Genomic DNA, 112,764 nt, shown 5'->3' with positions numbered 1-112,764 from the left:
CGCTCGGCGTCCGCCGCGGCGTCCGCGAAGGCGCCGATGACGTCGTCCAGGTCGCTCCGGGTCATCGCCCGGCCGTCCTCGGTGCCGTCGATCCGGAGGCCGGAGGGGCCCACCGCGGGGGCGTCGGCGTACGGCGGCTCGCCCTGCTTGCGCACCATGCCGATGTGCCACAGCTGGGGCACGATGGTGCCGCCCGCCGCGTGGACGGCCTCGGCGACCTCCGCCCAGCCCGCGAGCTGCTCCTCGCCGTGGAACCGCGGCACACGGTCGCTCTGCCCCGCCGATTCGTGACCGACGTAGGTGCCCTCGGTGACGATCAGGCCCACGCCCGCGGCGGCGCGGCGGGCGTAGTACGAGCGCACGTCCTCGCCGGGGACGCCGCCCGGCGAGAACATCCGCGTCATCGGCGCCATGGCGATCCGGTTGGGCACGGTCAGGCCGTTCAGCGCGACGGGCCGGGACAGGAGTTCGGCCGCGCGGGAGGCGGACGGTGCGGTGGCGGTCATGAGTCCTCGCAGGCACTGGGCGACAGATGCATGTGCATTTACTTCGTCGTGTGCCAACCGCCCTGCCTGCCGGGACATTCCTCCCGTCGGCAGCGCCGCGCCGTGATCGTCGTCACACCGCTGCCGGTGGGGCGTCCGCGGGGCTTGCGGACGTGCGGGCCGCGGATCGGGGCAGGGTGCGGCAAGGGGCAGGGCGCGACAAGGGGGCGCGGGGCACTGCACAGTTCCCCGCGCCCCTGCGGGGCACTACGCGAAGGTGAACCAGTTGATGTTGACGAAGTCGGCGGGCTGGCCGCTGTTGAAGGTCAGGTAGACGTCGTGGGTGCCGGTGGTGCGGCTGATGTCGGCGGGGACGGTGCGCCAGGCCTGCCAGCCGCCGGTGTTGGCGACGGCGAAGCTGCCGACCGGGGTGGCCGTGGGGCTGCCGAGCCGGACCTGGACCAGGCCGCTGACCCCGGCGGCCGCGCCGGACGCGACGCGGGCGCTGAAGCGGGTGGCACCGCCGGTGCCGAAGGCGACGGACGAGAACTTGAGCCAGTCGCCGTTGGACAGCCAGCCGACGTCGGAGCCGCCGCCGGTGTCGGAACAGGCCTCGACCTGGGCTCCCGACTGGGCGTTGAACGACTCGGCCTGGATGGTGGCGAAGGCGCTGCCCGCGCCGCCCGTGGCGGTGGCGGTCGGCGTCGGGGTCGGCGTGCTGCCGCCACCGCCGGCCCCGCCTCCGACGGTGATGGTCCACCGGCCGGGACTGCCGGACTGCACCTTGCCCTCGAAGTCCACCCCGGCCGGGTGCACGTCGTCGTAGGGGAAGGCGTACCCGAGGTGGTCGGGGGTGGTGTTGTGCAGGATGCGGGCGTAGTGGTTGGTCCGCGGCCGGGTGTAGAAGGCGGCCGGGTTCTCGGCGGTCGGCTGGTTGGGGTTGTCCAGCAGCGTGGTGCGGTTGAAGGCGGCGGCGAGCCGTGCGCTGAGGTTGCCCATCTGGTCGTTGCCGGTGGTGAAGGGCGCGTCGCTGCAGGAGAAGATCGAGAGGGTCGACGGCTTGGCGAAGCTGCCGACCCCCGGGAAGGTGAGCGTGTCGCCGTTCACCCGGCCGGTGACGGTGCCCCAGGTGAACTGGGTGTCGATGCGCAGGTCGGTGGAGCGGTACTTGTTCCAGACCTCGTCGACGTAGCTGTCGAAGTAGCCGCGGAAGAGCGCGTTGTTGCCGCGGATCGCCAGGTTGGGGCTGAGCACGCGCAGGTCGGCGCCGTTCTTGCTGACGATCAGCTTGCTCCAGTCGCTGCCGTCGGCCGCGGACTGGGCCCGCAGCGCGGCGGCGACCCGCGACAGCCCGTCGGAGGGCAGCCCGCGCACCGTCTGGGTGCCCTGCCCGGTCTCCAGCTGGAAGGCGATCGGCAGCGAGACCATGTCGACGAACGTGATGTTGGCGTACAACTGGTCGTTGTTGAAGGTGAATTCGCAGAAGTCGTGGTGGACGTTCGCGTTGGGGTCGGAGGGGTTGCTCACCGACGGCAGGGCCAGGCCGCCGCCGCGGTTCATCAGGAAGGTGAGCTTCGCGCCGACGGAGAAGTAGATGCGGCCGCTGTCCAGGTGCGGCAGGGTCACCCTCCGCGCCCCGGCGCCGGACGCGTTGAGCGGGATGGCGCAGTCGACCCCGAGCGGGGTCTGGTCGTTGGCCGGGGACGGTGGGTGGTACAGGGTGGAGCCGTTGGCCTGGATGAAGGCCCAGTTGCCGCCGGCCGCGGGGTCGCGGCCCAGCACGTAGGCGTACACCGTGTTGTTGCCGGTGGTGTTGACCAGGTCCAGGGGGAGCGTGGCGGTGGTGGACGCGTCGGCGCCCACCTCGAGCCAGGTCGCAACGGCGGGCACGGCCAGGGCCAGGCCTGCGGTTGCGGTGAGGAGTTTTCTGCGGGACATCGTGCGCTGGTGGCGTGCCGTCATGGTGGGGGTCCGTTCTCCGCGAGGTCGGGTGGGGAGCGGTCGGGTGCAGGGAGGGAAGGGAAGGAACGGCGGGAGGGTTCTGCCGGCGGGGTGTGCCGGTCAGCCGACCGTCCACTTCTGGTTGGCGCCGCCGGTGCAGGTCCAGGTCTGCAGCCGGGTGCCGTCGGCCGAGGAATTGCCCTTGGCGTCCAGGCACTTGTTGGCGCCGGTGTTGGTGAGGTCGTGCGCGGCGGTGTACGCCCACTTCTGGGCGTTGGTGCCGTTGCAGGTGTAGAGCTGGACGACGGCGCCGTCCGCGGTGGAGCCGCCCGCCACGTCCAGGCACTTGCCGAGGGCGCGGACGGTGCCGTCGCCGCCGACGGTCCACTGCTGGGCGGCGTTGCCGGTGCAGTTGTGCAGCTGGACGGGGGTGCGGTCGGCGCTGGAGCCGCCGGCGACGTCGACGCACATGCCGCCGATGCCGCGGATCGGGCGCGCGGCGGGGGCGGGGGTGCTGCCGGAGCCGGAGGCACGGACGTAGTCGACGATCATCGTCTGCGGGAAGGCCGTGGAACCGTCCGGGCTGCCGGGCCAATCGCCGCCGACCGCCAGGTTCAGGATGGCGAAGAACGGGTGGTCGAAGACCCACTTGTTGCCGCCGGTGTCGGCGGGGGTGCGGGTCTCGTACGTGGTGCCGTCCACCGACCAGACGATGGAGTTGGGGCTCCAGTCGACGGCGAACACGTGGAAGTCGTCGGCGAACGCGCGGCCGCCGGGCAGGTTGTACGCGGCGCCGAGGCCGCCCGCTCCGGAGTAGCCGGGGCCGTGCACCGTGCCGTGCACGGTGTTGGGCTCGCGGCCGATGTTCTCCATGATGTCGATCTCGCCGCTGTTGGGCCAGCCGACGGTGCCGAGGTCGTTGCCGAGCATCCAGAAGGCGGGCCAGATGCCCTGGCCGCGGGGGATCTTGATGCGGGCTTCGAAGCGGCCGTACGCCTGGGTGAAGGTCTTGGCCGTGTTCAGCCGGGCCGAGGTGTACTGGCACTGCCCGTACCAGCAGCCGAGGCCGGCGTCGGTGTTCTTCCGCGCGGTGATGACCAGGTGGCCCTGGCCGTCGAGCGCGGCGTTCGAGGTGCTGTTGGTGTAGTACTGCAACTCGTGGTTGCCGAAGCCCGAACCACCGGTCTCCAGCGTCCACTTGGCAGGATCGGGAGCACGGCCGGCCGGGCCGTCGAACTCGTCGGACCAGGTCTGTGCGGCGACCGCGGCACCGGCCCGTGAGGCGACCGAGCCGGCGGAGGACATGAGCACCGCCGCGACCAGGGCGGTGGTGACGACGAGCACCAGTCCGCCGAAGGACCAGCGTCGTGCGCGATGAGCGGCAGCCATGGGCATGCACCCCTTGTCTGGGGGACGGGGAAGGGAGTGACCGGGCAGGGCGAACCATCGGGCTGTCATGTGAGAGCGCTCTCAGACATGACGCGGCGTCGCCCGTGGGCACTGAGTATTACGGAGGGGTAATCGCCATGGCAACGTCAGCCGTCGGTGCTTACCCGCCTCTGACCTGCGGTTTTCTCTCGCGGCCTGCAGCTTAACGCTCTCTTAAGGCTGACTTGATGTGCAGAGAGGGCTCTCAGGCGGTGCCCGGTGGGCCCGCTGACGTGCCGTCGGAGCAGGCCCCGACGGCTGTTCGTCGGCGGCCGTTCGTCGGCGGCCGGTTCCGGCGGCTCCCGGTGTGAAGCTCGGCCCGACTGCAGCCGCCCGTCGGCGCGGGAACAGCCCGAGCGGCGGTTCTGCCGCTATGCAGAGGGCATGCCCTTCACGCACCTGAGCGCTCCCCCGCCCGACGGCCGGCCGCAGCGCGGTACCCCTGCGCGCCGCGGACGCGTCCCGGCGCACCGTCCGGCACGCATCGGTGCGGCATGCCGGTGAGACGGCCCCGGCCGCGCCGGACGACCGCGGCGACGGACCGGGCGGGCGCACCGCCCGGGCTGCGCCGCCTCTCCGACTACGCCTGGCGGCTGCTGGTCGTGGCCGCGGCCGGGTACCTGGTGCTCGCGCTGCTGGGGCGGTACCACCTGATCACCCTGGCCGCCTTCCTCGCCCTGGTGATCACCTCGGTGATCCGGCCGGTGGTCGACCTGATGGCCCGTCTCGTCCCGCGGCCGCTCGCGGTGCTGGTCGGACTGCTCGGCGCGGTGCTGGTGCCGGCCGGGCTGCTGGCCCTGATCGGCGAGAACGTCGCCGACCAGGTGCCCAGACTGACCAGGGAGTTCCAGAGCGGTCTGGACGAGCTGGAGGACGCGGCGCAGGGCCCGCCCTTCCACATCGCCCGCTCGACCTTCGACGACCTCCAGCACAAGGTCGCCACCTACCTCTCCGAACACCGCTCCACACTGATCAGCACCGCGGTGAGCGGCGCCGGCCGGGTGGTGGAACTGGCGACCGGTGCGGCGCTGGCGGTGTTCATGTCGGTGTTCTTCCTGCACTCCGGGGACCGGATGTGGCGGTGGGCCGCGGAGCAGCTGCCGGCCGCGGCCGGCGACCGCATGTTCCGCGGCGGGCGCGTCGCCTGGCGGACCTTCGCCGGCTACACCCGCGGCATCTTCATCGTCGCCGCGACCAATGCCGTCCTGGTCGGCATCGCCCTGTTCTTCCTCGGGGTGCCGCTCGCCCTGCCGCTGACCGTCCTGGAGTTCTTCGCCTCCTTCGTCCCGCTGGTCGGCTCGCCGGTCGCGATGCTCGTCGCCTCGCTGGTGGCGCTGGCCGCCAAGGGGCCGGTCATCGCGATCGTCGTCCTGCTGCTGATCGTGGTGATCGGCCAGATCGAGGGCCACCTGCTGCACCCGATCGTGATGAGCTGGGCGGTCAGCCTGCACCCCGTGGTGGTCGCCGTCTCGGTCCTCGTGGGCAGCATCTCCGCCGGGGTCATCGGTGCCGTGGTCGCCGTCCCGATCGTCTCCGTGGTCTGGGCGGTCACCACCGAACTCCGGGGCCCGCGGCCGCAGAGCGGGCCCGGGCGCACGGGCAGCCCGTAGGGGCGCTCCAGGGACGTTGAGGTGCCCCCACGCGCCCCTGTGGCACATCTACGCGCAGGAGGGACACAGGCCGCGGTAGGTGACTTCGGCCTCGGCGACGGTGAAGCCGAACCGCTCCTCCAGCGGGAGGCGGGCCAGCGGGTCGCCGGTCGGGTGGACGTCGCGGATGGTGCCGCAGCCGGAGCACACCAGGTGCTGGTGCGGTTGGTGCGCATTGGGGTCGTACCGCTTGGCGCGGCCGTCGGTGGAGACCTCCTTGACCTCGCCGAGCGCGACCAGTTCGCCGAGGGTGTTGTAGACGGTGGCCCGGGAGATCTCGGGGAGCCGCTGTGCCGCGCGGGCGTGCACCTCGTCCGCGGTGAGGTGCACGTGGTCGCCGTCGAGGACCTCCGCCACGGCACGGCGCTGGGCCGTCATCCGCCAGCCGCGTCCGCGCAGCCGTTCCAGCAGGTCGCTCATATTGGCCCACCAATTCAGGCTCGGCGGGCGTCCGGCATTTCGGCAATGGCGATCCGGGCGCCCGCGGGATATGGCTCTGGTGTGATTCTTGACTTGGATTCCGTCCATCGTAGGATCGGACTCGACGACAGCCAAGGGACAGGAGGGGCCAGTACGGCGGGGGAGTGAGGAACAACGGGGCCGCGATCGTCCGATCGGCGGTTCCGGAGCCGCCCCCTGCCTTCTGCGACCTGCCCGTTCCGCCGCCGCAGTTCCCGAGGACCGTGATCCGCCTTTCAGGGAAGGATTCCCATGTCTGAGAACCACGATGCGATTGTCGTAGAGGCGAAGACGGAGGGCGGAGGTGGCTGCCCGGTCGACCACGGGCGCGCGCTGCATCCCACCCAGGGCGGCGGAAACCACCGGTGGTGGCCGGAACGGCTCAATCTGAAGATCCTCGCCAAGAATCCCGCCGTGGCGAATCCCTTCGGCGATTCGTTCGACTATGCCGAGGCATTCAACACGCTCGACCTCCCGGCCGTGAAGCGGGACATCGAAGAAGTGCTGACGACGTCGCAGGACTGGTGGCCGGCCGACTTCGGCCACTACGGCGCGTTCATCATCCGGATGGCCTGGCACAGCGCCGGCACGTACCGCATCAGCGACGGCCGCGGCGGCGCCGGGGCGGGCCAGCAGCGGTTCGCACCCCTCAACAGCTGGCCGGACAACGGGAACCTCGACAAGGCCCGCCGCCTGCTCTGGCCGGTCAAGAAGAAGTACGGCAGGAGCCTCTCCTGGGCCGACCTCATGATCCTCGCCGGCAACGTCGCCCTGGAGTCGATGGGCTTCGCGACCTTCGGCTTCGGCGGCGGGCGCGAGGACGTCTGGGAGCCAGACGAGGACGTGTACTGGGGCCCGGAGACCACCTGGCTCGGCGACGAGCGGTACACCGGCGACCGCGTCCTGGAGAATCCGCTCGGCGCGGTCCAGATGGGCCTCATCTACGTCAACCCCGAAGGCCCGAACGGCACTCCGGACCCGATCGCGGCGGCCCGCGACATCCGCGAGACCTTCCGCCGGATGGCGATGAACGACGAGGAGACGGTCGCCCTGATCGCCGGCGGCCACACCTTCGGCAAGACCCACGGCGCCGGCCCCGCGGAGAGCGTCGGCCCGGACCCGGAGGCCGCCCCGATCGAGGCGCAGGGCCTCGGCTGGGCGAGCACCTTCCGCACCGGCAAGGGCGGCGACGCGATCACCAGCGGCCTCGAGGGCATCTGGACGAACACGCCGACGACCTGGGACAACAGCTTCTTCGAGATCCTCTTCGGCTACGAGTGGGAGCTCTTCCGGAGCCCCGCCGGCGCCCACCAGTGGCGGCCGAAGGACGGCGCCGGGGCGGGCACCGTGCCCGACGCCCACGACCCGTCGAAGCGCCACGCCCCGACGATGCTGACGACCGACCTCTCGCTGCGCTTCGACCCGGTCTACGAGCCCATCTCACGGCGTTTCATGAACGACCCCAACGAGTTCGCGGACGCCTTCGCCCGGGCCTGGTACAAGCTGACCCACCGCGACATGGGCCCGATCACGCGCTACCTCGGCCCCGAGGTCCCGACCGAGGTGCTGCTCTGGCAGGACCCGGTCCCCCCGGTGACGCACGCGCTCGTCGACGCCGCCGACACCGCCGCGCTCAAGGCCGAGGTCCTCGCCTCGGGCCTCACCGTGCAGCAGCTGGTGTCCACCGCGTGGGCCTCGGCCTCGTCCTTCCGCGGCAGCGACAAGCGCGGCGGCGCCAACGGCGCACGCATCCGCCTGGAGCCGCAGCGCGGCTGGGAGGCCAACGACCCCGACCGGCTGGCGGGGGTGCTGAGCACCCTCGAGGGCATCCAGCGGTCCTTCAACGCCCGCGGCAACGGCAAGCAGATCTCGCTCGCCGACCTGATCGTCCTCGCCGGCGGCGCCGCCGTGGAGAAGGCCGCCGAGGACGCCGGACACGACGTCGAGGTCCCCTTCACGCCCGGCCGCACCGACGCCGCGCAGGAGCAGACCGACGTGGAGTCCTTCGCCGCCCTCGAACCGACCGCGGACGGCTTCCGCAACTACCTCGGGAAGGGCAATCGGCTGCCGGCCGAGTACCTGCTGCTCGACAAGGCGAACCTGCTCACGCTCAGCGCCCCGGAGATGACGGCCCTCCTCGGCGGCCTCCGCGTCCTGGACGCCAATTACCGGCAGTCGCCGCTCGGCGTCCTCACCGCGACCCCGGGGAAGCTGACCAACGACTTCTTCGTCAACCTGCTCGACCAGGGCACCACGTGGCAGGCGGTCGCCGGGGACGCCAACGCCTTCGAGGGCCGCGACGCCGTCACCGGCGCGCCGAAGTGGACGGCCAGCCGGGTCGACCTCGTCTTCGGGTCGAACTCCGAGCTGCGCGCGGTCGCCGAGGTCTACGCGAGCGACGACGCCGAGGAGAAGTTCGTGGCGGACTTCGTCGCGGCCTGGGTCAAGGTGATGAACCTGGACCGCTTCGACCTCTCCTGATCCGCACCTGATCCGCAGCGCCGGGGCCGGCCCCGGCGCTGCGGAAATCCGGGCGACAGGACGAGGGGCCGCTGTCTAGCATCGGGCCGCGCATGCCGTTCCGCTGTTGTTGATTGGCCCCTCCCGTGAAATCCCTCCTTCCCCGCCTGCTGCGCGACGAGCCGCAGTTCGCCCGCCTCTTCGCCGGGCAGTCGCTGTCCGTGCTGGGCGACCGCGTCACCTTCGTGGCCATGCCCTTCGCGGTGCTCTCGGTGGGCGGGTCCGCCTCCGACGTCGGGCTGGTGACCGCCGCCGCGCTCGCACCGCTGCTGCTGTTCACCCTGGCCGGCGGGGTGTGGGCCGACCGCCTGCCGCGCCACCGCATCATGCTGGTCTCCGACCTGGTGCGCTGCGCCGTGCAGGCCACGGCGGCCGCCCTGCTGATCACCGGTGCCGCCCGCGTCCCGCACCTGGCCCTGCTGATGGGCCTCTTCGGTACGGCGGAGGCGTTCTTCACGCCCGCCGCCACCGGTCTGCTGCCACTGGTCGTGCCGCGGGAACGGCTGCGCGAGGCCAATGCCCTGCAGGGCTTCGTCCAGTCCTCCGGGCTGCTGGTCGGCCCGGCAGTGGCCGCCCTGCTGGTCGCACTGCTGGGCCCGGGCGGTGCCCTGGCCTTCGACGCGGCGACCTTCGCGGTCGGCGCGCTCTCCCTGGCCGGGCTCAGGCCCCGCCGTGAGGAGGCGTCCGGCACCGGCGGCAGCACCTTCCTGGCCGAGCTCAGGGCCGGCTGGGCGGAGGTCCGCACCCGGGCCTGGGTGTGGTCCGGCCTGGCCGCGGCCGCGGTCTACCACGTGGTCGTCCTCCCGGCGGTCTTCGTGCTGGGCCCCGTCCTCGCCGAAAGCGAATGGGGCGGCGCGGCGGGCTGGTCGCTGGTGGTGGCGGCCTTCGGCATCGGCTCGGTCGTGGGCAACATCTGCGCCTACCGTCTGAAGTCGCAGCGTCCGATGGCCGTGGCGGCCCCCGCACTCGCGGTGGCCTCCTGCCAGGCGGCGATCATCGGCTCGGGCGGATCGCTCGCCCTGGTCGCGGCCCTCGAGGCCGTCACCGGGGTGGGGGTGGCCCTGTTCTTCGTCCTGTGGGAGACCGCCCTGCAGACGCACGTGCCCGGCGCCGCCCTGTCCCGGGTCAGCTCCTTCGACAGCCTGCTGTCCGCCGGGCTGATGCCGCTCGGCCTCGCCGTGGCCGGGCCGGTGTCCGCCTCGCTGGGCGTGCACTCGACCCTCTGGGCGATGACGGCCGTGGCCGTCCCGACGGCACTCGCCCTGCTGTGCGTCCCTGCCGTCCGGCGCCTTCCCGCGGTGGCCGGCGCAGCCTGAGGGCTTGCGTCAAACGCACTCGGGTACCTCTTGCGGGGTGCCCGAGTGCCCTTGAAGCCAACCTCGAACAGCCCGGTCGGCGCCGACAACAGGCTGGACGGGTGCACCGTCAGCAGCGGCCTCCTCGATGTTCCGGATCCGATCGGCGATGGACGGGCCGGTGACCACCTCCACCTGGACGCTGCACGGCCACCTGGACGGCCGGACGCCGGCCTGCGCACTGCCGAGCGACAGCGGCTCCGACCCCCGGTCCGTCCCGGCCGACGGCACGGGCACCCCCGACTGCTTGCCGAGGCCGCCCTGGCCCCGGCGGCCATCGGTTGAGGGCAGCTACAAGGGGCGGAGGGCGGACCGGGACGGGGCTGGCCCTCCGCCGCAGGGCAGCCCGTCGTCGCCCCACTCCCAGTAGAGGCCGTAGACGCCGGGCTCGGCGTCGGGGAGCACGGCGCAGGCGTGGCCCGCCGGTGAGATCCGCAGCTCCTCGACGGCCTGCGGCGGTGCATCGTGGCAGGGCCGGAAGGCGACCTGGCAGCTCGCGGGCAGCATCCGGCTGTCGAAGCGTGCCCGCAGCACCAGGTTCTTGCCCGGGAACCGCACCATCCGCTGGTACTGCGTGGCGACCTCTGCCGAGGGGCAGGCGTAGCTGAACTCGACGACCGCCGACTGCCCCGGCTGCAGCGGCAGGTCGAAGAGCAACTCGGTGGCCGTGAAGCCGTGTTCGCGGTCGGTCCGGCGCCGGCCCGCGCGGCAGCCCACCAGGTTGAAGACGCCGACGTCCGAGTCCTCCGGCACCTCGGGCTCCGCCCGGGTCAGCAGGATCAGCCGGTCCGCGCCGGAGGCCAGCGCGCGGACGATCTGCAGGACGTCGATCCGCCGCTCCTCCCGCCGGGGCCCGATGTGGACGTCGACCCGGGTGTGCAGGCTCTCCACCCGGCCGTTGGTCCGCGGGTCGAAGTCGGCGAGCACGCCCGCCACCGCCGGATCGCCGAAGGTGCTGACGTGGTCGAGCGAGCCCGGCACGTGGTCGATCCAGCGGCCGCGCGGCCGGCGCGGCCCGAGCAGGACGATCAGCGAACCCGGCCGCAGCCCCAGTACCGCCTCCAACGCCCTGACGGCGGTCAGCGATTCGGGCCGCTCGGGTCTGCTGCGGCCGCGCTGCCAGTAGCTCAGACTGGAGACGCTGACCCGCAGGCCGCGCCGGGTGAGTCTGCGCTGGATGCCTTCGAGGCTCAACCCGCTCTCCCGGATCGCCGTCCGCAGCGCGAGCTCGAACGGTCCCGAACGGAGGACCTGGGCGAGCTCCGCGGACGGCGCGGGACGGAGCGTGCTGGGTGATGGACGGCTCAGGGCGCACACCTGCCTCCCACCGGGACCGCCGAGGGTCGCGGTCGTTGCGATTGCGAGGAATCTACCTGCGGAGCATGCGGCGAGCCAGGGAGGAAGGCGCCCCGAATGGGGCGCTTGTGTGGGGAATCATGTGAAGTCTGGAGTTTTGGTGGTGAGTTGAGGATGCAGGCGTGGGGTTGGTGACGGTGTCCGGGCGGTCCGGATGCGCCAAGGCCTGTTACTCCGAGTTACCCTGACGGACCGTCGGCCACTTCAGTTCGATCTCCAACTCGACCTCTCCCTCGCCCACTTCCACTTCGAGCTCGGCCTTGAGCTCGTCCGGGACGCGCAGGCTGAGCACACCGGGGCCGAGCTCCAACTCGGCCTCTCCGCCGTGGCGCAGGGCGGCCGCCAGGGCCTCCAGCTGCGCTGCGGCCTCGACGCGCGAAAGCGAGCGCTTCTCTTCGAACTTGAGGTCCTTCACTGCTGCCTCCGGTCGGTCGGTGCGAAGGTCGCGGACGTGTCCCCGTCGAGCGGGACGCCGTTGCTGCGCAGCACGTCGCGGACGTCCAGGATCAACGGGAACACCTCGTTGTTCCGGTCCGCGCCCTGCTCGTCCCATGCGCGCTGCTCGGCCTCGACCGCCATCCGGTCCTGGGCGAACACCCGCTCGGTGAAGCGCCGGATGAACGGCCACGCCAGCTGGATCGCCCCGGGGACCGGCGGTTTGGCGATCATCAGCAGGCCGTAGGCGTGGTTGGTGCGCTGCTCCGCGTCCTCCGGCACGTAGGCGGCCCAGAGGGAGAAGGCCGGCAGGTCGGCACCCTCGGGGACGTCCTGCAGCGTCTGGTACGGGTACTCGGTGCGGATGGTGACGACGTCGGGCCTCTGCTTGCCGCCGAGCCCCTCCGCGGACAGCAGGCCCGCACCGCGGTCCTTCCGGCCCCCGGCCGGCACGAACAGGTACCGGGCCTCCACGAACCGCGGACCGCTCTCGTACCCCAGCAGCTCCGGCTGGATCCTGCCCAGCACCCCGCGGTGCAGGAACTGGTGGTTCATGTCCAGCAGGTTCTCGTGCATGAACGAGTAGTGGCAGCGCACGGTGCGGGAGAAGGTCATCGTCCGGTGCGAGGGCGAGGCGTACTGCGGCAGCACCGGGAACGGCGCGGACTCGGCCTTCTCCGGGTCGCCGGGGAAGACGAACACCAGCCCGTAGGCCTCGCGGACCGGGTACGAGGCCACCCCGCGCGGCGGCCGCTCGCAGCCCTTCGGCAGGTAGGGGATCTGCGAGATGCGGCCGTTTCCGCGGTAGGCCCAGGCGTGGTAGCAGCAGCGCAGCACCTCGCCCTCGACGACACCCATGCTCAGCGGCACCTGGCGGTGCGCGCACCGGTCCTCCAGGGCGTACACCCGGCCGCTCCGGCCGCGGTACAGCACGATCCGCTCACCGGCGAACACGGCGGCGAACGTGCGCTGCTTCGCCACCCGGCGCGACACGGCCACGGGGTACCAGAAGTCCGGGTTGATCCCGATGCGGCGGAGGTCGGCGGCGGCGTGGCGGCGATCGCCGTCCGGCCGGACGGGGAACTCCGGCCGGCCGTCGGCGGTACGCCGGTCCACTCCGGGTCGGGCCTCGGTCATGGGGATGCTCCCTTGCATTCGGGCCTGGAGGGCGCAACCGCGGAGGCGTCGGGCGTCCGAGGTGCACACGCGTCCGGGGGATAGGACGCCGCGGTCCGGCGCTCTGCACCGGTCCGGTCCGGCGGCTGCGAACCGTCGGCCGCAGCAGGACTCCACCTCCCCACGGTGGACGGCCGCGCACCGAACGGCAACCGCGGGCTGTTCCGCCAGGAGCGCGGGGCCCGTCAGGAGCGTTCGACGGCCGCCTTGATGCGCTCGCCGAAGGCGGGTGCGTCCTTGCGGGCGGCGTGCAGGGCGGGGCCGAGGAGCAGTTTGCCGATGCCGTGGCCCTCGAGTTCGTTGAAGATCCGTACCCGGGTCCGGCCGTCCGGCAGCGGTTCGAGGTCGTAGCCGCCCTCGGCGGTGATGAGGTTCTTGCTCTGCTCGCTCCACCGCACCGTGCGGGGTGCCTCCAGCCGGGTGATCCGGAACTCCCGGGAGGTCTTCAGGCCGGCATCCTTCACGGTGCTGCGGAAGACCGTGCCGACGGTGGTCGGACCCTCCGGGGTCTTGGTGATCTGCTGGACCCGGGGGCTGAATTCGGCGTCGTTGCGGCCGTCCGCCAGGTAGGCGAAGACCTGCTCCACCGGGCGGTCGATCTCGACGCTCGCCTCGAACTGTCCCGACATGTCCGCTCCTCGCCGTGCGTGGGGGCGTTGCACGGCCAGGATTCCAGAGGTCTCCCGGCCGTGCCTCCCGCTCGTCGGCGCGTGCTCAGCCGATGGCGGACGCGTAGGCCTTCGCCTGCTCGGGCGTCAGCAGGTGGGACACCCGGACGACGACGACCCCCGAGCGGTAGACGTAGTCGGGTCGTGCGCTGCTGCCCGCGGCCTGACCGCTGCCGGGGCCCTGCACCCACGCCTCGGCGTCCTCCGGGGTGGCGAAGACCTCGACCGTGCCGCCGTACGAGACGGCGTCGCGCCGGTGCCCGACGGCGTCCTCCTTGGCCAGCGGGCTGTTCGAGACCCGGGTGTCGTCGAACGCCGTCTTGGAGACGTACTGGTGGGGCTGGCCGAGGCGGCCGTCCGGATCGGTGGTGCCGTCGTAGGTGACCGTCAGCTTCACCGGCAGGCCGGTGGCGAGGAGTTGCTTGGTGACGGCGGTCGCGTCACCGACCGTCCTGGTCGGGCTGTCCGGTGCGGATCCGGCCGACGCCGTGGAACCGGCACTGCCGCAGGCGGTGGCCGCGGCGAGGACGGCGGTGCAGATGAGGGTGGTGGTGCGTCGCTGCATGGGCTCCCCAGGGACGGGTGTGGTGAGGCGCCGACGACCGTATCGCCGCGGCACGCCCCCGCACCGCGGCGTTGCTGAGCTGTGATCCCGAACGACGGGAGATCAACATTCTTCGCAGACAGCCGGGTTGCGGGACGCAGCCGACCGGGAGTGTTCAAAAAGGGCGCTCGGATGGTCCGTTCAGGGGCGCGGGGACTGCGCAGTCCGGGTGTGGGCGTAGCGACTGCACGGGCCGAGCCGTGGACCGTACGGTGACCGCATCCGAATTGCGCAGTTCCGCCCCCGGCCTTCGGCCGGGAGGTGCCCCCAGCGCCCCTTGCGGGGCACTCATGACCTTTGGAGCTGACCGGGGCCGGCCGGTGGGTGTGCGGTTATGCGGTGGCGGCGGCCCGGGTGCGGCGGTAGAGGATCACGCCGGACACTGCGGCCGACGCCAGGGAGGCGCCCACCAGGCCGAGCAGTGCGGCGGAGGAGCCGGAGTCGGACGCGAGCGCGACCGGGGCGGTCGCGAGGGTCGCAGGTGCGGCGGCCGTGCCGTGGTCGTGGTACGCCACGGTGGACTTGGCGGCGTCGGCGGTGAGCTGCTGCTCGGTGGGGTTGCCGGGGGCCGCCGCGGCGGTGCCGCCGAAGTCGACGTCCGAGCAGCCGTAGAAGGCCTCCGGACTGTCGGTGCGCTGCCAGACCATGTAGACCAGCTGGCGGCCGGTCCGGTTGGGCAGGGTGCCGGTGAAGTTGTAGTAGCCGTTGGTCGACGTCCGGCCGGTGGCGTACTGGGCGACCGGGTGGGCGAGGTCGAGGTCGGACCACTTGAGCGGCTGGGTCGGGTTGTAGCCGCTGTTGGTGATGTAGAGCGTCATGACGCCCTGGTGCGGGGCGGTGACACGGAAGTTGAAGGTGTTGGTGCCCGCCGTGACGGCGGTGGCCGGCCAGTCGGTGCGGGCCATGTCGAGCGCCTTGTACTTGTCGCGGTTGGCCGAGCACAGCTTGCCGTCCGGGATGATCTGCTGGCTCTGCCCGTTGGCGTTCGCGATGTTGACCTCGTTCCAGTCGTACAGCGGCTGGGTGCCGCTCATCGCGACGAGGTCCTTGCAGACCTGCGACTTGGGGGTCTCCGGCCCCTCGGCGTAGCAGGCGGCGATGCGGCTGGTGGGGCCGAACATGGCGCCGTGGGCACCGGCGGTGCCGGCGGCCGCGACCAGCGCGCCGGCGGTCAGCGCGCCGGTGGCGAGCAGTCTGCGAGTCCAGGACATGGTTCTCCTCTTGCGAAGCGGGCCGGTTGTGGGGGAGAGGTGCCAGCCCGGGGAGCCTTCGGGCGCGGCGGCACGGACCCGACGCGCCGTCAGCCGCTGGGAGCCTACGATTGGCCTATACCAATTGGCAAGAGGTGTGCGCTCGAAGGAACTTGAGGGGGCACCCGCCGGGGTGCCCCCTCAAGGACGTCGGCCCTGCAGGTCAGCTGCCGATGTAGGCCGCGAGGTGTTCGCCGGTGAGGGTGGAGCGGGCGGCGACGAGATCGGCGGGGGTGCCCTCGAAGACGACCCGGCCGCCGTCGTGGCCCGCGCCGGGCCCGAGGTCGACGATCCAGTCGGCGTGCGCCATCACCGCCTGGTGGTGCTCGATGACGATGACGGACTTGCCGGAGTCCACGATCCGGTCGAGCAGGCCGAGCAGGTTCTCCACGTCGGCGAGGTGGAGGCCGGTGGTCGGCTCGTCGAGGACGTAGACCCCGCCCTTCTCGGTAAGGTGGGTGGCCAGCTTGAGCCGCTGCCGCTCGCCGCCGGAGAGCGTGGTGAGCGGCTGCCCGAGGGTGAGGTAGCCGAGCCCGACGTCGGCGAGCCGCCCGAGGATGCGGTGCGCGGCCGGCGTGTGCGCCTCGCCGCCGCCGAAGAACTCCGCGGCCTCGGTCACCGGCATCGCCAGCACCTCGCTGATGTCGCGGCCGCCGAGGCGGTACTCCAGCACCGACGCCTGGAACCGCTTGCCCTCGCACTCCTCGCAGGTGGTGGAGACGCCGGCCATCATCCCCAGGTCGGTGTAGACGACGCCGGCGCCGTTGCACGTGGGGCACGCACCCTCGGAGTTGGCGCTGAACAGCGCCGGCTTCACCCCGTTGGCCTTCGCGAACGCCTTGCGGATCGGGTCGAGCAGCCCGCTGTACGTCGCCGGGTTGCTCCGCCGCGAGCCGCGGATCGGGGCCTGGTCGATCGAGACCACACCCTCGCCGGCCGCCCCCGACCGGTGCGGCAGCGACCCGTGCACCAGCGAGCTCTTGCCGGACCCGGCGACACCGGTGATGACGGTCAGCACCCCGAGCGGGATGTCGACGTCGACGTCGCGCAGGTTGTTCGCCGTCGCGCCGCGGATCTCCAGGGCACCGGTGGACGTGCGCACCGACCCCTTGAGGGAGGCCCGGTCGTCGAGATGGCGGCCGGTGACGGTGCCGCCGGCCCGCAGCCCCTCGACGGTGCCCTCGAAGCAGACGGCGCCGCCCGCCGAACCGGCGCCGGGGCCGAGGTCGACGACGTGGTCGGCGATCGCGATCATCTCGGGCTTGTGCTCCACGACGAGCACCGTGTTGCCCTTGTCCCGCAGCCGCAGCAGCAGCTCGTTCATCCGCTGGATGTCGTGCGGGTGCAGCCCGATCGTCGGCTCGTCGAAGACGTAGGTGACATCGGTGAGCGAGGAGCCGAGGTGGCGGATCATCCTGACGCGCTGCGCCTCGCCGCCCGACAGCGTGCCCGCCGGCCGGTCGAGCGCGAGGTAGCCGAGGCCGATCTCCGTGAACGAGTCGAGCGTGTGCTGCAGTGCGGCGAGCAGCGGCGCCACCGACGGCTCGGTGACACCGCGGACCCACTCGGCGAGGTCGCTGATCTGCATCGCGCAGGCGTCGGCGATGCTGACCCCGTCGATCTTCGACGACCGGGCCCCTTCGTTCAGCCGGGTGCCGTCGCACTCGGGACACGTGGTGAAGGTGACCGCCCGGTCCACGAACTCCCGGATGTGCGGCTGCATGCCCTCCCGGTCCTTGGCGAGCATCGACTTCTGGATCCGCGGGACGAGCCCCTCGTACGTCATGTTGATGCCCGCGATCTTCATCCTCGTCGGCTCGCGGTACAGGAAGTCGTGTAGCTCCCTCTCGGTGAACGTGCGGATCGGCTTGTCCGCGTCGAAGAAGCCGGACTCGCTGTAGAGCCGGGAGTTCCAGCCGCCCCCCGTGTAGCCGGGGACGGTGATCGCGCCCTCGGAGAGCGACTTGGAGTCGTCGTAGAGCTGGGCGAGGTCGATGTCGGAGACCGCGCCGCGGCCTTCGCAGCGCGGACACATGCCGCCGGTGATGCTGAAGCTGCGCCGCTCCTTCACGGTCTGCCCGCCGCGCTCCACGGTGACCGCGCCCGCTCCGCTGATCGAGGCGACGTTGAAGGAGTACGCCTTGGGCGAGCCGATGTGCGGCTTGCCGAGCCGGCTGAACAGGATGCGCAGCATCGCGTTGGCATCGGTGGCGGTGCCGACCGTCGAGCGCGGGTCGGCGCCCATCCGCTGCTGGTCGACGGTGATCACCGTGGTCAGACCCTCGAGGACGTCGACCTCGGGCCGGGACAGCGTCGGCATGAAGCCCTGGACGAAGGCGCTGTACGTCTCGTTGATCAACCGCTGCGACTCGGCGGCGATCGTGTTGAACACCAGGGAACTCTTGCCCGAGCCGGAGACACCGGTGAACACCGTCAGCCGGCGCTTCGGGATCTCGATGCTGACGTCCTTGAGGTTGTTCTCGCGCGCGCCGTGCACGCGGATCAGATCGTGGCTGTCGGCAACATGGCTCGCGGCCTTGCTCATCGTGTCTCCATCCGTGACGCGGAGCCGCCTCTGCGGTCCCCGCCGGGGTCGCCCGCCTTGATCCAACCAGTTCCGGGCCGGGCGGCCGGGTGTTTTTCCGCGGCGGACGCTCAGCTCGTCCCGTTGAAGCGGATCATGTTGCCCGCCGGGTCGCGGAAGGCGCAGTCGCGCACGCCGTACGGCTGCTCGGTCGGCTTCTGGACGACCTCGGCGCCGCCGGCCTCCAGCCGGGCGAACAGGCCGTCGAGGTCGGGGGTGGCCAGGGTGATCCGCGCATAGGTGCCCTTGGCCATCATCTCGGTGATCGTCCGCCGCTCGTCCTCGGTGACGCCGGGGTCGGCGGCCGGCGGCTCCAGGACGACGGACGTGCCGGGCTGTCCGGCGGGGCCGACCGTGATCCAGCGCATGTCGCCGTAGCCGACGTCGTTGCGGACCTCGAAGCCGAGGAGGTCGCGGTAGAAGGCCAGCGAGGCCTCGGGGTCGGTGTGCGGAAGGAAGGTCCAGTGAATGGTGATGTCCATGTCCGTCACACTAGGTCGGCCCCGGCGACCGGGGCTTCTCCGATCCTGACCGGTCCGGCGGGCCTGCGCACGGGCCGCCCGCCGCGGACGCTGTGGGAAACTGGGCGGGTGAAACGGCAGGACCTCGACGACCTCGTCCGGCTGCGGCGGGCCCGCGACCGGATGGACCGCGACTACGCCGAACCGCTCGACGTCCCCGCACTGGCACGCGGCGCCCTGATGTCACCGGGCCACTTCTCCCGCAGCTTCCGCGCCGCCTTCGGCGAGACGCCCTACAGCTACCTGATGACCCGCCGCATCGAGCGGGCCAAGGCGCTGCTGCGGCGCGGCGACCTCACGGTGACCGAGGTCTGCTTCGCGGTCGGCTGCACGTCGCTGGGGTCCTTCAGCTCGCGCTTCACCGAGCTGGTCGGCGAGAGCCCCAGCGCCTACCGCGCCCGCAGCCACGACCACGGCGCCGCCATCCCGGCGTGCATCGCCAAGATCCACACCAGGCCGGTCAGGAACGGAGAAGCACGCCCCGCCGCGCGGCCGTAGCGTGAACGGCATGGACATCATGCTTTCGCAGTGCTTCATCGCCGTCGACGACCACGACAGGGCGATCGCCTTCTACCGCGACGTGCTCGGCCTCGAGGTGCGCAACGACGTCGGCTTCGAGGGGATGCGCTGGGTGACCGTCGGCGCGCCCTCCCAGCCGGAGGTGAACATCGTCCTGGAACCGCCGCTCGCCGACCCCAACGCCTCCGCGGCCGACCGGCAGGCCATGGCGGAGCTGATGGCCAAGGGCATGCTGCGGGGCGTCATCTTCGGCACCGACGACTGCGACGCCACCTTCGAGCGGATCAGCGCCGCGGGCGGCGAGGTGCTCCAGGAGCCGATGGACCAGCCGTACGGCGTCCGCGACTGCGCCTTCCGCGACCCGTCGGGAAACATGCTCCGATTCACCCAGGCCCTCGGGAAGTGAGGAACGCGGGTGGGCACCCCATGAGGGGGCCACCCGCATTCGGTCAGACGAGGCTTGCGCCCCAGGTCCGGGCGCGGTCGAGTTCGCCGGCCCGCAGGGGGCCCTCGGAGTCCTCGATGATGAAGCCCTCGGGTTCCACCATCACGTCGTAGTGGTGGTGCGAGAGCCGCTTGGCGATTCCGTCGGCCGCACCGCCGCTCATCTTCATGTCCGCCCGGGTGTCGAAGGCCGCAGCGTGCGTGCCGGTCGTGGTCTCGGGCAGTGCACGGAGCCAGGTCCGCAGGCCGGGGCTGTCCGCTCCGCCCGGGGCCTCGACGTCCGTCCCGTGCTTCTCCGCCGCGCTCCGCGCGAGCTTGCGGCTGAGGCCGGACGACATCCCGTGCATGTGCGTGGGACCGCCGACCACCAGCAGGTCCGCCCCGCGGGTCACGTCGGCGCCCGCGTCGGCCACCGGGAGGCAGCTGACCTCGGCGTCGGGTGCGGCCCGGTGGACGCCCTCCGCGATCGCCTCGGCGACCAGTCGGGTGTTGCCGTACATGCTCTCGTAGACGATCACCGCCTGCATGGCAGATCCCACCTCTCCTCGCATCGGCCCGACGGACCCTGCGGGCCTTCGCAGCGGGAGGCCGGGGTCCGTTGCCTCCATCCTCCGGCGGCCGCCGGGGAGACGGGAGGGCCGATCGGACCTGATGCCCAGGGCCGCCGGGGCACGCCGTCCGGGGACGCACTCACCGAGCGCGCCCCCGGACGGCCCGTCAGCGCCGGAAGCGGCCGGTCAGGGCGGTCCACCAGCTGCGCCGTTGACGGGGAACGACCGCGGTCGGGGCGGCGGGTTCCGGAGCCGGCGGCGCCGCGGACGGCTGTGCGGGCGGTACCGGCGCAGCCGTCGAGGGGGGCGCGGCCGCGGTGGTGGCATGGGGCTCGGCCTCGGCCTGCCCCTTGGCCGTCCTCGGCGAGAACTGCACCGGGAGTTCGACCAGGTGACGGGAGATCCAGGCGGAGGTCCAGGCCAGTTCGGCCTCGGGGACGGCGAGCCGGAGGTCCGGCAGGCGGGTCAGCAGGATGTCGATGCCGGTCTCCGCGATGGCCCGGCCGATGTCCTGGCCGGGGCACTCGTGCGGGCCGCTGCCGAAGGCGAGGTGGGAGCGGTTGCCGAAGAGCGGCTTCGCCAGGTCTGGGCGGACGGCCGGGTCGACGTTGCCGGCCGCCAGGCCGAGCAGCAGCATGTCGCCGCCCTTGATCCGCTGCCCGCCGAGCTCGGTGTCGCCGGTCGCCCACCGGCCTGCGACGAGCAGCATCGGCGGGGAGTCCCAGAGCACCTGGTCGAGGGCGTCCGGCAGGGTCATCTGGCCGCCGGACAGGTGGGCGCGGAACCGCCGGTCGGTGAGGACCATCTTCAGGGTGTCCGCGATCAGGTTGACGGTCGTCTCGTTCGCCGCGAGCAGCACCACCCGCAGGTGCTCCAGGACCTCGTCGTCGGTGAGCCCGGCCTCGTGCTCCATCAGCCACGTCACCAGGTCGGCGCCGGGGGCCACCCGCTTGCGCTCCATCATCCGGCGCAGCGTCTCCACGACGTACTCGTTGCTGGCGACGGCCGTCTCGGTGCCCTTCATGAGGTCGCGGGCGGCCTCGACCAGCCGCGGGCCGTACTCCTCGGGCATGCCGACCAGTTGGGTCATCACCAGCATCGGCAGGTGCTCGGCGAACTGGGCCACCAGGTCGGCCCGGCCGGCCGGCCCGAACTCCTCGATCAACTGGTCGGCGAAGCGGGTGACGTAGCGGCGGATGCCGCGGCTGTCGAAGCGGTTCAGGCCGTCGGTGACCGCACCGCGCAGGCGCCGGTGCTCCTCGCCGTCCGCGAACACGCACAGCGGCTGCCACGCGACCACCGGCATCAGCGGGGACTCCGGTGTCACCAGGCCGTTCTGGAACGCCGACCAGCGGCGGGAGTCCCGGGAGAACCGGGACGGGGTGCGCATGGCGGCGAGGTTCGCGGAGTGGCCGAGCACCAGCCACGCCGGGACGTCGCCGTGCAGCAGTACCGGCGCCACCTCGCCGTGCTCGGCGCGCAGCTTCTCGTACAGGCCGGCCGGGTCGGCCTCGGCCTCGGGCCCGTAGAGCCGTCTGGGGCCGCCGGCGCCGGACGCGTGGGCGGGGCAGCCGGGCGGCGGGGTCGGGGCGGTGTCGTCGGGGAACGGACTGGTCACGATGGCTCCGGGGTCCTCGCGGGGCGGGCAGGGGGAGGGCGGCGGCGTCGCCGGCTGGGACGCCGCCGCGAGCGGGGGCGGGTGCGGCGGCCTCAGTGCACGGGCCGGGCCGAGAGGTCGTACAGGTAGCGCACCAGGGCCAGCAGGACGTCCCGGCTGGATTCGCGGGACCTGGCGTCGCACGCCACGATCGGCACCTCGGCGGGCAGGTCCAGGGCGGACCGCAGCTCGTCGAGCGGGTAACCCGGGGACTCCGGGAAGGAGTTGACGGCGACGACGAAGGGCACACGGCGGTCCTCCAGCCGTCCGATCACGTCGAAGCTGACCTCGAGGCGGCGGGTGTCGACCAGCACGACGGCGCCCAGCGCCCCCTCGAACAGGCCGTTCCACAGGAACCAGAACCGTTCCTGGCCGGGTGTGCCGAAGACGTACAGCACCAGTTCGTCGCTGAGGCTGATCCGGCCGAAGTCCATCGCGACCGTGGTGGAGGTCTTGCGCTCGACCCCGGCGGTGTCGTCGATGCCGGCGCCGGCCTGCGTCATCGTCTCCTCGGTGGTCAGCGGGCGGATCTCGCTCACGGATCCGACCAGGGTGGTCTTGCCGACGCCGAAGCCGCCGACGATCACCACCTTGACCGCCATGGCGGCCGAGTCCGGCAGCAGGTCCGCCTGCCGTGGCCCCACCACCGTGTCAGAGCCTCTGAAGTCCATGGATCACCGCCTCCAACAGGGCACGGTCGGGAATGATCGCCTGCGGCACGGGGGAGCGGGCCTCGATCCGCTCCTCGGCGAGGAGGTCGGCCAGCAGTACGGTGACCGCACTGGTCGGCAGCCGCAGGTACGCGGAGATCTCGGCCACCGACAGCGGCGAGCCGCAGATCCGCAGGATCGCGGTGTGCTCCGGCTGCATGGCGGGCGTCGGCTCCGCGCGGGAGACGATCAGGGTGACCAGGTCGAAGACGGCCTGTTCGGCCAGGCCGCTGCGGCCCCGCGTGATCACGTACAGGCGCTCGGGGTTGCCGTCGTCCCAGTCCCGGCCGTCCGCACTCATGTGCCCGCCCCGCTCTGCTCGGCACCCGTTCCGCGGGGTACGCCGCCGCCGGCGGGCCGCGTGCTGCGCCCGCTCATGCGACCTGCCCGCCGTTGCGTGGCGGGGTACTGAGGTGTTCGCCGATCCGGGCGACGAGGTCCCGCATCCGCTGGCCCATCAGCCCGGCGTCGACGCCCTCGTCGGCGAGCACCGCGAGGTACGCCCGGGCGCCGGCCGACATCAGGTAGAAGAAGCCGCCGCTCACCTCGATCACCACCAGCCGCATCCGGCCGTCGCCGTGCGGGAACTCGTGGCCCACCGCGGTGGCCAGGCTCTGCAGCCCGGCGCAGGCGGCGGCGAGGCGGTCGGCGGTGTCGGGGTCGGTGCCGTACTGGGCCATCCGCAGGCCGTCGGCGGAGAGCACGATGATGTGGCGGGTGTGCGGGACCCCGTCCGCCAGGTCCTTGAGCATCCAGTCCATGTTGGTGCGCTGCTGAATCACTGCTCGCCTTTCCCTGCCTGCTCGTCACTGGTGTGGCCGGCCGCTCCGGTGGACGGCGCGTGCCCGTTCACGCCCTCGTGGAACGCGGCCAGCCACATTCCGGGCTGGACGGGCGCCGGGGCCGGTTCGGGGACCTTGGAGACCTCCGGGAGGACCGGCCGGGAGGGGGCGGCGTGGCGGCGCCGCTGCGGCAGACCGTTCGGGGTCCGCCCGTCGACCACCGGAATCCCGTCGACTGCCGGGCCGGATCCGGCCGGGGGCACGGAGAAGGAGCCGAAGGACGTCCCCGCGGTGGCCGCCGGCGTCCGCCCGTGCGACCGCGTATCGGTCGCCGGCTTCGGGAAGGCGGCCGTGAGCGGCCGCGGACCGGCCGTCGCCCCGATGCCGTGCGCCCTGCCGGTGGCGGGCGCCGTGGTGATGAGCTCCTGGGGCACGATCAGCACGGCGCGCACACCGCCGTAGGCGGAGGGGCGCAGCGAGACCTGGAACCCGTACGCCTGCGCGAGGCGGCCGACCACGGCCAGGCCGAGCCGGGGGGTCTCGCCGAGGTCGTTGAGGTCGATGCCGGCCTGCGCGTCCTTGAGCATCCGCTCGGCGCGGGCCCGGCCCTCCTCGCTCAGGCTGAGGCCGCCGTCCTCGATCTCGATCGCTATTCCGGCCTGCACCTCGGCGGCGGTCAGGTGCACTCTGGTGTGCGGCGGCGAGTAGCGGGTGGCGTTGTCCAGCAGCTCGGCGACCGCGTGGATGAGCGGTTCGACGGCCGGTCCGACCACGGCGACCTCGGACACCGGGTGGAGGTCGACCCGCTGGTAGTCGAGGATGCGCGAGATGCCGCCGCGCAGCACGCTGTACAGCGGCACGGCCCTGCCCCACTGCCGGCCGGGGCGGGCCCCGCCGAGGACGGCGATGCTGTCCGCGAGGCGGCCGATCAGCGCATTGCCGTGGTCGAGCAGCAGCAGGTCGTCGAGGACGGCCGGGTCGTTGCCGTGCCGGTCCTCCATCTCCCGCAGGTCCTGGGCCTGCCGGTGGACGATCGCCTGGACGCGGCGGGCGATGTTGACGAAGGCCCGCTGGGCGGACTCGCGCATGCCCTCCTCGTTGTCGACGGCGTCGAGCACGGTGCGCAGCACGGCCTGCCGGGCGGCGTGGAATCCGGAGCCGTCGCCGCCGTACTGGGCCTCATAGGCCTTCAGCACGTCCTCGGGGAACTCGCCGCGCTGGAGCCGGGCCACCGCCCTGGGCAGGGCGACGGTTGCCAGTTCGACCGTCTCGGCCTCCTGCTGGGCGAGCCGGCGCTGCAGCTCGTGCTCCTGTCGGGCGCACCGCGCGCGCAGAGCGGTCATCGCGCGCCCCCTGCGGGCCGCTTCGGCGGCCACCACGGCCACCGCCGCGGTGCTCGCCAGCCCGCACCAGACGACCTCCGCGCGGGCACCGGCGGAGACCGCCGACACGGCGAACGCGGCGGCGGCCGCCGTCACGAACGTGGGCAGCAGCCACACGAGAACGGGAGCAGAACCCTGGCTTCCGGGTGACGATCCAGCACGAAGCATCAGCATCCTCAAGCGGTCGAAAGAGTGCGGAGACGGACGGGGCGGCGGCCGGCTCCGGCGGCGCGGGGCTGCGTCCGGGCGGGCCGACCGGTGCCCGCACCGGTCCTCGTGACCTGGTGCGGCGAGCGGTCCGGCGGGCCGGGCGGAAGTAGCATAGCCGGTTTCAGGACATATCTGACGCAAGCTCAAAAACACTGTCTTACAAGCGATTTAGTGCGATCTTGCGGGACATGCCGGGTATTCGCACGGCTGTCGGAGTCTCTCTCCGGCCGCCGCCGGCACCAGGCTTGTCGCTCGGGGCATGCCATGCAGCCGCCCGGCCCCCGGATTCGCTCAAGTGAGCGTTTTCCACGGGGATTTGCACGCGGCAGCGAGGAAATGTGCTACGGCACGGGACACTTACGGAGTGTCGGCCATGAGTGCGGCGATGCCGTCCAGGATGCGCTGCAGACCGAACTCGAAGAGGCGGTCGAGGTCGAAGTCGTAGCCGTCGGTGAGGTACCGGGCCAGTAGGGGATACCGGCCGGTGGCCAACAGGGCGAGCAGGGCCGGCTCCTGGGTGGTCATCCACTCCTCGGCGTCGAGGCCGCTCAGTGCCTCCGCCTCGGCCTCCGCCTCCACGCTGACCGCGGTGCCGCGGACGTAGTTGAACAGCGTGAGGTGGGTGGTGAACACCGTCCACTGGTCCAGGCCGCGGTCCTGGAGGGCGGTGAGCACCCACTCGGTGAACGGCAGGGCGGTGGAGACGATCTGCGGCCTGGTCACGGAGAGCGCCGGCGCCAGCCAGGGGTGGCTGCGGAAGGCCTCCCAGAGCATCCGGCCGGCGAGGGCGAGGCGTTCCCGCCAGTCCTCGGGCGGCTGCTCGGGGAAGGTCCGGCGGCCGAAGACGTCCTCCATCATCCGCAGCACCAGGTCGTCCTTGTCGACGACGTGCCGGTACAGCGACATGGCGGCGACACCGAGGTCCGCCGCGACGCGGCGCATCGAGACGGCGGCCAGGCCCTCGGCGTCCGCGACCGACACGGCGGCGGCCACGATCCGCTCCCGGGTCAGGGCGGCATCGCGCGGGCTCCTGCGGGCGGGTGCACCGCTGCGCACGCTGCTCGGGACGGGTGCGGGAGCGGGGGCGGGAACGGGCGTGGGGGCGGACGGGCGGGCCCCGGCACGGGGGTCGGCCACCACCGTGCCCACGCCCGGCACGGCGCGGACGAGACCCGCGGTGCGGAGTTCGGTGAGGACCTTGGTGGCGGTCGCCATCGCCACCCCCCACTGCCGGGTGATCTCCCGGGTGGACGGCACCCGGTCGCCCGGGGCGAGCTCGCCCGACTCGATCCGGCCCCGCAGCTCGGCCGCGATCCGGAGGTAGCGCGCACCGTCCGTTCCGTCCACCGTCTTCCCTCCCGCACTAGTGCACCTGCTGCGCCCGCCAGCCTAGCGATTTCCCGCGGCGGCGGCCCCGGGCAGTAGTGCACTACCCCTTGGAGCACTAGTGCACTACTGTCAAATTCCCTGATGTGGCTGCACTTTAGCGCTTGCTGTAGTCAATGCGTACGGCGTACAGTCGCAGCCATGGGGAACACCGACATCCTGATCTCGGGCGGCGGCATCGCCGGCCCTGCACTCGCCCACTGGCTGCACGCGGCGGGCTTCACCGTCACCGTCGTCGAACGCGCGCCCGCGCCCCGCCCCGGCGGCCAGACCGTCGACCTGCGCGGCGCCGGGCGCACCGTGATCGACCGCATGGGGCTGATGGAGCGCGCCCGCGAGCTGAGCCTCGACCAGAAGGGCATCGCCACCGTCGACTCCGGCGGACGGATCACCTCCCGGCTGCCCGCCGACGCCTTCGGCGGGGAGGGGATCGTCTCCGAGGTCGAGATCCTCCGCGGCGATCTCGCCGGGCTGCTGTACGAGGCCACCGCAGCGCACACCGAGTACCTCTTCGACGACACGGTCACCGCCCTGGCGCAGGACGGCGACGGCGTCACCGTCGACTTCGAACGGGCCGGCACACGGCGCTTCGCCGCCGTGATCGGCGCCGACGGCCTGCACTCCGTCGTCCGCTCCCTGGCGTTCCGGCCGGAGTCGGAGTGCGTCCGGCCGCTCGACCTCCACCTCGCCTGGTTCACCGCCGAGGACGGCCCCGCACTCGACGGCTGGTACCTGATGCACAACGCCCCGGGCGGGCTGGTCGCCTCGGCCCGCCCCGGTCGCGGGCCGCGCGAGATCAAGGCGGGATTCGCCTTCCGGTCGGGGCCGCTCGCCCTCGACCGCCGGGACACCGCCGCGCTGAAGGAGGTGGTCGCGCGCCGGTTCGCCGGCGTCGGCTGGGAGGTGCCGCGACTGCTGGAGGCGATGCGGGACTCGACCGACTTCCACCTGGACTCGCTCGGCCAGGTCCACCTGGACGGCTGGTCCCGCGGCCGGGTCGCCCTGCTCGGCGACGCGGGCTACAGCCCCTCGCCGCTCACCGGCCTCGGCACCAGTCTCGCCCTGGTCGGCGCCTACGTGCTGGCCGGCGAGGCGGCCCGGTCCGGCGGCGACCTGCAGACCGCCTTCCGGAACTACGACCGGGTGATGCGCCCGTACGTGACGAAGGCCCAGGAGCTGCCGCCCGGCGGCGCGGGCGGCTTCGCGCCGAACAGCGCGCTCGGCATCCGCCTGCGGGAGCTCTCGATGCGCTCCATGAACCGCTGGCCGATGCGGCAGCTGCTCGCCGCCCAGTTCTCCAAGGCCGGCGACATCGAACTGCCGGACTACGGTCTCGCCGCAGCGCGGTAGGACGTGTCTTCGGAAGGCATTCGGGCGCCCTGACAGACATCCGTGCGCCTTCGGGACGCACCCCGGGCCGCCTACCATCGCCGCATGGTCGCCTTCCTGCTCGCCGCCGTTCTGCTGGCCCTGTTCGCCATCGGTGCGGCACGCGACCTGCGCCGGCTCGGCAACGCCGTCCTGCTCGGCCTCGCCGTGGCCGCCGTCGCGGCGGGCCTGCTGGGCGAACTCGACCGGCTCCCGCCGGGTGCGGCGCGCGCGGCCGCCGACGCGCTGCCGGCCGCAGCCGTTCTCGCCGTCGTGGCGGTCGCCGTCCTCCTGGTCGGCAACGGACTGGTGATGCTCCGCCGGGAGGGCGGCCGGCCGGTGAACCTGCTGCCGCTGCTGGCGGGCCTCGCCGGTCTCGCCCTGATCGGCCTGCTGTGGACGGCCGCCCGGATCGACTCGAAGCCGCTGCACGCCGCCGCCGCGGCCGCCCTGCTGGTCGCCGGCCACCTGGCCTTCCTGCTGCTGTGCTTCCTCGGGTACTCGGCCCTGTACGGCCGGCTCCCTCCGCCCAGGGACGTGGACTTCGTGCTCGCCCTGGGCGCCGGGCTGGACGAGGGCGACCGGGTGCCGCCGCTGCTCGCCGCCCGGCTCGACCTCGCGCTGGCGCTGTGCAGGGCGCAGGCCGAGCAGGGACCGCCGCCCGTCCTCGTGGTCTCCGGCGGCAAGGGCGGCGACGAGCAGCTCTCCGAGGCCGAGGCCATGGCCCGGTACGCCGCGGAGCAGGGCCACCCGGCCGATGCGGTGCTGCGCGAGGACCGCTCCCGCAACACCGAGGAGAACCTCCGGTTCAGCGACCTGCTGATGCGCGAGCAGCGGCCGGAGTACCGCTGCACCGTCGTCACCAGCAACTTCCATGTGCTGCGGACCGCCCTCGCGGCCCGGCACGCGGGCGTGCCGGGCCAGGTCGTGGGCGCGCCGACGGCCGGCTGGTACTGGCCGGGCGCCGTGCTCCGCGAGTTCGGCGCGCTGCTGCTCGCCTATCCGCGCACCAACGCCGGCGCCGTCCTGCTGCTCGTCCTCCTCGGCAGCACCGCCGGCTGGCGGCCCTGACGGCCCGTCGACTCCGCCCCGGTACGGGCCCGTTTCCGTCGTTCGTGCCCGATTGGTTCGTCCTGCCTCTTGACCCTCCGCCAGTTGCCGCGGAACCCTGAACCACCTTTGGCTCATTTCATTCCACGCGCATCGAACGGAAGCCATGCCCAGAACCACGACCCTCCGTGCTGCCGCCGCCGTGGCAGCGGGCCTGATGGCCCTGGCGACCGGCGCGCCGGCCCTCGCCGCCGGCTCGGACACCTACACCGTGTCCGTCCACCAGACCCTCCCCGTCACCGCCGCCGGTTTCGGCGAGCACGAGAAGACCTGCGCCGGGATCAGCGCGTCCAAGGACGGCTGGCACTTCGTGCTCCCCGGCAGCAGCACGGACTTCGTCAAGCTGACGGTCGCCTTCGACAACGGGGCGCCGGTGGTCGTGACCGCGTTCGGACCGCCCTCGGACAAGCACGCCTACGTGGCGTCCGCGCCCGGCGCGAAGCTGACCTCGGCGGTGGCGCAGGTCAAGGGCGGCGAGGTGGAGTGGTTCAACCTCTCGCACACCTGCCCGGCCACCACCACTCCGTCGAGCCCGGCGCCCAGCACCTCGGCCTCCTCCAGCACCTCGGCCTCGCCCAGCCCGTCGCAGTCGCAGTCCACCTCTGCCTCGCCGAGCCCCTCGGGCTCGCAGTCGACGTCCACCTCCGCGAGTCCGTCGAGCGGTTCCCCGAGCGCTCCCTCGACCGGCTCGTCGTCGGCCTCCGTCGGACCGTCCTCGGCGTCGCCGACCGGTTCGGGCCCGGGCGGCCTCGCGTCGACCGGTGCGAACGTGGTCCTCCCCGTGCTCGCCGGCCTGGGCCTCGTCGCCGCGGGCGGCGTGCTGGTGATGCGCCGCAAGTCCCCCCGGCACTGACACCGCGGCCGATCCAGGGGCGCGGGGAACCGCTCGCGCAGCACCCCGCACCCCTGGAAGCCGCTCAGGCGCCGAGGGCGGCCTTGACCGAGTCGGCGAGCGGGGTGGTCGGGCGGCCGATGAGGGTGGACAGCACGCCGCGGTCGCGGTCCAGCTCGCCGCGGAGGATCGCCGCGTCGACGTCGACCAGCACGGCCGCGAAGACCGCGGGCAGCCCGGCGCCGACCAGGGCTTCCAGGTGCTGCGCCGGTGCGACGTCCTGGTACGCCACCGGGCGGCCGGACTGCGCGGCGAGCTCGGCCGCGTACTCGCCGAGGTTCCAGGCGGTGTCGCCGCTGAGCTCGTAGGCGCGGTTCTCGTGGCCGGTACCGGTGAGGACGGCGACCGCGGCGGCCGCGTAGTCGGCGCGGGCGGCCGTTGCGATCCGGCCCTCGCCGCTGCTGCCGAGCACCGTGCCGCGCTCCACGGCGCCGGCCGCGCCGGCCGTGTAGTTCTCGGTGTACCAGCCGTTGCGCAGGAAGGTGTACGGCAGGCCGGAGGCGAGGATCGCGGCTTCGGTGGCCTTGTGCTCGGCGGCCAGGTCGAAGGTCGCCTCGTCGCCGCCCAGCACGCCCGTGTAGACCAGGCGGGCCACGCCGGCCGTGGCCGCGGCGTCGACCACGGCGGTGTGCTGCGCGATCCGCGAGCCGACCTCGCTGCCGGAGACCAGCAGCACGGTCTCACCGGCCCGGAAGGCGCCCGCGAGGGTCTCCGGGCGGCCGTAGTCCGCCTCGCGGACCTCGACGCCGCGGGCCGCCCAGGCCGCGGCCTTCTCCGGCGAACGTACGGCCACGGCCAGCTCCTGCGCGGGCACCCGCTCCAGCAGCCCTTCGACGACCAGGCGGCCGAGCTGTCCGGTGGCTCCGGTGACGACGATCATGATGCGCTCCCTCGGGATGGTTTCGGCTTCAACCATCACCGTAGGCGCGGCGCTAACTATTCGGAAGTACCCACCTTGAAGTACGGTACTTACATGAAGGTAAGTGTCGAGGCGGATGCCGCCCCCGCAGCCCTCACCGGCAACGTGACCGACCGGATGTGCCCCTCCCGCGGCGTCCTGGAGCACGTCACCAGCCGCTGGGGTGTCCTGGTGCTGATCGCCCTGCGCGAGCGCGGCCACCGCTTCAGCGAACTCCGCCGAGCGGTGGCCGGGGTGAGCGAGAAGATGCTCGCGCAGACCCTGCAGACCCTGGAGCGGGACGGCTTCGTGCACCGCGAGGCGCACCCGGTCATCCCGCCGCGGGTCGACTACAGCCTCACCCCGCTCGGCGAGGAGGCCGCCGAACTCGTCGGCGGCCTCGGTCACTGGGTGGAGCGCGCCCTGCCGGCCGTCGACGCGGCCCGTCGCGCCTACGACAGCCGCCGGCCTCAGGGGCCGAAGACGCCGACCTCGTACAGCGAGTAGCCCCAGCCGGTGCCGCGCTTGACCCCGTGCACCCGCACCCAGCGGGCGGCGGCCGGGTCGAACAGCGCGGTGTCCAGCCCGCCGTTGCCGGCGGCCGTGGACCACACCGTCCGCCAGCTGCTGCCGTCGGACGACACCTCGATCCGGTACTCCCTCGCGTAGGCCCGCTCCCAGTCGAGCGTCACCCGGTCGACCGTGCGCACCGAACCGAGGTCCACCTGGAACCACTGGTCGTCGCTCCACCCGCTGGCCCAGCGAGTGCCGCGGTCCCCGTCGACCGCCCGGTCCGGACGGTAACTGGTGAACAGCGCCCACTCCGAGGAGCTGGCGCCGGCGGACCGGCCCGCGGCCAGGTTCGTCCCCGCGGTGTGCCGCTCGGTGGCCTTCCAGGTGCCCAGGTAGGACTCGGCGCCCTTCATCAGGTCGTCCACCACGTCCTGGCCGCCGCTGAGCCGCATCTGCTCGATCCAGTCCGGGACGAGGCCGTTGTGCGCCAGGCCGTCCTTGTTGAGGTCCCACGTCCGCTCGCCGGTGACCTGGCGGTCGATCACCGACTGCCCGTCGGCGCTCTTGAACGGGTACCGCACCGCATTGGGCGCACTCTCGCCGACCGGGGCCGGCCAGCCGCCGACGCCGTTCATGTCGGTGCCGTAGCCGTAGCCGACGTGGAACGCGTCACGCAGCGCCCGGGTGCGCCGCGCCTCGCCGACGAACCCCTCGGCCGAGTGCGCGTACTGGGCGGCGAACCCGCCGAGCCGGTACAGCCGCTCCGTCCACTGCAGGTCCATCCAGCTGTGGCTGGAGATCACACCCGGGTACCCCTCGGACTCCAGGAGCTCGAACGACCGGTCCGCCGCCTTGACGCTCATGTGGTCCATCTCCAGCATCATGTGGCGCTTCATCATGCCGCGGACGGCGTACTCGCCGAGCCGGGTCAGACCGCGGGTGTTGCACTGGGCGTCCGAGGCGTACGACGGGATGCGCACGCCCTCGGGCAGCAGCGACGCCGCCTGCGCGGTGGGCAGCCCGATCGGGTTGTCGTGCTGCGGGCCCGCGCACTTCTCGGTCTTCCAGAACGTCCCCGTCGACAGGAACTGCCCCGCGTTCACCGCCACACCGATGGTGCCCTCGTCGAACCGCACCCCGCACAGCGCGTTGTCGAACTTGTGGCACAGGAACATGCTGCGCACACCGAGCTGGTACAGCTCGTCCAGCCCCCGGTCGATGTCGCCCTCGTTGCACTGCGCGATGTCGAGGATCTGCTTGCAGCCGAACGGCTCCGAGGTCTCCACGCCCAGGACGACGGCCAGCTTGCCCTGCGCCACCACGTTCCGCGCCTGGGCCGCATCGGTGACGATCCGGAACCAGCCCTTGCCGGCGCCGCCGTACATCCGGTCGATGTAGTCCTGCAGCTCGTACGTCCGCTTCGCCTGCAGCCTGATGGACGTCATCTCGTCACAACTGCGGTCCTTGAACGGGTAGATCGAGCACAGCAGGCCGTTGGTGACGAGGTCGTTCACCAGGACGCGCTGGCCGCCGCGCCAGGCCCGCTCGACCCAGGCGTAGTAGTTCTGCTGGTGGCTCAGCGAGTCGTGGGCCGGCCAGTCGCGGAAGGTGGGCCAGCCGACCGGGTCGTGGTGGCCGTCGGCGCCGCCGGTGACGTTCTCGAACAGCGCCAGCGCGCCGTCGGGGTAGTGCTCCGGACAGTCCCTCAGCGCATCGGCGGCCCCCTTCTCGGAGAAGGTCGCACCGCAGATGATGCGCCCGCCGAAGCCCTCGTTGGACATCAGGTGGTTGTGCGCGTCCACGAACCCGCGGACCCTGCCGTTCGCATCCGTGCCGCTGAACGGCGCGCCCGTGACATTGATCTGCGAGTCGGGCGCCGGCCGGGCGGACGGCTCCCACCAGCCGTCCGCGGCCCGGGCCGTGGGGCCCGGCACGACACCGAGCACGGTGGCGGCCAGGGCGAGGAGCACGGACCACAGGGAGATGACGACGCGTCTGCCGCTGGCGTTCCTGGTCATGATCACACCTCTGCTCGTCGGGTGGCGGGGGAGTGGAGCTGTGCACGACATCCGGATCACCTGAGAATCGCGAGCGGCTGAGGATGCGTCAAGGCTTCGGACCGAATCCGCTACTGGCCGGTATCCGGTCACTCCACCCACCATGCCGGACACCCGGGGCCCGGCCCGGCGGCAGCGAGCCGCGTCCACCGCTCGGTGCCCCGGCCGTGGACGCCCCTTTCGGCCGGCCCCCGTTCCGGCCGGGTGGGCGGCGACACGGCGGGGCGGATCGGGCTGTGCTCCGCCGTCCGCGGCATGCGGTGGCGGACGATCGGGGGCGGGACGTGCGAGGGCGAGGCGAGGCGATGGCGCAGCATCCGGTGATCGGCTATCTGGTCTGGGCGGCGGTGTTCGGAGCCGTCTTCGCATGGGAGGGGATCGCCCTGGTGAAGGGCGGGGCGGAGGCGGGCTTCCCCACCCTCAGTGACGCCACGCGGGCGGTCATGCGGTATCCGGTGGCCAGGTGGGCGCTGTTCGCGCTGTGGCTGTGGTTCGGCTGGCACACCTTCGTCCGCGGCTGGCACTTCCTGCTCCGGGACGGGCCGTGACACCGGCGGTGTGGGCGCAGCCGGCCCCTCTGCTGTCCGTGCCGGTGACGGTCGGCATCATGCTGGGCGGCTACCTGCTGCTGATGGGATACCTGGCCCTCGCCCTGCGGACCATGCGCCGGCGACCGGGCCCCCCGCCCGCGGAGCGCCGGGGGTGGCCGGGCCTGGTCCGGAAGGTCGTGGGCACCGCCGTCGGCGGATACCTGCTGCTGATGGCCGTGGTCGTCGGTTACTACCAGGGGGTGGCCCGGGTCGCCGGCCCGTTCCTGGCGAGCGCCTTCACCGGCTGCGCCCTGCTGGTCGGCATCTCCCTGCCGGTCTTCCTCGGGGCCTCCTGGCTTGAGGAACGGTGGCGCAGGCGCCGGTCCGGGCGTGATCCCGAGGGCTGAGGCGCGGCTGTCGTGGGCTCCCGTGACCGGCTGCTCGGCGAACAGCGACACGACCGGGCCACCGCGTCCCGCCGCACTGCCGGAGGCGATCCGGCGGACGACGAGGTGCGGCGCGTGAGCGAACGCGGTCGGACGGGTGCCCGCCTCGGCGAGGACGTGCAGTTCGGCGTGGTGGAGGGCGCTCCGGCCGGGTCGTCCCCGGTTCCTGACCGGCTGCCCGGCTGCCCGACGGGCCGGTCAGAAGCGGACGTGGGTGTAGCCGAGGACCCAGCCGAGGGCCTGGGCGGCTCCGTGGGCGAAGTCCTGCTCCTCGGTGCTGCGGCCTTCGGCGCGGGCTGCGGCCAGGGCTGCGCGTTCCTCGGCCATCAGCCGGCACTCGTCCACCGGGGGGCCGGAGCGGGCGGTGTCCGCTGCCGCGACCACGGGGCGGAGGGCGGCCGCGGGGCTCGTCGGCGGGGGACAGGGGTGGCCGAGCGCCCAGCGGTAGGCCGCGGCGGCACCCCGCCCGCCGGGGCCTATCGTCTCGTCGCGGGACCGCAGCACCAGCCAGTCCAGGGCTTCTCGGACCTGTTCGGCCGGCCGGACACCGACCATCGCCACTGTGGCGGAGTCACCGATCATCCGCCCACCGTAACCGGGCGACCCCGTCGGCGGCGCGCGGAACTGCGCAGTCCGGGGACGGCCCCCGACGCCGTCGACCGCCCGACTGCGCGGGCGGCGGGGCGGTCGCAGGATGGAGCTGAACCCATCGGGAGGTCGTGGTGATCAAGAGTGCTGATGTCCGCGAGTGGCGCGAGCACGACGTGGTGGACGAGGACGGGAAGAAGATCGGCACCATGGAGTCGGTGTACGTGGACACCGCCACGGACGAGCCGTCCTTCGCCACGGTGCGGGTCGGGATGCCGACCCGGCACCGGCTGGTGTTCGTGCCGCTGGACGGGGCCACGCTGGGGCCCGGCTACGTGAAGGTCGCATTCCCGAAGGGGCTGGTGAAGGACGCGCCGGCGATCGACACGGACGGGGTGCTGGCCGCGGAACAGGAGCCGGACGTGTTTGCCCACTACCAGCTGGCGTACACGCAGGGGGCGGGCGGCGAGCGCCGGCTGGCCCGCCGCTGACCGGGACGACAGGAGGTGGGGCGCCATGGCATGGGTTCTGCTGCTGGTGATCGTGGCGATCATTCTCGGCATCGTCGGAGCGGTCGCCGAAGGGCTGTTCTACCTGCTGGTGATCGGGGTGCTGGTCTTCCTGCTCGCCCTGGCCCTGGGCACGGCCCGGGCGCGGCGGGCCGGCCGCAGGCCCACCCGCTGACCCGGCCCGGCGGTCGGGGCCGCTCAGTGTGCCGGGGCGGCCGGCGGGTCCGTGCGGAGCGACGCGCGCAGCGCGACCTCCAGCTCGAAGCGGGCGTCGGGACCGCCGAGCGACTCCCCGAACAGCTCCTGCACCCGGTGCAGTCGCTGCCGCGCGGTCTGCGGGTGGATGCCGAGCCGCGCCGCGACCTCGGGCGCGGTGCCGTGGTCGGTCTGCAGCCAGGCCAGCAGGGTGGCCGCCAGGCGGTGGTTCTGCTTGTCGGTGAGGGGCCCGGTCCGCCGACCCTCCCGGGACCCCGCCCGGTGCGGTGCTCTCCCGCCGCACCGGGCGGCCGTGCACGCCGCGTCAGACCTTGACCGCGTCCGTCCGCGGCGCGGGCCGGGGGACGGGCACCGGCAGCGGGTGGGCGCGCTGCACGGCGTTCAGCAGCGGGCCGGTCATCACGGTGGTGACGATCGCCATGATCACCATGACGGTGAACAGCCGCTGGTCGATGACCCGCAGTTCGAGGCCCACATTGAGGATGATCAGCTCGGTCAGGCCGCGGGCGTTCATCAGGACGCCGAGCGTCAGCGACTCGCCGCGGTCGAACCCGGTGAGCCGGGCGGAGGCCGTGGCGCCGACGAACTTGCCGGCGCAGGCGACCACCAGGACGAGGGCCAGTTCCACGGCGCCGCGGGTGCCGAGCCCGGTGAGGTCCACCGACAGCCCGGTCAGCGTGAAGAACACCGGCAGCAGCAGCGATCCGGTCTGGTCGATCCGCTCCGGCACGTACGGGGCGAGCCGCTCCAGCTCGCCCCGCGGCACGGCCGCCCCGAAGGCGAAGGCGCCGAGCACCGCGTGCAGGCCGATCGCCGAGGTGAACCAGGCGCTGACCAGCAGACCGCCCATCAGCAGCGGGAAGGCGGCGGTGGCCCGCGCGTCGGCCCGGCCGCCCGGGGCCAGCAGGCGCAGCAGCAACGGCCGCACCGCGTAGCGCAGCACCAGCACGAAGGCCGCGGACAGGGCCGCGTTCACCAGCAGGGAGTGCGACTCGCCGGCGGTCACCGCGGCGACGATGACCGCGAGCAGCGCCCAGGCCAGGGCGTCCTGGAGGGAGGCGCAGGTCAGGGCGATGCCGCCGAGACGGTCGCGCTGCATGCCGCGGTCGGCGATGATCCGCGCGAGGACCGGGAAGGCGGTGATCGACATCGCCGCGCCGAGGAAGAGCGCGGGCGCCGGGGCGGTGGTGGAGCGCAGGAAGCCGTGGTCGTACCAGGGGAAGAACAGGAAGCCGAGGCCGGTGCCGAGGGCGAGCGGCAGTGCCACCGAGCTCAGCGAGACGGCGGTGATCTGCCGGCCGCGGCCCCGCAGGTGGTCGGCGTCCAGCCGGTAGCCGATGCCGAACATGAAGAGCACGAGCCCGAGTTGGGCCAGCACGTGGAGGAACGGGCGGACCTCCTTCGGGAAGAGCACGGCGGTCGGGTTGCCGGGCAGCAGTCCGAGCAGGCTGGGGCCGAGGGCCAGGCCCGCCACGATCTCGCCCACCACGGGGGGCTGCCGCAGTCGGCGGGCGAGGCGGCCGAAGACATGGGCCGCCCCGAGGATCAGGGCCACGTCGACGAAGACGACGGCGGTGGTGCTCTCGAGCGAGGGAGGCGAGGCCATGGCATGGATTCCCTTCGTCATGGGCCGGCGCCGGCCGGCCGGCAGCGGTACTGGCGGTGGGTCAGCGGGCGCGCCGGCGTCCGCGGTAGGCGGAGGCGGCGGCCCGGTCGGTGCACTGGTCGCAGCAGAAGCGGCGGTTCCCCGGCCTCGTCCGGTCGACGAACACGCAGCTGCACGGGGCGGCCGCGCAGCTGCCGAGCCGCCGGACGCCGTGTTCGGCGACGTACGCCGCGAGGGCGCCGGGCAGGCGGGCGGCGAGGGCGGGGTAGCCGCGCCGGTCGGCACCCCAGTCGAGCCGGAGCGGGCCCTCGCCGTCGGTCGGCAGCTGCGGTACGGCGTTGCTCTCGCGGAGCAGGCCGTTCAGCAGCCGGGCCGCGCTCGCGGTCGAGTCGGCTGCGAACACGCCGCGCAGGCGGTCGCGGAGCAGCCGCAGCGACGGCAGGTCGTCGGGGGCGGTGTCGGCGGCGAGCGCGGGCTCGCCGAGGTCGGCGAAGGCGCGCCGCAGGTGGTCCGGGTCGTCCAGCCGGTCGGCCGGTTCCGCGAGCGGGCAGGCGCTGTTGACCAGGGCCACGGCGAGGTCGAGGTCGTCCCCCGGCCGGGCGGTGCTCACGGCCGCCCCTGGGCGGTACCTCCTCCACCGGGGCGGCCCGGTGGCCGCCGCGGTCCGCAGGCACATCGCGCGCCGTCCGTCCGGGCGCGGGCCACCCGCACGGCGTCCCCCCGCACGCGTGAGTTCATCTCGGCCCCTTGCCGTTCATCAGGCGCAGCAGCGCGGCGGCGGCAGCGGCCGGGTCCTGCCCGGCCACGTCGATCCGGTCGCCGGGGCCCCCGGCGGGGCCGACCTCCACTGCGAGGTAGGGCACGCCGGCGGCGCGGTGCCGGGCGCGGACGGCGGGGCCCGCGGTGTCGGCGCCCGGCCCGTCCACCAGGGCCAACACGGTGATCCCGTTGCGGGCCAGGGTCTCGGCGGCCAGGCCGAGTCGCCGCCGGTCGGCGGCCGTGGGTGCCGGGGCCGCGCCGAGCACCCGGTCGGCCGGCGGCTCGTCGCCGTACAGCACCTCGGCGCGGCGGCCGCTGCGGTGCAGCTCGTCCCGGACGGCGCGGGCCAGCGCGGTCTTGCCAGGCCCGGGCCGACCGGTCAGCCAGACGGTGGCACCGGGGCGGCAGGTGCAGCGGAGCTCCCCGCCGTCCGGGGCCGGCGGGGAGCCGGCCGTCACGGCCATGTGCATGAGGTCCTCCTGCGGGTGTGGTGGGAACGCAGCCGGCGCACCGCCTCGTCGAGCGTCTCCTGGCGCTTGCAGACGGCGAAGCGCACGACGGAGGCCATCGGGGGGACCGGCTCGGAGTAGAAGACCGACATCGGCAGCGCGGCGACCCGGGCCTCCACGATGGTGCGGTCGCACCACCGTTCGGCGTCCTCGCCGACGTCCGCGAGGACGAAGAAGCCGTTGGCGGGCGCGGTCGCGGGCAGGCCGAGGCCGTGCAGAGCCGAGACGAAGCCGTCCACCCGGGCCCGCAGGTCGCGGGCCCGCCGGGCGAGCACCTCCGGGGTGTCCGGTGCGCCGAGGACGGAGGCCACGGCGATCTGCAGCGGCGTCGGCGGACAGAACGTCACGAACTGGTGGACGGCCCTGATCCGCCGGGTCAGTTCCGGTCCGGCGACCGTCCAGCCGACCCGCCAGCCGGTGGCGGCGAAGGACTTCGACACCGACGAGATCTTCACCCGCAGCTCCGGGTCGGCGACCGCCCCGAGCACCCCGGTGTGCGGGGAGCCGTCGAGGTTGAGGTCCTCGTACGTCTCGTCGGAGACCACCACCACGCCGCGGCGGGTCAGGTCGGCGACGGCACGCCATTCCTCGGCGCCCAGGCCCCGGCCCAGCGGGTTCCAGGGGCTGTTGACGACGATCGCACGGGTGGCGGGGGTGACGACCGCGGCCAGCGCCGCGGCGTCGATCCGGTCCCCGGGGCCGGTCAGCCGCAGCGCCCGGGTGGTGCCGCCGGCGGACCGCACCGCGGGCGCGTACTGCTCGTACGCCGGCTCGACCAGGACGACCTCGTCGCCGGGCCCGACCAGCGCGCCGATCACGCAGTGCAGGGCCTCCGTCGCACCGACCGTCACCGTGACCTCGGTGTCCGGGTCGACGGCGACGCCCTCCAGCAGGCGCAGCCGGCCGGCCAGGGCCGAGCGCAGCAGCGGGTGCCCGGCGCTGGGCGCGTACTGGTGCTCGAGCCCGCTGCCGAGGGCGGCGAGCGCCGCCAGCAGGGCCTGGTCGGGCCCGTGGTCGAACACGCCCTGGGCGAGGTTGACGGCGCCGTGCCGGGCGGCCAGCGCGGGGATGCGGACGAAGACGGACTCGGCGGCCGGTGCGGCCGCAGCGGTGGGTGTCATCGGACGGTCTCCTCCGCTCCCAGGCCGGCGGTCACGGCCCCGGCGGACGCCTCTGCCGGCACCTGCCGGACGGCGGCCCGGCGGCGCTGCACCACCTGCACCCCGAGCGCGGCCAGCAGCGCCAGCACGCCGTACAGCGCCTGCCAGCGGGACTGCACCAGGCTCACCGCGATCACCACCAGCAGCAGCAGGTTGAGCCCCGAACGGACCGTCAGGCCGCGTACCCGCAGGTAGGAGACGATGCTCAGGACGTACAGCAGCATGAAGATCGCACTGGCCGTGGCGGTGGTGTCGATGACCAGGTCGGGCTTCAGGGCGAGCAGGACCGACGTCCCGGAGAACAGCAGCACCAGCAGGGCCAGCGCCCGGCGCGGCGTGCCGCGCCCGTCCAGTGCGCCGAGCGCGGCCGGCAGCATCCGGTTGTCCGCCGCGTCCCGCACCATCTGCGAGGCGCCCCACACCCAGGCGACGGCGTTCAGCAGCATCGCGGAGCACGCGATGAAGGTGACCGCCCAGATGATCACCTTGCCCCAGCCGGCCACCGCGGCCAGCTGCAGCAGGCCCACCACCTGGTCGACCTCGGCCCGCGGCACGGTCACCGCGATCGCCACCGTCAGCAGGATGGTGAACAGCCCGTACACCGCCAGCGCGACCGCGCTCACCGGCAGGAAGTCCCGCTCCGGGCGGCGGAACTCGCGCGCCAGGAAGGTCAGGTTCTCGAACCCGGCGAACGCCCAGAAGGCGAGGATGATCCCCGGCAGCACCACCCCGAGGTGCTGGGTGCCCGGTGCCACCGTGTGCAGGCCCTCCCGGGCCGAGGGCACCGCCGAGACCAGCAGCACCGTCGCCACCAGCACCAGCCCCCAGGTCGCAGCGGTCTGCACCCGGGTGCTCGCCCGGCCGCCCGCGAAGTTCACCAGCGCGGCCGTCAGCAGCACCGCCACCGCGATCGCCACCGTGACCGGCCGGCCCACCTCGAAGGTCTGCGCCACGTACCGCCCGGCGACGTACGCGCCCGACGGCAGGCCGACGATCACCAGCGCGATGAACATCACCGGCACGCACCGGCCGAACATGTCGCCGAGGCCGGCCCGGATGAACGCCTCGATCCCGCGTCCGTCCGGGTTGCTGCGCACCATGTCGTCGAACATCAGCAGCATCGGCAGGCACAGCAGGGTGGACAGCGCCCACACCAGCAGGCTGTTGTTGCCGGCCCGCGCGTACACCGCGGACGGCAGGAAGAGGATGCCCGACCCGGCGATCGAGCCGATCGCCAGCGGGATCGCCTGCCAGCGCGTCAGCCCGCGCCCGGGCGCCCGTGTCGTTCCGTCCGTGCTCATCGCTCCTCCTCCGTGTCCCACGGCAGGACCCGGCCCCGGTTGAGGACACCGCGCGGGTCCAGCGCCGCCTTCAGCGTCCGCATCAGCTCCAGCTCGCCCGCGGACCGGGTGTAGCCGAGGAACGCCCGCTTCTCGAAGCCGATGCCGTGCTCCGCGGAGATCGAACCCCCGCACGCCGACACCGCCCGGTACACGATGTGCTCCACCTCGGCCTTCCGCTCCCGGGTGCGCTCCCCGGTGGCGACCGCGATGTGCACGTTGTCGTCGCCGAGGTGCCCGAACACCAGCAGCCGCACCCCCGGCCACTCCTCCCGCAGCCGTTCGCCGATCCCCGCCAGGCAGTCCGTCAGCTCCCGCGCCGGCACGCTCACGTCGAAGCCGAACAGCGGCTGCATCCGCAGCACCTCGGACGGGATGCGCTCGCGCGCCTGCCAGAACGCCTTCAGGTCGGCCGGCGAGGAGGCCACCGCCGAGTCGAGCAGCTCGCCCGACAGCTCCTCCAGGCAGGCGAAGAACGCCGCCTCGTCGTCCGGCCGGGTGGTCTGGCACTCCGCCAGCACGTACAGCGGGTGACCCTGCGGCAGCGGCAGCCGCACTCCGGTGCCGTCCAGCACCGCGTACGCGTCCGACCAGACCACCTCGAAGGCGGTCAGCGCGCCCGGCATCCGGCTGCGCAGCGCACCGAGCAGCCGCAGCGCCGCGTCCACGTCCGCGACCGCGCAGAACGCGCCGGTGCGGCCGGTCGGCGCGGGCCGCAGCGCCAGCACCGCCGAGGTCACCACCCCGAGCGTGCCCTCGCTGCCGATGAACAGCTGCTTCAGGTCGTAGCCCGCGTTGTCCTTCACCAGGTCGGTGGAGAGTTCGAGCAGGGTGCCGTCGCACAGTGCCACCTGCAGCGACCGGACGTGGCTGCGGGTCATCCCGTAGCCGACGACGTTGACGCCGCCCGCGTTGGTGGCCACGCAGCCGCCGATGGTCGCACTGTCCTTGGAGGCGAGGTCGATCGGCACCATCAGGCCGTGGGCGGCGGCGTGCTCCTGGAGGGCGGCCAGGGTGACGCCGGCGCCCGCCGAGACGGTGCCCGCGGCCCCGTCCACCGCACCGACCGAGGTGAGGCGCTCGGTCGACAGCACGACCTCGTCCGCGGCGGGCACCCCGCCGGAGACCAGGCCGGTCATGCCGCCCTGGACGACCACGGGCTGCCGCTGGTCGTGGCAGTACCGCAGCACCAGCGCGACCTCCTCCGGGGTGCCGGGCCGGACGACCACCGAGGCCACCCCGACGCGGTCGCTCCCCCAGAGGTCCTGGGTGTAGCGCACGGGCAGGTCGGGGCCGGTCAGCACATGGCTGTCCCCGACGATGAGCCGCAGCACGTCCGCGTGCGCGGCGATGGTCCGTTCGGCGTCGCGGGCGGCGCCGTCCGGCCTCAGGGGCGTCGGTGCGGTCACGGGATCTCTCCTAACAGTCGGACGGCAGGTCGAAGTTGGCGTGCACGGCCTGCAGGCTGGTGCGGACGTGCAGGAGGTATCCGTCGCGGGAGGCCAGCGCCCGGCGGACGGCCGGGCCGACCAGGTGCGGATGGGCCACCGACTCGGCGGGCAGGCCGAACGAGCGGGCCCACAGCACCAGGTCGGGGTTGGCCAGGGAGGTCGCGCAGTCGTGGCCGGCGCCGCGCCGCGCGGCATGCGCCTGGATGGTCCCGTAGCTGCCGTTGTCGGCGACGATCACCACGGGCCGGCGGCCGGCGGCGCGGGCCGCGGCCAGCTCGTTGCCGGTCATCAGCACCCCGCCGTCGCCGACGACGGCGACCACCGTGCGGTCGGGGCAGCGCAGCGCCGCGGCGAGCGCGGCGGGCACCCCGAAGCCCATCGAGCCGCCCGCCAGGGCGAGCAGCCGCTGCCCGGCGCGCAGCCGGACGTGGCGGTGGATCCAGCTGCTGAAGTTGCCCGCGTCCAGGGTGAGGACCGCGTTGTCGGGCAGCCGCCGGTCGAGCGCGGCGGCGACCTCGGCGAAGTCCACGCCGTCCTCGCGGGGCCGCGGCTCGGCCACGGCCAGCGTGTCCTCCAGGGCCCGCCAGCCGGCGCGCCACTCCTCCCGGGCGGCCGCCGCCGGGGCGCCGACCGGGCCGCCGGCGTCGCCGGACGCGAGGTCGGCGAGCACCGCGAGCGGGTCGGCGGCGAGCAGTTCGCCCGGGCCGCGCGGGTCCGGGTGGACGGTGACCAGCCGGGTGCCGGCGCCGTGCCAGCCCGCCAGGTGTACCTCGTCCGGGAGGTCGCCGAGCAGCACCACCAGGTCGGCGGAGGCCAACCGGGCCCGGGTCGCGGCCGGGGTGCCGAGGTGCAGGTGGCCGGCGTAGTGCGGGTGGCGGTTGTCCAGCAGGTCCTGCTGCTTGTTGCCGAGCAGCACCGGCACGCCGGCGGCGGTCGCGAACCGGCCGAGTGCCGAGCCCGGCGCGCCCGCGGCGCCGCCGCGGCGCAGCAGCCGGCCGGCCAGCACGACCGGGCGCTCGGCCGCGGCCAGCAGGTCGCGGACGCGGTCGGCGGCGGGCGGTGCGGCGGCGGGCGGTGCGGCCCGCGGCGGCAGCGGCCGGTCGGCCTCCGGCACCTCGGCCCGCTCGTCCCACAGGTCCTCGGGGACGACCAGCACGGCCGGGCCGGGGACGGGCCCGCGCAGCGCCCGGGCGATCCGGGCGAACGCGGCGGGCAGCGACTCCGGGTCGTCCAGCACGACCACGGGGGCGATCCCGCCGAGCAGTGCCGCGATGTCGGTGCCCTGGAAGCCGAGGACGGGGTCGGTGCCGCGGTCGGCGCCGCCGACGACCAGCAGCAGCGGTGTGGGGTCGGCGGTGGCGGCGTCCAGGGCGATGCTGGCATTGGTGGCGCCCGGCGAGCGGTTGACGGCGACGGCGGCCGGACGGCCCGTCAGCCGGGCGTCGGCGAGGGCGGCGAAGGCCGCGCCGCTCTCGTGCCGGGTGGTGACGACGGTCAGTGCGTCGTCGCCGCCCGCGGCGTCCAGCAGCGGGAGGAAGGCCTCGCCGGGCACGGTGAACAGCCGGTCGACGCCGAGCGTGCCGCGCAGGAACCGCAGCACGGCGTGGGCGACGGTGGTGCGGGCCGTGGTCGGGCGGGTGGCCGTCCCCGGGCGGACGGGTGCCGCGGCGGTCATCGCCGCACCGCCGTGGACGGGTCGAGGTAGTCCCCGGTGGCGGACTCGGGCGGCCAGACGACGACGGCGTCCTGGGCGCTGTCCCCGGTGTGCCGGTAGTGCATCAGCACGATCTCCGGGGTGTCGTGGTGGCCGGTCTCCTCCGTCCAGGTGAAGGTGACCGGGCCGCGCCAGGTGTCGAAGGTGCCGCCCTCCAGCGCCTTCTGCAGTTCGGCGCGGTCGGTGCTGCCGGCGGCCCGGGCGGCCTGGGCGAGCACCACCACGTCGGTGAAGGCGTTCAGTGCGTTGTCCGGCGGGGCGCTGCCGAACTCGGCCTCGTACGTCTCGACGAACCAGCGGCCGACCTCGCTCAGGCCCGGCCAGTCGGGGCTGAACCGGGTGGCCGGCCAGACCACGCCCGCGCCGGCCTCGCCGGCCAGCGCCCAGTAGTCCTGCGAGCGCATCGGGAAGGGGAAGCACACCATCATCGGCACGCCCGGCAGCACGCCGGCCGCCACCGCGGAGGCGATCACCATGTAGTTGGTGCGCACCACGGCCGCGTTGAGCAGCAGGTCGGGGCCGAACGCGGCGACCTCGCCGAGCTGCGCGTCGAGGTCGGTGACGCCGTCCTGCGGGAAGTCGATCCGCAGCACCTCGACGCCCTCGACCGTGTCGACCAGGGTCTGCTGCAGGGTGTCGGCGAGCATCTGCCCGAAGACGGTGTCGGCGGCGACCAGGGCGATCCGCCGCCAGCCCTGCTTGCGGATGAAGCCGGCCATCAGCGGGGCCCGGTCGGCGATCGAGAAGTAGGTGCGGAAGACGTGCCGGCGGCCGAGGTTGACGGTGTTGTGGCCGTTCTCGATGAAGGTCGGCAGGCCCATCTCCTCCGCGGCGGCGGCCACGGTGGGCGTGGTGCGCAGGTGCCACTGGCCGATCAGCGCGCTCACCCGGTCGACGAAGGCGAGCTTGCCGAGGCCGCCGACCGCGGTGCGGGACATGTGCTCCCGGTCGGCGCCGATCTGGTCGTCGGCGAGGAAGAGGCGGACGCCGTCGCCGATGCCGTACTCGGCGGCGTAGCGGGCGCCGAGCACGGCGCCGCGGACGCACAGTTCGCCGGCCACCGGGTCGCCCGGCAGGGTGAGCGGGGTGAGGACGCCGACGGGCAGGGCGTGTTCCCCGGCGGTGCGGTTCTGCTGCTCGATCAGCTCGGCGGCCCGTTCGGCGGCCTCGTAGGACAGGGACACGGTGGGCTCCTCCTGGTCGGGGCGGTGGGTGCGGGGTGCGGGCGGCGGGTCAGACGCCGAAGCGCTTGCGGTAGTCGGCGGTGGCGCCGGTGACGGTGTCGGCGGTGAGCCCGAAGTCCTCGAGGCGGTACACGTGCCGGCCGCGGGCCCGGGCGGGCCGGTCGCGCAGGTGGTCGTCGACCGCGGCGGCGAACCCGGCGGTGTACGGCACGCCGACGAAGGCGCAGATCTGCCGCATCGCCGCCTGCGGGTCGCCGACCAGCCGCTCGTACGGCATGTCGAGCACCGGGCGGCCGGCGACCAGGCCGTCGCGGTCGTCGGCGAGCTGCTGGGAGAGGCCGGTGATCCGGCCGAACCACTGGTCGCCGATCTCCTTGGTGTCGACCTCGTCGCTGCGGGCGCCGCGCAGGGTGCGGCACAGGCTGGCGGTGGAGCCGACCACCTCGACCGGGTCGCGGTGCAGGTGGATGAAGCGGGCGTCGGGGTGGGCCTGCACGAGGTCCGGCAGGAACCAGGTGTGGAAGGGGCACTTGAGGACGGGTACCGGCAGGGTGCCGTCGTCCTGCCGGTGCAGGCTCATCAGGGTCTGCAGCTGGCTGCGGTGCCAGCGGTACGGCTCGGCGAGGCTCTGCCGGTGCAGCCACTCCCCGTAGGAGGGCACCCGGTAGCGCATCTCCAGCACCATGCTGTGGAAGGTGTTGGCGAGCAGCCGGTGGCACTCGTCGGGGCGGCCGGCGTCGATGTAGTGGATGGTCGGCAGGTCCGGGGCCTTGCGGTAGTAGTCCTCGACGTACTCCTGGGCCCGGCTGCGCAGGCGGTCGTGGGCGTGCGGGCTGCGGACGGCGTCGGTGTGGCTGGTGAGCTCCCACAGCAGCGGGCTGTGCAGGTCCTCGTGCAGGCCGAGCAGGTTGTGCAGCAGGGTGCTGCCGGTGCGCAGGAAGCCGATGACGAACACCGGCCCGTTCAGGTCGAGCCGGCCGAGGGAGGGGTCGGCGGTGTGCAGGGCGGCGGTGTCGGCCAGCACCTCCTGGGAGCGCAGCACCGAGCGCCACACCGGCTGGACGTCCTCGGGCCGGAGCCGGGCCTCGTCCCGGAGGGCACCGGCGAAGCGGTGCAGGGCCTCGGTGAAGGGTGCGGGGCCGGCGGCCGCCGCCGGGTTCGTGCGGCCCGCCGGTGCGGCTGCGGTCGTCATGACGCGTTCCTTTCGCTGGGCCAGGGGGTGAGGTCGCGCGGGGTGCGGCCGGCGCGGAGGTCGTCCAGGTTCGCCAGGAGCGTCCGGGCGACCTCGGCGGGCTCGCCGGGGAAGGCGAAGGCGCGGTGCGGGGAGACGACCAGCCGCGGCACCGCGTGCACCGGGTCGTCGGCGGGCAGCGGTTCGGCGTCGTGGACGTCGACGAAGGCGCCGCGCAGCCGGCCGGCCCGCAGCAGGGCGTGCAGGGCGGCGTTGTCGACGGTCTCGGCGCGTCCGACGTTGACGACGGCGGCGTGCGCGGGCAGCGCGGCCAGGACGTCGGCGCCGATCAGCCCGCGGGTCTGCGGGGTGCCCGGCAGGCAGGCGACCAGGTGGTCGAAGCCGGCGGCCTCGGCGGCGAGCCGGTCCGCCGCCACGGTGCGGACGGCGCCGGGCACGGGCACCTCACCGGTGCGGGTGACGGCGACCGGCCGGGCGCCCAGGGCGGCGAGCCGCTCCACGAGGGCGCGACCGATCCGGCCCGCCCCGGCCACCGCGACGGTGCTGCCGGCGAGCAGGACGGCGTCCGAGCGGTACCAGGGGGCGTCGCTGCGGCCGACCAGCTCCGGCACGTCCTTGAGCAGGGTGAACAGGCCGGCCAGGGCGTACTCGGCGACGGCGGTGACCGGCACCGTCGCGGAGTTGGTGACCAGGACGTCCGGGCGCAGGCCTGCGGCGGCGAGGTGGTCGGTGCCGGTGCCGGTCAGGTGGAGCCAGCGCAGCCGTTCGAGACCGGCCAGGCTGCCGGGCGGGAACTGGAAGCCGACGAGCACGTCGGCGTCGTCCGCGGTCACCGTCTCCGAGACGTGCAGCCGGATGCCGGGCGCCCCCTCGAGGACGGGCAGCAGCTTGGGCGCCATCTTGCTGTGGGCGAGGCGGACGTCGAGGTCGTGCCAGCCGGTGGCGGGTGCCGTGCCGGCGGTGAGTGCGGTCGTCATCGGGCTCAGGCCGCCTTCCTGCGGTGGGCGAGCAGGGCGGGCACGGGGTCGGTGCCGCCGGCGCCGGTGATCTCCAGGACGTCCCGGGTGTTGCGCCGCACGGTCCCGGCGACCAGGTCGAAGAGGCTGTGCACGAGGGCGTCGGTGGTGAGGCCGGCCGGTGCGCGGCCGGTGAGCAGCGCGCCGACGGCCGCGGCGGCGCCGACGTTGGCGACGACGTCCGGCACCAGGGTGATGCCGCGTTCGGCCAGTCGGGCGGCCGCTTCGGGCGTGCAGCAGAGGTTGCCGCCCTCGACCACGACCCGCGCCCGGACCCGGTCCGCGGTGTCGCCGCGGACGGCGTCGCCGGTGGCCGCGAGCACCAGGACGTCGGTGTCGATGTCGAGCCAGGCCTCCAGCCCGCCGTAGCGTGCGACGGAGTCCGGCAGGGCCTCGCGGGCGATGGTGCCCGCGTGGTCGGTGGCGGCGGCGAGGCGGTCGACCGGCAGGCCGTCCGGGTCGTGCACGGTGCCGTACGCGTCGGCGACGGCGACCACCCGGTGGCCGTGCCGCTCGAGGGTGCGGGCGACCGCCCGGCCGACGGTGCCGAAGCCCTGGACGGTGACCCGGCACGGCCGGTCGCCGAGCCGGTCGCGGGCGGCGGTGAGGGCGGCGACGGCCACCCCGCTGCCGGTGATGTCGGTGAGCCGGCCGCAGAGCTCCGCCCAGTCGGCGGGCAGCCGCGGGGTGCGGGCGATCCGGCGGGCGTCGTAGCCGGCCTCGGTGAAGAAGAGGTTGCGGTCGGAGTGGCGGGTGCCGAGGTCGCAGCCGAGGTAGACACCGCCGCGCAGCAGCGGGCCCGCGGACCGGCCGAAGGCGCGCAGGGCGCGCTCGCGGTCGCCGGGCCGGTTGCCGGGGGAGCGGAGCCCGGCCTTGGCGCCGCCGATGGGCAGCCCGGCGAGGGCGAGCTTGGTGGTCATCGCCCGGGCGAGGCGGGTGACTTCCGCCTCGGTGACGGTGCCGGTCATCCGGGTGCCGCCCATGGCGGCGCCGTCGACCAGGGAGTCGACCACGACCCAGCCGGTGAGGCCGTCGGCGGGGGAGGTGAGGGAGGTCGCCAGCAGGGGCGAGGGGCCGCCGCCCGGCGGGCGTCCGGGGTTCCCTGTCATGACTGCTCCTCTGCCGGGGTGTGGGAAGGATGTGTTGTCGTCATGTCCTAATGAGTTTTAGCTTCTGATGGAAAGCTAGGGCCGGGCTGACCGGCCGTCAAGCGATACGGTCGCCTTGTGCTCCTGCTATCGGATTCTTCGATGGAGGGTCGAGTGGTCGGGCGTCAGATTCAAACAGTTTTTTGAATCTGACGCCCCAGGTCGGGCTCCGGGCTCAGCCGCCGGCGACGGCCGGGATGATCGACACCAGGGCTCCCGGCCGGGTGCCGGTGGACAGCCCGTCGAGCATCCGGATGTCGTCCTCGTCGACGTACAGGTTGACGAACCGGCGCAGCGCACCCTGCTCGTCGAGGACGCGGGCGGTGATGCCGGGGTAGTCGCCGTCCAGCGCGGTCAGCACGTCGGAGACGGTGGCGCCGACCGGGGCGACGCTCACCTCCCCGGCGCCGCCGGTGTACGTGCGGAGGATGGTCGGGATGCGGACGTTGACGGTCATGCGGGTCCTCCTCGGACGGGTCGGTGCGGTGCGGCGGTCGGATGCGTGCGGTCGGGTGTGTGCGGTGCCGGTCAGAGGCCGGCGGCGCGGAAGGCGGCCAGCGTCGGGTCGATCTCCGCGGTCGGGCCGACCAGCGGCGACACCGCGTCCAGCGTCTTCAGGCCGTCACCGGTGTTGAGCAGCACGGTCGTCGCATCCGGGTCGAGCAGGCCCTCGCGCAGCAGCTTGCGGAGGGTGGCGAGGGTGACCCCGCCGGCCGTCTCGGCGAACACGCCCTCGGCGCGGCCGAGCAGCCGGATCGCGTCACGGATCTCGTCGTCCGTCACGTCCTCGACCGCGCCGCCGGTGCGGCGGCACACGTCGAGCGCGTACGGGCCGTCCGCGGGGCTGCCGATGGCGAGCGACTTGGCGATGGTGCGGGGCCGCACCGGCCGGATCGCGTCCCGGCCCTCCTTGAAGGCGGTCGCCACCGGGGCGCAGCCGCCGGCCTGGGCACCGAACACCCGCACCGGCCGCTCCTCCACCAGGCCGAGCCGGGAGAGCTCGCCGAAGGCCTTGTCCACCTTGGTGAGCTGCGAGCCCGAGGCGACCGGCACCACGACCTGCTCCGGCAGCCGCCAGCCGAGCTGCTCGGCGATCTCGTAGCCGAGCGTCTTGGAGCCCTCCGCGTAGTACGGGCGGACGTTGACGTTGACGAAGGCCCAGTCCTCCTCGCCGGACAGCTCGGAGGCGAGCCGGTTGACGTCGTCGTAGTCGCCGCGGACGGCCAGCAGGGTGCCGCCGTAGACCGCGGTGGTGACGATCTTCGCCTGCTCCAGGTCGGCGGGCACCAGCACCACCGAGCGGATGCCCGCACGGGCTGCGGCCGCGGCGACCGCGTTCGCCAGGTTGCCGGTCGACGGGCAGGCCAGCACCGAGAAGCCGAGCTCGCGGGCCGCCGCCAGGGCGACCGCGACCACGCGGTCCTTGAACGAGTGCGTCGGATTGCCGGAGTCGTCCTTGATCCACAGCTCGCGCATCCCCAGCTCGCGGGCCAGGTTGTCGGCCCGCACCAGGCGGGTCCAGCCGGGCTCGGTGTTCCGGGTGGCGGCGACGTCCTCGGGCACCGGCAGCAGGCCCCGGTAGCGCCAGATGCTCGCCGGCCCGGCCTCGATCGACTCCCGGGTCACGCCCCGGAACTCGTACGCCACCTCCAGCGGGCCGAAACACTCGGCGCAGACGTACAGCGCGCCCAGCTCGTACCGGCTGCCGCACTCGCGACAGGCCAGGGCCGTGGCGGGCCCGAGGTCGGGCCTGCGCGCGGGGGCGCGGAGGGCGGGAGACGTGGTCGGAAGGGCGGTCGGGCTCAGGTCGATGGTGCTCACGGGCTTCTCCTCGGGGTCTGCGGGAACGCGGAGCGGGTCAGCTGCCCAGGCCGCCGCCGACCACCAGCTGGGTGCCGGTGACGTAGGCGGCGTCGTCGGAGGCGAGGTAGAGGACGGCGGCGGCCACGTCGTCCGTGGTGCCGAGGGTGCCGAGCGGCACCCGGGCCAGGTAGCCGGCCAGGGCGGTCTCCCGGTCGGGGTGGAAGTGGTCGAGGATGCGGTCGCGCAGGTCGGTCCCGACCAGCGCCGGGTGGACGGAGTTGCAGCGGATCGGGTAGCCGCTGCGCGCGCAGTACAGCGCCACCGAACGGGTCAGATGGGCGACCGCGGCCTTGGCCGCGCCGTAGGCGGCGAAGGCGGGCGTGCCCGCCAGGCCGGCGGTGGACGAGAGGTTGACGATCGCGCCGCCGCGCCCCCGCATCGCCCGGATCGCGGCCCGGCAGCCGAGGAAGACGCTGTCCAGGTTGCTGGCGGTCAGCCGCCGCCACTCGGCCAGCGACATGTGCTCCGGGTCCTGGCGCTCCTCGGTGCCCGCGTGGCCGGCGTTGTTGACCAGGACGTCCAGCGGGCCGCCGACCGCCTCCGCCTCCTTCAGCACCTCCTCCCAGCGGTGCTCGTCGGTGACGTCCTGCGGCAGGTAGTGCGCGCGGTCGCCGAGCCGGCGGACGGCCTCCGCACCGCGGCCCGCGTCGCGTCCGGTGACGACCACGGCCCGCGCGCCCTCGGCGAGCGCCCGCTCGGCGGTGCGCAGCCCGATGCCGGCGGTGCCGCCGGTGATGAGCAGGGCCTTGTCGGTGAAGCGCACGGTGCTCTCCTCGTCCGTCGTGGTCGTGGTCGTGGTCGTGGTCGTGGTGGTGCGGTGGTGTGGTGGTGTGGTGGTGTGGTGGCCGGCCGGCCAGCCGGTCGCGGGGGCGGGAGCGGCACCGCCCCCGCGACGGCGGCCCCGGGTCAGACCAGGCTGAGCGCGGTGGTGCGGCCGCCGGCGGTCCCGGCGGTCTCCCGCTCGGCGAGCCTGCGGTCGGCGAGCTCGGCGGCGGCGTCCATCAGCTGCAGGCCGCTGCTCTCCGCGAACTCGAGCAACCGGTCGGTGCTGCGGCGGATGCGGCGGCCGACCTCGCGGTAGAGCCAGGCGGTGAGCGTGTCGGCGTCGGCCATCGCCTCGGCGGGCGCCTCGCCGGTGAGGAGCAGCGCGGTGACGGCCGCACCACCGGTGTTGACGACGATGTCCGGCAGCACCTTGACGCCACGCGCGGCGAGGGCCCGCTGCGCCCCCGGGGTGCAGGTGCAGTTGCCGCCCTCGGCGACGATGCGGGCCCGAACCCGGTCGGCGTTGGCCTCGGTGATCGCGTCGCCGCCCGCGGCGAGCACCAGCACGTCGGCGTCCACGTCGAGCCAGGCGTCCGGCGTCGGGTCGAGGGTCAGGCCCTCCGGCAGCCGGCTGCGGTCGATGGTGCCGGCGCTGTCGGTGGCGGCGAACAGGGCCTCCAGCGGCAGGCCGTCCGGGTGGCTGACGGTGCCCTCGCGGTCGGCCACCGCGACGACGGTGAAGCCGCGGGCGGACAGACCCGCCGCGACCGCGCTGCCGACGCAGCCGAAGCCCTGGACGGCGACGGTGCGACACTCGCCGCGGATGCCGAGGGTGTCGACACCCTGGTCGATGCCCTCGCAGACGCCGAAGCCGGTGACGTCCGAGCACTTCTTCCACAGTTCGGGCCAGCTGCAGGGCAGGCCGGTGGAGTCGGTGGCGAGGGTGGCGTCGAAGCCGGCGGCGTCGAAGAAGACGTCGCGGTCGCGGTGCGAGACGCCCTGGTCGCCGCCCAGGTACAGGCCGCCGTGCAGCAGCGGGGAGACGGCCTTGCCGAACTCGGCCAGCACGCGGTCGCGTTCGGGGCCGAGCGGCAGCCCGCAGACGATGCCGGCCTTGGCGCCGCCGATGTCCAGCCCGGCGAGCGCCAGCTTCATCGTCATCTTGCGGGCGAGCTCGGCGACCTCGTCGGGCGTGACGCCCGGGGTCATCCGGGTGCCGCCCATGGCGCGTCCCTGCGCGAGGCTGTCCACGATGACGAAGGCGTGCAGGTCGGCCTCGTCGTTGTCGACGAACACACGGATCTTCATGCTGTGCTCCTTCGGTTCGGGATGGGAACGGGTGCTGCTGTGGGCCCGCCCGGTGGGCGGGGTGGTGCGGTCGGAGGGGCTCCTCGCCGGAGCCCGGGCCGGGCCTGCCCGGTCACGCGTGTGCGGTCAGGAAGCCGAGCAGGTCGTGGCGGGTGAGGATGTCGCTGGAGCGACCCTCGTCCGCGACGATGACGGCGGGGTGCCGGCTCAGGGCGCCGATCGCGGTGGCGACCGGCTCGGCCGCGCCGACGAATGGCAGCGGTGCCGACATGTGGGCCCGCACCGGGTCGGCGGAGGAGATCCGCCCGGAGGAGAGGCCGTCGAAGAGGTCCGACTCGGTGACCGAGCCGACCACTTCGGCGATGTTGGCCGGGTGGCGGTCGAGCATGACCGGCAGCTGCGAGATGCCGTGCCGCCGCATCTGGTCGATCGACTCGGCGACGGTCTGCTGCGGACGGGCGAAGACCAGGAGCGGCAGCGCGTCCCGCTTGGCCCGCAGCACGTCCTGCACCCGCAGGTCGCCCTCGGTGGCGTCGCCGAAGCCGTGGGCGTCCATCCAGGTGTCGTTGAAGATCCTGGAGAGGTAGCCGCGGCCGCCGTCCGGCAGCAGCACGACCACGACGTCGTCCGGGCCGAGGTCGCGGGCGGCCCTGGCCGCGGCGGCGACCGCCAGACCGGAGGAGCCGCCCACCAGCAGGCCCTCGCGGCGGGCCAGCGCCCGGGTGGTGGCGAAGGCCTCGTGGTCGCTGACCGCGAGGACCTCGTCGCACACGGACCGGTCGAAGTTGCCCGGCCAGATGTCCTCGCCGACGCCCTCCACCAGGTACGGCCGGCCGTCGCCGCCCGAGTACACCGAGCCCTCCGGGTCGGCGCCGATCACCCGGACCGCCCCGGCGGAGGCGTCCTTGAGGAAGCGTCCGGTGCCGCTGATGGTCCCTCCGGTACCGACACCGGCCACGAAGTGGGTGATCCGGCCCTCGGTCTGGCGCCAGATCTCCGGGCCGGTCGAGGCGTAGTGGGCGCGGGGGTTGGCCGGGTTGGCGTACTGGTCGGGCTTCCAGGCGCCGGGGATCTCCCGGGCCAGGCGGTCGGAGACGCTGTAGTAGCTGTCGGGATGGTCGGGCGGCACGGCGGTCGGACAGACCACCACGCGCGCCCCGTACGCCCGCAGTACCGCCTGCTTGTCCTCGTTGACCTTGTCGGGGACGACGAAGACGCAGTGGTAGCCGCGCTGTTGGGCGGCCATCGCGAGACCGATGCCGGTGTTGCCGGAGGTCGGCTCGACGATGGTGCCGCCGGGGCGGATCGCGCCGGAGCGCTCGGCTGCGTCGAGCATGGCGAGCCCGATGCGGTCCTTCACGGACCCGCCGGGGTTGAGGTACTCGACCTTGGCGAGCACCAGCGCTCTGGTGTCGACGACATGTCGGAGACGGACCAACGGCGTGTCACCGACCGCGTCGAGGATCGAATCAGCGAACTGCATGTCATGGCTCCCGGACTGGTCATGGCCTTGCCGGACGGACGACGGATGCGCCTGACGGGAATCGCGCCGGGCCGCACCGCCCGCACCCCGGGGCGCTGCGGTACCCGGTCACGGGCGGGCCGCTGCCGGGACCGGGTCTACGGCGGACGAGCTGTCCGACCGTTCGCCCCGGGCTCTCCGGTACGGCGACGATTTCACTTGCTATCAAGCATTAGGGCATGTCTTGTGTTCGAGATTTCTCGAACTCCAAGCGAGTTCGCCACTTGCTAACTGTATCTAGCTGATGATGCGATCGACTGTAGGAGGAACATTCCGCTTGGGTCAACGGACCGATCGGCATCGCCGATCGGACGCCGCTCGCGGAGCCGGTGACCGCCGCCGGGACGGGCCCGCCCCGCTGCCGTGCTGACCTGACGTTCCGCCGGTCCGGCGGCTGCGCGCCGTGCACCCGGGGATTGGCCGGAGTGCCGACGCCCTTGCCCGGCGCGCTCTGGTCGGCGGAGTGCGGCCCGGTTACGCTGCCCCCGCACCCCCGCGGGCGCCGGCACCTGCCGCGCGCCACCGTCGTCCCGGCCCCGGCCGATGTCCGGAACTCCGATGCCACGGGCCGTCCGAGGGCCTGCTCACCGGCCTTCGGCGCCCACTCCCGGCGCCGTTCCGCGTGCCCTGCGCCCTGCTTTCGCCGAACGGCCGCAGCCCGCAAGCCACGCACGGACAGTGGTCCCGCCCGCAGCTGCCCGCCCCATCCGCTCGCCCGACCCCGATCGCCACGGAGGCCGCGATGCCGACCCGTTCGTTCCCGCCCGCAACCGCACAGCCTGCCGCGCACTCCGCCGCGCCCCGGCCGCCCCTGCCGGAGCCGGGGATCCCGCTGCTGCCGTTCCGCGCGCTGCGCTACGACCCCGCCGCCGTACCGCTGCACTCCGCGGTCGCGCCGGCCGCCGACACGCTCACCACCGGGCAGGCCCGCCGCCACCGGGCGGACGGACTGCACAGCGTCCTGCACCTGCTGCAGCCCGACGACGCCGGTACGGCCCGCGGTGCCGCCGCCGGTGCGGCCGAGCGCTGGGAGCGCGCCTCCCGCTGCTACCGGGCCTGGGTGGCCGGCGGCGTCCTGCGCCAGGACCCGGAGCCGGCGCTGTACCTCTACGAGCAGGACGGGCCGGCCGGCCGCTGGCGCGGGCTGTACGGCGAACTGCCCCTGGCGCCGGGCCGGACGGGGGTCGTGTTCCCGGCCGCCGGGCCGGGCGCCGCGGCGGACCCGGCCCGCGCCGACCGCGAACTCGCGCGGATGCGGGTGGTCGGAGCCCAGACCGAACCGGTCGTCCTGCGGCACGACGGGGCCGGCCCGGCCCTGCGGGCCGTCGCGGAACTGGCCGATCGGACCCCGCTGGCGGCCGTCCGGACGGCGGACGGCGCCGACCACCGGATCTGGGCCGTGCAGCGGCAGCCGGAACTGGCCGAGATCCGGCGATGTCTGGCCGACCGTCAGGCCGTCGTCGCCGACGGCGGGCACCGCTACCTCGCCTACCACCGGCTGCGGGACTGGCGCATTCCGGGAGGCGGCGCCGGGCTCGTCCTGGTGGTGGCCCCCGGCGGCGCACCCGCCGTGCCGCACCCTGCTACGGGGCTGGTCGTCCGGGCGCTGCACCGGACGTGAGCGACCGGCCGCCCGCCGAGCGGGACCGGGTCAGCCCGCTCGGCGGCGGTCGCGGTAGGCCGCGGCGGCGGCCCGGTCGTTGCAGGCGTCGCAGCAGAAGCGCCGGTTGCCCGGCCGGGTGCGGTCGACGAAGACGCACTCGCACGGCGCGGCGGCGCAGATGCCGAGCCGGCGCACGCCCTTGTCCGCGACGAAGGAGACCAGGGCGCCCGGCAGGCGGGCGGCGAGCGCGGAGTAGCCGTGGCGGTCGGAGCCCCAGTCGATCCGGGCCCCGCCCCGCCCGTCGGGCAGCAGCTGCGGCACCGCGTTCGCCTCCCGCACCAGGCCGTTGAGCAGCACGGCGGCCTCGGCCGGTGTCCCCGCGTGGAAGACCCCGCGCAGCCGCTCGCGCAGCATCCGCAGCGGTTCGAGATCGGCGGCGGTCAGCTCGGCCGCGAGTCCGGGCTCGCCGAGCCGGACGAGTTCGTGGCGGTAGCGCGAGACGTCGGTCAGGCTGTCCGGCGGATCGGCCAGCGCGTAGACCGTGTTGACCAGCTTGACCGCCAGCTCCAGATCGTCCACCGGCCCCGCCCCGCGATCGCTCTGTGTGTACCGGAACGGGGTGGGCCGGGCCGCGGATCGGCGGCCGGCACCCCGGCCCGCCACTGTAGCAGGGGCCCCTCCGGAGACCGTGCGGGCCGCCGGAGGGCTCAGCCTTCCGTCCGGCCGTTCCCGGCCCAGGCGGTGAGGGCGGGTACGCACCGGTCGGCGAAGTACTCGTAGTCCTCGGGCGTGTTGTAGACGTGGGTGGACAGCCGGAAGTAGCCGGTGCCGCCGAAGCTGGTGAACGCCGCCTCGACGCCCAGTTCGGCCGCGACCCGGTCGCGCAGCGCGTCGGCGGCGATCCGGTCGGGCGCCAGGCCGTCCGGCAGCCGGACCAGCCGCAGGGCGTTGACCGGCATGCCGACGTCCACCGCGGCGGGTCCACCGGTGGCGTCCGAGAAGGCCGCGCCGATGATCTGCTCGGCGTAGTCGGCGAGTTCGCCCAGGTAGTCGCGGGCGGTCTCCCATCCCCAGGTGCGCTCGACCAGGTCGAGGGCGACGGGGGCCGCCAGGTAGCCGGTGGCGTCGGTCGTGCCCTGGGTGTCGAACCGCTCCGGGAACGGCTCGCGGGCCGCCCAGGAGTCGATCAACGGGTACAGCCGGTGCCGCAGTTCGGAGCGGGCCACCAGCGCGGAGGTGCCGCGCGGCGCGCAGCCGAACTTGTGCAGGTTGCCCACCCACACGTCGAACTCCAGCCCGTCGAGCGGGTCCTCGGCGAGGCCGGGCACGTGCGCCCCGTCGAGCAGCAGCGGGACGCCGCGCTCCCCGGCGGCGGCGCCGACCGCCGCGACGGGCATCCAGCGGGCGGTCGCCGAGGTGATGTGGTCCAGCACGATCAGGCCCGTCCGGTCGGTGACCTCGGCGAGCACCGCCGCCGCGGCCTCCTCCGGGCCGGCGTCCAGCGGCACCCGTGCCGTGCGGACGGTGCCGCCCCAGCGGCGGGCCAGCCGCTCGGCGCCCATGGTGACGGCGCCGTAGCCGTGGTCGGTGACCACCACCTCGCCCCCGGGCCGGTGCGGCAGGCTGCCGTACACGACGCTGGCCCCGGCGCTGGCGTTGGGCACCAGGGCCAGGTCGCCGGCGGGTACGCGCAGGAACCCGGCGACGGCGGCCCGTGCGGCGGCCACCCGGCCGGGCAGCGCCGGGAACCACACCACCGGCGCCCGGTCCATCTGCTCGCGCAGCCGCTGCTGCTCCTGCTGGGCGGCCAGCGGCACCGCACCGAACGAGCCGTGGTTGAGGTGCTTCATCGCCGGGTCCAGGGTCCACGCCTCGGCGGCGGGCCGGCCGTCCGGCAGGAGCAGGGGGCGCGGTGCAGGGGTCACGTCGCGGGTCCGTCCGGTGGTGTTCGAAGGGTGCTCGGGTGGTCGTTCAGGGGAGCGCGTACCCCTGGAGGCCCTCGGTGACGGGGAGGTCGGCGAGGCGCCACTCCAGCATGCCGTCGTTGAGGCGGACGGCCCGCCGTCCCCGTTCGGTGAGCAGGCGGACGGCGTCGTAGGCGAGCACGCAGTACTCGCCGCGGCAGTAGACGGCGACCTCGGTGTCCTCGGGCAGTTCGCCGATCCGGCCGGCGAGCTGGTCGACGGGGATGCAGAGGGCGCCGGGGATGTGGCCGGCCAGGTACTCCTCGAGCGGGCGGACGTCCAGCAGGACGAGGTCGCCGGCCTCGACGCGGGCGCTCAGCTCCTCGTGGCCGACCTCGCGGGCGCCGTCCTCTCCGAGGTAGGCGTCCAGTGCGGCGGGCACGGCGGCCTGGTGGCGTTCGGCGACCTTGCGCAGCAGGGCCAGCAGCTGCCCCACGTCCTCGCCGGAGAGCCGGTAGTGGATGCGCACGCCCTCACGGCGGGTGGTGACGAAGCCGGCCTGCTTGAGCGCCTGGAGGTGGGCGGAAGCGGTGGTGAGGTTCAGCCCGGCGGTCTTCGCCAGGGCGTCCACCGTGCGCTCGCCCTGGGCGAGCAGGTCGAGCAGCTCCAGGCGCTTGCCGCTGGCCAGCGCCTTCCCGCTGGCGGCGAACGCGTCGTACAGCTGTGCCTTCGTGCCGGCCGTGGCGGTCTGCGGCATGGCATCCTCCACTCGTTAATCCATGAATCCATGGAATATGGTACCGGGTCCGTCCGGTGATCGGCCTCGGCTGCGCCCCCGGCTCAGCGGCCCGGCTCGGCGCCCCCGGCTCAGCGGCCGCGGGCGGTCGCGGCGACGGCGGGCAGGACGGCCAGCGCGAGGAGTCCGCCGCCCAGGGCGAGGGCCGGGTACCCGGCCATGTCGACGACGGCGCCCGAGGCCAGGCCGCCGGTGGCGCCCGACACCGCGATGGCGACGTCCACCATGCCCTGGGTCCTGGCGCGGGTGGCGAGCGGTACGGCGTCGGTGATGATCGCGGTGCCGGAGACCAGGCCGAAGTTCCAGCCGAGGCCGAGCAGGGCGAGGGCCAGGGCGAGCAGCACGACGCCGTCGCCCGGTGCGACGGCCGCCAGCAGGCCAGCGGCGAGCAGGGTGATGCCGGAGGCGACGGCGAGGGCGGTGCTCCCGAAGCGGTCGACCAGGCGTCCGGTCAGCGGCGAGGGCAGGTACATCGCGCCGACGTGGATGGCGATGACCAGGCCGGAGGCGGCCGTCCCGTGGCCCGTGTCGTGCATGTGCACGGGTGTCATCGTCATGACGGCGACCATGACGAGCTGGGTGAGGACCATCACCAGGGTGCCGCTCACGACCCGGCCGCCCGTCCGGGGTGCCGGGTCGTCCGCCGGGGCGGCGGTGCCGGCCGGGTCCGCCGGCCGGGCCTCGTCGAGGGCGCGGGCCAGCAGCAGCGGGTCGGGGCGCAGCCGGATCGCGAGCACCAGGGCGGCGGCCGCGTAGGCGACACCGGCCAGCAGGAAGGGGCCGGCGAGCCGGGGTATGCCCATCGTGCGGGCGAGGTCGCCGGTCGGGGCGGCGAGGGTGGGGCCGACGACGCCGCCGAGGGTGGTGGCGACCAGGACGGTGGAGACGGCGCGGGCCCGGTGGGTGGGCTCGGCGAGGTCGGCCCCGGCGTAGCGGGCCTGCAGGTTGGTGGCCGTGCCGGCGCCATAGACGAACAGGGCGGCGAAGAGCAGGGCGGGGCTCTCGGTGACGGCGGCGGCGATGACGCCCGCGCTGCCGACGGCGCCGGTGGCGTACCCGGCGGCCAGTCCGGGGCGGCGGCCGCGGGCCGCCGAGATGCGGCTGACGGCGATGGCGGCGAGGGCGCTGCCGGCGGTGAACAGCGCGCTGGGCAGTCCGGCCAGCCCGGTGGTGCCGAGCATGTCCTGCGCGAGCAGGGCGCCGACGGTGATGCCTGCGGCCAGACCGGCGCCGCTGAGGACCTGGGAGACGACCAGGACGGTCAGGACGCGGCGCTGGACGGCGGCAACGGAGGCGGGTGCGGCGGGCTTCGCGGCGGCGGTGCTCGTCACGGGCGGCTCTTTCGGCTGGCTGGGAGGGCGTTCTGACGGGGCGAATGTTCGGAGGAATCCTCCAAAAATCCATGGAATATCGTAGACGTCGCGGGGTCCCGCATCCAGACCCGGGGAGGCACCGGAATCGCATGAACGCCACCGGGGTCGCCGACGCGGTCCTTGCCGCGGCCCGCAGGCAGACGGCGCCCCGCACCGCCGTACGGACGCACGTCAGGGGCCGGCCCGAAGGGCCGGCCCCTGACGACGGGTCGAAGGCGATCAGTCCTGCGCGAGCAGCTCGAGGGTGTCGATGACGCGGTTCGAGAAGCCCCACTCGTTGTCGTACCAGGCGACCACCTTGACGTGCCGGCCGTCGACCCGGGTGAGCGCGGCGTCGAAGATCGACGAGGCGGGCTGGCCGGTGATGTCGCCGGAGACCAGCGGTTCGTCGGAGTAGTCGAGGATGCCCTTGAGCCGGCCGTCGGCGGCGGCGCGGTAGGCCGCGAGCACCTCGTCGCGGGTGACCTCGCGGGAGACCGTGGTGTTCAGCTCCACGATCGAGCCGACCGGGACGGGCACCCGGATGGAGTCGCCCGACAGCTTGCCGTCCAGGCCCGGCAGCACCAGGCCGATCGCCTTGGCGGCGCCGGTGGTGGTGGGCACGATGTTCACGCCGGCGGCGCGGGCGCGGCGCATGTCGCGGTGCGGGCCGTCCTGGAGGTTCTGCTCCTGGGTGTAGGCGTGCACCGTGGTCATGAAGCCGTGCTCGATGCCGGCCAGGTCGTCCAGCACGGACGCCAGCGGGGCCAGCGCGTTCGTGGTGCAGGAGGCGTTGGAGACGATCACGTGCTCGGCCGGGTCGTAGGCCTCGGTGTTCACGCCGTAGGCCAGGGTGACGTCCGCGCCGTCGGAGGGGGCACTCACCAGCACGCGCCGGGCGCCGGCCGTGATGTGCGCGCGGGCGGCCTCCGCCGAGGTGAAACGGCCGGTGGCCTCCAGGACGATGTCGACACCCAGCTCGGCCCACGGCAGCCGGGCGGGCTCCCGCTCGGCGAGCACCTTGATCCGGCGGCCGTCGACCACCAGATCGGTCCCGTCGACCTCGACCGGGCGGCCGAGGCGGCCGAGCGCACTGTCGAACTTCAGCAGGTGCGCGAGGGCGTCCGGGGCGGTCAGGTCGTTGATGGCGACGACCTCCAGCTTGCTGTCGCGCTCGAGCAGGGCGCGGAGGGTGTTGCGTCCGATGCGGCCGAATCCGTTGACGGCGATGCGGGTCATGGAGGTTCCTTTCGTTTCGTCCCGCCGTCCATGTTCGGCATCCCGGGCGCCCGCAGACAGTGGCCTGATCGACAGCGTACGCAAGTATCCCGCCAGACATGTCGCCACCGACCGCAAGGATCTCGCCAGCCCGCGCCCGGCTGCGCGGATCCCGCAGCCCTCACGCGGAGAAGGTGTGCCGGTACTCCGTCGGCGAGGTGCCGAGAATCCGCTGGAAGTGCATCCGCAGGTTGGCGCCGGTGCCCAGCCCGACCCGGTCGGCGATCTGCTCCACCCCCAGATCGGTGCGCTCCAGCAGCTCGCGCGCCAGGTCCACCCGGGCCCGCAGCACCCACTGCATGGGCGTGTAGCCGGTGTCCTCCGCGAACCGCCGGGAGAAGGTGCGCGCCGACACCCGCGCATTGCGGGCCAGCGCCTCCAGGGTCAGCGGTTCCGCGAGGTGCGCCAGCGCCCACTCGCGGGTGTCGGCGAACAGGTCGCCGAGCGGCTCGGGCACGCTCCGCGGGACGTACTGCGCCTGGCCGCCGCTGCGGTAGGGCGCCGCCACCAGCCGCCTCGCCACGTGGTTGGAGAGCCCGACGCCGTGGTCGCGCCGCACCAGGTGCAGGCACAGGTCGATGCCGGAGGCCGCGCCCGCCGAGGTCAGCACGTCGCCCTCGTCCACGAAGAGCACGTTCTCGTCCACCCGCACCAGCGGATGCCGCTCGGCGAGGGCCTTGGTGTAGTGCCAGTGCGTCGTCGCCCGCTTGCCGTCGAGCAGACCCGTCGCCGCCAGCGCGAACGCCCCCGTGGAGATCGCGGCGAGCCGCGTCCCGCGTTCGTGGGCCGCCTTCAGCGCGGCGACGACCGCAGCCGGCGGCTCCGTCGTCGCCGGCTCCCGGTAGCCCGGAATGAAGACCGTGTCGGCCTGCTCGAAGGCCTCCAGGCCGTCCGCCACGTGGTACGAGAGCCCGTCGCCGCCGGCCACCAGCCCCGGCGCCGCACCGCAGACCCGCACCTCGTACGGCATGCTCGGCCGGCTCGAGAACACCTGCGCCGGGATGCCCACGTCGAGCGGCTTCGCACCCTCGAGCACCAGCACCGCGACCCGGTGCTTCCCTGCGCCCATCGGGCCTCCCTCACACACTCCCGCGGACCCGTCCGCCCCGTGGCCGGGACGGCGGCTGTCGCAAGCATCCTGCCACCGGTCGGCAGAGCCCTCGGCCGGACAGGGCTGCGCCCTCCGGAGCCCGACGGCCCGTCACCGATCGTGTGCCGGCCGGTAGCCTGCCCGGATGGCCTACCAGTTGGTGATCTTCGACAACGACGGGGTGCTCGTCGACAGCGAGCCGACCGCGCACCGCATCCTCTCCGGATACCTGACCGAACTCGGCTATCCGACGACCCTCGAGGAGTCCTTCCACCACTTCCTGGGCAACGCCGGACGCAACGTCCACCAGGTGATCGCCGACCGCTACCGGGGCACCCTGCCCGAGGACTTCACCGCACGCTGCCACGACCGCGTCTTCGCCGCATTCCGCGAAGGGCTGGCCGCGACGGCCGGCGCGGACACCGTCCTGGACGAACTGCGCGGACGCGGCATCCCCTACTGCCTGGCCTCCTCCTCCGACCACGCCTGGATCGACCTCACCCTCGACCGCGCCGGACTGCGGCCGCACCTGCCGGAGGAACTCGTCTTCAGCGCCCAGGACGTCCGGGGCGTGGGCAAGCCCGCCCCCGACCTCTTCCTGCACGCGGCGGCCACGCTCGGCGTGGCCCCGCACGAATGCCTGGTGATCGAGGACAGCCCCAACGGCGTCCTCGCCGCCCGCGCAGCCGGCATGGACGTCCTCGGCTACACCGCACTGACCCCCGCCCACCGCCTCACCACCGCCGGCGCCACCGGCCTGATCGAACGCCTCCCGGACCTGCTCGACCACATCTGATCCGGGCGCAGCGCCTTCCACGGGGCCGGCCCGCCCGGTCAGGCAAGCGGTGTGGTGCGGCGGGCCGTCCGCAGCGCCTGCCGCGCCGCACCGGAGACGTGGCCGCCGAGGCCCGTCCTGGCGTGGTCGTGGCCGGCGAGGTGCTCCAGTAACGGCAGGGAGCGGGGGTCGCCCGTCGAGCCGAGGGCCTGGCAGGCGAGCGCGCGCAGGTCCGGGTCCGCGGCGAGGGCGATCAGCTCGTCCACCACCGCGGGGCCGAAGGCGGCGATCGCCGAGGCCAGGTGACCGGACTTCGGGTCCCGACGGTCCGTCAGGGCCTGCCGGAGCACAGCGAGCGCCCGGTCGCCGCCGATCGAGGCGAGGGCCCGCGCCGCTGCGCCGCGCACCCGCCGCACCCCGTCGTCCAGCCGCGCCGCCAGGGTGGGCACGGCCGCCGGATCCGCGAGCCGGCCCAGCGCCCGGCAGGCATCCTCGCGGACCATGGCCTCGGGGTGGTCTAGCAGGTCGGTGATCGGCGGGACGGCCCGGTGGAGACGGAGCTCCGCGCAGGCGAGCGCCGACCACCGCACCCCGCGGTGGCCGCGGTCGGCGAGGGCGCGCAGCAGGCCTGGCTCGAGCGCCTCGTCGCCGAAGAGGGCGACCCGGTCGAGCGTCCGGCACCAGACGGCGGTGTCGTGCGCCCGGTGGTCGGAGGCGACGGCGTGCAGGGCCGACCTGGCCTGCCCGTTGCCGAGTTCGGCCCACTCCAGCAGGGCGCCCACCGCCCGCAGGCGGGTCGCGCGGCTGCCGTGCAGGTCGGCGGCGAGGACGGTGACCAGTGAGGCGGGCCCGTGCGGCGGTGGGCCGAGGGCGGTGCCGAGGTCGGCGGCCAGCCCTGGTTCGAGCTCGCCGAGCCGGAAGGCCGCCGGGCCGATCCGCGTGCCGACGTCCGCGTCGTACCGGCCGTCGCCGCGCAGGTTGGCCGCCAGCTTGGCGACCGTGCGGAACAGCAGGTGCGCACGGCCGGCCGCCTCGCCCGGCGGGCCGACGGGGAGCGCGTCCAGCCGGCCCGCCATGGCCACCGCGACGGCGGCCGGCGGGCGCCCGGCCGCACGGAGGACGGCTTCGGCCCAGCCGACCGGGTCGCTCTGACGCTCGTACAGCTGCCGTCCCCACAGGCGGAGAGCGGCGTCCCGGTGATCGCTCATCCCGTGATGCTCGCAGTGCGGGATGCGGCCGCCAACGGTTTTTCGGAGCGGCCCGGCGTCCCGAGCGGGGTCGGCCCCGTCTTCGTCCGGGACCTTCCGGCCCGGACGGGTGCGGGCGGCCACGAGGGGCGCGGGAACCGTGCGAATCGGAAGAGGCGGTGTCGCGCCTCCTGCCCTGCGCAGTTCCCGCGCCCCGGAGCGGCCCCTTGCTCAGGCCAGCAGCGCCGCCAGCGCCTCGGCGGTGGCCGGGTGGCGAGCGAGGAGTGCTGCGCCCGTGGCGCCGCCGTCCGCTGCCTCCCACGCGTCGTCGCAGCCGAGCAGGCCCGCCAGGGCGTCGCAGGTGGCCGGGTGCGCCCGGAGCAGGGCCGAGCCGTGGGCGGCCCGTGCGCCGCGGGCCGGGCGGAGCGGCTCCGCCGCGGGGGCCCGCCACGGCGGCACCCAGGTGTCCAGTGCGGCGAGCCGTCCGGGGAAGATCCGGCCGGCCTCGCGGATCAGCAGCGGCGCGAACTCGGCTCCGCCGGCCCGCAGGGTGCTGATCAGCGTCGGCAGCCACGGCAGCAGCACCGGGTCCGGCAGCCGTCCGAAGGCGTTCGACACGGCCTCCACGACGAAGTCGGTCAGCCCGGGCACCGGCTCCAGCGCGTGCACGAAGCCGCTGAGGTAGCGCGGGTAGGCGGGAAGCACCAGCGGATTGCCGATCAGCTCGTCGCAGCGCGTACGGAGTTCGGCCCGCGAAAGCCGTCCGAGGTGCACCTGGGCCGCCCACAGCAGGGCGACCTTCGACGGCTCCTCGGGGTGCGCCTGCGCCACCGCCAGCTCCAGCTGGGCGCGGTCGCAGCCCAGCGACAGCGCCAGGCTCTCCATGCCGAACAGGAAGCCCAGCATCGCCGCGACCTGCCGGACGGTGGCGTCCTGGTCGGTGAACGCCGTCGGCAGCAGCGTGCAGTAGTGCGCGTACCCGGTCCTGACGAAGGACTCGATCCACGCAGGCAGCACCGGCTCGCTCGTCCGGTAGTGGGCGAGCAGCCGCCGCACCCGCCGCAGCACCTCCGGAGCGCCGTCGACGCTGCGCTCGGTCGCCAGCACCTCCAGCGCCCGGTTGCCGAGCTCCTCGGAGAGGCGCCGGCTGCCGAGGTACAGCGTGGCGTCCTCGACCGCCTCCAGCACCACCGCCGCGGTGGCCTGCGGGCCGTACGCGGCGCGCCGCAGCCGCTGTTCCAGCACCTGTTCGATGCTGACGCCCTCGTAGCCGAGCTCGATCAGCGCGCGCTGGTGGGTGCCGAGCGCCAGGTCCCAGGACTCCTGGATCGGCCGCTCGCCGAGGGTGCGCTCGCCCATGATGGGCCGCGCCGCGCCGTGCGGGAGCAGGTACCGCAGCATCCACAGCACGTCGGAGCAGTGCCCGAGTTCGGGCCTGGAGGCGATGTCGAGCAGGGCCCGCTGGACGCCGCGCTGCTCCAGCCGGAGGCCGAGCGGGGCGAGCCGGTCGTGGACGTCGCGGGCGAGCGGCGGCAGGGCGTCGTAGCCGACCTGGCCGATCCGGTCGCCGCCCATCATGATCTCGACGAGCCGGCGGACGTCGCGCCGGCCGGGCACGCTGTCCTTCTCGATGCAGGTGACCGCCGCGTCCTGGAAGTCGTACGGCGTCGGCCTGGCCCGGTCGCGCATGCCGGCGAGCAGGATCGAGGTCTCGAAGACCGCGATGGCGTCGGCGGTGGAGGCCAGGTAGCCGTTGCGGCGGGCGGCGCGGACGATCTCCACCGACCAGCCGAGCAGTTCGGCCTCGTCCAGCCGGTCGAGCACCGGCGGCCGCTGCAGGAAGCCGGAGAGCCGGTCCGATGCCTCCACCGCCGCCACCGGCGCAGCCGCGACGGTCTTCTTCGCGGCGGTCTTCTTCGCGCCCGCCTGGCCCTCCAGCCGGAACGGCTTCACGCCGGTCCGCTTCAGGTTCTTCGCCCACACCGTCGCGGCGATCGACACCGAGCCCGCGGCGAGGCCGAACTGCGCCTCGATCGCCGCGTGGCTGGACGGGATCAGGCCGTGCCGCCACTTGGTGGCGGTGCGCGGCGAGACGGTGTAGCCGTCGGCGCCGTGCACGCCGAACTCCTCGACGCGGCTGGCCGCGTGGAACGCGCCGCAGACGTAGAGGCAGTCCGCGGGGTCGGTGCCGGTGGCAGCGAGGTGCTCGCGCATCCGCGTCCACATGTACCGCTCGCGGTCCTCGTCGACCCGCACCCGGTGCAGGTCTCCGGGGGCCAGGCGGCGGAACAGGCTGCCGATCAGCAGCATGACCTGCCGGTAGGTGTCGTGGTCGGCGTCGCCGAGGGGGAGTTCGACGTACTGGTGCCACCACTCGGACCAGTGCCGCACCTTGCCGTGGCGCAGCAGGTGCTCCTCCAGTTCGGCGAACCGCGGCCGCAGGTCGCCGAGTTCCACGCCGACGGCGTCGCCGTGCAGGGCGGCCTCCGGCTCGGCGGGCGGGGTGTCCGGGTCGGCCGGTTCGGCGGGCGGGGCCTCCTGCGGCTGCCACTGGAAGACGTGGTCCGAGGAGCGGTCGACCAGGACGAGTTCGACGCCCGGGGTGTCCAGCGCGTACGCGATGGCCTGGTACTCGGCGGAGGCCTCGGTGATCGGCGCGACCACGGACAGCGGGGACCAGTCGGCCGGGAAGCCGTTCACCTCGCTGGCGAACGCCTGGACGGCCACCGGGAGGCGGCAGTTGCGGAGTTCGGGGAGCAGCGGGGCCATGTCCTCGCACAGCTCCAGGTAGACCACCTTGGGCTGCTTCTCGCGCAGCCGGCGGGCCATCGCGGTCGCCGACGCGGGGGAGTGGTGGCAGACCGGGAAGATCTCCAGCGGCTCGCGCACCGCCCGGTCGACGTCGTCGACGATGCCGAGCAGGATGCCCTCCAGGGCGTCCGGCCCGTCGGCGAACGTCGCTGCGGCCTCCTGCAGTTGGGAGCGCAGTGCGGTGAACGTGCCCTCCCGTGCGGCGGCCGCGGGCTGTGCTGCGGTGGAGACCTGTGCGGCGGTCACGAGAGGGTGGCGATCGTGTCGCGGCCGCCCTCGAGGAACTCAGGCCAGGCGCCGCCCTCGTCCTTGCTGCGCGGCTCGACGACGCCGTGCAGGTACTTGTTGAGGATGGCCAGGTCCTCCGGCTCGCGGCGGGCCAGCGAGCCGACCAGCGAGGAGGCGAGGGTGCGGGCGGTGAGGGCCCGCTCGCCGAAGAAGTTGCTGTGCAGGACGGCGTCCTCGAGCACGCCGATCTGCTCGGCGGTGGACAGCGCCGACTCCAGCTTCTCGTCGTCGCTGCCGGCCGCGGCGGCGGAGGCGCGCAGGTCGGCGAAGGACTGCAGCAGCACGTCCAGCAGGGTGGGCGGCACGTCCAGGTCGATCTGGTGGCGGCGCAGCAGCTCCTCGGTGCGGAAGCGGACGATCTCCGCCTCGCTCTTCCTGTTGGTGACCACCGGGATGCGCACGAAGTTGAAGCGGCGCTTGAGGGCCGAGGAGAGGTCGTTGACGCCCCGGTCGCGGCTGTTGGCGGTGGCGATGATCGAGAAGCCGGGCTTGGCGAAGACGATGTTGTCGCTCTCGAGTTCCGGCACCGAGATGTACTTCTCGGAGAGGATCGAGATCAGCGCGTCCTGGACGTCGCTGGTGGAGCGGGTGAGCTCCTCGAAGCGGCCGATCGCGCCGCCCTCCATCGCGGTCATGATCGGCGAGGGGATCATCGACTCCCGGGACTGGCCCTTGGCGATCACCATGGACACGTTCCAGGAGTACTTGATGTGGTCCTCGGTGGTGCCTGCGGTGCCCTGGACGACCAGGGTGGAGTTGCGGCAGATCGCGGCGGCCAGCAGTTCGGCGAGCCAGCTCTTGCCGGTGCCGGGGTCGCCGATGAGCAGCAGGCCACGGTCGGAGGCGAGGGTGACGATGGCGCGCTCGACGATGCTGCGGTCGCCGAACCACTTCTGGGAGACCTCGCGGTCGAGGCCGTCGGAGCGCTCCGAGCCGAGGACGAAGAGGCGGATCATCTTCGGGGACAGCCGCCAGGAGAAGGGCTTGGGGCTGTCGTCGATCGACTCCAGCCAGTCCAGCTCCTCGGCGTACTTGATCTCGGCGGGAGCGCGCAGCAGGTCGGACATGAGGTGGCCTTTCTGGGCAGGACTATGCGAGGAAGGTCTTGAGCTCGTGGACGAGCTTGCGGATGTGGCCGGAGATCACCGGCGTGCCGAGGGTCTTGAAGCGCTCCCGGAACCAGGGGTTGACCTCCTGGCGGCCGGAGCTGGTCACCGAGCCGACCGGGATGAACTTCACCCCGGAGCGGTGCACCGCCTCGATGGCCTCGAACAGCGGCTGGGAGCGGTCGAACTCGTAGAAGTCCGAGATCCAGACCATCACGGTGTCGGCCGGGTCGGTGATCTTCGGGCGGGCCATGGCCATGGCGACCGGGCCGTCGTTGCCGCCGCCGAGGTTGGTGCGCAGCAGCATTTCGAACGGGTCGCTCACCCACGGGGTGAGGTCGATGGCCCGGGTGTCGTACGCGATGAGGTGCACGTCGACCTTGGGCAGCCCGGCGAAGATCGACGCCAGGATGGTGCAGTTGACCATCGAGTCGACCATCGAGCCGGACTGGTCGACGACCACGATCAGCCGCTGCGGCGTGGTCTTCCGGGCGGTGTGCCGGTAGAAGAGGCGGTCGACGTGGAGCCGCTCCTCCTCGGGGCTCCAGTTGGTGAGGTTCTTCCAGATGGTGCGGCCGAGGTCCAGGTTGCGGAAGACCCGCTTCGGCGGGACGGACCTGTCCAGGGTGCCGACGGTGGCCTTGGCGACCTGGGTGCGCAGCACCTCGGCGACCTCGTCGACGAAGCGGCGGATCAGCGCCTTGGCGTTGGCCAGGGCGACGCCGGAGAGGTTGTGCTTGTCGCGCAGCAGCTGCTCGATGAGCGACATGCTCGGGGTCAGCTGCGCGGCGAGCTTCGGGTCGGCGAGCACTTCGCGCAGGTGCATCCGCTTGACCAGGTCGGCCTCGATGGAGCCCAGCTCCGGGCCGATGCCCTGGACGCCGCCGGTGCCGGCGGACTGGCCGCGGCCGCTCCGCAGCTCGCCGGGGCGGCAGCCGAGGGCGCGCTCCAGCCAGCCGGCGTCGGACTGCCAGCGGGACAGCTGCCCGGCGGTGACCGTGCCGGAGCCGGTGGCGTAGACGTTGAGCAGCACCTTCGACACCAGGGCGGCGCGCCGCACCTCGGCGGTCCCGTCCCGTTCGCCGCCGTCCTCGCCCGGCACCATCAGGCCCTCGATCTCGGCGGCCAGCTCCGGGTGGCGCTGGACGACGGCGTCGACGGAGGTCTGCGGGTCGAGCAGGGCGGGCGGCAGGCCGATGTCCTCGACGACGGCGAGGCTGGCCGACTCCAGGGCCGGCTGCTCCTCCTGGTCGAAGAGGCGGGCGAGCAGCCGCCAGTAGAGGACCTGACGGCGGTTCTCGTCGGCGTCGGCCACGGGGATCTGTTCGGTCGTCGGCTCGGTCATTTCCGCAGCAGCCTTCCGGCCCGCTCGCGCAGCACCGCGACGGCGTCGGTGGCGGCCTTCTCGGCCTTGACGCCGAGCTTGTCGGCGGTGCCGCCGGCCCAGGCCCCGGCGTGCAGGGCGACGGTCTTCTTCCGCACGGTGGTCTCGACGGCGAGCGGCTGCAGGAGGTAGGTGCCCGCGTCCCAGCGGAGCAGGGCGATGCAGGCACCGGAGGCCGCGACGGCCTCGGGGGTGAGCGGGCCGGCCGCCGGGATGCGGTCGGTGTCGACCGCGACCGGGTGCCCGGAGAGGACCAGCGCCAGTGCGTCGCCGTCCTGCTGGACGGTGTAGCCCTCCAGGAGCACCGGCAGCGCGATGCCGGCCGGGTGCCGGTCCAGCGGGGCGGTGGCCGTGGCCTCGGCGGTGGCGAGGACGACGCGGGCGGTGGAGAAGGCGTCGGCGGGCTCGCCGGGGCGGGCGTGCGCGTCGTTCCAGACCAGGTCGCCCTCGGGGGTGACCGGCATGCCGTCAAGGTCCATCGAGCGGCCTTCGCCGACGGCCGCCAGCAGCGACATGTGCGGGCGCAGCAGCTGCCACACGCCGGCGCCGACGACGGTGTCCGGCTTGGGTACCGCGACGGCCGCCCGCACCAGGCGGGGGGTGCCGCCGCCGGCGGGCTCGAACACCGCGTGGACCTGGGCCAGGGCGGCGGTGGCGTGCTCCTGCAGGTCGATGCCGAGCGGCAGCAGGCGGCCGGTGGCCGTCCCCACGGGCGGCGTGGACGCGGCGCCGGGCCGGGCCAGCAGCAGGGCCCGCGACCACAGGTCGGCCCAGCGGCGGACGGGGAAGGTGTCCAGGGTGGCGCCGGGGCAGGAGGCGGCGAGCTCGGCGGCGAAGCCGTCCAGCAGGGTCGCGAGGCGGCGCAGGGCAGGGTCCGGGAGCATCGCGGAGACGAGCTGCGCGGAGCCGGACACCAGGTCGTGGTCGATGCCCTGCCAGCCGGCGCGCGCCAGGTCGGCGAGCCAGGAGCGGGCGGCGGCCTGCAGGTTGGGCGCGTGCGGCTCGGCCGGCTCCGCGGCCGGGGCCTCGGTGCGGGTGCGTCCGGCGGCCTCGTCGGCGACGGCGGTCAGCGCGTCGTGGACGGAGCCCAGCAGCGCGGTGCGGGCGGCGGCGAGCGCGGTGAAGTGCTCCTCGCCCGCGGCGCCGGCCGCCGCCTTCTCGGCCGCCTCGGCGACCCGGGCGGCGAGCGGGGTGCCCGCGACGGCGTCGGCGAGCTCGGCGAGGCCTGCCGCCTGGGCGGGCTGCGGCCGGAGCAGGCCGCCGATCAGGGCCCGGTCGAAGGCGTCGACGGCGGCGAGCGCCTCCTCCAGGCCGGCGATCGGTTCGGCGAACAGGTCCGCGCGCATCACGCCACCGCCCTGGTGGTCGGGAACCACTGCATCTCCGGCAGCGGTCCGGTGGTCGGGGCGAGTTCCAGGTAGGCGAGGTGGCGCAGGAAGCGGCTGAAGACGGTCGCGGCGGCCGCGCCGTCCGCCTTCGGCGGGCGGGTGGCGGTCATCGCGGCGCTGATGCCCTGTGCGGTCGGCTCGCCGTCGGGGGCCTCGACCCGCAGGTAGCGGGCGACCCTGGCGGCGCCGTACTGCAGCACGGCCTCGGTGACCAGCGCCGCGATGTGGTTGCAGAACGAGCCGCGGGCGCCGCCGCAGGGCCGGTTGTTGTTGGTGCTGCAGGCGAACGCGAAGTCGCCGGCCGCCACGGACGAGACGTAGACCCGCTCGATGTCCGAGCCGCTGGACACCACACCCTGCAGACGTCCGTCGGCCAGCTCGACGAACGGGACCTTGGCGAGCTTGCGCGGCCGCGCGGGCGGTATCACGCGCGCCGTGCTCGACTCCTCCCAAGCCGACAAAACACCATCTCCTTCATGCCGAGGGGACTCCGCGCCGGTCCGGCGGGATGCGCATGAACCTAGTGGTGATCACTGACAGCCCCGGGCGGCGGCGGGGGGCGCCGGTCCGTACGAGCCCGGGCACGGGGACCGGGACCGGGGGGCCGGCGGTCCCGCGCCCGGGCGGCGAGGGGTGGCGGGGTGCGGTCAGTCGGCCAGGTGGACGAGTTCGCCGCCGACATAGGTGCGTTCGACCCTGGCGTCGGCGATCTCGGCGGGCGGTGCGGTGAGGATGTCGCGGTCCAGGACGACCAGGTCGGCGAGGTGGCCGGGGAGCAGGCTGCCGGCGTCGTCGTGGCCGTTCACGTGGGCCGCGCCGGCGGTGTACGCGGCGAGGGCGGTGGCCGGGTCGAGGCGCTGCTCGGGCAGGAAGATCCGGCCGTCGGTGGCGCCGGGCTCGGTGCGGTTGACGGCGACGTGCAGGCCGGCGATCGGATCGGGGCTGCTGACCGGCCAGTCGCTGCCCGCGGCGAGGGTGGCGCCGGCGCGCAGCAGCGAGCCGAACGGGTACTGCCAGGCGGCGCGTTCGGGGCCGAGGAAGGGGATGGTGAGCTCGTCCATCTGCGGCTCGTGGGCGGCCCAGAGCGGCTGGATGTTGGCGATCGCGCCGAGCCCGGCGAAGCGCGGGACGTCGTCGGGGTGGACGACCTGGAGGTGGGCGAGGTGGTGCCGGTTGCCGCGCCGCCCGTTGGCGGCGACGGCCGCCTCGAGCGCGTCCAGCGCCTCGCGCACGGCGCGGTCGCCGAGGGCGTGGAAGTGCACCTGGAAGTCGAGAGCGTCCAGTGCGGTGACGTGCTCGCGCAGCTTCAGCGGGTCGACGAAGCTGATGCCGCTGTTGGCGGTGGCGCAGCCGCACCCGTCGAGGTAGGGACTGGTCATGGCGGCGGTGAAGTTCTCCGCGATGCCGTCCTGCATGATCTTCACCGTGCCGGCGCGGAACCGGCCGTGGCTCAACTCCTTGCGCCGCACCACCAGTTCGGGGATCTGATCGGCGCCGCGCTCGCGGTCCCACCAGAGGGCGCCGGTGACCCGGGCGGTGAGCGTGCCGTCGAGGGCGGCCGTCCGGTAGGCGTCGGAGACGTCGGGCTGTCCGTTGAAGACGCCGAGCAGGGCGTCCTGCCAGCCGGTGATGCCGAGCGAGTGCAGCAGACGCTGGGCGCGCAGCAGGCCGGCCAGCCGGTCGGCCGGGGTGCTCGGCGGGACGAGCCGGGAGACCAGGCCGGTGGCGCCCTCCTGCAGCACGCCGCTGGGGGTCCCGTCGGGTTCGCGCTCGATCCGGCCGTCGGCCGGGTCCGGGGTGTCGGCGGTGAGCCCGGCGAGCTCCAGGGCACGGGTGTTGGCCCAGGCGCCGTGGTGGTCGCGGTTGAGCAGGAAGACCGGGCGGTCCGGGCAGGCGGTGTCGAGCAGCTGCCGGCTGGGCAGGCCGCCCTCGAAGCTCTCCATCGACCACCCGCTGCCGGTGATCCACGCCCGTTCCGGGTGGGCCGCTCCGAACTCGCGGACGCGGCTCAGGTATTCGTCGACGCCGGTGGTGCCGGACAGGTCGCACTCGGCGAGTTCGGTACCGCCGTACACCGCGTGGACGTGCGCGTCCTGGAAGCCGGGGATGAGCAACTTGCCGTGCAGGTCGACGACTTCGGTGCGCGGCCCGATCAGTTCGCGGACCTCGTCGTGGCCGACTGCGGTGATCCGTCCGGCGGTGACGGCGAGGCCGGTGGCCCGGGTGCGGGCGGGGTCGTTGGTGTGGACGGGGCCGTTCGTGAAGACCAGGTCGGCCTGGGCCATGGGTGGTGCTCCAGTGCTCGGGCGGCGCGGTGCCGCGGGAGGTGGGGGTCGTTACCGGGCCCGGGCCCGGGCCCGGAGCCAGGCGGTCGGTTCGAGGGCCGGCTCGGCGGCCGGGGCCTGCGCCCGGCGCTCGAAATCCTCCTCGACGCGATCGCCGCCCGGGTCGCGGCGGCCGGGCGGTCGGCCCGAGACGTGTGATCGCCGGGAACGGCAACCCCTGCCGCGCCCGGGGCGTTGGGGGGCCCGGGCACGGCAGGGGCGCGGGGTTCAGCCGAGCGGGATGTCCTTCTCGCGGAGGGCGGCCAGGGCCGGCCCGTACATCCGGGTCTTGATGGTGCCGACGGTGGGGCCGGCCTTCGCGGCGTGCCCGGCGGCGAGTTCGACGGCGGTCCGCAGGACGGCGTCCTCGTCGGCGGTGCGCTCGACGATGCCGGCCGCGAGGGCGTCGCCGCCGCCGTAGCGGCGGGCGGTGACCATGGCCTCGTGCGCGGTCTGCGGGGCCAGCCGGGCCTGGATGAGGGCGGACATGCCGGCGGTGAACGGGATGTTGATCTCGGCCTCGGGCAGGCACCAGTAGCCCCGGTCGCCGCGCATCACCCGGAAGTCGTGGGCCAGCGAGAACATCGCGCCGGCCGCGAAGGTGTGCCCCTGCAGGGCGGCCACCGTGACCACCGGCAGCGTCAGCATCCGGGCGAGGAGCTCCTGCACCGAGGAGACGTACTCGAGGGCCCGGTCGGTGTTGGCGAACAGCCAGTCCAGGTCCAGTCCGTTGGAGTAGAACCTGCCGCGCGCGGCGGTCACCAGGGCCCGCGCCCCCTCGGCCTTCTCCACCTCGTCCAGCAGGGCGTTCACCGAGGCGACCCAGTCGGGGTGGAAGCGGTTCTCGGTGTCTCCGATGTTGAGGACGAAGACGTCGTCCTGGCGCTCGAGCTCGGGCATGGCTTCTCCTTCGCGGGGGCGGCCCGGACGTCCGGCCGGGCGCCGGACAGAAAGCTACTCGCCGGTAACTACGGTGAACGGGATCGTACAGGCCGCCCGCCCGGCTGTCTGCCCCCGGGCGGCGTGGTGCCTGTGCGCCGGAGGCGCTCGATCGGCCTCGTGCCCGGCGGTCCGGTGGGGCTGATCCGGTGATCGGCGGCGACGTTCTGCCGGTGGTGTTGACCGCCCGTCACGGGAATGCTCTGATCGGCGGCAACACCGACGGGAGGATGCGATGGACCTGAAGGACACCTGGTGGGCCTGGGCGCTGGCGATCATCGGACTGGTCGTACTGGCGATCCTCGGCTCCTGAGGCGGACCGGGCGGAGCGGCGCCGACTCCCCGGCAACGCGGTGGCGTCGCTCAGCAATATGTCCGGTTCCGGCCCATATGTTGGGTGGGTGACGAGTTCTTCGGCGCCCACCGGCAAACCCGTGTCCAAGGAACGGTCCCGCCCGGCCCGGACCGACTACGCGGGGGCGGTGTACGGCTCGCTGCTGGCCGCCTCGGTGGTGGCCACGGCCGGTACCGCGGGCAGCTTCCCGCGGCTCGAACTGATGATGCTGCTGATCGTCACCGGCCTGGTGTTCTGGGCCGCGCACGTGTACGCCCAGGTGGCCGGTGAACGGATCGTCGGGCAGTCGATCGACCGGCGCGAGGTGCGGCGGGTCGCCGGGCACGAGTGGTCGATCGTGGAGGCGGCCCTGCTGCCCGCCGCCGCCGTGGCGATCAGCCCGCTGCTGAGGCTGGACCTGGCCGGAACGGCCTGGCTCGCCCTCTCCGTCGCGGTGGCCCAGCAGGTCACCTGGGCGACCGTCGGCGCGGTCAGGGCGGGCGCCTCCCGCCGGATGGCCGTCGGCGAGGGCCTGGCCAACCTGCTGCTCGGCCTGGTCATCGTCGCCGCCAAGGCGGCTCTCGGGCACTGAGCGGCAGTGCTGCGCCCGGCAGGTCAGCCGGTGGTGCCGTGCGGAGGGAAGGCGATCCGCCGCAGCCGGCGCCAGTCCATCGGCGGCCTGGCCTGCGGCACGCCGGGGCGGTGCCGCGGCACCCGTACCCGCAGGGCGCCCGGCCGGATGCGGCAGACGACGGGGGTGGGCAGGGTGAGCGCCTCGCCGTCCACGCCGACCGGGATCTCCGCGGCGTCCGCGTCCACCGTGACCTCGCGGGCGGCGACGGCCGTCAGCCCCGCCGACTGGGCGCCTCCCATCAGCAGCCCGACGGCCTCGGCGGCGGTGTCGACCTTCACCCCGAGCACGCCCAGCGCACCGGTGTCCATCCGCGGCCGCCGGCCGAGCCCGCCCGCGTCCCCGGGAGCGTACGGGTTGTTGCTGACCAGGACGGCCTGCGGCGCCTCCACGACGGTGCCCGCGGCGCGCAGGGTCAGCCGCGGTCCGCGCTGGTGGGTGAGCAGGTCGGGCAGCATCTCCAGGACGGTGCGGACCTTGTCGTCCCGGTACGCCGGGCTCTGCACGACGGCCGCGTAGGTGCCGAAGGAGGCGTTGTTGACGAAGACCCGGTCGCCGATGAGGCCGAGGTCGATGCGCAGCTCCACACCGTCGGTGAAGGCGTCCAGGCAGGTGGACGGGTCGGTGCGGTCGAGGCCGAGGTCCATGGCGAAGTGGTTGCGCGTCCCGGCGGAGATCACCAGGAAGGGCAGGCCGTGCTCGGCCGCCACGCCCGCCACCAGCGCTTGGGTGCCGTCGCCGCCGGCGACCCCGAGCAGGTCGGCGCCGTCGGCCACCGCCTGCCGGGCCAGCGCGGCGACGTCCTGGTGGTGGTCGGGGTCGAGCAGGACGACCTCCGCGCCCAGCGCCCGGGCCTTCTCGGCGAGCCCGAACCGTCCGACCTTCCCGCCGCCCGACCGGGGGTTCATGATCAGGAAAGGCCGCGCGACCGGCCCGGCCGGGTACTCCGTCGGGCCCTTGTGGCCGCTCGCGAGGGCGACCCGGCCCGCCGAGACGGCCACCGCCCACAGCCCGAGCGTGGTCAGCACCACCCACAGCAGGTTGACCAGCGCGTAGCCGGTGAACACCGCGACCACCGCGCCCGCCGCCAGGCCCAGCGCGAGCAGCCGCCGGGCGCCGCGGTGGGTCAGTGCCCACCACAGCCCGGCGATCGCGAGGGCGAGTGCGGCCAGCCCGGCCACCAGCAGGGCGATCGACTTCAGCCCGCCGACGACGAGCAGCAGGACCATCGCCACGGCCGCGGCGGCGAGGGCGAGGCGCGCCGACCAGCGCCGCCGGGCTTCGTCCTGGAGTCCGGCTGCGTCCCGTGATCCCGTCATGACCCGATGATGGCATCGCGTGCGCCGGACGGGGCGCACTCCGGCAAGAAGGCGCTGCGTGCCGCCGCAGCGGTGTCGCGCGGTCCGCCCCTCGCGGGGTCGTCGCGGCGCGCCGGGCGCCGAACGGTCATAGGGTGGCGGCGGACTTCTCGTGACGCGCGCTCCTCGCGCGGGCGGCCCCCGGCGGACCCGCGACAGGGCGGCGGACCTGCGGAGAGAGGTGGCCCCGGCGGCCGATCCCCGGCCTGCGGACAACTCGATGCGGGGGCCGGTGTCGGAAAGGGCCCGTCACGAGATATCTTGACGTCGAGACGTTGTACACGTGAAGCGGAGTACCCGGTGACTGACTCGACCATCATCTACACGCACACTGACGAGGCCCCGGCCCTGGCAACGTATTCCTTCCTGCCCGTGGTCCAGGCGTATGCCTCGACGGCGGGCGTCAAGGTGGAGACGCGCGACATCTCCCTCGCCGGGCGCATCATCGCGAGCTTCCCGGAGCGTCTCGAGGAGGGCCAGCGCATCGACGACGCCCTCGCCGAGCTCGGCGAGCTGGCCAAGACCCCCGGTGCCAACATCATCAAGCTGCCGAACATCTCGGCCTCCATCCCGCAGCTCAAGGCGGCCGTCGCCGAGCTGCAGGCCCAGGGCTACGCCCTGCCGGACTACCCGGACGACCCGAAGACCGACGAGGAGCGCGAGATCCGCGCCCTCTACGACAAGGTCAAGGGCAGCGCCGTCAACCCCGTCCTGCGCGAGGGCAACTCGGACCGCCGCGCCCCCGCCTCGGTGAAGAACTACGCCAAGGCCCACCCGCACCGCATGGGTGCCTGGAGCGCCGACTCCAAGACCAACGTCGCCACCATGGGCGTCGACGACTTCTGCTCCACCGAGAAGTCCGCGGTCGTCGCCGAGGCCGGCAACCTCCGCATCGAGCTGCACGGCGACGACGGCTCCACCGCCGTCCTGCGCGAGAAGGTGCCGGTGCTCGCCGGCGAGGTCGTCGACGCCTCCGTGATGCGCGTCGCCGCCCTGCGCGAGTTCCTCACCGCCCAGGTCGCCCGCGCCAAGGCCGAGGACGTGCTGTTCTCGGTGCACCTCAAGGCGACGATGATGAAGGTCTCCGACCCGATCGTCTTCGGCCACGTCGTGCGCGCCTTCTTCCCGGAGACCTTCGCCACCTACGGCGCCGACCTCGCGGCGGCCGGCCTGAGCCCGAACGACGGCCTCGGCGGCATCTTCAAGGGCCTGGAGTCGCTGGCCAACGGTGCCGAGATCAAGGCCTCCTTCGACGCCGAGATCGCCTCCGGCCCGGCCCTGGCGATGGTCGACTCCGACCGCGGCATCACCAACCTGCACGTCCCGAGCGACGTCATCGTCGACGCCTCCATGCCGGCCATGATCCGCACCTCCGGCCACATGTGGGGCCCGGACGGCCAGGAGGCCGACACCCTCGCCGTTCTCCCGGACAGCAGCTACGCCGGTGTCTACCAGGCCGTCATCGAGGACTGCCGCGCCCACGGCGCCTTCGACCCGGCCACCATGGGCTCCGTCCCGAACGTCGGCCTGATGGCGCAGAAGGCCGAGGAGTACGGCAGCCACGACAAGACCTTCGAGATCCCCACCACCGGTACCGTCCGCGTGGTCGACGCCTCCGGCGCCGTGGTGCTCGAGCAGGTCGTCGGCGCCGGCGACATCTTCCGCATGTGCCAGACCAAGGACCTGCCGATCCGCGACTGGGTCAAGCTCGCCGTCACCCGCGCCCGCGCCACCGGCGACCCGGCCGTCTTCTGGCTGGACGAGGGCCGCGCCCACGACGCCCAGCTGATCGCCAAGGTCAAGGCGTACCTGCCCGAGCACGACACCGAGGGCCTGCAGATCGAGATCAAGTCGCCGGTCGAGGCCACCAAGTTCTCGCTCGAGCGCATCCGCCGCGGCGAGGACACCATCTCGGTCACCGGCAACGTGCTCCGCGACTACCTGACCGACCTCTTCCCGATCCTGGAGCTGGGCACCAGCGCCAAGATGCTGTCGGTCGTCCCGCTGATGAACGGCGGTGGCCTCTTCGAGACCGGCGCCGGCGGCTCCGCCCCGAAGCACGTCCAGCAGCTGGTCAAGGAGAACTACCTGCGCTGGGACAGCCTCGGCGAGTTCCTCGCCCTGGCCGTCAGCTTCGAGCACCTCGCCACCACCACCGGCAACGCCCGTGCCCAGGTGCTCGCCGACACCCTGGACCGCGCCACCGGCACCTTCCTCAACGAGGACAAGTCGCCGAGCCGCCGCCTCGGTGGCATCGACAACCGCGGCAGCCACTTCTACCTGGCCCTGTACTGGGCCCAGGAGCTGGCGCAGCAGACCGCCGACACCGAGCTCGCCCAGGCGTTCGCCGGTCTCGCCAAGACGCTGTCCGAGCAGGAGCGGACGATCGTCGACGAGCTGATCGCCGTCCAGGGCTCGCCGGCCGACATCGGCGGCTACTACCAGCCGGACGCCACCAAGGCCGCGGCCGTGATGCGCCCGTCGAACACCTTCAACGAGGCCCTCGCGACCCTCGCCTGACCCACCCCCGAGGCCCCGCGGCCCGGCGCCCCACCCAGGAGCGCCCCCGCGGGGCCTTGCCCTTTGCGCGGCGGGTGCGCCATTCAGGGGCGCGTGGGGTTTCCCTCCGCATGTGATCGGTGAGGCCGGGACACCGTAGAGTCTTCGGTGCAGGTCAGGCCGAAACCAGACGCGGAGGGTCACCCGGTGAGCACCCCACGGACGCCCCAGCGGGCCCGTTCGTCCCACGACCGGGCGGCGACCGAGGAGGCGCTGCGGGCCGCCGCGCTCGAGCTGCTGGAGCGGCAGGGCGTCCTCGCCGGCCTCAACCTGCGCGAGGTGGCCGACGAGGCGGGCGTCAACCGCGGCCTCGTCTACCAGTACTTCGGCTCCCGCCGCGACCTGCTGCGCTCCGCGCTCTGGGCACAGGGCCAGGAGAGCGTCCAGGACGCCGCGGCGGCCGTCTCCGAGGCGCTGCCGCTGCGCAAGCGGCTCTCCCGGTTCTTCTGGACGTCGCTGCGCCGGCCCGGCCCGATCCGGCTGATGGCGCTCCTCGTGCTGGACGGCGACGAGCGGCCCCGCCCGCTGCCCCAGCGGGCGGCGGAGCACCGGCTGCTGGCGGCCGAGGCCGAGCAGGGCGGGCTGCCGGTGGACGACCCCGATGCGCTGCACGCGACGATGGCCTCCGCCGTGTACGGCTACGTGCTGCTCCGCGAGCACATGGCCCGGGAGATCGACGTGCCCGTCGAGGAGCTCGACGGGCGGGTGGCGCGCTGCCTGGACGCGATGGTGACCCACCGGCGCCGGGACGAGGCTCCAGGGCCGTCCTGACGCCGGCGGGCCGGCTGCGGGGTCAGCCCTGGGGGCCGCCCGCGACGTACAGCACCTGGCCGGAGACGAAGCCCGCGTCCTCGCCGGCCAGGTAGGAGACCGCACCGGCGATGTCCTCCGGCGTGCCGACCCGGCGGACGGGGATCTGCTGCGCCGCGCCCGCCTTGAGGTCCTCGAAGTCCAGGCCCATCCGGGCCGCGGTGGCGGCCGTCATGTCGGTGGCGATGAAGCCCGGGGCGACGGCGTTGACCGTCACCCCGAACGGGCCGAGCTCGATGGCCAGGGTCTTGGTGAAGCCCTGCAGACCGGCCTTGGCGGCCGAGTAGTTGGCCTGGCCGCGGTTGCCGAGGGCCGAGGTGGAGGAGAGGTTGACGATCCGTCCCCAGCGGGCCTCGGTCATGTGCGCCTGCACCGCGCGGGACATCAGGAAGGCGCCGCGCAGGTGCACGGCGACGACGGCGTCCCAGTCGTCCTCGGTGAGCTTGAACAGCAGGTTGTCCCGGGTGATGCCGGCGTTGTTCACCAGGATCGTGGGGGCGCCGAGCTCCTCGGCCGTCCGGGCGACCGCGGCCGCCACCCGGGCCGCGTCGGTGACGTCGACGCCGACCGCGAGGGCGCGGCCGCCCTCCTTCTCGATCGCCCCGACGGTGCCGGCGCAGGCCGGCTCGTCCAGGTCGCAGACGGCGACGGCGTGGCCGTCGCGGGCCAGGCGCAGCGCGGTGGCCGCGCCGATCCCGCGTGCGGCGCCGGTGACGACGGCGACCTTGCGGCTGTTCTCGGGCATGGTGACTCCTGGGGAGAGGGGCTGATCGGGGGTCAGGGGTGGATGCGGGAGACGGCCTCGGCGACGCACGCGGGCTTGTCGCCGCCCTCGATCTCCACGGTGACCCGGGTGGTGATCTGCAGGCCGCCGGGGATCTCGTCGGCGCCGGTGAGCGCGACCCGGGCGCGGACCCGGGAGCCCACCCGGACGGGGGCGGGGAAACGGACCTTGTTCAGACCGTAGTTGACGCCCATCCGGACGCCCTCCACCCGGTACGCCTGCTGGGCGAGGTGGGGCAGCAGCGAGAGGGTGAGGTAGCCGTGCGCGACGGTGGCGCCGAACGGGCCGGCCGCCGCCCGCTCGGGGTCGGTGTGGATCCACTGGTGGTCGCCGGTGGCGTCGGCGAACAGGTCGATCCGGTCCTGTTCGATCGTCAGCCAGTCGCCGGTGCCGATCTCGGTGCCGACGGCACCGGCCAGGTCGGCGGGGGAGGGGAAGACGTTCACGGGTGAATCCCTTTCTGTGCTACGACGGGGCTGCTCTGTGCCGGGACCGCCCTGCGACGGACCGGCCGCTACAGGCCGAGGGACTTGGCGACGACCGTCTTCATGACCTCGCTGGTGCCGCCGTAGATCCGGAAGACCCGGTTGTCGGTGTAGAGGCGGGCGATCGGGTACTCCAGGATGTAGCCGTAACCGCCGTGCAGCTGGAGGCACTTGTCGATGACCCGGCCGGCCGTCTCGGTGCTGAACAGCTTGGCCGCGGCGGCGTCCGCGACGGTGAGGGAGCCGGTCTCGAAGAGGTCCAGCGCCCGGTCGGTGAACGCCTGGCAGGCCTGGGCCTCGGCCTCGCACTCGGCGAGCACGAACTTGGTGTTCTGGAACTCGGCGACGGCCCGCCCGAAGACCTTGCGGTCCTTCACGTACTGCACCGCGAAGTCGACCGCCGCGCGGGCCGCAGCGGTCGCGCCCACCGCGATGGCCAGCCGCTCCTGGACGAGGTTGTGGGTGAGGTAGCCGAAGGCCTTGCCCTCCTCGCCGAGCAGGTTCTCCACCGGCACCTTGACGTCGGTGAAGGAGAGCTCGGCGGTGTCGGAGCTGCGCAGGCCGACCTTCTCCAGCTTGCGGCCCACCCGGTAGCCCTCGGACCCGGTGTCCACGCAGAGGATCGACAGGCCGTGGCGGCGGTTCTCCGCGGTGGCCGGCGAGGTGCGGCAGACCACCAGGACGAGGTCGGCCAGCGCACCGCCGGTGATGAAGGTCTTGGCGCCGTTGAGGACGTAGTGGGTGCCGTCCTCGGAGAGCTTCGCCGTGGTGGCGATGCCGGCCAGGTCGGAGCCCGCGCCGGGTTCGGTCATCGCGATGGCCGTCATGATCTCGCCGGAGACGAAGCCGGGCAGCCAGCGCTTCTTCTGCTCCTCGTCGGCGTACTCGAGCAGGTAGGGCAGGCAGAGGCCGGTGTGCACCGAGGAGCCGCCGAAGGACACGCCGGCCCGCATCAGCTCCTCGGTGACCACCGCCTGGTACTTGAACCCGCTCTGGCCCGCGCCGCCGTACTCCTCCGGCACCTCGATGCCGAACACGCCCAGCTCGCCGAGCCGGTAGTAGAAGTCACGCGGCGCGTGGCCGTCCTGCTCCCACTGGTCGTAGACGGGCACGACCTCCCGGGCGATGAAATCCCGGACGACCTCGCGGAAGGCCTCGTGGTCCTCGGTGTACACGGAACGCCGCACGGTGCGCCCTCTTTCCTGTTCGGGGCCCGCTGGGGGATCGTTCCCGACCGCCGGCCCGCCGTTCTAGCGAAACGCTAAATTACTCGCCGGTCGGCTTCTGGCCAGAGGGTGCGCAGTGTGACCTCGGCCATACTGCCGGCCGCCCCGGTGTGCAGATCGGGTGGCGATCTTCGCCGGGACGGGCGACAGCGGACCGGCCGTGGTTTATCGTTCCGCTAAACCGTGGCGGCGAGCCGGCGGTGACCGTGGCGATGGGAGTCGGCGTGACCGAGAAGGCGTACCGCGTCTGCCCGCTGTGCGAGGCGACCTGCGGCCTGGAGCTCACCCTGGACGGAGGCAGGATCACCGCCGCCCGCGGCGACCGGGCCGACGTGTTCAGCGCGGGCTTCGTCTGCCCCAAGGGCGCTGCCGTCGGCCAGCTCGACAACGACCCCGACCGGCTGCGCCGCCCCCTCGTCCGCACCGGCACCCAGTGGCGGGAGGTCGACTGGGAGGAGGCTTTCGCCGCCGTCGAACAGGGATTCGCAGCGGTCGTCGCCCGGCACGGCCGGCAGGCCGTCGCCACCTACCTCGGCAACCCCAACGTGCACACCGTCGCCGGCGGCCTCTACGCCGGCGCCCTCGCCAGGGCCGTCGGCAGCACCCAGGTCTACTCGGCCAGCACCGTCGACCAGATGCCCAAGCACGTCTCCTCGGGACTGCTCTTCGGGGACCCGCTGGCCATCCCCGTACCCGACCTCGACCGCACCGACTACCTGCTGATGCTCGGCGCCAACCCGCTGGAGTCCAACGGCAGCCTCTGCACCGCCGCCGACTTCCCCGGCAAGCTGAAGGCGCTGCGCCGCCGCGGCGGCCGGCTCGTCGTGGTCGACCCGCGCCGCACCCGCACCACCGACCTCGCCGACCGCCACCTGCGGATCCGCCCCGGCTCGGACGCCTACCTGCTCGCCGGCATCGTCCACACCCTCTTCGCGGAGAAGCTCACCACCCCCGTCGACCACCTCACCGGCATCGACACGGTGCAGCGGCTGACCGAGCCCTTCCCGCCCGAGACCGTGGCCGCCGCCTGCGGCATCGCCGCCGAGGACATCCGGGCGCTCGCCAGGGAGCTGGCCGCCGCCCCGACCGCCGCCGTCTACGCCCGGATCGGCACCAGCACCGTCGAGTTCGGCACCCTGGCCAGCTGGCTCGTCGACGTCCTCAACGCCCTCACCGGCAACCTCGACCGGCCCGGCGGCGCCATGTTCCCGCTCGCCGCCCGGCGCCGCCGCGGCACCGGCACCGGACGCGGCTTCACCACCGGACGCTGGCACAGCCGGGTGCGCAAGCTGCCCGAGGTCAGGGGCGAACTCCCCGCCGTCACCCTCGCCGACGAGATCGCCACCCCCGGCGAGGGACAGGTCCGCGCCCTGATCACCGTCGCCGGGAACCCCGTGCTCTCCGTCCCCGGCGGCGACCGGCTGGACACCGCCCTGGCCGACCTGGACTTCATGGTCAGCGTCGACCCGTACCTCAACGAGACCACCCGGCACGCCCACGTCGTCCTGCCGCCCCCGCCGCCCGGCCGCTCCGCCCACTTCGACCTCGCCTTCGGCGACCTCGCCGTCCGCAACACCGCCCGCTACTCCCCGCCGCCGCTCCCGCTCGAGGACGGCGAACTCGACGAGTGCCGCATCCTCTCCCGGCTGGTCCTCATCGCCGCCGGACAGGCCGCCGCAGCCGCCGCCGACCCCGACGCCCTCGACAACACCGTGATCGCCGGCGTCCTCGCCAAGGCCGTCGCCGACCCGGCCTCGCCCGTCCACGGCCGCGACCCCGCCGAACTCGCCGCCGCCCTGCACGGCGCCACCGGCAGCGAACGCCAGATCGACCTGATGCTCCGCCTCGGCGCCTACGGCGAAGGCTTCGGCGCCGACCCCGAAGGCCTCACCCTCGCCCGCCTCCTCGACGCACCGCACGGCATCGACCTCGGCCCGCTCCGGCCACGCCTGCCCGAGGTGCTGCGCACCCCCTCCGGGCGGATCGAACTCTGCCCCGAGCCGCTCGCCGCCGACCTCGACCGCCTCCGCGCGGCCCTCCCCGAACGGCGCGACGGCCTCGTCCTGGTCGGCCGCCGCCACCTGCGCTCCAACAACAGCTGGCTGCACAACCTGCCCGCCCTCACCCGCGGCAGCAACCGGTGCACCCTGCACCTTCACCCCGAGGATGCCGCCGCCCTCGGCCTCGCCGACGGCGACACCGCCCGGGTGCGCAGCCGCACCGGCGAGGTCACCGCCCCGGTCGAACTCACCGAGGACGTCATGCCCGGCGTCGTCAGCCTCCCGCACGGCTGGGGCCACGACCGCCCCGGCACCCGCATGCAGGTCGCCGCCGCCGTCCCCGGCGTCAACGTCAACCGGCTCACCGACCCCGGCGCCGTCGACCCGCTCTCCGGCACCGCCGTCCTCAACGGCGTCCCCGTCCGCATCGAACGCGCCGCCGCGGTCTGACACCCCGTCGGCCGGCCGGGGGCGCGGGGAACCGCGCAATCCGGATGCGGTCGCCGTACAGATCACGGCGCGGCCCGTGCCGTCGTGACGCCCGCCCATCGCCACCTATGAAGGAGCACCACCCCCATGGCACGACCCGTCGAGCTGCGCCGCGCCCGCGCACTGCGCGACGCCCTGGAGCCGTACCACGCGGTGGTCATCCTGGCACCTCAGGCCACCGAGGTCTTCCGCGGGATCGGCCTGACCAGCCCGTGGGGCCCCTACTTCGGCGGGCGGACCGCCCCGCTCGGCGCCGTCGGCCCGGCGCTGGTGGACGCGGTCTTCTACCACTTCAACCCGCGGATCGCCGCCCGGGAGATCCCCGCCGTCCGGGCAGTCGCCACCCCCGACGCCCTGCTCGCCGCACGGCTGGACGCCGCCGACGCCGCCCTGCGCGCCCTGCTCGGCGACGAGGCCCCGGCCTCCCCGGAGATCGCCGAAGCCGCCGCGCTCGCCACCGAGGCCGCGGCCGCCGCCCCGCGCCACGGCCGCCCGCTCGGCGCCGCCAACGCCGCCCTCCCGCTGCCGGACGCCCCGCACCTCGCGCTCTGGCAGGCCGCCACCACCCTGCGTGAATGCCGCGGCGACGCCCACCACGCCGCCCTGCTCGCCGCCGGACTCGACCCCGTCGAGGCCCTCGTCACCATCACCGCCGCGGGCGGCGAACGGCGCGCCAGCATCCAGGCCCGCCGCGAGTGGAGCGACACCGACTGGGAGGCCGCCGAACGCCGCCTCGCCGACCGTGGCCTGCTCGCCGGGGACGGCACCCTCACGCCCGAAGGCGCAGCCCTGCGCGCAGGCGTCGAGGACGCCACCGACCGCGCAACCCTCCCGTCCTGGCAGGCCCTCGGCCCGGACCGCACCGCCCGCCTGCACGACCTCACGGCCCCCCTCGGCCGCCGAATCCTCGAGGGCCTCAACCTCCGCCTCCCGATCGGCGCCTATCCGGAGGAGTGAGGGCCCGGTCGCCGACGACCCGGCGGTGCGGGGCGAGCGGCCGGTTACGGGTAGGGGATCAGGTCGGAGGTGGCCAGGTCGAAGGAGAACGGCTCCGGGATCGGGACGGTGTCCCCGAACTTCCCGCTCCACCGCCGGTGGTAGACCCCGCCGGAGGGCTCCGAGTGCAGCACGACCACACCCTCGCGCGGGTCGATCAGCAGGTACAGCGGGATGTCCATCAGCGGGTAGTCGCGGACCTTGCCGACCAGGTCGTTCTCCGGGTTCGACGGGGAGACGACCTCGACCGCGACGGCCGCCAGCTCCGCCGGCACCTCGTTGCCGCCGAGCTCCACGACCGAGACCGGGATGTACGTGAGGTCGGGGTTGCGCAGCTTGCCGACCTGCGGCGAGGCGAGGTCGGTGTTCTCGCTCGGCATGAACCCGGCCGGGCGGTGCGCGTCGAACTGCTCCCGGACGACCAGCAGGTTGCGCTGGTGGATCACCGACGGCCCGGCCATCATGATGATCTCGTCGCCGGAGACCTCGATCTTCCATCCCGACGGCGGGGTCAGGCTCTGTGCGTACGCCAGTAGTTGCGCGTGGCGCTCGGGGATCTCGAAGTCGACCATGCCGCCATCCTTCCATCCCGCAGGTCGTGGCGCCGAGTCGCCCGGCGGTGTCGGCGGTCGCCGGCCGGCGTGTTGACGGACCGGCAGCCGGGCGGCGGCGGGAGCCGGTGGACACGCACGGGCCGTGGTGACCGGCCGGTAGAGTGCCCGGGGGCGGTGGGGCGTGTCCGGACGGACCGCCCTTCGGGGGACATGACGGGGGCGGGCATGCAGGGCGAGCGGTTGGACGGCCGGTACCGGCTGGAGGCGGTGCTGGGCTCCGGGGGCATGGGCCAGGTGTGGCGGGCCTTCGACGAGCGGGTCGGCCGGCCGGTCGCGGTGAAGCTGCTGACGGGCGCCGACACGGCCTCCTCGGGGGTGGAGCGGTTCGCCGCCGAGGCCCGGGCCGCGGGCAACCTCAGCAGCCCGCACATCGTCACCGTGCACGACTTCGGCCGGGCCGGGCCCGAGCACGCCGGTGCGCCGTTCCTGGTCATGGAGTACCTCGAGGGGCGGGCCCTGGAGGACGTCCTCGCCGAGGAGTCGCTGCCGCCGGTGCCGGACGCCCTCGACTGGACCCGGCAGGTCTGCACCGGCCTGGCCGCCGCCCACCGCGCCGGCCTCGTCCACCGCGACATCAAACCGGCGAACACCCTGCTGCTGCCGGGCGGCACCGTCAAGATCCTCGACTTCGGGATCGTCAAGCACCTGTACGAGGACCTCTCGCTCACCGGTACCGGCCACGCCATCGGAACGGCCGCCTACATGGCCCCCGAACAGGCCCGCGGCGCCCCCGCACCCGCCGATGGCCCTCGACGGCGCCCCGTCCCGCACCGGCGTCCCCGGCGGACGGACCCGCGAACCGTCCGGAACGGACCCGCACGGACTGCCGGACCCGCACGCCGCCCCGCCCGTACAGCCCGTGCAGCCCACCGGGCCGGGAGAACCGGCAGAACCGGCAGAACCGCTGACGGCCCGGAGTTCCGCCCTGCGGCGCAGTGCGATCGCCGGCGGTACGGTGCTCGCCGCCCAGCTGGTGGCGTTCGGCTCCTGGACGGTCGGATGGGCCGGCCTGCTCGGGGTGGCGGCCTTCCTCGTGCTCGCCTTCCTGCTGTGGATCGACCGCCCCACGCCGCAGCTCCGCCAGGGCACCGGCGGGCTCTTCGTCGCGGCGGCGGTCACCATGGTCTCCGGCACCGCGCTGCTGCTCTCCTCGCGGACGGCCTGGTGGGTGGCACTGATCATCACCGTGCTCCTGTGCCCCGTCCTGCTGGTGCTGCAGAAGCCCCTGTCGCGCGGCCTCGGCACGCTGTTCGCCCGCCACGAGGCCGAGGCGCAGACGGCGGTCAGCGCGGGCCTGGCGAACGCCGCGCTCGCGACCGGGTACTACATGGACGCCGGAGGCATGCCCGTCCTGCGGGCGATTGGTCTGGGCCTGCTGACCTGGGGCGCCCTGGCCGCGGGGCTGACCCCGCTCCTCCCCGGCCGCAGCCGGCCGCCGGTGCCCGAGCAGGCCTGAACGCGGTCGGTCACGCGGGGACGGCAGCCGGTCGCGGGCTCGCCGTTCAGCCGAGGAGGCGGGGGTCGTCGATGTGCACGGTGATCGTTCCGGGCGGGTAGCGGTGCTCCTGGTTCGTGAGGATCATGTGCATCGTGCCGCGGGAACCGGTCGGCAGGGCGGCGTAGAGGGCGTGGGAGGTGTCCTGGGCGCCGATGCCGTCACGGACCATCGTGGCGACGGTGATCGCGGCCATCGAGTCGAGGGGTTCGATCTCGATGGCCGGGAGTGCGAGCGCGAAGGTGCCGGAGCCCTGGGCCGCGGCTTCCGCCGCCAGGAGGCACAGGGCCGGAACTGCCAGGTGCTTGAAGGGTGAGGCGGCCGCGTTGTCGGCGAGCCGGACGAGTGCCCGGTGGCCGGCGGCGAGCGCCACCACGGCCGAGGTGTCGAGAACGATCACGCCGCGGTGCCGCGCTTGAGGTTCTGCACGGACTTCTCCGCCGCGACGGCGTACGCGTTCTCCAGCACGCTCGGCATGGCGTCCAGGTCGCCGTCTTCGACCGCGATGCCGTGCTCGCGCATGAGGCGGCGGCTCTCCCGAACGCGCTCGGCGAGCTGCTCGGCGGTGTGCTCCTGGTTGGCCAGGGCCGTCACGAGGCCGCCGATGGTCATGCCGCGTTCCTTGGCGAGCGCAGCCAGATGGTCGCGGGTGGTGTCAGGTACCTTGATCGTCGAGTCACCCATGCCACCACAGTACACTGGTGGTGGATAAAAGTAGAGAACATTTGGCGTGGTGCTTCCCGAGCGCGACACGGCCGGGCGCAGCAAGGACCCCCTCAGATGCGGCCGACGAGGGTGAAGCCGGCCTCGCCGACCGTGCTGCGGACAAGGGCCTCGTCGAGGTCGCCGGCGGACTCGACGGTGACCTGGCCGGTGGCGGCCCGGGCGTCGACCCCGGTGACGCCGGGGAGGGCGGCGAGGCCGGCGGTGACGGTCCGCTCGCAGTGGCCGCAGCTCATGCCTTCCACACTGAAGACGGCGGTCGTGGACATCGGGGAACCTCCGGGCGCAGACGGGACGGGCGAGGCGGCACCGCGCCGCTTCGATGGCGACCAGAACAGCGCAGCGCCTCTCCGCCGTCACAGGGACACGCCGCCGGTGTGCCCCCATCGAGTGGTTTCGCCGCGGACCCGCTGACGCGCGCCCCGCCCACCGGGGCGGGCACGGACGCGGGCGGGAACGGCGGGCACGGACGCGGGCAGGAACGGCAGGCACGGACGCGGGCGGGAACGGTGACGGCCGGTGGCAGCGCGGGTGCCGCGCCGTCACCGGCCGTCGCCGTAAGGCCGGTTCACCGTACAGCCGGTCCGCCGTGCCGTCGGTTCGCCGTGCCGTCAGTTCGCCGAGTTGAAGCCGTCCAGGATGCGCTGGGCCGCCAGGGTGGCGGTCAGCGTGCCCTGCCGGACCTCCTGCTCCACGGCGGGGACCAGCCGCCGGACCTCGGGGTGCTCGCGGAGCCGGGCGAGGAGCTGGTCGTGGACCATCGCCCACGTCCAGTCGACCTGCTGGTCGCGCCGTTTGGCGTCGAGCGCCCCGGTGGCGTCCAGCAGGGTGCGGTGCTGCTGGAGGCGGTCCCAGAGGACGTCCAGCCCGAGGCCGCCGAGGCCGCTGCAGGTGAGCACCGGCGGTGTCCAGGCGGCGTCCGGGGGCTGGAGCAGCCGCAGGGCGCCGGCCAGTTCGCGGGCGGCGGCCTTGGCGTCCCGCTCGTGCGGACCGTCCGCCTTGTTGACGGCGACCAGGTCGGCCAGCTCCAGCACGCCCTTCTTGATGCCCTGGAGCTGGTCGCCGGTGCGCGCGAGGGTGAGCAGCAGGAAGGAGTCCACCATGCCCGCGACGGTGGTCTCCGACTGCCCGACGCCGACCGTCTCGACCAGGACGACGTCGTACCCGGCGGCCTCCATCACCACCATGGACTCGCGGGTGGCGCGGGCCACGCCGCCGAGCGTCCCGGAGGTGGGGGAGGGCCGGACGAAGGCGTTCGGGTCGACGGCGAGCTTCTCCATCCGCGTCTTGTCGCCGAGGATGGAGCCGCCGGTGCGGCTGGAGGTCGGGTCGACGGCGAGCACCGCGACCCGGTGGCCCTTGCCGGTGAGCATGGTGCCGAGGGCCTCGATGAAGGTCGACTTGCCGACTCCGGGCACGCCGGTGATGCCGACCCGGACCGCCCTGCCGGAGTGCGGCAGCAGGTCGACCAGCAGCCGCTGGGCGAGCTCGCGGTGGTCGGGCCGGATGGACTCGACGAGGGTGATGGCCCGCGCGATCCAGGCGCGCGAGCCGTCGAGGACACCCTGCCGGTACTGGTCGAGGTCGATCGTCCGGGCCACGGTTCAGCGGCTCACAGCTCGTGGCCGAGGTCGGCGGCGAGCGTGGTGAGCAGGTCGTACGCGGCGTCCGGGATCACCGTGCCGGGCGGGAAGACCGCGGCGGCGCCCATGTCCAGGAGCGTGGGGACGTCCTGCGGCGGGATGACGCCGCCGACCACGATGGTGATGTCCTCGCGGCCGGCCTCGGCGAGCTCGGCCTTCAGCGCCGGCACCAGGGTGAGGTGGCCGGCCGCCAGCGAGGAGACGCCGACGATGTGCACGTCCGCCTCGACGGCCTGCCGGGCGACCTCGGCCGGGGTCTGGAACAGCGGACCGACGTCCACCGTGAAGCCCAGGTCGGCGAAGGCCGTGGCGATCACCTTCTGGCCGCGGTCGTGGCCGTCCTGGCCCATCTTGGCGACCAGGATGCGCGGGCGGCGGCCCTCGGCCTCCTCGAACTTCTCGACCAGCTCCCGGGTGCGCTGCACGCTCTGGGACGGTCCTGCCTCGTCTCGGTACACACCGGAGATGGTACGGATCTGCCCGGAGTGCCGGCCGTACACCTTCTCGAGTGCGTCGGAGATCTCGCCGACGGTGGCCTTGGCACGGGCGGCGTTCACCGCGAGCGCCAGCAGGTTGCCGTCCAGGGAGGAGCCCTGCGAGCCGGCCTCGGCGGCGCGGGTGAGCGCGTGCAGGGCGTCCCGGCAGACCTGCTCGTCGCGCTCGGCGCGCAGCCGGCGGAGCTTCTCGATCTGCTGGGCGCGGACCGAGGAGTTGTCGACCTTGAGGACGTCGATCTGCTCGTCGTTGGCGACCCGGTACTTGTTGACGCCGATCACCGGCTGGCGGCCGGAGTCGATCCGCGCCTGGGTGCGGGCGGCGGCCTCCTCGACGCGCAGCTTGGGGATGCCGGCGTCGATGGCCTTGGCCATGCCGCCGGCCGCCTCGACCTCCTGGATGTGCTGCCAGGCGCGGCGGGCCAGGTCGTGGGTGAGCTTCTCGACGTACGCCGAGCCGCCCCACGGGTCGATGACCCGGCAGGTGCCGGACTCCTGCTGCAGCATCAGCTGGGTGTTGCGGGCGATGCGGGCGGAGAAGTCGGTCGGCAGGGCGAGCGCCTCGTCGAGGGCGTTGGTGTGCAGCGACTGGGTGTGGCCCTGGGTCGCGGCCATCGCCTCCACGCAGGTGCGGGTGACGTTGTTGAACACGTCCTGCGCGGTGAGCGACCAGCCGGAGGTCTGCGAATGGGTGCGCAGCGACAGCGACTTGGCGTTCTGCGGGTCGAACTGCTTGACCAGCTTGGCCCACAGCAGGCGGGCCGCGCGCAGCTTGGCGATCTCCATGAAGAAGTTCATGCCGATCGCCCAGAAGAACGACAGCCGCGGCGCGAAGGCGTCCACGTCCAGTCCGGCGCCGAGGCCGGCCCGCAGGTACTCCACACCGTCCGCGAGGGTGTACGCCAGCTCCAGGTCGGCGGTGGCCCCGGCCTCCTGGATGTGGTAGCCCGAGATGGAGATCGAGTTGTACCGCGGCATCTTCTGCGAGGTGTACGCGAAGATGTCCGAGATGATCCGCATCGAGGGCTGCGGCGGGTAGATGTACGTGTTGCGGACCATGAACTCCTTGAGGATGTCGTTCTGGATGGTCCCCGCCAGCTTCTCGGGCGGCACCCCCTGCTCCTCGGCGGCCACGATGTACAGCGCCAGTACGGGCAGCACCGCGCCGTTCATGGTCATCGACACCGACATCCTGTCCAGCGGGATGCCGTCGAAGAGCTGGCGCATGTCGTAGATGGAGTCGATGGCCACGCCGGCCATGCCGACGTCGCCGGTGACCCGCGGGTGGTCGCTGTCGTAGCCGCGGTGGGTCGGCAGGTCGAAGGCGACCGAGAGGCCCTTCTGACCGGCCGCCAGGTTGCGGCGGTAGAAGGCGTTGGACTCCTCGGCGGTGGAGAAGCCCGCGTACTGGCGGACCGTCCACGGCTGGTTGACGTACATGGTCGGGTAGGGGCCGCGCAGGAACGGCGCCATGCCCGGGTAGGTGCCCAGGAAGTCCAGGCCGGCCAGGTCCTCCGCGGTGTACAGCGGCTTGACGCCGATGCCCTCCGGGGTCTCCCAGACCTGCTCCTCGACGTCCTTGCCGGTGGCCTGCTGCCAGGCGTCGCGCCACTGCGCGCCGTCGCCGGCCGCGGCGCCCCCGCCCAGCCCGATGGTGGTGAAGTCGGGGATCATGGGGCCACTCCGATCTCGTCGAGGAGGGAGGTCAGGACCTCGACCGCGTCGCAGCCCGCGAACACGAAGGAGTCCACTCCCGCCCGCTGGAAAGCCTCGCGCAGCTCGCCGGGGCGCCCGGCCAGCAGCACCTTGGCGGCGCCTGCGGTCTTCAGCGCCTCGGCGACCGTCTCGCCGTGCTCCTCGTACAGCGCGTCGCTGGAGCACAGGCAGGCGACGCCCGCACCGCTCGCGGCGAAGGCCTCGGCCAGCGCGGCCGCGTGGCCCGGCTCGGTCATCGCAGTCTCGGTGGAGACGGTCTCGATGCCGCCGGCCTGGAAGAGGTTGGCGGCGAACGTGGTGCGCGCGGTGTGCGAGGCGGCGGTGCCCAGCGAGGCCAGGAACAGCTTCGGCCGGGCGCCGGTCGCGGCCAGGTGCGCGTCCGAGCGGTCGCGCAGCGCCTCGTACGCCTCGGCGCGGCGGACCTGCGGCAGGCCGCCGCCGCGGCGGGCGGGCGCCGGCTCGCGGACCAGCGGCTGCTCGCCGAGGTGCGGGAACTCGCTGACGCCGGTGACCGGCTCGCGCCGCTTGGCGAGCTTCGCGGTGCGCTCGGCCCAGGTCGCGGCGATCCGGTCGCCGACCAGCCCGGAGGCGAGGGCCGCGCGCAGGCCGCCGGCCCGCTCGATCTCCTGGAACCAGGCCCAGGCGGCCTGCGCCAGTTCGTCGGTCAGCTGCTCCACGTACCAGGAGCCGCCGGCCGGGTCGATGACCTTCGCCAGGTTCGACTCCTCCAGCAGGATCGACTGGGTGTTGCGGGCGATCCGGCGGGCGAAGGCGTCCGGCAGGCCGACCGCGGAGTCGAAGGGCTGCACGGTGACCGCGTCGGCGCCGCCGACGCCGGCGGCCAGGCAGGCGACCGTGGTGCGCAGCATGTTCACCCACGGGTCGCGGGCGGTCATCATCACGGACGAGGTGACGGCGTGCTGGCGCTGTGCGGCGGCCGGGCCGGTGATCCCGGAGACCTCGGCGACGCGTGCCCAGAGGCGGCGGGCGGCACGGAACTTGGCGATGCCGAGGAACTGGTCCTCGGAGGCCGCGTAGCGGAACTCCAGCTGGCCGGCGGCCTCGTCTGCGGTGAGGCCGGCGGCGGTGAGCGCGCGCAGGTAGGCGACGCCCGCGGCCAGCGAGCAGCCGAGCTCCTGGGCGGCCGAGGCGCCGGCGTCGTGGTACGCGAGCGCATCGACGGTCAGGGCGCGGAGGTTCGGGTACGTGCGGCCGCAGTGCGCGGCCAGGTCGGCGGCCTCGGCGAGCTGCGCGGTGGTGGCGCTGTCGTCGCCGGTGCGGGCGAGCAGGCCCAGCGGGTCGGCGCCGAGGCTGCCGGACGCCGTGTCGGACGGCACCCCGCGCTCGGCCAGCAGCGCGAACAACTGCTCGGCGGCGGGCCGGAATTCGGCGCCCGCGTCGAGGGCCACCGCGGCCAGGTCGAGGTAGACGCCCTCCAGCGCGGCGGGCAGCGCGGCGACCGGCAGGCCGCCGTCCCCGACGGTCAGCCAGAGCGAGGTGACACCGTTCTCGAGGTCGGCGAGGACCGCCTCGTTGGTGCGCACCGTGTCGGTGCCGGCATGGCGCTGCCGCACGTCCCACCCGGACACGGCCGAGCCTTGCGGCCGGCCGCCCCGGAGGTACGGCGGGAAGCCGGGGAGGCCGGCGTCGGCCGGGGCGTCCTCGGCGGTGTACAGCGGGCGGGCGCTGAGCCCGTCCTGAAGCTTGGTGGTGAGCGCTTCCTCAGCCTGTACGCCGCTCGCGTTCTGCACACCAGACTTGCGCAGCACGCCTTCGACGAGGCGCTGCCACTGCTCGCGGGTCGCATCCGGGAACTCGGCGGCCAGGGGAAGCCCTTCGGGCAGGACCGTCATGAGTGCAGGTTAGTGCCCGTTAGCAGGTCGGCAGCAGATCAATCCAGTGTGACCTTTTTAACCCTGCACTCCTGGTCGCGGGGAGTGCCGTGGCCGGCGGGAGGTCGCGCGGGGAGCGGCGGGAGGCGGTGTGCCGCTCGCCTGCTGCGGGTCGGGCCCGGTCGCGCGCCGCGGCGGGCCGGGCTGCACGGTCCGTCCGGGCGGGTGGGCCGTCGTTCCGTCAATTCGCCGCAGGCGGTGTCGATACGGGATTCGACGGGGTGTGCCGCGACTCTTGTCGGCCTTGCGGAGCCGGTTGTATAACGTTGTAAAAGCCTGCCGGAGAGCGCGATCTCCGGTACACGCCGCTCTTTCCGCACGTCAGCGAAGCTTCCCCTGCCTCCCGGATCCGGCCCGCCGTCGGTGCGTCCCGGCGTGCCCCGGCACGCCCGGAACCGCGCCGCCCCCGGCCGGACCCACCCGTCAAGGAGCGTCCTCGCACGACCAGCCCCCGCAGATCCCGCCTGCTCGCCTCCGCCGCCCTGCTCGCCTCCGCCGCCCTCGTCCTCACCGGCTGCGCCAAGGAGGAGAGCCCGTCCGCCGGGTGCTGACCGGCGTGTACGTGCTGTGCGCGGTGCTCGCCGCACTCTCCGGCGTGCTGGCCACCACCCGGCTGACGGCCAGCGGCCCGTCCGCGCTCGGCACCCTGATGGAGCTGTCCGCCATCACCGCCGTGGTGGTCGGCGGCACTCCGCTGACCGGCGGCGCGGGCACCCTCGGCGGCACCCTGTGGGGCGTCCTGCTGCTCGCCGTCATCCAGAACCTCATCAACCAGATCGGCTCGCTGAACTCCTCCTACCAGTCGGTGGTCAGCGGCGGATTCCTGATCGTGGTCGTCCTCGCGCAGCGATACCTCTTCCGCACGCGTTCCACCCCGTAGAAATGACCCGAGAGCCCGCCCGCCGAGAGGAACACCGTGGTCAGTCTGAAGGACGTCGCCCAGCGCGCCGGAGTGTCGATCAAGACCGTCTCCAACGTGGTGAACGGCTACCAGCACGTCACTCCCGCCATGCGCGAACGCGTCCAGCGCGCCATCGACGAGCTCGGCTACCGGCCCAACCTGACCGCGCGCCACCTGCGCAAGGGCCGCACCGGCATCATCGCGCTGGCCGTGCCGGAGCTCGGCAACCCGTACTTCGCCGAGCTCGCCGGCGCGGTCATCGACGCCGCCGCCCGGCACGACTACACCGTCCTGCTCGACCACACCGGCGGCCGCCGCGACCAGGAACTGCTGGTCTGCCAGGGCTTCCGGGCGCACGTCATGGACGGGCTGATCCTCAGCCCGATCGAGCTGGAGTCCGAGGACCTGCTCGCGCGCACCGACACCTCCCCGCTCGTCCTGCTCGGCGAGCGGGAGTACGACGCCCCGTACGACCACATCGCGATCGACAACGTCGCCGCGGCCAGACTCGCCGTCCGCCACCTGGTGGACACCGGCCGCCGGCGGATCGCCTTCCTCGGCGCCCGCGAGGAGAGCGCCCGCCGCCCCGCGCACCTGCGCCTGCGCGGCTGGCGGGAGGAGCTCGCCGCCGCCGGACTGCCCGCCGACGACGCCCTGGTGATCGCCACCGAGGCGTACGGACGCGAGGACGGCGCCCGGGCGATGGCCGCCCTGCTCGACCGCGGCCCGCACCCGGACGCTGTGTTCGCCTACAACGACACCATCGCGGTCGGCGCGCTGCGCACCCTCGCCGACCGCGGGCTGCGGGTGCCGGAGGACGTCGCCGTGGTCGGCTTCGACAACATCGACGAGAGCCGGTTCGCGCACACCCCGCTGACCACCGTCGCGCCCGACAAGGAGGCCATCGCCCGGCTCGCCGTCGACTGCCTGGTCGACCGGCTGGCCGGCACCGCCGGGACGGAGCCCCGCCGCGCCCGCCCCGGCCACCGCCTGGTCGTACGCGACTCCACCGTCGGGCGGTCCCGCTAGGGAGGTCAACCTCAAGCCAGGGGCGCGGGGAACTGCGCAGTCCGGGAGCGGGTCCTGTGCAGAACCGGTCTCGCGCTGATCGCGCCTCCCGCACCGCCCCGGGCAACCCGGTGCTGCAGACCGGCGCCTACAAGTCGCTGCGGGTCACCACCGCCTGCTGCACCACCCGCTACCTGCGGCACTACGACGGCCTCGCCAACACCGACGTGGTCGACGCGGGCAGCAGCGCCCTGCTGAAGGCCGACGCCACCTGGAAGATCGTGCCGGGCCCGGCCGACGGCAGCTGCTACTCCTTCGAGTCCCGCAACTACCCGGGGGAGTACCTGCGGCACCGCGACAGCCGCGTCCACCGGGAGGCCGGCAGCGGCGCGCTCTACCAGGCCGACGCGACCTTCTGCGCCCGGCCCGGCACCGGCGGCGTCCGCTTCACCGCCTACAACTACCCGGACCGCTACCTGCGCCACATCGAGTCGCAGGTGTGGATCGCCACCTACGGCGGCCCCAACGCGTGGGACGGAAACACCCCCGGCTTCGTCGCCGACACCACCTGGTCGGTGGACGGCCCCTGGGTACCGTGACCCGGAGCGCCGGCCGGCGCCGCGGCACAGCAGGCACGGGATCGGCCGCGTCCCGGCGGGCGCCGGTTGGGAAGACGATCGTCGGTCAGGAAGGACGCGCCGCGCCCCTGGACGGCCGACCGGCCGATCCCGCGCCCCCATGCTGACGCAAGTGCTTGTCTCCTGCAAGTTATGTGCAATAGTGGCACCCGCCCGGAGCCGATCCCCCTTGTGGACACCCGACACCCGACGCCCACGCCCGCCGCGTCAAGAACGCGCCAGGATGTCCCGGCCGAACCCGACGAACCGGGCGTTCCGCCCCGGCCGGGACTTACGCTCGGAGGCGGCGAACAGGCGTCCGAAAGCAGTCGGGCGCAGCGGAACGAGAATGGTGCACATGGCGCGCGGCAAGCTGCGGATCTACCTCGGGGCGGCCCCCGGAGTGGGCAAGACCTACGCCATGCTCGGCGAGGCCCACCGCAGGGCCGCCCGCGGCACCGACGTGGTGATCGCCCTCGTCGAGGACCACGGCCGCGCCCGCACCGCCGAACTGTTCGACGGCCTGGAGGCCGTCCCCCGTCGGGAGGCCGAGTACCGCGGCGCCCGGTTCACCGAGATGGACCTCGACGCCGTCCTCGCCCGCCGCCCCGAGGTCGCCCTGGTCGACGAACTCGCCCACACCAACGTCCCCGGCAGCCGCCACGCCAAGCGCTGGGAGGACGTCGAGGTGCTGCTCGCCGCCGGCATCGACGTCGTCTCCACCGTCAACATCCAGCACCTGGAGTCGCTCGGCGACGTCGTCGAGGGCATCACCGGCGTCCGGCAGCGCGAGACCGTCCCCGACGAGGTCGTCCGCCGCGCCGACCAGATCGAACTCGTCGACATGTCCCCGCAGGCGCTGCGCCGCCGCCTCGCGCACGGCAACGTCTACCCGCCCGATCGGGTCGACGCCGCGCTCTCCCACTACTTCCGGCCCGGCAACCTCACCGCGCTCCGGGAACTCGCCCTGCTCTGGACGGCCGACCGGGTCGACGAGTACCTCCAGCGCTACCGCACCGAGCAGGGCATCGCCGCCACCTGGCCGGCCCGCGAACGGATCGTCGTCGGCCTCACCGGCGGCCCCGAGGGCGGCACCCTGATCCGCCGCGCCGCCCGGATCGCCGCCCGCGGCTCCGGCGGCGAACTCCTCGCCGTCCACATCGTCCGCCCCGACGGCCCGCCCGGCGCCGCGCCCGGCGAACTCGCCGCCCAGCGCCGCCTGGTCGAGGAGCTCGGCGGCACCTACCACGCCGTCCTCGCCGAGGACGTCCCCGCCGGACTGCTCGACTTCGCCCGCGGCGTCAACGCCACCCAGATCGTCGTCGGCACCAGCCGCCGCCGGGCCTGGCGCTCACTGCTCGCCCCCGGCGTCGGCGCCACCGTCATCCGCGAGTCCGGCGACGTCGACGTGCACGTGGTCACCCACGAGCACGCCGCCCGCGGTCGCCCCGGCCTGCCCGGGCGGCTGCCCGTCAAGCTCGGTCGGCTGCGCACCGCCGCCGGCTGGCTGCTCGGCTGCCTCGGCCCGGTGCTGCTCACCCTGCTGCTGCTCGCCCTCGGCCCCGGCGCCGGCCTGCCCACCGCGGTGCTGCTCTTCCTCACCCTGACCGTCGGCGCCGCCCTGGTCGGCGGGGTCTTCCCGGCGATCGCCTCCGCGCTGGTCGGCTCCCTGCTGCTCAACTACTACTTCGCCCCGCCCACCCACACCTTCACCATCACCGACCGGGCCAACATCCTCGCCCTCGGCGTCTTCGTCGGCGTCGGCATCGCGGTCGCCTCCGTCGTCGACCTGGCCGCCCGACGGTCCCAGCAGGCCGCCCGCAGCCGGGCCGAGGCCGAGACGCTGGCCTTCCTCGCGGGCAGTGCGCTGCGTGGCGACGACGGCCCCGACGAACTGCTCGAGCGGGTCCGGGAGATCTTCCAGATGGAGTCCGTGGCCCTGCTGGAACGCACCGGCGACCACGACCCCTGGCAGACCAGGGCCGCGGTCGGCCGCCGGCCCGCCGGGCGCCCGGAGGACGCCGCCGTCGACGTCCCGGTCGGCGACCGGCTCGCCCTGGTGCTCACCGGCCGGGTGCTGCCCGCAGAGGACCGCCGGGTGCTCGGCGCGTTCGCCGCCCAGGCCGTCGCCGTCCTGGAACGCCAGCGGCTCGCGAAGGAGGCCGCCGAGGCCCGCCGGCTCGCCGACTCCAACCGCATCCGCACCGCCCTGCTCGCCGCCGTCTCGCACGACCTGCGCACCCCGCTCGCCGGCATCAAGGCCGCCGTCACCTCGCTGCGCTCAGAGGACGTCGCCTGGAGCCCGGAGGACGAGGCGGAGCTGCTCGCGGGCATCGAGGAGGGCGCCGACCGCCTCAACCTGCTGATCAACAACCTGCTCGACATGAGCCGGCTGCAGACCGGCAGCGTCACCCCGCTGCAGCGCGACGTCGACCTGGACGAGGTCGTCCCGCTCGCCCTCGCCGGGGTGCCCGCCGAGGCCGTGCGCCTGGACGTCCCGGAGGACCTGCCGCTGGTGCGGGCCGACTCCGGCCTGCTGGAGCGGGTCGTCGCCAACCTGGTGGAGAACGCCGTCAAGTACAGCCCGCCCGACGTCCCGGTCGCCGTCCGCGCCGACGTGCTGCGGCTCGCCGGCGGCGACCGGGTCGAACTGCGGGTGGTCGACCGCGGCCCCGGCGTCCCCGAGGAGGCCCGGGAGCGGATCTTCGCCCCGTTCCAGCGGCACGGCGACGCACCGCGCGGCAACGGCGTGGGCCTCGGCCTGGCCGTCGCCCGCGGCTTCGCCGAGGCGATGGACGGCCGGCTCACCGCCGAGGACACCCCCGGCGGCGGCCTGACCATGGTGGTCTCCCTCCCCGCAGCCGCCGCCCCCGGCCTGCCGAAGGCCCCGGCCCGTACGGCGACCGCCCCATGACCGCCCCCTCCCCGGCAACCCCCTCCCCGGCAACCGCAGAAAGGCGGCGCACATCCATGACCCGGGTCCTCGTGGTGGACGACGAACCCCAGCTCGTCCGCGCCCTGGTGATCAACCTCAAGGCACGGAAGTACGAGGTCGACGCCGCCCACGACGGCGCCGCCGCCCTCGCCGCGGCCGCCGCCAGGCCGCCGGACGTGGTCGTCCTCGACCTCGGCCTGCCCGACATGGACGGCACCGAGGTGATCCGCGGCCTGCGCGGCTGGACCCGCGTCCCGATCATCGTGCTCTCCGCCCGGCAGGCCTCCGACGAGAAGGTCGAGGCCCTCGACGCGGGTGCCGACGACTACGTCACCAAGCCCTTCGGCATGGACGAGTTCCTGGCCCGGCTGCGGGCCGCCGTCCGCCGCGCCGAACCGATACCGGCGGGCGGCACCGAGGCCGTGCTGACCACCGGCTCCTTCACCGTCGACCTCGCCGCCAAGAAGGTGAACCGCGGTGGCGCCGACGTCCGCCTCACCCCGACCGAATGGCACCTGCTGGAGGTGCTCGTCCGCAACGCCGGCCGGCTGGTCGGCCAGAAGCAGTTGCTCCAGGAGGTGTGGGGGCCCGCCTACCGCACCGAGACCAACTACCTGCGGGTCTACATGGCGCAGCTGCGCCGCAAACTCGAGGACGACCCGTCCCGCCCCCGGCACTTCGTCACCGAGCCGGGCATGGGGTACCGCTTCGAGCCGTGACCTGCCTGCCCTGCCGTCCGGTCGGGTCAGGTCAGGGTGATCCGGATGCCGAGGGTGCCGCGCTCGCCGCGGCGGACGCGGCTGCCGAGCAGGGTGAGCACGCCGAGCAGGCCGTACTTCTGGCGCAGCAGGGTGCGGTAGGCGGCCGTCTTCTCCGGCCCGAGGATCTCGGCGGTGCCGGGGACCTGCTCGCCGGTCGGGTTGCCACGGACGTCGCACGGGCCGACCAGCACGTCCGCACGGTTGCGGATGCGGCGGACCTTCCAGGAGTCGGAGACCGTCCAGATGCCGAGGGCGTCGCCGTCCCGCACCACCCACACCGGGGTCGGCACCGCCGTGCCGTCCTTCTTGTAGGTGGTGACCAGCAGGTAGCTCCCGGAGGCGAGGCGGACGAGGCGTTCGAGCTTGTCCTGCGGCATGGCGTTCATGCCGCGCAGTCTAGAGCCTGCCGCGCTTGCCGTGATCAAGCACCTACGGGGTGTCCTGCTCCGGTGCGGTGCCCGCGGCGGGCTCGGCGGCCGGCTCGTCGCGGCGCTGCGGCGGGACGTGGCCGAGGGCGGATCGGGTCGCGCCGAAGCCGCTCTCGTGGTCCCACACGTGGGTGCAGCCCGGGCACTGCAGGTGCAGCAGGCTCCCCGTGTTGGAGATCAGGTAGCGCCAGTGCACGGAGCAGGAGCGGCGCTCCCCGCAGGGCACGCAGTCGCGGGCGTCGTCGCAGTTGGGGCAGGCGATCCACGCACGGCGACCGATGTCGGCCTGCGGGTCAATGGGCAGCATCGGCCCGCTCCTCCATCGGCAGCACGCCCGCCGTGACGAGGTCGTCGTAGAGCCGCTGCTGCTCGGCGTCCAGACCGGAGTACAGCAGGGCGTACGCCTCGGCCTCGCGGCGCTCCTCCTCGGCGATGTCCCGGTTGGGCCCGAGCGAGGCGGCCGCCAGGGATCGCCGCCGGATCTCGTCGGCGGTGACATCGAAAACGAAGGACGCCACCCCGGCGGAAAGGTCGGCGTCATCGGTGCGGTGCAGGGACATGGCAGCAGAACTTAGGTAACCCTTTCTTCCCTGTCAAGGTGCTGCGCACAACCCGTCCCACCTGCCGGGACACCGTGATCGCCGGACGATCCGCGGGGGATCCGTAGACGAACCGCCGCGAGTGCTGCAGTGTTTCGCAGCGCCCCGTCAGAAGCATTGGGAGAAGCGTGGAATGAGGGATTCTCAGCGCGTGCGCGGCTGCACCCTCCACCTGCCCGAGGCGGTCAGCAGGGGCTTTCGAGACCGGTCAGCAGGCTGGCCACGTCGAGGCCGGTGGTGAGGTAGTGCACAAAGGTCTCGTTGTTCAGGGCCCGGGGTGAGCGGCGTTCGCGGACGAGCGCGACGGCCGACCGGGCGTCGAGGCCCGCCGACTCGATCAGGGCCTGGGCCACGACCAGGCCGGACCGGTTGAGACCGTGGTGGCAGCGGACCAGCACGGTGCGCCCGTCCCGTACCGCGCAGGCGGCGGTGCGGGCCGCCGACTGGACGCGTTCGATCTCCTCGGCGCTCAGTGGCCCGTCGGGGATCTCCGCCAGCAGGTGTTCGACCGCCCGGTGGGGGCCGTGGCCCGGGCGGGAGGCCAGGCTGACCACCAGGTCGAACTCGCGGTCCACGACCACCGGCCGCAGGCCTCCCGCCGCGTCGGACCGGACGTGTCCGCCCATCCACAGGCCCGGGGCGATCTCGTCCCACGGCGTCCGCGGGGCGTCGCCGCCGGAACCTCTCTGCCGCGTCCTCATGCCCGTCCCTCCCCGCTCACCACCAAGGGGCAAGTCTGCCGCAGACGGGCCGTCACCGGGTGTAGTCCCGCGGGTGTACGTCTGGCGGAGGAGCGGGGGGTGGGTGCTCCTCATGCGGGGGGACGGGGCGGGGGGAGTCGGCGGCATAGGGTCTGGGGCATGGGAGAGCTCGGGGAACTCGTCCGGCAGACCGCCGATCGGCTGGCGGAGGGGCAGGTCGGGGTGGTGGTCGTCGGGATCGCGGACGGCGTGGTGGAGATCCGCGGCAGCGGGCGGGCCGGTGGGGCGGCCGGGGGCCGGCCCGGGGCGGACACGCTGTTCGAGGTCGGGTCGGTGACCAAGGTGTTCACCTCGCTGGCGCTGGCGAGGGCCGCGGTCGACGGCAGGGCCGCGCTCGACGAACCGCTCGCCGACGTGCTGCCCGCGGGCAGCACCGTGCCCGGGCGCGGCGGCAGCCGGATCACCCTGCAGCACCTGGCCATGCACACCTCCGGCCTGCCGCGGCTGCCGAAGGGCATGGCACTGAAGGCGCTGCTGCGCCCGCACTCCGTCGACCCGTACGCCCGCTGCACCGCCGGGGCGCTGCTCGGCGGGCTGGCCCGTACGAAGCTCAAGTCCGAGCCGGGCCGCACCTTCCGGTACTCCAACCTGGGCGCCGGGCTGCTCGGCCTCGCCCTCGCGCACCGGGCCGGCACCGACTACGAGCAGCTGGTCCGGCAGGAGGTCTGCGCACCGCTCGGCCTCGCCGACACCGTGGTGACGGTGGACGCCGAGCGGGCCCGGCGCCTCGCCCAGGGCCACGACCCGCGCCGCCGGCCGGCCGCGCCGTGGAACCTCGCCGCGCTCGCCGGCGCCGGTGCGCTGCGCTCGACCGCGGCCGACCTCGCCGCCTTCCTGCAGGCCCAGCTGGGCGCGGCACCGGACGGTGTGGCCGAGGCGATCGCCCTCACCCGCCGGCCCGAGCACCGCACCAGCCCGTTCTCCCGGGTGCACCTGGGCTGGATGGCCCACCGGCTGCACCCGCGGCACGGCGGCCACCTCCAGGTCTGGCACAACGGCCGCACCGGCGGCTTCGCCTCCTTCGCCGGGTTCGACCCGGAGACCGGCGTCGCGGTCGGCGTCCTCGGCAACACCTCCCGGGACGTCGACCCGCCCGCCGCCGACCTGCTGCGCCGCCTGCAGTCCGGCCGGAAGCCGGGTCAGGGCGCGTAGGTGCCGGTCTTGACGGTGCTCCACTGGCCGCTCCGGACGGCGTAGACGGTGAGCTGCCGGTTGGTGGTGTCGCCGTACTCGTCGAAGGCGACCCGGCCGCTGACGCCGTCGAAGGCCACGTCCTCCATGGCGTCCGCGACCTTGCCGCGGGCGTCCGAGGGGAGCGTGCCTCCGTTGGCGGCGACCACGGCCTTGACCGCCTCGACGACGGCCCACGCCGCGTCGTAGCCGTAGCCGCCGTAGATCCCCGAATCCTCGGCGTAGCCGGCCGCCCCGTAGTCGGCGAGGAACTTCTGCCCGCCGGGGAGTTCGGCCGCCGGGGCGCCGATGGAGGTGGCCAGGTCGCCCTCGGCGCTGGGGTTGGAGGCCGGGTACGAGGTGTCGAAGATGCCGTCGCCGCCCATCAGCGGGATGTTCGCACCGGCCTGCTTGAGCGCCTGGGAGAGCGGTGCGGCCTCCGGGTACTCGCCGCCGTAGTAGACGGCGTCGGCGCCGCTGCTGCGGACCTTCGCGGCGAGGGTGGCGAAGTCGTGCTCGCCCGGGTTGATGTGCTCCGCGCCGACGACGGTGCCGCCGATCCGGGTGAACTCGCTCTTGAAGCCGGCGGCCAGGCCCGCGCCGTACGTCTTCTGGTCGTCGATGACGAAGAGCTTGGACTTCTTCGCCTCCAGGTGGAGGTACCGGGCGGCGAAGGGGCCCTGGATCGCGTCCGTCGTGGCGACGCGGAAGTACGACGGGTAGGGGCGGGACTTGGTGCCCTTCGCCCAGTCGTCGCCCTGGCTGAGCGCCGGGTTGGTGTTGGAGGGGGAGACGTCGACCAGTCGGGCCGTGGTGAGCTCGGGCAGCATGGCCTGGGCGACGCTGGAGTTGAGCGGCCCGACCACGCCGAGCACCTTGGCGTCCGAGACGAACCGGGAGGCGTTCTCCTGACCGACCGCGGGCTTCGCCTGATCGTCCAGTGCCTGCAGCTCGAAGGTGACGCCGGGCACCGCTTGGGTCCGGTTGGCGGTCTTCACCGCCAGGTCGGCGGAGTTCTTGATGCCGAGTCCGAGGGAGGCGAGGTCGCCGGTGAGCGGCGCGTCCAGGCCGATCACCACGGTGGTGGTGGACGCCGAGTCGTTGCCGGCGGAGCCGCCGGTGCCACCGCCCTTGCCGGTGTCGCGGGTGAGGGTCCAGGTCAGGATGCCGCCGACTGCGAGGGTGGCCAGGGCCACCGCCAGGACGGTGGCCCGTCGCGCGGCGCCCTGCCGGGCGGGCGGGCGGCCGTCCGGAACGGCCGTCACATCCTCGTGCCGCCCGCCCCCGGCGGGCACCGGCGTGCCGCCGTCCGGCCCGGCCGCACCGCCCGGCAGCACACCGCCCCACATCCGGTCGGTCGGCGGCAGGTCCGGCGGGGCCGGGACGGGGGCCGGAGGAGCCTCCGTGGGAAGGTCCGCCGGCTGCGGCACCTGGGCCCGCTCCGCAGGTGTCTGCGGCTGCGGCAGCTCGTACACCTCGGGGTCGGCCCCGGCGTCCAGGGCGGTCGGCGTCGGCGCCGGCGAGGCGGGCGGCGCCGGCGTGGGGGAGGGCGTGCCGGCCGGAACTCCCGGCGCGGGATCGGCGTCGGCGTTCCGCAGCGCGGCGGCCAGCAGTGCCCCGGCCTGCTCGGCGGTGGCCCGTCGATCCGGGTCCTTGGTGAGCAGCGCCTCCAGGACGGGGGCGAGCGGGCCCGCCGCGGACGTCGGCCGGTGCGGCTGGGTGAAGATGGCGACGGCCAGGGCGTGCAGGCCCTCGGCCTCGAACGGCGGCCGGCCCTCGACAGCGTGGTAGAGCGTCGCACCGAGTGCCCAGAGGTCGTTGGCGGCGGTGGGCCGCTTGCCCTCGAGCTGCTCCGGCGACATGTATTGGGGCGTGCCGATGATCGTGCCGCTGTGGCTGAGCTTGGTGGTGGCGTCGGCGAGGTGGGCGATGCCGAAGTCGGTGATGACCACCCGGTCCTTCGTCAGCAGCACGTTGTCCGGCTTGATGTCGCGGTGGACGATCCCCGCCCGGTGCGCCTCGGACAGGGCGCCGAGCATCGTGATGCCGATCTCGGCGACCCGGCGGACCGGCAGCCGGCCCTGCTCGCGGATCGCGGCGGCGAGCGACTGCCCGCGGACGAACTCCATGACGATCACCGGGGCGCCGTTGTGCTCCACCACGTCGTGGATGGTGATGATGCCGGGGTGGTTGAGGATGACCGCGGCCCGGGCCTCGCTGGTGAACCGCCTGAGCAGCATGCTGCGCTCGTTGTCCTCCAGCCCCGGCGGGAAGAGGATCTCCTTCACGGCGACCTCGCGGCCGAACAGGTGCTGGTCGGTGCCGCGCCAGACGCGGCCCATTCCGCCCTGCCCGATCCGCTCGACGAGCTGGTAGCGGCCGGCGATGATCTCCGGATTGTCCTGGGTCACGCGCCATACTCTAGGGGGACCCGTGGCGGTCGCGGACGGGGATTGCGCGGGCTGTGATCGACCTGCGCCCGAACGTACACGGACCGCCCTTACGCCCTGGTGGGAGGGCCGGAACGGGCCTGACGGCAGGTCATTCCGGGGTCCCGTCCACCGGGTCCTGAGCGGCACGCCGGTCCTCGCGATCGGCGTTCTGGCGGTCGGCGTCCGCGTGGTCGGTGGCGGCGAGCAGGGCGTGCACGGCCGTCCCCATGGTGCGCCGGGCCGCCTCCTGGTCGAGGCCGCTGCTGCGCCAGTGGTGCCAGGCGCTCCAGGTGGTCACCGCGTCGAGGGCGTTGAGCAGGTCCGTTCGGCGCTGCTCGGGCAGGCGGTCGAGCTCGTCGGCGAAGATCTTGGCGAGCCGGACGCGGCCGAAGTCCAGCATCAGCCGGACGGCCTCCAGGACCCGGTCCGACGGGTTCTCCAGGCGCATGACGGCGAGCCTGGTCGGGGTGAGCCACTCCAGGATGCGGGCGCGCTGCTCGGTCAGGGCGGCCACCCGGGCCTCCCGCGGGCCCTCGGTGGGCAGCGGCCTGATCCGTGCGTACAGCTGGTCCATCCGCCGGCCGACCGCGATGTCCGTCAGTTCGGCCATGTCCGCGAAGTGATGGAACACCAGGCGCCGTGACACGCCGGCCCGTTCGGCCACGCGTTCGGCCGGGAAGTGGGTCTGGCCCTCGTCCAGCAGCGACAGCATGGCGTCGGCGATCTTCTCGCGGGTCTGGCGCCCCCGCGCGGTGCGGCCGTCCGCGGCCGGTGCGGCCTTCCGCGCGGGCGTGCCTGCGGCGGCGCCCGCGGGGGTGTCCGCCGGGGTGTTCGCCGGGGTGTCTGCGGGGGTGGGGTTCTGCGGCATGCCGGGGCCTCCTCCTGCCTCGTTGACATTATTGCACCGCCAGTGCAAACGTATTGATTGCACGAGGAGTGCAAAGAGTTTGGCGGGGGCCCGAGGCGCCCCGTCCCGTACGGAAAGGCCGGTGCGCCGATGTTCGCCACCGTGGGGCGCTGGTGCGCCCGGAGACCGAAGCGGGTGGTGGCCGCGTGGCTGCTGCTCCTGGCCGCGGCCCTGCTCGCGGTCGCAGCCGCGGGCCGGGTCACCACCGACGCCGTGTCCATCCCGGGCAGCGACAGCCAGGCGGCCCGGGACGTCTCCGACGCGGCCTTCCCCGGATCGGCCTCCGGCCGCCAGCCGCTCGTCCTGCACACCGCGGCGAGCGCGGCCCCGCTCACCGACCCGGCGAAGGCCGACGCCGTACGCGCCGCCGCCCGCGCCATCGCCGGGGTCGACCACGTCGTGGCCGTCACCACCCCGTACGACACGGCCGGCGCCGGGACGATCAGCGCCGACGGGCACACCGGGCAGCTCTCCGTCGAACTCGACGTCACCGGACGCGACATCACCCCGGAGATCACCCACCGGATCACCGGGGCCGCCGCACCCGCCACCGCGGCCGGCATCGAGGTCACCCCGGGCGGCCACCTCGCCGCCGCCGTGGACAAGGGCTCCACCGGGCACAGCGAGGCGATCGGCCTCGCCGCGGCCTTCCTCGTCCTCACCGTCGCCCTCGGCGGCCTGGTCGCCGCCGGGCTACCGCTGGTGGCCGGCGGCCTCGGCCTCGGCATCGCGCTGTCCGCCATCGCCCTGGTCGGCCACCTCGTCGACATGCCCTCCTCCGGGGAGACCATCGCCGCGATGATCGGCCTCGGCGTCGGCATCGACTACACCCTCTTCGGTCTCACCCGCTTCCGCGAACTGCTCGCCACCGGCACCGACCGCGTGGAGGCGGCCGTCCGCACCACGGCCGGCTCCGGCAAGGCCGTGGCCTTCGCCGGCAGCGCCGTCGTCGCCGCCCTCGCCGGACTCGCCCTCGGCGGGCTCCCGCTGCTGTACGCGCTGGCGCTCGCCCCGGGCATCGCCGTCCTGGTCGCCGTCGCCGTCAACCTCACCCTGCTGCCGGCCGTGCTCGTGCTGCTCGCGCCCCGCCTGGCGCCGAAGCCCGCCCGCCGCGGCGGCGAGGCCGGGGCGGCCGGCCCGCGCGGCTGGGGCCGGATCGCCGCACGGGTGGCGGCCCGCCCCTGGCGCTTCCTGCTCGCCGCGACCGTCCTGACCGGCGCCCTCGCAGTGCCCGCCGCCCACCTGTCGTTCGGTCAGCTCGACGCCGGCTCCAACGCCTCCGGCACCGCGAGCCGCACCGCGTACGACCGGCTCGCCGACGCCTTCGGGCCCGGCGTCAACGGCACCCTGCTGGTCACCGACACCCTCGCCGAGGCGGTGACCGGCCCCACCGACGAGCGCATCACCGCCGTCACCCGCGCCCTGCAGGCCGCCCCCGGCGTCGCCGCGGCGGGGCAGCCGCAGATCGGCGCCGACCGGCACACCGTCCGCTGGCAGGTCACCCCCGCCACCGCCCCCGCCGACCGGGCCACCGCCGACCTCGTCCACCGGCTGCGCGCCGAGACCCTGCCCGCCGTGGCGGGCGCCGGCCACACCGTCCACGTCGGCGGCGCCCCGGCGGCCCAGGCAGACCTCAACGACCGGCTCTCCGGCCGGATGCCACTGGTCGTCGGCTTCGTCCTCGTCGTCGCCGGGCTGCTCCTGCTGCTCGCCTTCCGCGCACCGATCGTCGCGCTCAAGGCCGCCGTGATGAACCTGGTCTCCGTCGGCGCCGCGTACGGCGTGCTGACCGCGGTCTTCCAGGACGGCCACGGCGCCCGGCTGATCGGCCTCGAAGGACCGGTGCCGATCCCCGGCTACGTCCCGCTGCTGATGTTCGCCGTGCTGTTCGGCCTGTCCATGGACTACGAGGTGTTCCTGCTCAGCGCCGTCCGCTCCGCCCACCTCCGGCACGGCGACAACCGCCGCGCGGTCGTCGAAGGCCTCGGCAGCACAGGCCGGATCATCACCTCGGCGGCCCTGATCATGGTCAGCGTCTTCCTCAGCTACCTGCTCTCCGACGACCCGGTGGTCAAGATGTTCGGCATCGGCCTGGCCACCGCGGTCGCCCTGGACGCCACCGTCGTACGGGGCATCCTGGTGCCGTCCACCATGGTCCTGCTCGGCCGCGGCAACTGGTGGCTCCCGCGGCGGCTGGACGCCCTGCTCCCGCACATCGACATCGAGGGCGACGAGCACGCCGACACCCACGCCTCGGACGAGCACGCCGAGGACGAGCACGCCGAGGACGAGCACGCCGACGCCGGGAGCACCGGCGACGGTGCCCGGGACACCGCCCTCCCGACCGCGGCAGGTGCCCAGTGAGGCCCGCGGCGGGCACCGCCCGCAGGCCGCGCCCGATCGCTCCCGCTGCTCCGGGCCGCACCCGCCGTCGCCGGTGGGCGGCCGCGGCCCTGGCCGGTCTGGCCGCCGCGGCCCTCGGCGCCGACCGGGTGGCCGCCGGCGCGGCCGAGGACCGGCTGGCACACCGCCTCGCCGCACGGCAGCCCGCCGTCACCGGCACACCGCAGGTGACGCTCGGCGGGTTCCCGTTCCTGGTGGACGCGGCCCGCGGCAGCTTCCCCGCCGTGCAGATCCGGGCGGACGCCGTCGCCGCCTCCGGGCTGCCGGTCGAGGCCGCCGTCGACCTGCGGGACGTCACCGAGCGGTCCGGCCGCTACACGGCGGCGGAGGCGGACGCCCGTTTCACCGTCCCGTTCGACGCCCTGGCCTCCGCGGTCGGGCAGGAGACCTCGGTGGCCGCCGACCACGGACGGCTCCGCCTCACCCGCACCGTCCTCGGCCTGCCGCTCGACGTCACCGCCGAAGTCCGGCTCGCCGACGGCACGGTGGGCATCCGCCCGGTCTCCGCCACCCTGGCCGGCCGCCGGCTCGACCCGGCCGACAGCCGGTTCGCCGCCGTCTTCCGAGACCGCGACCGGCCGCTGCCCGACCTGCCCGCCGGCCTCGCCGCGGACGCAGTCACCGTGGACGGCAACGGCCTGACCGTGCACGCCCGCGCCGGCCGCGTCACCCTCACCTGACGCAGCCGCCCGCCGACGAAGTCGGGCACCCCGGGAGACACCCCCTCCCGGGGAACCGGGCCTCCCGGGGAACCGGGCCGGGGCGGCCGGGCGTCCCCGCCCGTACTGCCGTCGTCCGTCATCGGGGGTTCCCCTGATGTGGGTCGCCTGGTCCGTGCTGGGCCTGCTCTACGCCGCCGCACCCCTCTTCGCCTGGTGCCGCATCGCCCGCACCCGACAGGCCGGCCCCGCAGTCGCCGTCGCCCTGCTGGCCGCCGCCGGTCTCCTGGTGGCGGCCCAGCACGGCCTGGTCGAGGTGCCGCGGCCCGACGCCCACTTCCTCTTCGCCCTCGCCGCCGCCGCCCTGATCGCCGTCGGCCTCGCCGTCGAACGCGCCCAGGAGGGCCCCGGTCCGGAGGAGTGGTCGCACCGCCGCCGCGGCACCGCCGGCCTGCTGGCCGTCCAGGTGGTCCTCGCCCTCTCCGGCGGCCTGCTGTACGCCCTGGTGAACAACGGCGCCTCCTTGCCGCCGGCGAGCGCCCTCCCGCCACTGCCGGACGGTCTCACCGTGATCTCGCAGGACGCGGGCTGCGGCTCCGGCAACTGCTTCCGCACCCAGGTGATCGGCAGTACGGCCGGCCTCTCCCGGGACGGGATCGTCCGCCGCCTGAACCTCCCGCACGAGACCTGCCGTGCCAACGGCTGGCTGTTCGACCGGCGCGACCGGTGCGTGGGCGTGCAGGCGTCCGACGGCCGGATCGTCCGCTACGTCAGCCTGAGCGACCTCGTCGGCTGACGAAACGCCCGTCTGCCTTGGCCGGCGGCCCCGCGGGGTAGGCACCTGGCAGCATGCCGTCCAGGCCCCTTTCGCCTTTCGCCGCGCCGAAGGAGAACCGCCTCCGATGACCCCGCAGCTTCCGCCGCCCGCCCGCCGGACCCCTGCCTGGCTGGCCGACGCGGTGATCTACCAGATCTACCCGCAGACCTTCGCCGACTCCGACTCCGACGGCATCGGCGACTTCCCCGGCGTCCTCGAGCACCTGGGCCACCTCGAACGGCTCGGCGTGGACGTCGTCTGGTTCAGCCCCTGCTTCACTTCGCCGTTCGGCGACGCCGGTTACGACGTCGCCGACTACCTCACGGTCGCGCCCCGCTACGGCACCAACGAGGACCTGGTCCGCCTCGTCGCGGAGGCCCGCCGCCGCGGCATCCGCGTGATGCTCGACCTCGTCGCCGGGCACACCTCCCACCTGCACCCGTGGTTCAAGGCCTCTGCGGCCGACCCCGACGACGACCGGTACATCTGGTCGGACCGGATCGGCACCCCCGTCTCGCACTGGATCCCCGCACCGGGCACCCGCGAGGGCTACTACCTGGCCAACTTCTATCCCGTGCAGCCCGCACTCAACTTCGGTTACGCCCGCCCCCACCCCGACGAGCCGTGGCGGCAGGGCGTCGACGCCCCCGGCCCGCAGGCCAACCGGGCCGCGCTGCGCGAGATCATGGCGTACTGGTTCGACCGCGGCATCGCCGGCTTCCGCGTCGACATGGCCTTCTCGCTCGTCAAGGACGACCCGGGGCTGGCCGAGACCGGCAAGCTCTGGACCGAGATGCGCGAGTGGATCGACTCGACCTACCCGGACTGCGCCCTCATCGCCGAATGGGGCGACCCGGCGGTCTCCGTCCCGGCCGGCTTCCACGCCGACTTCTTCCTGCACTTCGTCGGCGACGCCCTCCGCTCGCTGTGGGGCAACGCCCAGGGCAGCCACCGCGCGGACTGGGGCACCGACCCGTGCTTCTTCGCCCCCGAGGGCGGCGGCAGCATGGAACCCTTCCTGGCCGCCTGGCAGACCGCGGCGGTCTCCGTCGCCGGCTCCGGGCACGTCGCCCTGCCCACCGCCAACCACGACTTCTCCCGGCTGGCCTGCGGCACCCGCACCCGCGACATGACCGCCCCCGCCTTCGCCTTCCAGCTCACCTGGCCCACCCTGCCGACCATCTACTACGGCGACGAGATCGGCATGCGGTACGTGCCCGGCACCCCCGACAAGGAGGGTGCCCAGCTCGACGACGGGCAGGTGCGGCAGGGCTCCCGCACCCCCATGCAGTGGGACGACGGCCCCAACGCCGGGTTCTCCACCGCCCCCGCCGACCGCCTCTACCTGCCGGTCGACCCGGCCGGGGACCGGCCGACCGTCGCCGCCGCCCTCGCCGACCCCGACTCCCTGCTGCACCGCGTCCGCCGCCTGATCGCGTTGCGCCGCGCGCACCCGGCCCTCGGGAGCGGCTCGGGGGTCGAAGTCCTGCACAGCGGCTACCCGTTCGTCTACCTGCGCGGCGGCACCCACCTGGTGGTGGTCAACCCGCGCCGCGAACCGGCCGAGGCCGACCTGGGCCCCGCCCTCCGCCCGGCCGGCCCGCGCCGGCTGGAGGTCGACCGGGTGACGGTGACCGGCTCCCGGGTCGTCGCCGAGGGCTTCTCGTACGGGGTCTTCGAGCTCCGCGCGGAGGAGTGAGGCCGAGGCCGACGGGTCCGGGTGCGAGCCTCCCTCGCCCGTCCGGGTGGCTCCCGGGGCGCCGCGATCGTGCTTCGAGGCGGCCGCGAGGGGGCGGTCGGAGGATCGGGCCTGCACACCGCGACGGTCGAGCCTCGGGAGGTACCGGTGGAGCAGAGTTCCGCGCAGCGCAGGCGGTGGCCCGGACGCCTGCTGAGGTTCGTGGCCCGGGGGTTGATGGCGTCCGGGGGGATCATGGTCTGCGGGCTGCTCCCGGACGCGGCCTCCGGGCGGGGACCGTCCGGTCGGCACCCGGAGCGGCTGCGCCCCGACCTCGCACTCACCCCGTTGGAGCGGGCACTGGCGGTGGAGCTCTTCCCGCAGGGGTGGCCCCGCGAGCCCTGAGCCGTGCGGCCCCGACACGCGATCGCCGCGCCTCCGGAAGGGATCCGGGGGCGCGGCGATCGCGTGTCGGGGC

The 112,764-nt window shown here is 74.0% G+C and carries 99 protein-coding genes and 5 pseudogenes (1 of these 104 only partly in view); 33 read left to right on the top strand and 71 right to left on the bottom strand.

What is annotated here, in order from left to right:
• From AB0M03_RS03650 to AB0M03_RS03640, 3 genes are all read right to left on the bottom strand, one after another.
• Positions 1–506, bottom strand: the beginning of a protein-coding gene (locus AB0M03_RS03650; protein WP_363487975.1) for an NADH:flavin oxidoreductase. It extends 619 nt beyond the left edge of the window; 506 of the gene's 1,125 nt are visible here — the first part of the coding sequence; it begins with the start codon at positions 504–506; the stop codon falls past the left edge of the window.
• Positions 507–752: 246 nt separating this feature from the next.
• Complete coding sequence (locus AB0M03_RS03645) at positions 753–2,447, bottom strand: beta-1,3-glucanase family protein (RefSeq protein ID WP_363487973.1); 1,695 nt, start codon at positions 2,445–2,447, stop codon at positions 753–755.
• Between the two features lie 99 nt (positions 2,448–2,546).
• The gene (locus AB0M03_RS03640) at positions 2,547–3,815 is read right to left on the bottom strand and encodes a family 16 glycosylhydrolase (RefSeq protein ID WP_363487971.1); all 1,269 of its coding nucleotides are present in this window, start codon (positions 3,813–3,815) and stop codon (positions 2,547–2,549) included.
• 533 nt (positions 3,816–4,348) lie between these two features.
• Between AB0M03_RS03640 and AB0M03_RS03635 the strand changes: the two genes are divergently transcribed.
• Positions 4,349–5,464 (top strand): AI-2E family transporter, encoded by a 1,116-nt coding sequence (locus tag AB0M03_RS03635; protein ID WP_363487969.1) that lies wholly within the window; start codon positions 4,349–4,351, stop codon positions 5,462–5,464.
• A 48-nt stretch (positions 5,465–5,512) separates the two neighbouring features.
• Here AB0M03_RS03635 and AB0M03_RS03630 read toward each other — a convergent pair whose 3' ends face one another.
• Complete coding sequence (locus tag AB0M03_RS03630; protein ID WP_363487967.1) at positions 5,513–5,923, bottom strand: transcriptional repressor; 411 nt, start codon at positions 5,921–5,923, stop codon at positions 5,513–5,515.
• Positions 5,924–6,214: 291 nt separating this feature from the next.
• On the opposite strand from AB0M03_RS03630, the gene katG reads away from it, so the two are divergent.
• Positions 6,215–8,443, top strand: coding sequence for a catalase/peroxidase HPI (gene katG, locus AB0M03_RS03625; protein ID WP_363487965.1), 2,229 nt, complete (start codon positions 6,215–6,217; stop codon positions 8,441–8,443).
• A gap of 125 nt (positions 8,444–8,568) precedes the next feature.
• Positions 8,569–9,798 (top strand): MFS transporter, encoded by a 1,230-nt coding sequence (locus AB0M03_RS03620; RefSeq protein ID WP_363487962.1) that lies wholly within the window; start codon positions 8,569–8,571, stop codon positions 9,796–9,798.
• Positions 9,799–10,128: 330 nt separating this feature from the next.
• Here AB0M03_RS03620 and AB0M03_RS03615 read toward each other — a convergent pair whose 3' ends face one another.
• The 8 genes from AB0M03_RS03615 to AB0M03_RS03580 form a co-directional block, all read right to left on the bottom strand.
• Complete coding sequence (locus AB0M03_RS03615) at positions 10,129–11,031, bottom strand: hypothetical protein (protein WP_363487960.1); 903 nt, start codon at positions 11,029–11,031, stop codon at positions 10,129–10,131.
• Positions 11,032–11,362: 331 nt separating this feature from the next.
• A complete protein-coding gene (locus AB0M03_RS03610; RefSeq protein WP_363487958.1) occupies positions 11,363–11,608 on the bottom strand; it encodes an amphi-Trp domain-containing protein in 246 nt (81 codons plus the stop codon).
• Complete coding sequence (locus tag AB0M03_RS03605; RefSeq protein ID WP_363487956.1) at positions 11,605–12,765, bottom strand: aromatic ring-hydroxylating dioxygenase subunit alpha; 1,161 nt, start codon at positions 12,763–12,765, stop codon at positions 11,605–11,607. Before AB0M03_RS03605 ends, AB0M03_RS03610 begins: the two co-directional genes overlap by 4 nt.
• Positions 12,766–12,989: 224 nt before the next feature.
• Entirely contained in the window at positions 12,990–13,433 is a 444-nt protein-coding gene (locus AB0M03_RS03600) for an SRPBCC family protein (RefSeq protein ID WP_363487954.1), read from the bottom strand.
• A gap of 85 nt (positions 13,434–13,518) precedes the next feature.
• Complete coding sequence (locus tag AB0M03_RS03595) at positions 13,519–14,037, bottom strand: hypothetical protein (RefSeq protein WP_363487952.1); 519 nt, start codon at positions 14,035–14,037, stop codon at positions 13,519–13,521.
• A gap of 371 nt (positions 14,038–14,408) precedes the next feature.
• The gene (locus AB0M03_RS03590) at positions 14,409–15,287 is read right to left on the bottom strand and encodes a lytic polysaccharide monooxygenase (protein ID WP_363487950.1); all 879 of its coding nucleotides are present in this window, start codon (positions 15,285–15,287) and stop codon (positions 14,409–14,411) included.
• A 202-nt stretch (positions 15,288–15,489) separates the two neighbouring features.
• On the bottom strand, positions 15,490–17,871 hold the full coding sequence (locus AB0M03_RS03585) for an excinuclease ABC subunit UvrA (RefSeq protein ID WP_363487948.1): 2,382 nt from the start codon (positions 17,869–17,871) through the stop codon (positions 15,490–15,492).
• Between the two features lie 110 nt (positions 17,872–17,981).
• Positions 17,982–18,392 (bottom strand): VOC family protein, encoded by a 411-nt coding sequence (locus AB0M03_RS03580; RefSeq protein WP_363487946.1) that lies wholly within the window; start codon positions 18,390–18,392, stop codon positions 17,982–17,984.
• Positions 18,393–18,500: 108 nt separating this feature from the next.
• Here AB0M03_RS03580 and AB0M03_RS03575 point away from each other — a divergent pair, with 108 nt between their 5' ends.
• Positions 18,501–18,929, top strand: coding sequence for a helix-turn-helix transcriptional regulator (locus AB0M03_RS03575; protein ID WP_363487944.1), 429 nt, complete (start codon positions 18,501–18,503; stop codon positions 18,927–18,929).
• A gap of 10 nt (positions 18,930–18,939) precedes the next feature.
• Positions 18,940–19,356 carry a VOC family protein gene (locus AB0M03_RS03570; protein WP_363487942.1) on the top strand — a complete coding sequence of 139 codons (417 nt, stop codon included), beginning with the start codon at positions 18,940–18,942 and terminating at the stop codon, positions 19,354–19,356.
• 43 nt (positions 19,357–19,399) lie between these two features.
• On the opposite strand, the gene AB0M03_RS03565 is transcribed toward AB0M03_RS03570, so the two are convergent.
• From AB0M03_RS03565 to AB0M03_RS03535, 7 genes are all read right to left on the bottom strand, one after another.
• Positions 19,400–19,933 (bottom strand): flavodoxin domain-containing protein, encoded by a 534-nt coding sequence (locus tag AB0M03_RS03565; RefSeq protein ID WP_363487940.1) that lies wholly within the window; start codon positions 19,931–19,933, stop codon positions 19,400–19,402.
• A 178-nt stretch (positions 19,934–20,111) separates the two neighbouring features.
• Positions 20,112–21,563 (bottom strand): cytochrome P450, encoded by a 1,452-nt coding sequence (locus AB0M03_RS03560; protein ID WP_363487938.1) that lies wholly within the window; start codon positions 21,561–21,563, stop codon positions 20,112–20,114.
• A gap of 92 nt (positions 21,564–21,655) precedes the next feature.
• Positions 21,656–22,273 (bottom strand): ATP/GTP-binding protein, encoded by a 618-nt coding sequence (locus AB0M03_RS03555; RefSeq protein ID WP_363487936.1) that lies wholly within the window; start codon positions 22,271–22,273, stop codon positions 21,656–21,658.
• The gene (locus AB0M03_RS03550; RefSeq protein WP_363487934.1) at positions 22,254–22,613 is read right to left on the bottom strand and encodes a DUF742 domain-containing protein; all 360 of its coding nucleotides are present in this window, start codon (positions 22,611–22,613) and stop codon (positions 22,254–22,256) included. Before AB0M03_RS03550 ends, AB0M03_RS03555 begins: the two co-directional genes overlap by 20 nt.
• Positions 22,614–22,686: 73 nt before the next feature.
• Positions 22,687–23,094, bottom strand: coding sequence for a roadblock/LC7 domain-containing protein (locus tag AB0M03_RS03545; RefSeq protein ID WP_363487932.1), 408 nt, complete (start codon positions 23,092–23,094; stop codon positions 22,687–22,689).
• Positions 23,091–24,644, bottom strand: coding sequence for an ATP-binding protein (locus AB0M03_RS03540; protein ID WP_363487930.1), 1,554 nt, complete (start codon positions 24,642–24,644; stop codon positions 23,091–23,093). The genes AB0M03_RS03545 and AB0M03_RS03540 overlap by 4 nt, the downstream gene beginning before the upstream one ends.
• Before the next feature lie 399 nt (positions 24,645–25,043).
• Positions 25,044–26,033 (bottom strand): TetR/AcrR family transcriptional regulator C-terminal domain-containing protein, encoded by a 990-nt coding sequence (locus AB0M03_RS03535; protein ID WP_363487928.1) that lies wholly within the window; start codon positions 26,031–26,033, stop codon positions 25,044–25,046.
• A 180-nt stretch (positions 26,034–26,213) separates the two neighbouring features.
• Between AB0M03_RS03535 and AB0M03_RS03530 the strand changes: the two genes are divergently transcribed.
• The 3 genes from AB0M03_RS03530 (at position 26,214) to AB0M03_RS03520 (ending at position 29,403) form a co-directional block, all read left to right on the top strand.
• Positions 26,214–27,422, top strand: a complete 1,209-nt coding sequence (locus AB0M03_RS03530) for an FAD-dependent monooxygenase (protein WP_363487926.1) — start codon at positions 26,214–26,216, stop codon at positions 27,420–27,422.
• Positions 27,423–27,506: 84 nt separating this feature from the next.
• On the top strand, positions 27,507–28,511 hold the full coding sequence (locus AB0M03_RS03525) for a YdcF family protein (protein WP_363487924.1): 1,005 nt from the start codon (positions 27,507–27,509) through the stop codon (positions 28,509–28,511).
• A gap of 145 nt (positions 28,512–28,656) precedes the next feature.
• On the top strand, positions 28,657–29,403 hold the full coding sequence (locus AB0M03_RS03520; RefSeq protein WP_363487922.1) for an LPXTG cell wall anchor domain-containing protein: 747 nt from the start codon (positions 28,657–28,659) through the stop codon (positions 29,401–29,403).
• A 64-nt stretch (positions 29,404–29,467) separates the two neighbouring features.
• On the opposite strand, the gene AB0M03_RS03515 is transcribed toward AB0M03_RS03520, so the two are convergent.
• Entirely contained in the window at positions 29,468–30,325 is an 858-nt protein-coding gene (locus AB0M03_RS03515) for an NAD(P)H-binding protein (RefSeq protein ID WP_363488197.1), read from the bottom strand.
• Positions 30,326–30,478: 153 nt separating this feature from the next.
• Here AB0M03_RS03515 and AB0M03_RS03510 point away from each other — a divergent pair, with 153 nt between their 5' ends.
• On the top strand, positions 30,479–30,847 hold the full coding sequence (locus AB0M03_RS03510; RefSeq protein ID WP_363488195.1) for a helix-turn-helix domain-containing protein: 369 nt from the start codon (positions 30,479–30,481) through the stop codon (positions 30,845–30,847).
• On the opposite strand, the gene AB0M03_RS03505 is transcribed toward AB0M03_RS03510, so the two are convergent.
• The gene (locus tag AB0M03_RS03505) at positions 30,811–32,871 is read right to left on the bottom strand and encodes a discoidin domain-containing protein (protein WP_363487920.1); all 2,061 of its coding nucleotides are present in this window, start codon (positions 32,869–32,871) and stop codon (positions 30,811–30,813) included. The two genes, AB0M03_RS03510 and AB0M03_RS03505, sit on opposite strands and share 37 nt — an antisense overlap.
• Before the next feature lie 344 nt (positions 32,872–33,215).
• Between AB0M03_RS03505 and AB0M03_RS03500 the strand changes: the two genes are divergently transcribed.
• Together AB0M03_RS03500 and AB0M03_RS03495 are read left to right on the top strand one after the other, a co-directional pair.
• A complete protein-coding gene (locus tag AB0M03_RS03500; protein ID WP_363487918.1) occupies positions 33,216–33,458 on the top strand; it encodes a DUF6186 family protein in 243 nt (80 codons plus the stop codon).
• The gene (locus AB0M03_RS03495) at positions 33,455–33,847 is read left to right on the top strand and encodes a DUF6256 family protein (RefSeq protein ID WP_363487916.1); all 393 of its coding nucleotides are present in this window, start codon (positions 33,455–33,457) and stop codon (positions 33,845–33,847) included. Before AB0M03_RS03500 ends, AB0M03_RS03495 begins: the two co-directional genes overlap by 4 nt.
• Before the next feature lie 237 nt (positions 33,848–34,084).
• On the opposite strand, the gene AB0M03_RS03490 is transcribed toward AB0M03_RS03495, so the two are convergent.
• Positions 34,085–34,468, bottom strand: coding sequence for a hypothetical protein (locus AB0M03_RS03490; RefSeq protein WP_363487914.1), 384 nt, complete (start codon positions 34,466–34,468; stop codon positions 34,085–34,087).
• A 140-nt stretch (positions 34,469–34,608) separates the two neighbouring features.
• Here AB0M03_RS03490 and AB0M03_RS03485 point away from each other — a divergent pair, with 140 nt between their 5' ends.
• Both AB0M03_RS03485 and AB0M03_RS03480 read left to right on the top strand, forming a co-directional pair.
• Positions 34,609–34,965 (top strand): PRC-barrel domain-containing protein, encoded by a 357-nt coding sequence (locus tag AB0M03_RS03485; RefSeq protein WP_363487912.1) that lies wholly within the window; start codon positions 34,609–34,611, stop codon positions 34,963–34,965.
• 25 nt (positions 34,966–34,990) lie between these two features.
• Entirely contained in the window at positions 34,991–35,158 is a 168-nt protein-coding gene (locus tag AB0M03_RS03480) for a hypothetical protein (protein ID WP_363487910.1), read from the top strand.
• Between the two features lie 23 nt (positions 35,159–35,181).
• Here the strand turns inward: AB0M03_RS03480 and AB0M03_RS03475 are convergent.
• From AB0M03_RS03475 to AB0M03_RS03395, 17 genes and pseudogenes are all read right to left on the bottom strand, one after another.
• Positions 35,182–35,403: pseudogene (locus AB0M03_RS03475) on the bottom strand (helix-turn-helix domain-containing protein); the annotation flags it as partial.
• Positions 35,404–35,503: 100 nt separating this feature from the next.
• Positions 35,504–36,805, bottom strand: a complete 1,302-nt coding sequence (locus tag AB0M03_RS03470; RefSeq protein WP_363487908.1) for a cation:proton antiporter — start codon at positions 36,803–36,805, stop codon at positions 35,504–35,506.
• Positions 36,806–36,866: 61 nt separating this feature from the next.
• A complete protein-coding gene (locus tag AB0M03_RS03465) occupies positions 36,867–37,415 on the bottom strand; it encodes a CGNR zinc finger domain-containing protein (protein ID WP_363487906.1) in 549 nt (182 codons plus the stop codon).
• A 124-nt stretch (positions 37,416–37,539) separates the two neighbouring features.
• Positions 37,540–38,034 (bottom strand): adenylyl-sulfate kinase, encoded by a 495-nt coding sequence (locus AB0M03_RS03460; RefSeq protein ID WP_363487904.1) that lies wholly within the window; start codon positions 38,032–38,034, stop codon positions 37,540–37,542.
• Positions 38,019–39,194, bottom strand: coding sequence for an aminotransferase class I/II-fold pyridoxal phosphate-dependent enzyme (locus tag AB0M03_RS03455; RefSeq protein ID WP_363487902.1), 1,176 nt, complete (start codon positions 39,192–39,194; stop codon positions 38,019–38,021). The genes AB0M03_RS03460 and AB0M03_RS03455 overlap by 16 nt, the downstream gene beginning before the upstream one ends.
• The gene (locus tag AB0M03_RS03450; RefSeq protein WP_363487900.1) at positions 39,191–40,534 is read right to left on the bottom strand and encodes an APC family permease; all 1,344 of its coding nucleotides are present in this window, start codon (positions 40,532–40,534) and stop codon (positions 39,191–39,193) included. Before AB0M03_RS03450 ends, AB0M03_RS03455 begins: the two co-directional genes overlap by 4 nt.
• Positions 40,531–41,982, bottom strand: a complete 1,452-nt coding sequence (locus tag AB0M03_RS03445) for an FAD-binding oxidoreductase (protein WP_363487898.1) — start codon at positions 41,980–41,982, stop codon at positions 40,531–40,533. Before AB0M03_RS03445 ends, AB0M03_RS03450 begins: the two co-directional genes overlap by 4 nt.
• A gap of 10 nt (positions 41,983–41,992) precedes the next feature.
• Positions 41,993–43,699: a thiamine pyrophosphate-dependent enzyme gene (locus AB0M03_RS03440; protein WP_363487896.1), complete on the bottom strand. Its 1,707-nt coding sequence runs from the start codon at positions 43,697–43,699 to the stop codon at positions 41,993–41,995.
• Positions 43,696–44,922, bottom strand: a complete 1,227-nt coding sequence (locus AB0M03_RS03435; protein WP_363487894.1) for an ABC transporter substrate-binding protein — start codon at positions 44,920–44,922, stop codon at positions 43,696–43,698. Before AB0M03_RS03435 ends, AB0M03_RS03440 begins: the two co-directional genes overlap by 4 nt.
• A 49-nt stretch (positions 44,923–44,971) precedes the next feature.
• Positions 44,972–46,114 carry a sulfotransferase gene (locus tag AB0M03_RS03430; protein WP_363487892.1) on the bottom strand — a complete coding sequence of 381 codons (1,143 nt, stop codon included), beginning with the start codon at positions 46,112–46,114 and terminating at the stop codon, positions 44,972–44,974.
• Positions 46,111–47,091 (bottom strand): NAD(P)-dependent oxidoreductase, encoded by a 981-nt coding sequence (locus AB0M03_RS03425; RefSeq protein WP_363487890.1) that lies wholly within the window; start codon positions 47,089–47,091, stop codon positions 46,111–46,113. The genes AB0M03_RS03430 and AB0M03_RS03425 overlap by 4 nt, the downstream gene beginning before the upstream one ends.
• A gap of 5 nt (positions 47,092–47,096) precedes the next feature.
• A complete protein-coding gene (locus tag AB0M03_RS03420) occupies positions 47,097–48,239 on the bottom strand; it encodes a Glu/Leu/Phe/Val dehydrogenase dimerization domain-containing protein (RefSeq protein WP_363487888.1) in 1,143 nt (380 codons plus the stop codon).
• Positions 48,240–48,453: 214 nt separating this feature from the next.
• Entirely contained in the window at positions 48,454–48,735 is a 282-nt protein-coding gene (locus AB0M03_RS03415) for a MoaD/ThiS family protein (RefSeq protein WP_363487886.1), read from the bottom strand.
• Positions 48,736–48,806: 71 nt separating this feature from the next.
• Positions 48,807–50,084, bottom strand: coding sequence for a threonine synthase (thrC, locus tag AB0M03_RS03410; protein ID WP_363488193.1), 1,278 nt, complete (start codon positions 50,082–50,084; stop codon positions 48,807–48,809).
• Between the two features lie 52 nt (positions 50,085–50,136).
• The gene (locus AB0M03_RS03405; protein ID WP_363487884.1) at positions 50,137–50,904 is read right to left on the bottom strand and encodes an SDR family oxidoreductase; all 768 of its coding nucleotides are present in this window, start codon (positions 50,902–50,904) and stop codon (positions 50,137–50,139) included.
• Positions 50,905–51,047: 143 nt separating this feature from the next.
• Positions 51,048–52,214 carry a Glu/Leu/Phe/Val dehydrogenase dimerization domain-containing protein gene (locus AB0M03_RS03400; protein WP_363487882.1) on the bottom strand — a complete coding sequence of 389 codons (1,167 nt, stop codon included), beginning with the start codon at positions 52,212–52,214 and terminating at the stop codon, positions 51,048–51,050.
• A gap of 112 nt (positions 52,215–52,326) precedes the next feature.
• Positions 52,327–53,697 carry a cystathionine beta-synthase gene (locus AB0M03_RS03395; protein WP_363487880.1) on the bottom strand — a complete coding sequence of 457 codons (1,371 nt, stop codon included), beginning with the start codon at positions 53,695–53,697 and terminating at the stop codon, positions 52,327–52,329.
• A gap of 781 nt (positions 53,698–54,478) precedes the next feature.
• On the opposite strand from AB0M03_RS03395, the gene AB0M03_RS03390 reads away from it, so the two are divergent.
• The gene (locus AB0M03_RS03390; RefSeq protein ID WP_363487878.1) at positions 54,479–55,357 is read left to right on the top strand and encodes a DUF1015 family protein; all 879 of its coding nucleotides are present in this window, start codon (positions 54,479–54,481) and stop codon (positions 55,355–55,357) included.
• A 30-nt stretch (positions 55,358–55,387) separates the two neighbouring features.
• On the opposite strand, the gene AB0M03_RS03385 is transcribed toward AB0M03_RS03390, so the two are convergent.
• The 6 genes from AB0M03_RS03385 to AB0M03_RS03360 all read right to left on the bottom strand — a co-directional run bounded on the left by AB0M03_RS03385 (position 55,388) and on the right by AB0M03_RS03360 (position 61,738).
• Positions 55,388–55,918, bottom strand: coding sequence for a CGNR zinc finger domain-containing protein (locus tag AB0M03_RS03385; RefSeq protein WP_363487876.1), 531 nt, complete (start codon positions 55,916–55,918; stop codon positions 55,388–55,390).
• A 128-nt stretch (positions 55,919–56,046) separates the two neighbouring features.
• A complete protein-coding gene (locus tag AB0M03_RS03380; RefSeq protein WP_363487874.1) occupies positions 56,047–57,264 on the bottom strand; it encodes an aminotransferase class V-fold PLP-dependent enzyme in 1,218 nt (405 codons plus the stop codon).
• Between the two features lie 46 nt (positions 57,265–57,310).
• Complete coding sequence (locus AB0M03_RS03375) at positions 57,311–58,000, bottom strand: metalloregulator ArsR/SmtB family transcription factor (RefSeq protein ID WP_363487873.1); 690 nt, start codon at positions 57,998–58,000, stop codon at positions 57,311–57,313.
• Between the two features lie 110 nt (positions 58,001–58,110).
• A complete protein-coding gene (locus tag AB0M03_RS03370; protein WP_363487871.1) occupies positions 58,111–59,370 on the bottom strand; it encodes an MFS transporter in 1,260 nt (419 codons plus the stop codon).
• Between the two features lie 261 nt (positions 59,371–59,631).
• Positions 59,632–60,630, bottom strand: a complete 999-nt coding sequence (gene gap, locus AB0M03_RS03365) for a type I glyceraldehyde-3-phosphate dehydrogenase (RefSeq protein ID WP_363487869.1) — start codon at positions 60,628–60,630, stop codon at positions 59,632–59,634.
• 160 nt (positions 60,631–60,790) lie between these two features.
• Positions 60,791–61,738 (bottom strand): DJ-1/PfpI family protein, encoded by a 948-nt coding sequence (locus AB0M03_RS03360; RefSeq protein ID WP_363487867.1) that lies wholly within the window; start codon positions 61,736–61,738, stop codon positions 60,791–60,793.
• A gap of 166 nt (positions 61,739–61,904) precedes the next feature.
• On the opposite strand from AB0M03_RS03360, the gene AB0M03_RS03355 reads away from it, so the two are divergent.
• Positions 61,905–62,555, top strand: a complete 651-nt coding sequence (locus tag AB0M03_RS03355; RefSeq protein WP_363487865.1) for an HAD family phosphatase — start codon at positions 61,905–61,907, stop codon at positions 62,553–62,555.
• Between the two features lie 38 nt (positions 62,556–62,593).
• Here the strand turns inward: AB0M03_RS03355 and AB0M03_RS03350 are convergent, their stop codons facing one another.
• From AB0M03_RS03350 to AB0M03_RS03315, 8 genes are all read right to left on the bottom strand, one after another.
• Complete coding sequence (locus AB0M03_RS03350) at positions 62,594–63,742, bottom strand: HEAT repeat domain-containing protein (protein ID WP_363487863.1); 1,149 nt, start codon at positions 63,740–63,742, stop codon at positions 62,594–62,596.
• A gap of 210 nt (positions 63,743–63,952) precedes the next feature.
• On the bottom strand, positions 63,953–66,778 hold the full coding sequence (locus AB0M03_RS03345; RefSeq protein ID WP_363487861.1) for a hypothetical protein: 2,826 nt from the start codon (positions 66,776–66,778) through the stop codon (positions 63,953–63,955).
• Complete coding sequence (locus AB0M03_RS03340) at positions 66,775–67,887, bottom strand: AAA family ATPase (protein WP_363487859.1); 1,113 nt, start codon at positions 67,885–67,887, stop codon at positions 66,775–66,777. Before AB0M03_RS03340 ends, AB0M03_RS03345 begins: the two co-directional genes overlap by 4 nt.
• Before the next feature lie 22 nt (positions 67,888–67,909).
• Positions 67,910–69,271: a VWA domain-containing protein gene (locus AB0M03_RS03335; protein WP_363487857.1), complete on the bottom strand. Its 1,362-nt coding sequence runs from the start codon at positions 69,269–69,271 to the stop codon at positions 67,910–67,912.
• Positions 69,268–70,686 (bottom strand): hypothetical protein, encoded by a 1,419-nt coding sequence (locus AB0M03_RS03330; protein WP_363487855.1) that lies wholly within the window; start codon positions 70,684–70,686, stop codon positions 69,268–69,270. Before AB0M03_RS03330 ends, AB0M03_RS03335 begins: the two co-directional genes overlap by 4 nt.
• A complete protein-coding gene (locus tag AB0M03_RS03325) occupies positions 70,656–71,159 on the bottom strand; it encodes a hypothetical protein (protein WP_363487853.1) in 504 nt (167 codons plus the stop codon). Before AB0M03_RS03325 ends, AB0M03_RS03330 begins: the two co-directional genes overlap by 31 nt.
• Positions 71,160–71,345: 186 nt before the next feature.
• On the bottom strand, positions 71,346–72,983 hold the full coding sequence (locus AB0M03_RS03320; protein ID WP_363487851.1) for an amidohydrolase: 1,638 nt from the start codon (positions 72,981–72,983) through the stop codon (positions 71,346–71,348).
• A 267-nt stretch (positions 72,984–73,250) separates the two neighbouring features.
• A complete protein-coding gene (locus AB0M03_RS03315; RefSeq protein ID WP_363487849.1) occupies positions 73,251–73,922 on the bottom strand; it encodes an enoyl-CoA hydratase-related protein in 672 nt (223 codons plus the stop codon).
• A gap of 440 nt (positions 73,923–74,362) precedes the next feature.
• On the opposite strand from AB0M03_RS03315, the gene AB0M03_RS03310 reads away from it, so the two are divergent.
• Complete coding sequence (locus tag AB0M03_RS03310; protein ID WP_363487847.1) at positions 74,363–74,887, top strand: hypothetical protein; 525 nt, start codon at positions 74,363–74,365, stop codon at positions 74,885–74,887.
• A 23-nt stretch (positions 74,888–74,910) separates the two neighbouring features.
• Here AB0M03_RS03310 and AB0M03_RS03305 read toward each other — a convergent pair whose 3' ends face one another.
• Positions 74,911–76,245 carry a diacylglycerol kinase family protein gene (locus AB0M03_RS03305; protein ID WP_363487845.1) on the bottom strand — a complete coding sequence of 445 codons (1,335 nt, stop codon included), beginning with the start codon at positions 76,243–76,245 and terminating at the stop codon, positions 74,911–74,913.
• Positions 76,246–76,584: 339 nt separating this feature from the next.
• Between AB0M03_RS03305 and AB0M03_RS03300 the strand changes: the two genes are divergently transcribed.
• Both AB0M03_RS03300 and AB0M03_RS03295 read left to right on the top strand, forming a co-directional pair.
• Entirely contained in the window at positions 76,585–78,804 is a 2,220-nt protein-coding gene (locus AB0M03_RS03300; protein ID WP_363487843.1) for an NADP-dependent isocitrate dehydrogenase, read from the top strand.
• 186 nt (positions 78,805–78,990) lie between these two features.
• Positions 78,991–79,614, top strand: a complete 624-nt coding sequence (locus AB0M03_RS03295; RefSeq protein WP_363487841.1) for a TetR/AcrR family transcriptional regulator — start codon at positions 78,991–78,993, stop codon at positions 79,612–79,614.
• Between the two features lie 22 nt (positions 79,615–79,636).
• Here the strand turns inward: AB0M03_RS03295 and fabG are convergent, their stop codons facing one another.
• From fabG to AB0M03_RS03280, 3 genes are all read right to left on the bottom strand, one after another.
• Complete coding sequence (fabG, locus tag AB0M03_RS03290) at positions 79,637–80,398, bottom strand: 3-oxoacyl-ACP reductase FabG (protein ID WP_363487839.1); 762 nt, start codon at positions 80,396–80,398, stop codon at positions 79,637–79,639.
• Between the two features lie 32 nt (positions 80,399–80,430).
• Positions 80,431–80,883 (bottom strand): MaoC family dehydratase, encoded by a 453-nt coding sequence (locus AB0M03_RS03285; RefSeq protein WP_363487837.1) that lies wholly within the window; start codon positions 80,881–80,883, stop codon positions 80,431–80,433.
• A gap of 68 nt (positions 80,884–80,951) precedes the next feature.
• The gene (locus AB0M03_RS03280; RefSeq protein WP_363487835.1) at positions 80,952–82,109 is read right to left on the bottom strand and encodes an acyl-CoA dehydrogenase family protein; all 1,158 of its coding nucleotides are present in this window, start codon (positions 82,107–82,109) and stop codon (positions 80,952–80,954) included.
• 263 nt (positions 82,110–82,372) lie between these two features.
• On the opposite strand from AB0M03_RS03280, the gene AB0M03_RS03275 reads away from it, so the two are divergent.
• Complete coding sequence (locus tag AB0M03_RS03275) at positions 82,373–84,598, top strand: molybdopterin oxidoreductase family protein (protein ID WP_363487833.1); 2,226 nt, start codon at positions 82,373–82,375, stop codon at positions 84,596–84,598.
• A 126-nt stretch (positions 84,599–84,724) separates the two neighbouring features.
• On the top strand, positions 84,725–85,594 hold the full coding sequence (locus AB0M03_RS03270) for a hypothetical protein (protein ID WP_363487831.1): 870 nt from the start codon (positions 84,725–84,727) through the stop codon (positions 85,592–85,594).
• A 44-nt stretch (positions 85,595–85,638) separates the two neighbouring features.
• Here AB0M03_RS03270 and AB0M03_RS03265 read toward each other — a convergent pair whose 3' ends face one another.
• Positions 85,639–86,205, bottom strand: coding sequence for a Uma2 family endonuclease (locus AB0M03_RS03265; protein ID WP_363487829.1), 567 nt, complete (start codon positions 86,203–86,205; stop codon positions 85,639–85,641).
• 192 nt (positions 86,206–86,397) lie between these two features.
• Here AB0M03_RS03265 and AB0M03_RS03260 point away from each other — a divergent pair.
• Both AB0M03_RS03260 and AB0M03_RS03255 read left to right on the top strand, forming a co-directional pair.
• Positions 86,398–86,955, top strand: a pseudogene (locus tag AB0M03_RS03260) (serine/threonine-protein kinase); the annotation flags it as partial.
• A gap of 34 nt (positions 86,956–86,989) precedes the next feature.
• Positions 86,990–87,703 (top strand): hypothetical protein, encoded by a 714-nt coding sequence (locus AB0M03_RS03255; RefSeq protein WP_363487827.1) that lies wholly within the window; start codon positions 86,990–86,992, stop codon positions 87,701–87,703.
• A gap of 46 nt (positions 87,704–87,749) precedes the next feature.
• Here AB0M03_RS03255 and AB0M03_RS03250 read toward each other — a convergent pair whose 3' ends face one another.
• From AB0M03_RS03250 to mutA, 6 genes are all read right to left on the bottom strand, one after another.
• Positions 87,750–88,142, bottom strand: a complete 393-nt coding sequence (locus tag AB0M03_RS03250) for a hypothetical protein (protein ID WP_363487825.1) — start codon at positions 88,140–88,142, stop codon at positions 87,750–87,752.
• Positions 88,139–88,426 carry a hypothetical protein gene (locus AB0M03_RS03245; protein ID WP_363487823.1) on the bottom strand — a complete coding sequence of 96 codons (288 nt, stop codon included), beginning with the start codon at positions 88,424–88,426 and terminating at the stop codon, positions 88,139–88,141. Before AB0M03_RS03245 ends, AB0M03_RS03250 begins: the two co-directional genes overlap by 4 nt.
• 92 nt (positions 88,427–88,518) lie before the next feature.
• Entirely contained in the window at positions 88,519–88,734 is a 216-nt protein-coding gene (locus AB0M03_RS03240) for a heavy-metal-associated domain-containing protein (protein WP_363487821.1), read from the bottom strand.
• A gap of 342 nt (positions 88,735–89,076) precedes the next feature.
• The gene (gene meaB / locus AB0M03_RS03235) at positions 89,077–90,066 is read right to left on the bottom strand and encodes a methylmalonyl Co-A mutase-associated GTPase MeaB (RefSeq protein ID WP_363487819.1); all 990 of its coding nucleotides are present in this window, start codon (positions 90,064–90,066) and stop codon (positions 89,077–89,079) included.
• A gap of 11 nt (positions 90,067–90,077) precedes the next feature.
• The gene (gene scpA, locus AB0M03_RS03230) at positions 90,078–92,276 is read right to left on the bottom strand and encodes a methylmalonyl-CoA mutase (protein ID WP_363487817.1); all 2,199 of its coding nucleotides are present in this window, start codon (positions 92,274–92,276) and stop codon (positions 90,078–90,080) included.
• Positions 92,273–94,171, bottom strand: coding sequence for a methylmalonyl-CoA mutase small subunit (mutA, locus tag AB0M03_RS03225; RefSeq protein WP_363487815.1), 1,899 nt, complete (start codon positions 94,169–94,171; stop codon positions 92,273–92,275). The genes scpA and mutA overlap by 4 nt, the downstream gene beginning before the upstream one ends.
• Before the next feature lie 565 nt (positions 94,172–94,736).
• On the opposite strand from mutA, the pseudogene AB0M03_RS03220 reads away from it, so the two are divergent.
• The 5 genes and pseudogenes from AB0M03_RS03220 to AB0M03_RS03200 all read left to right on the top strand — a co-directional run.
• A pseudogene (locus AB0M03_RS03220) lies at positions 94,737–95,090 on the top strand (ABC transporter permease); the annotation flags it as partial.
• 36 nt (positions 95,091–95,126) lie between these two features.
• Positions 95,127–96,140, top strand: a complete 1,014-nt coding sequence (locus AB0M03_RS03215; RefSeq protein WP_363487813.1) for a LacI family DNA-binding transcriptional regulator — start codon at positions 95,127–95,129, stop codon at positions 96,138–96,140.
• A gap of 95 nt (positions 96,141–96,235) precedes the next feature.
• Positions 96,236–96,718, top strand: a pseudogene (locus tag AB0M03_RS03210) (AbfB domain-containing protein); the annotation flags it as partial.
• 376 nt (positions 96,719–97,094) lie between these two features.
• On the top strand, positions 97,095–99,650 hold the full coding sequence (locus tag AB0M03_RS03205) for a sensor histidine kinase KdpD (RefSeq protein ID WP_363487810.1): 2,556 nt from the start codon (positions 97,095–97,097) through the stop codon (positions 99,648–99,650).
• 56 nt (positions 99,651–99,706) lie between these two features.
• The gene (locus tag AB0M03_RS03200) at positions 99,707–100,390 is read left to right on the top strand and encodes a response regulator (RefSeq protein ID WP_363487808.1); all 684 of its coding nucleotides are present in this window, start codon (positions 99,707–99,709) and stop codon (positions 100,388–100,390) included.
• Positions 100,391–100,416: 26 nt separating this feature from the next.
• Here the strand turns inward: AB0M03_RS03200 and AB0M03_RS03195 are convergent, their stop codons facing one another.
• The 4 genes from AB0M03_RS03195 to AB0M03_RS03180 form a co-directional block, all read right to left on the bottom strand.
• Positions 100,417–100,818, bottom strand: a complete 402-nt coding sequence (locus AB0M03_RS03195; RefSeq protein WP_363487806.1) for a PPOX class F420-dependent oxidoreductase — start codon at positions 100,816–100,818, stop codon at positions 100,417–100,419.
• 43 nt (positions 100,819–100,861) lie between these two features.
• Positions 100,862–101,167, bottom strand: coding sequence for a hypothetical protein (locus tag AB0M03_RS03190; protein WP_363487804.1), 306 nt, complete (start codon positions 101,165–101,167; stop codon positions 100,862–100,864).
• Positions 101,154–101,420 (bottom strand): DUF6400 family protein, encoded by a 267-nt coding sequence (locus tag AB0M03_RS03185; RefSeq protein WP_363487802.1) that lies wholly within the window; start codon positions 101,418–101,420, stop codon positions 101,154–101,156. Before AB0M03_RS03185 ends, AB0M03_RS03190 begins: the two co-directional genes overlap by 14 nt.
• Positions 101,421–101,644: 224 nt before the next feature.
• Positions 101,645–102,160 carry a dual specificity protein phosphatase family protein gene (locus tag AB0M03_RS03180; RefSeq protein WP_363487800.1) on the bottom strand — a complete coding sequence of 172 codons (516 nt, stop codon included), beginning with the start codon at positions 102,158–102,160 and terminating at the stop codon, positions 101,645–101,647.
• Positions 102,161–102,319: 159 nt separating this feature from the next.
• Between AB0M03_RS03180 and AB0M03_RS03175 the strand changes: the two genes are divergently transcribed.
• Positions 102,320–103,372: a serine hydrolase domain-containing protein gene (locus AB0M03_RS03175; RefSeq protein WP_363487798.1), complete on the top strand. Its 1,053-nt coding sequence runs from the start codon at positions 102,320–102,322 to the stop codon at positions 103,370–103,372.
• Here the strand turns inward: AB0M03_RS03175 and AB0M03_RS03170 are convergent.
• From AB0M03_RS03170 to AB0M03_RS03160, 3 genes and pseudogenes are all read right to left on the bottom strand, one after another.
• On the bottom strand, positions 103,360–104,655 hold the full coding sequence (locus AB0M03_RS03170; RefSeq protein ID WP_363488191.1) for a branched-chain amino acid ABC transporter substrate-binding protein: 1,296 nt from the start codon (positions 104,653–104,655) through the stop codon (positions 103,360–103,362). The genes AB0M03_RS03175 and AB0M03_RS03170 overlap by 13 nt on opposite strands.
• Positions 104,656–105,021: 366 nt before the next feature.
• Positions 105,022–105,801 (bottom strand): annotated as a pseudogene (locus AB0M03_RS03165) (serine/threonine-protein kinase); the annotation flags it as partial.
• 130 nt (positions 105,802–105,931) lie between these two features.
• A complete protein-coding gene (locus tag AB0M03_RS03160) occupies positions 105,932–106,690 on the bottom strand; it encodes a TetR/AcrR family transcriptional regulator (RefSeq protein WP_363487796.1) in 759 nt (252 codons plus the stop codon).
• A 129-nt stretch (positions 106,691–106,819) separates the two neighbouring features.
• Here AB0M03_RS03160 and AB0M03_RS03155 point away from each other — a divergent pair, with 129 nt between their 5' ends.
• The 5 genes from AB0M03_RS03155 to AB0M03_RS03135 all read left to right on the top strand — a co-directional run bounded on the left by AB0M03_RS03155 (position 106,820) and on the right by AB0M03_RS03135 (position 112,691).
• On the top strand, positions 106,820–109,093 hold the full coding sequence (locus AB0M03_RS03155) for an MMPL family transporter (protein ID WP_363487794.1): 2,274 nt from the start codon (positions 106,820–106,822) through the stop codon (positions 109,091–109,093).
• Positions 109,090–109,812: a DUF2993 domain-containing protein gene (locus tag AB0M03_RS03150; RefSeq protein ID WP_363487792.1), complete on the top strand. Its 723-nt coding sequence runs from the start codon at positions 109,090–109,092 to the stop codon at positions 109,810–109,812. Before AB0M03_RS03155 ends, AB0M03_RS03150 begins: the two co-directional genes overlap by 4 nt.
• Positions 109,813–109,948: 136 nt before the next feature.
• The gene (locus AB0M03_RS03145; RefSeq protein ID WP_363487790.1) at positions 109,949–110,587 is read left to right on the top strand and encodes an MFS transporter; all 639 of its coding nucleotides are present in this window, start codon (positions 109,949–109,951) and stop codon (positions 110,585–110,587) included.
• A gap of 106 nt (positions 110,588–110,693) precedes the next feature.
• Positions 110,694–112,307, top strand: a complete 1,614-nt coding sequence (locus AB0M03_RS03140; protein ID WP_363487788.1) for an alpha-amylase family glycosyl hydrolase — start codon at positions 110,694–110,696, stop codon at positions 112,305–112,307.
• Between the two features lie 147 nt (positions 112,308–112,454).
• The gene (locus tag AB0M03_RS03135; RefSeq protein WP_363487786.1) at positions 112,455–112,691 is read left to right on the top strand and encodes a DUF6059 family protein; all 237 of its coding nucleotides are present in this window, start codon (positions 112,455–112,457) and stop codon (positions 112,689–112,691) included.
• Positions 112,692–112,764: the final 73 nt, after the last annotated feature.

The organism is Kitasatospora sp. NPDC051914, assembly GCF_040680995.1.
In the GTDB taxonomy this organism is placed as follows: domain Bacteria; phylum Actinomycetota; class Actinomycetes; order Streptomycetales; family Streptomycetaceae; genus Kitasatospora.
Note: the sequence above shows the minus strand (reverse complement) of the source record. Positions and strands in the feature narration are given on the sequence as shown.

Bases quoted from the DNA above. Each gene is read 5' to 3' on its own strand.
- AB0M03_RS03460 (WP_363487904.1), bottom strand. From the start codon at position 38,034: ATGCACATGGCCGTGACGGCCGGCTCCCCGCCGGCCCCGGACGGCGGG.
- scpA (WP_363487817.1), bottom strand. From the start codon at position 92,276: ATGATCCCCGACTTCACCACCATCGGGCTGGGCGGGGGCGCCGCGGCC.
- AB0M03_RS03550 (WP_363487934.1), bottom strand. From the start codon at position 22,613: ATGAGTGCGGACGGCCGGGACTGGGACGACGGCAACCCCGAGCGCCTG.
- AB0M03_RS03155 (WP_363487794.1), top strand. From the start codon at position 106,820: ATGTTCGCCACCGTGGGGCGCTGGTGCGCCCGGAGACCGAAGCGGGTG.
- AB0M03_RS03355 (WP_363487865.1), top strand. From the start codon at position 61,905: ATGGCCTACCAGTTGGTGATCTTCGACAACGACGGGGTGCTCGTCGAC.
- AB0M03_RS03605 (WP_363487956.1), bottom strand. From the start codon at position 12,765: ATGACCGAGGCCCGACCCGGAGTGGACCGGCGTACCGCCGACGGCCGG.
- AB0M03_RS03470 (WP_363487908.1), bottom strand. From the start codon at position 36,805: ATGGCCTCGCCTCCCTCGCTCGAGAGCACCACCGCCGTCGTCTTCGTC.
- mutA (WP_363487815.1), bottom strand. From the start codon at position 94,171: ATGACGGTCCTGCCCGAAGGGCTTCCCCTGGCCGCCGAGTTCCCGGAT.
- AB0M03_RS03400 (WP_363487882.1), bottom strand. From the start codon at position 52,214: ATGAAGATCCGTGTGTTCGTCGACAACGACGAGGCCGACCTGCACGCC.
- AB0M03_RS03430 (WP_363487892.1), bottom strand. From the start codon at position 46,114: ATGACGACCGCAGCCGCACCGGCGGGCCGCACGAACCCGGCGGCGGCC.
- AB0M03_RS03390 (WP_363487878.1), top strand. From the start codon at position 54,479: ATGCCGACCCGTTCGTTCCCGCCCGCAACCGCACAGCCTGCCGCGCAC.
- AB0M03_RS03570 (WP_363487942.1), top strand. From the start codon at position 18,940: ATGGACATCATGCTTTCGCAGTGCTTCATCGCCGTCGACGACCACGAC.
- AB0M03_RS03505 (WP_363487920.1), bottom strand. From the start codon at position 32,871: ATGACCAGGAACGCCAGCGGCAGACGCGTCGTCATCTCCCTGTGGTCC.
- AB0M03_RS03635 (WP_363487969.1), top strand. From the start codon at position 4,349: ATGCCGGTGAGACGGCCCCGGCCGCGCCGGACGACCGCGGCGACGGAC.
- AB0M03_RS03455 (WP_363487902.1), bottom strand. From the start codon at position 39,194: ATGACACCCACCGCTGCGGCCGCACCGGCCGCCGAGTCCGTCTTCGTC.
- AB0M03_RS03645 (WP_363487973.1), bottom strand. From the start codon at position 2,447: ATGACGGCACGCCACCAGCGCACGATGTCCCGCAGAAAACTCCTCACC.
- AB0M03_RS03255 (WP_363487827.1), top strand. From the start codon at position 86,990: ATGGCCCTCGACGGCGCCCCGTCCCGCACCGGCGTCCCCGGCGGACGG.
- AB0M03_RS03600 (WP_363487954.1), bottom strand. From the start codon at position 13,433: ATGTCGGGACAGTTCGAGGCGAGCGTCGAGATCGACCGCCCGGTGGAG.
- AB0M03_RS03190 (WP_363487804.1), bottom strand. From the start codon at position 101,167: ATGCTGCCCATTGACCCGCAGGCCGACATCGGTCGCCGTGCGTGGATC.
- AB0M03_RS03140 (WP_363487788.1), top strand. From the start codon at position 110,694: ATGACCCCGCAGCTTCCGCCGCCCGCCCGCCGGACCCCTGCCTGGCTG.
- AB0M03_RS03580 (WP_363487946.1), bottom strand. From the start codon at position 18,392: ATGGACATCACCATTCACTGGACCTTCCTTCCGCACACCGACCCCGAG.
- AB0M03_RS03240 (WP_363487821.1), bottom strand. From the start codon at position 88,734: ATGTCCACGACCGCCGTCTTCAGTGTGGAAGGCATGAGCTGCGGCCAC.
- AB0M03_RS03595 (WP_363487952.1), bottom strand. From the start codon at position 14,037: ATGCAGCGACGCACCACCACCCTCATCTGCACCGCCGTCCTCGCCGCG.
- AB0M03_RS03640 (WP_363487971.1), bottom strand. From the start codon at position 3,815: ATGGCTGCCGCTCATCGCGCACGACGCTGGTCCTTCGGCGGACTGGTG.
- AB0M03_RS03585 (WP_363487948.1), bottom strand. From the start codon at position 17,871: ATGAGCAAGGCCGCGAGCCATGTTGCCGACAGCCACGATCTGATCCGC.
- AB0M03_RS03350 (WP_363487863.1), bottom strand. From the start codon at position 63,742: ATGAGCGATCACCGGGACGCCGCTCTCCGCCTGTGGGGACGGCAGCTG.
- AB0M03_RS03270 (WP_363487831.1), top strand. From the start codon at position 84,725: ATGGCACGACCCGTCGAGCTGCGCCGCGCCCGCGCACTGCGCGACGCC.
- AB0M03_RS03440 (WP_363487896.1), bottom strand. From the start codon at position 43,699: ATGACCGCCGCGGCACCCGTCCGCCCGGGGACGGCCACCCGCCCGACC.
- AB0M03_RS03200 (WP_363487808.1), top strand. From the start codon at position 99,707: ATGACCCGGGTCCTCGTGGTGGACGACGAACCCCAGCTCGTCCGCGCC.
- fabG (WP_363487839.1), bottom strand. From the start codon at position 80,398: ATGCCCGAGAACAGCCGCAAGGTCGCCGTCGTCACCGGCGCCGCACGC.
- AB0M03_RS03520 (WP_363487922.1), top strand. From the start codon at position 28,657: ATGCCCAGAACCACGACCCTCCGTGCTGCCGCCGCCGTGGCAGCGGGC.
- AB0M03_RS03315 (WP_363487849.1), bottom strand. From the start codon at position 73,922: ATGCCCGAGCTCGAGCGCCAGGACGACGTCTTCGTCCTCAACATCGGA.
- AB0M03_RS03180 (WP_363487800.1), bottom strand. From the start codon at position 102,160: ATGAGGACGCGGCAGAGAGGTTCCGGCGGCGACGCCCCGCGGACGCCG.
- AB0M03_RS03360 (WP_363487867.1), bottom strand. From the start codon at position 61,738: ATGGGCGCAGGGAAGCACCGGGTCGCGGTGCTGGTGCTCGAGGGTGCG.
- AB0M03_RS03500 (WP_363487918.1), top strand. From the start codon at position 33,216: ATGGCGCAGCATCCGGTGATCGGCTATCTGGTCTGGGCGGCGGTGTTC.
- AB0M03_RS03630 (WP_363487967.1), bottom strand. From the start codon at position 5,923: ATGAGCGACCTGCTGGAACGGCTGCGCGGACGCGGCTGGCGGATGACG.
- AB0M03_RS03530 (WP_363487926.1), top strand. From the start codon at position 26,214: ATGGGGAACACCGACATCCTGATCTCGGGCGGCGGCATCGCCGGCCCT.
- AB0M03_RS03395 (WP_363487880.1), bottom strand. From the start codon at position 53,697: ATGCAGTTCGCTGATTCGATCCTCGACGCGGTCGGTGACACGCCGTTG.
- AB0M03_RS03480 (WP_363487910.1), top strand. From the start codon at position 34,991: ATGGCATGGGTTCTGCTGCTGGTGATCGTGGCGATCATTCTCGGCATC.
- AB0M03_RS03425 (WP_363487890.1), bottom strand. From the start codon at position 47,091: ATGACGACCGCACTCACCGCCGGCACGGCACCCGCCACCGGCTGGCAC.
- AB0M03_RS03540 (WP_363487930.1), bottom strand. From the start codon at position 24,644: ATGCTTCGTGCTGGATCGTCACCCGGAAGCCAGGGTTCTGCTCCCGTT.
- AB0M03_RS03245 (WP_363487823.1), bottom strand. From the start codon at position 88,426: ATGGGTGACTCGACGATCAAGGTACCTGACACCACCCGCGACCATCTG.
- AB0M03_RS03420 (WP_363487888.1), bottom strand. From the start codon at position 48,239: ATGACAGGGAACCCCGGACGCCCGCCGGGCGGCGGCCCCTCGCCCCTG.
- AB0M03_RS03160 (WP_363487796.1), bottom strand. From the start codon at position 106,690: ATGCCGCAGAACCCCACCCCCGCAGACACCCCGGCGAACACCCCGGCG.
- AB0M03_RS03265 (WP_363487829.1), bottom strand. From the start codon at position 86,205: ATGGTCGACTTCGAGATCCCCGAGCGCCACGCGCAACTACTGGCGTAC.
- AB0M03_RS03185 (WP_363487802.1), bottom strand. From the start codon at position 101,420: ATGTCCCTGCACCGCACCGATGACGCCGACCTTTCCGCCGGGGTGGCG.
- AB0M03_RS03320 (WP_363487851.1), bottom strand. From the start codon at position 72,983: ATGGCCCAGGCCGACCTGGTCTTCACGAACGGCCCCGTCCACACCAAC.
- AB0M03_RS03340 (WP_363487859.1), bottom strand. From the start codon at position 67,887: ATGTCCGACCTGCTGCGCGCTCCCGCCGAGATCAAGTACGCCGAGGAG.
- AB0M03_RS03145 (WP_363487790.1), top strand. From the start codon at position 109,949: ATGTGGGTCGCCTGGTCCGTGCTGGGCCTGCTCTACGCCGCCGCACCC.
- AB0M03_RS03375 (WP_363487873.1), bottom strand. From the start codon at position 58,000: ATGCCGCAGACCGCCACGGCCGGCACGAAGGCACAGCTGTACGACGCG.
- AB0M03_RS03555 (WP_363487936.1), bottom strand. From the start codon at position 22,273: ATGGACTTCAGAGGCTCTGACACGGTGGTGGGGCCACGGCAGGCGGAC.
- AB0M03_RS03335 (WP_363487857.1), bottom strand. From the start codon at position 69,271: ATGACCGAGCCGACGACCGAACAGATCCCCGTGGCCGACGCCGACGAG.
- AB0M03_RS03175 (WP_363487798.1), top strand. From the start codon at position 102,320: ATGGGAGAGCTCGGGGAACTCGTCCGGCAGACCGCCGATCGGCTGGCG.
- AB0M03_RS03415 (WP_363487886.1), bottom strand. From the start codon at position 48,735: ATGACCGTCAACGTCCGCATCCCGACCATCCTCCGCACGTACACCGGC.
- AB0M03_RS03305 (WP_363487845.1), bottom strand. From the start codon at position 76,245: ATGACGGGATCACGGGACGCAGCCGGACTCCAGGACGAAGCCCGGCGG.
- AB0M03_RS03195 (WP_363487806.1), bottom strand. From the start codon at position 100,818: ATGAACGCCATGCCGCAGGACAAGCTCGAACGCCTCGTCCGCCTCGCC.
- AB0M03_RS03525 (WP_363487924.1), top strand. From the start codon at position 27,507: ATGGTCGCCTTCCTGCTCGCCGCCGTTCTGCTGGCCCTGTTCGCCATC.
- katG (WP_363487965.1), top strand. From the start codon at position 6,215: ATGTCTGAGAACCACGATGCGATTGTCGTAGAGGCGAAGACGGAGGGC.
- gap (WP_363487869.1), bottom strand. From the start codon at position 60,630: ATGACCCGCATCGCCGTCAACGGATTCGGCCGCATCGGACGCAACACC.
- AB0M03_RS03590 (WP_363487950.1), bottom strand. From the start codon at position 15,287: ATGTCCTGGACTCGCAGACTGCTCGCCACCGGCGCGCTGACCGCCGGC.
- AB0M03_RS03490 (WP_363487914.1), bottom strand. From the start codon at position 34,468: ATGATCGGTGACTCCGCCACAGTGGCGATGGTCGGTGTCCGGCCGGCC.
- AB0M03_RS03205 (WP_363487810.1), top strand. From the start codon at position 97,095: ATGGCGCGCGGCAAGCTGCGGATCTACCTCGGGGCGGCCCCCGGAGTG.
- AB0M03_RS03450 (WP_363487900.1), bottom strand. From the start codon at position 40,534: ATGAGCACGGACGGAACGACACGGGCGCCCGGGCGCGGGCTGACGCGC.
- AB0M03_RS03510 (WP_363488195.1), top strand. From the start codon at position 30,479: ATGTGCCCCTCCCGCGGCGTCCTGGAGCACGTCACCAGCCGCTGGGGT.